This window comes from Schaalia radingae, assembly GCF_900106055.1.
Lineage (GTDB): Bacteria > Actinomycetota > Actinomycetes > Actinomycetales > Actinomycetaceae > Pauljensenia > Pauljensenia radingae_A.
The window spans coordinates 1,903,160-2,018,502 of the sequence record NZ_LT629792.1; the positions used below are offsets into that span (position 1 = coordinate 1,903,160).

Consider the following 115,343-nt stretch of genomic DNA (forward strand, 5'->3'; position numbering starts at 1 on the left):
CCCATTCTTCGTCAGCTGAGATGCGCTGAGAGTGCGGCCGTGTTGATTCTCCCCCCACGTCGATGAGGTCTGCACCGGCGTTGAGCATGGCGTGTGCATGATCGAGAGCACGGTCGGTGTCGTTCCACTGGCCGCCATCTGAAAAAGAGTCGGGCGTGACGTTGAGGATCCCCATGACGAGGGTGCGGTCGCTCGGAAGTGTCATCCCATCTGGAAGTAAAGGTGTGCGCCCGGTTTCAGTCATGGCCGCCCCCTCATGACCAGCGCCATCATCTCTGAGCGGGTGGCGGCATTGTTCATGACGCCGCGCATCGCTGATGTCACGGTGGAGCAGCCCGGCTTGGAAACTCCGCGCATTGTCATACACATGTGTTCGGCCTCGAGGATGACGGTAACGCCCTGCGGGTGCAGGATCTCCACCATTGCGTCGGCAATTTGACTTGTCAGGCGTTCCTGCACCTGGGGCCGGCGTGCGTACCCCTCAACAAGGCGTGCCAGCTTCGACAATCCGGTGACTGTGCCGTCAGAGGGGATGTAGCCAACGTGGGCCTTGCCGTGGAAGGGCAGCAGATGGTGCTCGCACAGTGAGAAGAACTCAATGTCCCGGACGAGCACCATTTCATTCGTCCCGGTTGTGAAGGTCGTGCGCAAGTGCTCACGCGGATCTTCAGCCAGGCCGCCGACCAGTTCCCTAAAGGAGCGGCCCATGCGTGCAGGTGTGTCTTTCAACCCGTCACGCTCTGGATCCTCCCCAATTGCCACCAGAAGGTCGCGAATTGCCTGTTCGACACCAGCTTGGTCATACATCAGTGCTGCGTCCCCGCCTCTGGGCCGGCTGCTGGGCCCGTCGAGGGTGGTGCCACGGGTTCACCCGCAGTGGTCGACCCCGGCGTCGGGGTTGACGAGGCAGGCTCGCCGTGAGTGTCAGGGGCGAGGGTGGGAGCCTGCTGGGTGGGCGGCTCCTCGGTGTTCACGCCGATCGGATCACCAAAACGGGCACCTTCGATCGCAGCGTCCGCCTGGTAGTTCCAGACTTCTCGCTCCGGCTGCTTGATGACAGGTTCGAAGATCTGAGCCAGTTCCTTTTCGTTGAGGGTTTCCTCGTCGAGCAGGCGCTGCGCCAGGTCGTCAAGGACGTGACGGTTCTTCGTCAGGATCTGCCACGCTTCACGCGTCGCGTCATCTAGGAGCCGGCGCACTTCCTCGTCAATGATGCCCGCCAGTGTTTCGGACACGTCGCGTCCTTCACCTCGTCCCATCTCGCGACCCACGAACGGGTCCGTGTTGGACTGGCCGAGTTTGACCAGGCCGACACGATCCGACATGCCGTAATCCGTCACCATCGCACGCGCGGACTGCGTCGCCTTCTCAATGTCGTTGGCGGCACCTGTCGAGGGGTCACGGAATACCAGCTCTTCAGCAACGCGGCCACCCATCGAGTACACGAGGTCGTCAAGCAGCTGGTTGCGTGTCTTGTTGAAACGGTCCTCAGTCGGCATCACCATCGTGTAGCCCAGTGCGCGTCCACGCGGCAGGATCGTCACCTTTGTCACCGGATCCGTATAGCGCAGTGCCGCCGCGCACAGCGCGTGGCCACCCTCATGGTAGGCAGTGACTGCCTTATCGTGATCATTCATCACTCGGGTACGCTTTTGCGGGCCGGCGATGACGCGGTCAATGGCCTCGTCGATCGCGCGGTTGTCAATGAGGTCCGCATTCGAGCGGGCCGTCAGCAATGCGGCCTCGTTGAGCACGTTCGCCAGGTCAGCGCCGGTAAAACCGGGGGTGCGTTTGGCGATCTGCTGCAGATCCACATCGTCCGTCATCGGCTTGCCGTGAGAGTGAACCTTCAGAATTGCAGCGCGGCCCTTCAGATCCGGTGCCTCCACTGCGATCTGGCGATCAAAACGCCCCGGACGCAGCAAGGCAGGGTCGAGGACGTCAGGTCGGTTCGTCGCGGCAATCAAGATGACGTTGGTGCGTTCATCGAAGCCGTCGAGCTCAACCAGCAGCTGGTTCAGCGTCTGCTCACGTTCATCGTTTCCACCGCCAATGCCGGAGCCGCGATGACGCCCAACTGCATCAATCTCGTCGACGAAAACGATGGCAGGAGCCGATTCTTTGGCTTTATCAAACAGGTCGCGCACACGCTTGGCACCCATGCCGACATACAGTTCCATGAACTCCGAGCCTGCAATGGAGAAGAACGGCACGTTGGCCTCGCCGGCAACTGCCTTGGCAAGCAGTGTCTTACCTGTTCCGGGAGGCCCGTACAGCATGACGCCACGCGGAATTTTCGCACCGACCTTATGGAACTTTTCTGGTGCGACCAGGAACTCACGGATCTCTTCAAGTTCCTCAACGGCTTCATCTTCACCGGCCACATCATCAAATGTGATATCAGGGCGTTCCTGGTTGATTTCGCGCACGCGGGACTGGCCGAAACTGCCCATCATGCGTGTGCCCATCATGCGTGATGCGAAGAACCAGATCAGAGCGAAAATCAGCAGGACCGGCAAGAAGAGCTGCAGCATCGTCATCCAGGCGCTGGGCTGCGGGTAGTACGCGTTCCACCCCTTCGTCGGCTCCAGATCCTTCACCGTTGACAAGATGTCATCAGCCTGGGCGCGCACGTAGGTAAAGGAGATTTGGGTCCCGAAGTTGCGCTCGCGGTCCATCTCGTCCACTGCCTTGTGCGTGTACGGCTCGGACAACGTGAGGTTGATCTGCTGGGTCGAGTCATTGACCATGACGCGTTCAACAGTGTTGCCTTCAAGGATCTTCAGCCCTTCAGAGGTGTCAACAGTTGACGGTCCGAAAAGTCTTCCGAGCATGGAGGCAAGAATGATGACCGCGAGCACGGGGATGATCACGTACAGCCAGTTGATTTTCTTCTTTTTCTTTTCAGCCACTGCAGTTGCCTTTACCGAATATTCTTGTCAGTTCCGTGATGGTCGCGCGCGGCCTCAGTGCCGTTCGGTCCCGCCGTACACGTGAGGTGCGAGGGTGCCGACGAAGGGCAGGTGGCGGTAGCTTTCAGCAAAGTCGAGTCCGTATCCCACGACGAACTCGTTGGGAATATCGAATCCCACATATGTCACATCGACATCGACTTTCACCGCGTCCGGCTTGCGCAAAAGGGTTGCGATTTTCACCGAGGCCGCTCCCCGCGTCTCCAGGTTGTCCTTGAGCCACGACAGTGTCAGTCCAGAGTCGATGATGTCTTCAACGATGAGGACGTGACGGCCGTGAACATCAGTGTCGAGGTCTTTGAGGATCCGCACCACACCCGATGATCGAGTACCGGAACCGTATGACGACACTGCCATCCAGTCCATTTCGAGGGGGCAGTGAATCTTGCGTGACAGGTCCGCCATCACCATGATGGCGCCGCGCAGCACACCAACCATCAAGATCTCTTCGCCCTCATAGTCGGCGTCAATCTGCGCCGCCATTTCCTCGAGCCTGTCGCTGATCTGCTGCTCGGTTAAGAGAACCTTCTCGAGGTCTTCACCCATGTCTTGAGCGTCCACGCGCCTGGTCTTCCTCTCGGTTACACGACTAATAGTCCAAGAGTGCCACATTTCGCGCTCAAGGTGACACTCAACGTGGGCAGTCTCGCTATCGGCTGACTTGCTGCACCACCCCAGCGGTGATGGCGATTCGCCTTCACTCGACACGTTCCACGATCAGGCGTCGCATCGATCGACGAGGTCCGGACCGCTCCACCCTCGCGTGCCCACCCGGCACGTCGATACGGGTCCCGTGAGCGCCGCTAAGCGCCATCTCGTCAAGCTGCCTGACGTGGACAGAAGAGACGGAACCTGGTGAGTTCGACACCTGAGCCAGGAGTCGGTGCAAAACGCGCCTGCGGATAGGAGCTGCCAGGTCTGCCAACTTGGTGCAGTCAACGATCCAGTGTCGCCCGCGGCCACGCGAAGCTTTGCCGCGAGCACTGTCATTGTCCTCTGACTGCTCACAGGCATCTACCTGCCCGCGTTCTGCACCCCGGACGCCCTCAGCTTCCGACGACCGTCCGTCTCGAGCTCCCTCGCTTTCGCGCACACACGCATCGAACAGGTCGCCGGCCTGTGCGCTGAGATAGGCGTCATCTTCTCCGAGCATGTCGGCGCTTCGCGCAAGCGCCGGAATCGGATCAACTCCCAGCGCACGTTCCAGAGCAGGCAGTGCCCACTGGCGCACTGCAGCACGACGCAGCGCACTGCCATCAGATGCACGCCACGGCCCATCGACCGCATTGGTCGGATCATCGACCCACGCGAGCTTCAGATCCCGACACACCTGGTGAGTATCAACGCGACGCTGATCAAGCAGGGGCCGCAGCCACGTGATCGCTACCCCACCACATTCCATCAGGTCACGCCTGCGCATAGCAGATAAAGAATGCGCACCCGATCCGCGGGCCAGGCGCAGCATTACTGTCTCGGCCTGGTCATCCATTGTGTGACCGAGAAGAATCGTCGCTGCTGTCGTGCCGCTTTCTCGTGCCCATTGCGTCGCATAGCGGACAAGGGCGTCCCGCCGCGCCGAACGTGCACGAGCCTCTGGTCCGCCTTCGCGATACGCCTCCATGTCAGCATCCATAATTGCCGGGTGTGCGCCCACAGACTGCACCACGTCATACACATGGCGGGCCTCGTTGGAGGATTCAGGCCGAATGTGGTGATCAACGTAAACACCGGCTACCGGGATATTCCACCGTCTGCACAGGTCGGTGGCGACTACCAACAAGGCCAGGGAGTCTGGTCCGCCGGATACTCCAACCACAACGGCGGTCGGGACGCCCTCGTTTATGATCTGCTGCAGGCAGCGGCGTGTTGCCAGCGACAATCGCCGGACGGCACCTGTCGGGGTCGAGCCAACCAGTTGTGAGGCGCGGGACTCACACGACACGGTCGCGCCACGATTCGTAGGAGACAAGCTCTTCGCGCGTGGGCATATGGGTACGGTCAGACAACAGTGTGGCGACCTGACCATCGAGGACGACGTGGCGGGCAAAGGAGAACGCTCCCTGGCGTTCTGCCTCAATAGAACGCACGGATGCGCCCAGGCGCCGCAGCTCCATCAACCCAGTCATGCCGGCAGACTCAGGCGCATTGTTGCGGATCCAGCGTGCCGAGGAGATCTGGCGCGGAGAAATTTGTTCCATCTGCGCGCGCACGATCCCGTCCATCATCATGACCAATCGGGCCAGCTGCGCTGTGGACGAGGGGAACTTCGCGGCAGTGATTGACAGCTCGTCACGCAGCCAGGGTGCGGCTGAGAAGAGGATGCCCCACAGTCCGGCACGGATCGCTACCCATGAGCTGAAATCCTTGTGGTCGAGTGTGCCGCGCTGGGCGGCTTCAAGAACGGAGGGTGCGATGAAGATGCGTCGCTGTCCGAATGGGTCCCAAATTCCTTTCACGTGCGGCGCAACGGTGCGGAGCACGCCGATTTCGCTCAGGGTAGTCAGAGGCGATGCAAGGAAGGATCGCGATGAGGGGGCCTGGTCAGTCAGGTCCAGTCCGGCGGTAATGAACTGGTCGGTGATCTGGGAAATGATTTGGACGGCGGCGCGGCGATCCACGATCAGCACGGGCGCTGAAGCCACGTGCTCGGCAGCTTCGGGAAGGCTGGATAAGCCAGCAAGCAGGGGGTTGGTGCGTGAAATTGCTCTGCGTAGTCTGCCTACTGTTGCCGCTGCAGCTGAATGGCTGACGGTCGGGCCGGCCAGGGTCGCGCTGGACATGAGGCGCCCCAAGCGGTGCCATTGTGCTGTCCGATTCATGGTGTCATCCTACCGACCTGGCGGCGCGCTGGCTAAAAGGTGCGGCATGTGTGCCGGCTGCATGCAATTTTCCGACGAGGCGAGGCGTCAGAATCACTGAGCTCGAAGAGCGGCCAGGCCGGCTACGAAGTCGTCCAGAATCGGTCGAGTGGAGTACGCACCATCGTTTGGAACATTGTCGTGCCCGATGGCGAACAGAAGCTGACGACCATCAGCAGTGCTGACCGCTCCTGCCAGCGTGGACACAGTAGACAGGGATCCCGTTTTGGCCTGCAGGTTCCCGCCTGCCGGGGTGTCGGGGAAGCGTGCCCGAACAGTTCCTTCCAGTCCTCCCCACGGTAGGAATCGAATGACGTCACGCACCTGAGAGTTTTCGGAGGTCATACTCGCGTGGAGCGTGTCGACCAAAATGTGCCCCGTCAAGCGGTCGTTGCTCGACAGGCCGGAGCAGTCCTCAAGGGACAGGCCGGTTGTGTCAATTCCCATCGTGGCGATCGTATCGGACACCATCTGCGTTGACCCTGTATAGCTCGCGTCATATCCAGCCCGGCGCGCTGCGATTCTGCACAGTTGGTCGGCCAGCGTGTTGTCAGAGTCGTGCAGCATCGTGCGAATCTGCTGCCCGAGCGTCGCCGAATACACGACTGCCAGTTCATCGGACTTGCTTGCCTGAGCGGGTGCATCTGCTGTAGTGGTTCCCGACGACGCGGTGTCGGATGAGCTGACGGTTGGTGGCGGTGTGGAATCACCGTCAGATCCAAGTTCGACGGTAATTCCTTCGTCGCGTAGGTGCTCGGCGAACGTGGTGGCAACGTCCCGTCCAGGATCGAAGGTGGGATCAAATCGCGCATAGCCGTAGGCGCCGCGGTCGATCGCGAATGCGCCGACCTGACCTTCGTAGGAAGCCACTTCCTGCGTCGTCCACGCACTCAGGCGTGCCGGGCCGTCGAAAATGTCGTTGTTCCAGTTCAAGGTCACCGAGGTGACGCCGCGTTCCTTCAGGCCGTCTGCTGTCTGGCGAGCCAGGTCAGCCAGCCCTGCGTGGCCATCGATGGCGGTCGGGTCGCCCTCGTCAGAAGACAGCAGCAGGTCGCCCTCGCCCCACAAGTGCAGTGTTGTGTCGGTCAGGAAGGTTTCGGTGCGCAGGCGGGTGTTCGCATCGATGTGCGTCAGGATTGTCGTTGCGGTGAGGATTTTTGCTGTCGAAGCTGGCACGTGCACGCCCGTGCCGTCAGCGTCGAGCAGCACCTCCCCTGTCAGCGCATCCATCACCACTGCCCACGCTTTCCATTTGCCCTCCTGCGCGGCCTGCGCAACTGGTGACCACAAGGTCTGGATCTGCGCGGCGGTGGGAGCGGGAGCTGAGGCAGAATCGGTGATGTTCAGAGTCGATGACTGGCCATCAGACTGGCCGGTGGCATCGGGAATGTTCAGCCCCGACTGGGATGCCAGATCTGGTGGCGCGACGGCCTGAACTGGCGCGGAGATCGTCAGGAGGCCCGGCACGACATCGTAGACATCGCCCACTGCGTACGCCCCACACGCTAAAGTGCATAGTGAAGCGCATACAATCGCACCTATAGTTTGACGTTGCACGCGCGTCTCCTCCGCCTTGGGTGAGTCGGTCTCAACCCACGGCTCCACAGTAGTGGACAATGGCGGATGAGACAGATACGGCCACTCAGGAGGAACACAAATTGATGGAATTCGACGTGACGATTGAGATCCCGAAGGGCAATCGTAATAAATACGAGATTGATCACGAGACCGGTCGTATTCGTCTGGATCGCATGCTGTTCACGTCGACCCGCTATCCCGATGATTACGGTTTCATTGATGACACGCTCGGCGAGGACGGCGACCCTCTGGACGCATTGGTGTTGCTCGAAGAGCCCACATTCCCGGGATGCGTGATCCGCTGCCGCGCTTTGGGCATGTTCCGCATGCGCGACGAGAAAGGCGGCGACGATAAGGTTCTGTGTGTTCCAGCTTCCGATCAACGCGCGTCGTGGCGCACAGAAATTGAAGACGTGTCGGAATACCATCGTCTTGAAATTCAGCACTTCTTCGAGGTGTACAAGGACCTCGAACCCGGCAAGTCGGTCGAAGGCGCACACTGGGTGGGCCGTGAAGACGCCGAGGAGGAAATCCGTCGCTCCTACGCGCGAGCCAGACAAGCCGAAGCTGGCGAGCACGCGCACGAGTAGCGACTAGCTCACCAGGCAGTCTCAGAGGCGAACGACGTACGGCATCAGGGAACCGCTCCAGCCATAGATGCTGGTGACGCGCACCGTGGTGCCAGGATACGGCGCTTCGATCATCTGGTCGCCGCCAAGGGCGATCGCCACGTGGTAAATACCGCTTTGTGAACCGTCGCTGGACCAGAAGAGCAAATCGCCCGGTTGACGCTGGCTCAGCGGAATACGGGTGCCATATCCATACTGTGAGGCAGAGTAGTGTGGCAGGTACACGCCAGCCTGCCTCCACGCCAGCATGACCAGGCCGGAGCAGTCCACACCGGCGTATGATTCGCCAGCCCATACGTAGGGGACGCCCAGGAAGCTATACGCAGCGTTGACCGCTGTCTGCGCTCCGCCGCTGCCGCCGTAGGACGGTGCGGGTGCCGGATCAGGAGTCGGCGCTGGGGTCGGCGTAGGAGTCGGCGTTGGGCGCGTCTCACGCGAAGGCGGAGTATACGTCTCTTCCTGTCGACCCTGAGTAGCCGCTTCTTCTTCCTGGCGCGCAGCCAAAGCCGCCAGGCGAGCTGATTCTTCTTCGGCCGCCTTGCGCGCTGCTTCCACGCGACGACGTTCCAGTTCGGCTTCACGCTGATTAATCAGCTCAACAGTGGTGTTTTCCTTGCGTGCCAGCTCAGCCACAAGTTCACTGCGGCGCGCTTCAGTGGCCTGCTGAGAAGCCAACGCCGAGTTGGCAGCATTTTGCGCAGCATCGGTGCGTTCCTGCACCTCGTTTGTCGCCTTTTGCTGACGCTGTTCGGCAGATTCAGCCGATTCCTTCATCACCGATGCTACTTTTTCGAGGGCGGCCACCCGTTGCATCTTCGTATCGGCATTATTGGCGAATGAATCGAGTGTCGTCTGTTTGAACTCAACGGAGCGCAATCCGTCGGCCTGCAAATATGCTGCAGCGGCATCAAGAGACGAACCTTCAGAGCGGTAGGCAGTCTGCGCTATAGCAGCCAGCTCCTGACGACCTTTATCAAACTCAGCCTGAGCCTTATCCGCATCATCGCGAGCTTTATTTGCCGCAGCAGTTGCAGCATCAAGATCCAAGCGTGCTTTGTTGAGCTCTTCGCCGGCAATCTGCGCATTGCGCATGGCATCTGAAGCGCGCTGAGAGACCGCGGCCAATTCGACTTCGATCTGCCCCACTGACATCTTGGCGGCATCGGCTTCGGCACGCGCCTGATTGATGTCATCTTGAGAGGGCGTGTCATCTGCATATGACGCCGGCATCGCAACGCCGGCACTGACAGCAAGCAAACCTGACATGAATAGAGCGGTCAGTGCGTATCGGCCAGATGCGCGACGCGGAGCCTTCTGGCCAAAGTGGCTCAACACCTTACCGTAAACCTGTCTTTTCACCTGATCCACCTAATGACACTCTGACTTTTCCCGCACGCTCCCCACGCCATGTGGACATCGCGCACGACATATAGCACTTACGCTAGCCCATCGTCGAACACTTTGGCAACAATTTCACCATTTTTCACGTTATTCACATCAGTCACAGTTTTCACATTCGTCACACCAGACACATCCCCCTCGTTCATCTTCCGCACACCCCACCATCCACATCGTGGACACGCCTCTGACCTCATCTTGCATGATCACGATGAATCTCTTACTGTGATGGACATGTTCCAACGAATGCGAATGTCCAACTGACTGCACGCTCGTCACACGACCAGCTGTGCAGCACCGCCCTCATCTAGCGCGGGACGTTGGACGCTGCCATTCGTTTTCAAGTTTCAGACATCTGTTGATTGCGTCAAAGACTGACTTGTCGACAACTGGCTCACCAATTCACCACACCACAAGTGTGAGTCCAGCTCATCGCGCCGCCAAAGATTCTTGACACTATTAAAGGAGCACACTCATGTCTGACCGCACCGAAATCGAACGCACCTGGGCTTTTGAAACCCGCCAGATTCACGCCGGATGGGATCGCGATCCTCAAACGGGCGCAACCAGCCTCCCCATTGTTCACAGCTCATCTTTCGCCTTCGAGACACCCGAACAGGCAGCGAACCGCTTTGCGCTGCGCGAACTCGGCCCCATTTATTCCCGTCTGACGAACCCCACCAACGACGCCGTCGAAGCCCGTATCGCCTCGCTCGAAGGCGGCGTGGGAGCACTGTTGGTGTCCTCGGGCCAATCAGCTGCAGCTCTGGCTATTCTCAACATCGCTCAGGCAGGCAATAACGTCGTGGCGTCACCCTCGCTGTACGGCGGATCGATCATCCTGCTGAAGAACTCACTGGGACGTTTGGGAATTGAAACACGCTGGGTGGATGATCCCGCAGATCCGGCTCAGTGGGAAGCACTTGCCGATGACAGGACGGTCGCATTTTACGGCGAGACGATCCCGAACCCCAAGGGCGATATCCTCGATATCGAGCCAGTCGCGCAGGCAGCGCACCGAGTCGGAGTTCCGCTGATTGTGGACAACACGGTGGCCACGCCTTACCTCGTGCGACCACTGGAATGGGGCGCCGACATCGTGATCCATTCGGCCACGAAGTACTTCAGTGGGCACGGCACCTCAGTGGCAGGCGTCATCGTCGATGGCGGCACCTTCGACTTCGGATCAGACCCTGCCCGCTACCCCGACTTCAATGAACCCGACGCCAGCTACAACGGCATAGTCTTTGCGCGCGATCTCGGAAAAGACGGGCAGTTCGGCGTGAACCTGTCCTTCATTCTTCGAGCCCGCACCGTCGGACTGCGTGACTTCGGTTTCACGCTCTCCCCGCTCAACACGTTCCTGATTGAGCAGGGCATCCAGACACTGTCACTGCGAGTTGAACGCCACGTCGACAACGCGCTGACGATTGCCCGATACTTGGAGGCACACGCAGACGTGGAATCGGTCAACTACGCAGGCCTCGACGCTTCGCCCTACCACCAGTTGCAGCTCAAGTATGCGCCGAGGGGTGCCGGTGGCTTGCTCTCCTTCGTCATCAAAGGTGGCGCCGATGCGGGGCGCACCTTCGCTGAGTCACTCGAATTGATTCCCACCGTCGCCAACATCGGCGACACAAAGACTCTGGTGATTCACCCAGCCTCGACCACGCACTCGCAACTCACGGAAGAGGAGCTGCGCAAGTCAGGAATCGAGGGCGGCACGATTCGCCTATCCGTCGGCATTGAAAACGTCGACGACATCATCGCTGATCTGGAGCGAGGTTTCGCAGCTGCTGACGCGGTGAGCGGCGAGGGGTCGAGTGCACGAAAGACACAGGAGTGACACATGAGATCCAAACCGACATGCCCTGGCGGGCGGCACCTGTGCGATATTGGGCCGCTGCGTCTTGAAAACGGAGACGCACTGCCACAGGCACATCTGGCATACGAAACGTGGGGCACCCTGAATGCGGAGCGCTCCAACGCCGTGCTGGTCCTGCATGCACTAACCGGTGATTCTCACGTGACGTCCTCATCCCACGATCCGACACCAGGATGGTGGGAGGGCATCGTCGGGGAAGGATCTCCTATTGACACGCGCGAGCACTTCGTGGTCGCTGCAAATATCCTCGGAGGCTGCCATGGGTCCACCGGCCCCTCCTCCCCTGCTCCCGACGGCACACCGTGGGGGTCGCGTTTCCCTCTCATCTCCACTCGCGACCAGGTCCATGCCGAAGCGCGGCTGGCTGACGCACTGGGAATTGATCGCTGGTCACTCGTGATCGGCGCGTCGATGGGAGGTCACCGAGCGCTGGAGTGGGCCATCACCTACCCGCAACGCGTCGAACGCCTTATCGTCGTTGCCTCGGGTGCGCAGACAACTGCTGATCAGGCGGCATGGATTCACAGTCAGCTGGGCGCAATCCGCCTCGATCCCCTGTGGAAGGGAGGCGACTATTACGGTGGGCCGCCTCCCGCGCAGGGACTGGGGCTGGCCCGGCAGATTGCGCATACAACGTATCGCAGTGCGCCGGAGCTGCAGGAACGCTTCGGCAGGTTCCCGCAGCATGAAGAAGATGTGCTCGAGGGGGGCCGGCTGGCTATCCAGTCATACCTGGATCATCACGGTGTCAAGCTGGCCAACCGTTTCGATGCAGGCTCCTACGTCGCGCTATGCCACGCCATGTTGACGCATGACGTGGGGCGGGATCGTGGCGGCATTGCGCACGCGCTGCGTTCAGTGACGGCCCGCACGCTGGTGATTGCCGTTGATTCGGATCGTCTGTTCCATCCCAATGAGTTGTGGAACATTGCGGACAACGTGCGCGGCGCGTTCTATCGAGAGGTGCACTCCGACCACGGTCATGACGGTTTCCTGATTGAACGTGATCAGGTGGCACGACTGATCCGAGAATTCATTGATCGGTATCGCGGCGGGCATGAGGAATACGAGCCTGGCTCTGCATCAAACCGATGGGTCCAGTCGATACAGTAGGAGTGTGAGTGAGCATTTGAACGATCGCGATGAACTGACTGAACAGGACGAACCCGTAGTTCGGGATCCCCTGGCACCGTGGGGCACAGACGGGCCACCGCCATCGGGCCAGTGGCGCACTGACGTGCTGGGCGAAGGATTTGTGTCACGAACCATCGATCTTCTGCCCGACGATGAAGGCCCGGTTGTGGCAACGTTGGTGCGTCACGATCCAGAAAACGACCCGAACGCAGATGACCTGCGTTCAGTCGACCGGCCGATTATCCGCCTCGAGAACCCCGTGACAGTCCTGTACCTGCATGGCCGAAATGACTATTTCTTCCAGCGGCACCTCGCACGCCATATTTCGGCGCTGGGCGGGCGCTTCTACGCACTGGACCTACGCAAGTACGGCAGATCACTGCGCCCGTGGCAAACAATTGGCTTCATCAGCGATATTGACGACTATGACGAGGACATGGGTGAGGCGCTCGACATCATCCGCGGCGAATGCTCTGACGGCCCGCTGATCGTGATGGGACATTCGACGGGCGGCCTGATCGCAACCTTATGGGCGTGGCGTCACCCCGGTGCGCTCGATGGACTGGTTCTGAATTCGCCGTGGCTGGAGATGCAGACGCTTGCAGCGGTGCGTTCGGCTGTCCAGCCCGTCCTTGGCCGCATCGCTGCCCGCACTCCCCTGTGGGAAATTCCTGCATCAACAGGGCCGGATCATTATGGCCGTTCCCTCATGGAGGGCTGGTCGACTTCGGGTTTCGACCTGCCAGAAGAGCTGCGTGATTTTCCTGACGACGACCCTGCTTTCACAGGGTGGGACTACCTGCATGAATGGAAGCGCCCAGAAGGCTACCCGGTGTACGCTCAGTGGCTCGATGCCATCCTGGTGGGGCACGAGAAGATCGAGCATTCTGTCTCGATTGACTGCCCGATTCTGTCGATGATGTCCACGCACAGTTATTTTGACGAGAAGTGGAGCCCGGAAGTTTTCCGTTCTGACACGGTGCTCGATGCCGATGTGTTGGCTACGCGGTCAGCCCACCTGGGATCTTTGGTGACAATCGCGCGCTTTGACGGGCGCCATGACCTGGTGTTGTCGGATCCTGATGTTCGTCAACGCGTCTGGTACACGATGGATTCCTGGCTGGAGTTCATGGCTCACGCACTGTAGCAGTGAACTGCGGCAGCACTGTCGGGCACACGTCAGGCGTTCCCTCGTTCGAGCGGCATTCAGCGAACGGCGCGAATTTCTGCGAGCGCTTCTGCCAGCGTCGGACCTTCAGCATTGTCGATATGCCAGGCGTGCCACCCGTCAATTCCGCTCAGACCCAAACTTGCCAACGCATCTGTCGGGTCGGAGAACTCCGCTTCAGCCATGACGATCACGCCCTGTTCGGTCAGGTGGGCACGGTCCTCGCTAAACTGCGTATCTGTAGCCAGCTCAGTATCCAGTACCAGTGCGATCTGTTCGCCCACCATGTGCGCAACGAGTTCGAGCGCTTCATCGTCTGCGCTCACGGATACCGCTTCTGAAGTGTCGTCGCGGCGTTGCTGCGCGTGCCTGGCATGACGTCGCTCGGATCGAGACGGCAGATGCGGGGCGATAATGCTGATCGCGCCGGTTTCGGGATCCTCCTGAGCAGTGGCGTCATCAAAATCAGCACGCAGGTAATCCTCGTCCCCTTCTGATGGGTCCCACGAAGTCTCGCCGCGCGCGTACAGCCCATTGTCTGCCGAGGGGGCCGGGCCGATCGTGGCCTGCGACTGAGCATCCGACACGAGGACATGCGGGACATGCCCGTACAAGCGTGGCCCCACTGTCTGAACGTCCAGGAAAATGCGGCCAGATGACAGGGCACGCATCGACAGTTCGTGCACTTCCACACCTGAGGAGGCGAGCACATCCAGGGCAGGCCGCACCTGGTCGTCGATGGATCCGACCACCAGGATGAGGCGTGGGCCAGCTGAAATGGTGGGTGGCATGGAATCGCGGAACCGTAGCCATCCGGTCCGGAATGCTTCCACCCCGCCTGCATATTCGCGTGCCAGGTCAGTCCACGACAATGCTGCCGAGTCTGACAGTCGCGAAAGGGAGGCGATCAGCAGATCTGAATCCAGATGTGAGGTAACTTCCACGCACACCACTTGGCCGGTTGCGTCCAGCGCAGTCAGGCGAGGGGTGCCGGCCGCGTCAGGATGGTGGGAGGTGTCTCGCCATGTAATCGGAAACAGTGGGCGCGAGACAATCTCCAATACCTGGTTGCGCACCGAGTCCAGCACATCCTCGCCTATTGGCCCCTGAACAGGATGGCCGAACTGTGCTGCCACCAGGCGCCCGTTTTCGACCTCAAACAGTGCCATTCAATGCCACCCCCGGTCCTCTGCTGCGTTCCGCTCGCCGCAGTGTTTCTTATGTCAGTCTACGGCAATCGTACAGTGATCTGCCTCGATCAACAGAACGGCCGCAGTGGCCCTGACAATGCGGCGGCATCTACAGGAGTGGGTCGAAACTGTGTTATCCACACTGTCGACGTGAATCTCGCGCGATCCACAAGTGGAGCCACTGCGCTTTGGGCGAGTGCACACCCATGATGAGGTGACCGTATGGATGATCTGACACGAATCCGACGATGGAACTGGGCCGTCCGTATCACAGTAGCTGTGAGTATGTGTCTGGCCTTGTGCGGAACACTGATGTATCTGCGTCCGCCTCCCCCAGGGGTTGACGTCCTCGTCACGTCAGCCCGTCTGACATCTGGAATGACGAGCAGTTCCGCAGTTCACACAGTCGCAGTGCCACCGGCTGCGGTGCCAGCAGATGCGCTGAGCGCTGACGCGGATATCCCGCCTCGATGGGTGGGTGCCGACATCGAGGCGGGGACGGTGCTGACTGAATCGAATGTGGCAGGATCTGCGGATTCTCGCGCTCTGGCAGATGACGAGGCTCAAGTCACGATCGAGCTGCCTGTCGATCAGCTGACTCGAGTGTCGGCTGGAGACACGGTGCAGCTGTGGGCATCTGACTCATTCTGCGCCGATGAACAGCGAAAATGCCCGGCGACCCTGCTTGCTGATGGTATCCGTATCGCCTCGATTTCCGACCATGATTCGGGGCCACTGGCCGATTCGCCCACCCAATCGGTATCGATCATCATGAAAGCAGACGAAACTGAGCGGATCGTCGGGCACGTTACCTCAGACATCATCACGCTCGTATTACGATCTCCTTCGGGGTAAGAATCCCCTTTGTCTATTTTTCAAGGAGACGATCATGATCCAGGGATTCAAGGAATTCATTTCCAGAGGCAACGTCGTCGACCTGGCAGTTGGTGTCATTATCGGCGCCGCGTTTTCACAGATTGTGACCGCCCTCGTTGATGGCGTGATCAATCCGCTGATTGGCGCCATCTTTGGCCAGCCGAACTTTGACGACGTCCTCAAGTTCACCATCGGCACGTCCGAGATCAAGCCAGGACTCGTTCTGACTGCCCTTGTCAACTTCCTGCTCATCGCATTCGCCATCTACTTCTGCATCGTGATGCCCATGAATAAGCTGGCAGAGCGTCGTCAGAAGAAGACCGAACAGAATGAAGCCGAAGAGCCTGCTTTGACCGATGAAGCAAAACTGCTTGTCGAAATTCGCGACCTGCTCTCCACAAATGGCTCAACGCCATCCGTACGCTAACCTCGCTTCTGACCCTGGTGGCGGCCTGATGGCCATCACCTAGGAATCGGATCGCACCTGCCAATGCGGTGGGACATTGTCAAGGAGCCTGGCGTCATTTTCATGATCATTATGACGCTGGGCTCCTTCGCGTTCACGGTCACGTGAGGTTACTTTCTCGTCCCACGAGGGTGCCACGCCGTCATCGATCAGCCGCTGATCAGTCGGGCTGATGCGTATGACGCGCCGACGTCTGGAGTGCTCTGCCATCGCCTATTCCTGAGTTGGCTGGGTACGCCTGACAACGTTACGCAACACTGCATCGGTTTGCGCTCCACGACGGGTTAGCCCCACAGCGAAACGCAGTTCATCAATCAGCTCGTCTTCCGTGCGTTCCTCACCATCAGCGCGCACCCAGTGTGCCAGCTCATCGAGCTGATCATCACCGTAGGCGGCCAGAGGAAGGCCTTTGGCGATAGCTGGTCGCGGTCCACGCTTGTCAGCATCCGCCGATTCCTTCGCCGCTTCAAGATCGATTCGGGAAATCTCTGCGGTCAGTCCCAGCTCGATTTCGTCAGCTCGGGCACGAGCCCGATCCTCACTGCTCATTGCCGGTGATGGCGAGTCCAGTGCTCGCGCACCTTCGGAGCCTTCCGTCCCGCTCTCGGCGCGCGTACCACCAGCATCCTCATCATCAGTGATGCTGCCGGTTTGACCATCTGCGCCGGGCGCGCCGGAGTGGGCACCGCGATCAGACTCTGAAGAACCGTTAACTGGCTCGGACGAGGCGTCAGCGTTCAGTGAGCGATCCAGACCAGGCGCGTCATCGGAGTCTGCCTCGTCGATATCAATGATGTCGGGCACCGTGATATGCGCTGCCGGCCCGTTGGCCTCATCAACTGCATCAAGGACGAGCTGCACAATCGCGTCAGTTTCGCGTTCGGGATCAATGAAGACTGCCATGGACAGTTCGGTTCGGACTTTCCATCCCTGGGCCTCCAGGAGTTTAGGCCAGATCCGATCGCGCACCCGCAGTGAAGGCTCGTTGACATATGCATCATCATCAGTGAGCACTGCGACGAGCAGGCGACCAGGTACTTCGGGATGACCGATTGCCAGCGGAATACGCATTCCTCCGGGCACACCCACGTTCGGTACCACTTCCAGACCAAGTGAATACAGCCGCTCAGCCAAGTCGATCAGCAGCGGATCGGGGGCATCCTGCAGGGTCGGCCATGTTGCATCTCTTTCGTCCTCTTCTGCCCCTTCAGCTACTTCCAACAGATCGAGCAGCAAGTGGGCTCCCTCGGACGTGACACGTGAGCGATCAAATTCCTCGGGACGAATTGACGAAAATACGGTCAGTTCCGAACGCACCGTGCGCAGCACATCAATAAGGACGGGCAGGCCCGACGCAGCGCTGATCTGGCCAAAATCGTGCAGGACGCGACCGTGTGGTGTCTTCGCGTAGCCCACCGTGAGCATAATGTGATCCCGGCTCAGGCCACGCGCGTCTTCGGGACTCACCACGACGAAAGGTTCAAGAGCATCAGGATCAAAGAAGGATGTCAGCCCCGGAGACGATGCCACTTCCCGTTCGAGGGCGGCGCGGATACGTGTGGCATGCCGTTCATTGAGCGCGATCACAGCAAGGGAGCGGTCGGGGTGCTCGAGTGCGTGGCAAATGACCTGCTCGACAACTGCGTGGACTTCGGCGGCCGACGACTCGACTGCAGCTACACCCGGTGCAGGCATACCTGAGCCATCGGGCCAGATCGCCTTGATCGGTGAACTGGTCGTGCTCCAGGGAACCGGGATACCCATTTGAGCTGAATCGTATTGGCTCACCAATTTGGCAACACGGTCATTGAGATGACCCGGCAGCACGCTCAAACGCGAGTGAGGCAAAATCTGAGCGAGCGCGCTCACGGCTCCCTGCGTTTTGCTGGAATCCGACTGCTCGGAAGCGGTGCCGCTGGTCGACAGGTCGGCGATCACCACGATCTGTCGCGCACGCGCGATGATGGGAATAAGTTCTGCCAACGGCAGGCTATCGACATCATCGAGCACAACGAGGTCAATGCGGTGTCCATGCGGCACAAGGAGCGGTACCAGAGTCGGGACGGTCAACACCAGCGGAATGAGGTGCGAGGACAGGAGGTGTCGCGCGAAGAGGTCAGTCCCGCTGGCACCTGCTTTCAATGACGCAACCAAGTCGGCGTGCTGTTCAGGTCGCGTGGCAAGAGCCTGCTGGCGCAATCGGCGTGCACGCTGGAGCGCAATCGGAGCCAGCGATTCGATTTGTTCTTCGTCCAGCCGGCGGCCTTCAACAATGAGGTCTTCAAGTTTTGTCGGGTCGAACCCGCCGAGTTTGGGTTCTTGTGCCAGCATCAGTCCAAGAACGGATGCCCACCACGCCAGATCGAGTTCACTATCCAGCATCTCATCGACGACACTACGTTTACGGAGGTCAGCGACGAGGTCATCCAGTCCGATCTGAGCCAGTTCCTTCAGAACAGCGACACGTTGCGGAAGTTCGCGAGCACCATCCGGATCTGCTGCCAGACGATCGAGCAGTCTGCCCAGATCGGTCATATTCATACGGGCAAGGTCAGGGTGAGAGGTGCCAAGAATCGGCGCCAGACGGTTCAGGTCAGCACGCACTGATGCGGCCAGCTCAATGATCTCATCCATGCGTTGCGGCAGTGTGGGCCAACCGTCGGAATCACAATGCTGTCGCCACACATCACGGCGCTCCTGCACGAGCAGAAGTTCACGGTGAAGGTCTTCAACGTGACGTCCGGGCCGCACATAATCGCGTGCCTGTCGGATCAGGCGCTGACGCTGCGAATGTTTCATGGAGATGCCGTGCGAGCGACGCCATTGCTTCGACGCGGTTGCAATCACCATATCGGCTGCGCTGCGTTCAAAAATGGCCGGCTCGAACACGTCGAGGACATCGCGCACGCCTTCGAGCATTTGAAGCTGAGCTTCCCACTGCGTCAGGCTGGTGGCAGGGACAAGCCCCGTTTCGCCGGCAACCGTGCCCATCTGCACTCGCATCTCAGGCAGGGATTCGGTGGCGAGCCTCTTGACTCGTTTCAAGACATCGGGAACCTGTTCGGCTGCGTTGATGACCGCTCCGCGCCACGCGCCGCGCTGCGTGAATGATGAGAACAGATTCAGGCCGCTGGCTCGGTGCAGCAGCGTGCGGGCGCGCTGTCCCTGATCCTGCGCAATGTCTAGCAGGACATCCTCGCGCAGCCTGACGCGGGTGCGTGGAGCAGGGTGCATGCTGGTCAGATCTGTCAACACCTGTAGGGCATCGTAGGCGGATACGCCGAAACGGTCGAACGGCTTATGGAGGTAGGTCGTATGTGATGACAGGGCCTCCCGGACGCGACGCAGTCGCGTCCGCACCGCTTCGATCTGCGTGGGATCGGTGATCACATCGGACGTGTCGGCCATGGCGAATTCGAGGCGCTCACGCACAATCTGCGCCGACTGCGCACTGCCATCGACGCGCACGGAGATTTCACTGACTCCGTGCTGGTCAAGATACGTTTCCACTCGCGTGGTGCGCGACGGGGATCCTGCAATATGCATGGTGGAACGCCCTCGTGACGCAGCATCTGTCATGATGGCAGCAATCACGGCGGTATCGTCCGCACCGTGCGGAATATCGATCATGAGGGATGCGCCGTCAGCAACTGCCTCGACGATGTCCTGCTGGGCAGGAGCCAGGTCACCGATGCCTTTTTCATCCCACGGGTCACGATCCGCGGGGTTCGCGCGAGGCAGTTCCTGGCCGATTTCTCTGACCGCTTCTTCATCGCCTGCCAGCGCTCGAATAATCGGGTGGTTCACCAGGTCCTGCTGGTGGTCAAACTCGCGCAGCAGCACACTTGCCGGATGCTCAAAGATGCCGAGAACCAGGCCTTCCCTCAGGTCAAAGCGCTCCAGACTGGCACCGATGTCGCGTAGCTGCGCCAGTGCACGGGTGGGTGAAAACCCGTGCAGCGACGTTGCGTCATCCAGGATCGCGTGCGGGTCCACGTTGAGATGAGCTGATTCAAATGCCTGCGACAGGCTAGGTCCAATCGATGCTCCCTCACGCAGGGAAATGACGATATCGCCGTCATCAGTTTCTTCAACAGTGACTGGTCGCAGCAATGCCGGGGAGCCTCGCCGTACCCCCGCATCTGTCCACGATGCCTGTCCGATCGCCAGGTGGATGGGGCCGATTCCGTGCGTCGCAGCCAGCTGGCGCGCGCGTCGTATCACCGTCAACGTTTTTTCGCGTGCCCGCTCGTACGCGCTTTTTTCCCGTACGAGGTTCGACAAGCGCGTGGGGTGCTCTGCGTACAGTTGCGCCAGACCTCCGGGGTGGGCCTGTCCGAGCGCAAGGCGTGGGGCTGCTTCGTTGGTTCCTGCAACGGTGGGTTCATTCACCGTGAGTGTGGATAGATCCTGACGCCATTGCGCCAATGCGTCTGTCAGCTCGTCGGCGATCGGCGTGTGTTGGGCGCGCACGTCGTCCGCGGCTTCGGAGCGCCGGCGAGGGCGGGACGAAGCCGAATTTGAACGGGAGAAGATACTCGGAACCACTCTCCTAAGCTAATTGCTAATGGCCACGCTTTTGTGGAAGCGCCGCGGTATGCCCCCAATTAACACGAGGATGACGCCGACGCATTCCGGAGCTGGCCAGCTGGCAGGAATCGCACGGGCGGTAAGTCTCATGTGAGGGTCTACTCCGCTTGTCCGAGATTGATGTCCTTAATCGCGGCAATGAGTGTGTCTTGAATCTCAAACCTGTTCGATATGACTGATGACCTGTGGTGCGTACCGAGGGCAGACACCACAGGTCATCAGGTCACGGTTTATTCAAGCCGGTTGATGCAGCCGTTCAGTACGAGGCGTTCACAACGCCACAGAAACTGAAGGTGAACTGGAGTTTCTCACCTCGCGGCAGCTCATATTCAGGGTGGGTGCGAGCACCCCACGTATCATCGCCGGCCACGCCGCGACGCATCAGCGCCGGTCGGGCCACAGTCTTGATCGGGGCGGGCAACTCGTTGGGATGGGCAGCGTTTTCGATCTCAAACGGGGTCCACGGCAAAGCGGAGAACTCCATCGGCTCGTCAGCCTCGAAACGGATGCCCCAGCCATCCTCGTCGATCAATTCCGCCCAGCGCACGCCCGTGCGTGAGCCTGCTTCCTGCGGACGCAGGTACGGGGTCAACGCGTCGGCCACTTCCAGGTCGTAGACACCCAGGCGCGCCCCCTGACGACGGTCCACGTAGCACTCCTCAGGCCCTTCGCCGTACCAGCGCATGTGGGTCAGACGGTCCGACAGTTCAAACAGTGCACCATATTCAGGCATCGACGGCAGCTTCGCGTCAGGCGTTGTCGTCATCGTGACCGTGATACGACCGTTTCCGTCAACCCTGTACGCCACGGTGAGCATGGCACCCGGGGTGGTCAGCAGGTCGTAGCGGAACGTGATTGTTGCCGATGTGGCGTCTGTTTCCACCTTCGCTTCCTCGTCGACCGGTCTTGCATACCGTGAGGCAATGAGCCAGGGAGCGCATTCGCGCTGCATGTTCCACCCGTTTTCATTCGAGGTGGGCGCATGCCAGAAGTTCGGGCGCACTGTGCTGTGGAGCAGTTCGCGCCCGCCCTCGCTTGTCATGCCGTACCGGTAGGACGTCAGTCCACGCGCCGAGGTGAACAGAGCGGAGAAGTGTTCGCCGTGCACACCGATATTGCGCACGCCTTCCACTACTCGAGGTGCAGGAATGCCCGTAGCCGGAGCCGCAGCTCCTTCTACAGCGAAGACTCCCTGCCCGTAGGCGATGACGTGTCCACGCTCGGCCCATTCGGTGTCCTCACGCAGGCGCATTTCCACGTTGATGACGTATTCGCCTGCTTCTTCAGGCAGGCTGAACGGCAGGTCGTAGGTGGCATTTTCTCCCGGTTCAACATGAGTGTCGAGGGCCCCCTGAGCCAGCGTGGCACCTTCATGTTCCAGGCTTACCACGCATATGAACGCATCGGAGTTCGTGAACATGCAGCGGTTTTCAATTGTCACTTTCGCACGCTCAACTGTGATGTCGAAATCCTGGAACAGATAGCTGACTTCCTGAATCTTCGGGGTAGGCGTGTGATCAGCGAAGTAGATGCCGTTGCCGCAGAATTCGTAGTCCGTTGGCGCCTCGCCGTTGTCCCCGCCGTATCCGAAGAACGGGCGGTTGTATTTGTCGCGCATGGCGATTGCCTGGTCAGCGAAGTCCCAGATGAATCCGCCCTGGAAAAGTTCCTCGCGGCGCGCCAGGTCAAGGTACTTGTCAACGGCGCCGAACGAGTTGCCCATGGCGTGCGCAAACTCGCAGAGGATCATCGGCTTGTCGCGGTGCTGAGCCAAGAATTCTTCGACTGTTGCGGCCGGTGTGTACATCTCTGAGTGGATGTCAGTGGAGTTCGGGTAGCGGTTGTCGTGAACGACACCTTCGTAATGTACGACCCGCGAGTCGTGTTCGCGGAAATAGTCGGCCACCGCTGCGATCATCGAACCGCCGTAGGACTCATTGCCGCATGACCAGATTACAATGCTGGCATGATTGCGGTCGCGCATCAGCATTGACGCTGCGCGGTCCAACAGTGCGCCGCGCCACTCTTCACGATTACCCGGCAAGGTGTGATCGATCGGTTCACCGCGCAGCAACATCCTGTCCCACACGCCATGGGATTCCAGGTTCATTTCGTCGATGACCATCAGTCCGTAGCGGTCACACAGTTCATACAGGAACGAGTTGTTCGGGTAATGGCTGGTGCGGATCGCGTTGATGTTGGCCTGCTTGAGCATGATGATGTCGCGTTCAGTTTGCTCGCGGCTCATCACGCGACCATCAAGGCCGAATTCGTGCCGGTTCACTCCAGTAAAGATCACGCGTTTGCCGTTGAGTTTCATCACGCCGTCTTCGATGGCGAAGCGTCGAATGCCCACGGTCTGAGGGATCACTTCACGCAGTTGCCCGTCGTTGTCACGCAACTCCAACGTGAGGTCATACAGGTACGGATCTTCGTGGCTCCACAGGTGTGGCTGCTCAATGGTGATCTCGTAAGTGCCGTCGTCGGAGCGATTGAGCTCCCCCACGTCGTCCAGCGCCACGGTCAGGTCACCCTCGCCAATGACGACTGGTTTGACGCGCACGATGGCACGTGAGTAATCGTCAGTCAGCTCGGCGCTTACACACAGGTCTTCGAGGTGGACAGCGGGCCGCCGGTAGAGCACGACGTCGCGGAACAGGCCGGAGAATCGATAGAAGTCCTGGTCTTCAATCCATGAGGCGGCGCACCATTTGATGACCTGTACTGCGAGCTTGTTGCTCCCCTCGACCAGCGCGTCGGTAATGTCGAATTCACTGGGCGTGAAGGTGTCGGTGGCGTATCCGATGTATGTGCCGTTCAGCCACACAACCAGTGCACTTTCAGCGCCCTTGAAGGAGACGGAAATTCGCTCCCCTTCTTCGAGCGGCCGGTCAAGGGTGAAGGTACGCACGTAGGAAGCGACGGGATTGAAACGCTCGGGAGCGCGGCCTTCATCGACATCCTCCTGACCATCCCACGGATACTGTACGTTCACGTATTGCGGATTGTCGTATCCGTGCATCTGAATGTGCGCGGGGACTGGGATGTCATCCCACGTTGAGCAGTCGAATCCAACGGCTTCGAAGCCCGGCACAGTTGCCGCTAGGTTTTTTGCATAGTGGATTTTCCACAGTCCGTTCAGGCTTTGCTCGTATTCAGAATTGCCGAGGGCAGCGCTGCGCGCACTGTTGAACCATCGGTGGTCTGAGTGAGCAGGCATCCGATTTTCAGCGAAAGACTGCGGGTTGTTGATCTTTGCGGAAATATCAATCACGAAAAGCTCCTCTTGTTCCTTCCTTTGGAGCTACATGCCGAGCATGCACGAGCCCAATCCACCCACGTGTGCGTTGTGTGGGACGTTTATATGTGTTCAAGCTTATATGGTTACGTAACCGGATGTGATCTCAAGTGAACTCCTCGCTCACCTTCGTGGACGAGCGTGATCTCGTCCCCACGCAAGGACCTATACGCTGAGGTTTACCCCTTGACGGCCCCTGAGGCCAAACCTGCTTGCCAATAGCGCTGCAGGCCAATAAAGATAACGATAAGCGGAATAACACCTAGGAGCGCCCCCATCATGACCGCGCCCTTTTCCGGATTGAAATAACTCATCATGCCGTACAAACCCAAAGTTACGGGCTTGATCTCAGGACTAGACACCATAATCAAAGGCAGCAGGAAGTTATTCCATGTCGCTACGAAGATAAACAAGAATATGGTGACGAGTGCAGGAGCTAAGAGACGCATGACGATATCGAAAAAGATTCGAGTCTCGGAGGCGCCGTCGATTCGAGCAGCCTCAATAAGCTCAGTCGGAACCGATGAAGCGGAATAGACACGCGCGAGGAAGACACCAAAAGGTGACACTATTGACGGAATGATAATCGCCAACATCGTATTCGTGATGCCTAGGCGTAGAAACATGATGTACATCGGTATCGTCAGCAGGGTCGCGGGCATCAAAAGGCCTGCCATGATAATTCCGAACGAAATGCGTTTGCCCGGAAAAGAGAACTTCGCAAGCGCATATCCTGCCATCGCTGACAGTAAAGTTCCCAAGGCCGCTGAGACGATCGAGTATATAAGCGAATTGAGAATCCAACGCCAAAAATATCCTTGGGTCCACTCCATCAGTCGGCTGTAACTGGCAACGATCGCGTTGGGCAGATTTTGCAGGTCTGTCGCAAACCACAACCCATCACTTGATACGAGCTCGCCATTCGTCTTAGTTGAAGAGATGATGACCCAGTAGATTGGGAAAAGGAAGTAGATCAAAACGAGCGTTAGTAGAACTAACGTCAGGATTCGCGACAACGGCTTGGGAGCTAAAGCTCTCGGAATCGAAGCCTTAACTTCGACGTTGCGTCTCTTTTCAACACGACTTGAAGAAATCACTTGTTTATCCTCCGCTCAACCAAGGCATACGTCACTGCAAGAACACCTGCAATCAAAGCCATAACCACAGCAGTCGCCGATGCCGGACCGTCACCCGAAGGAGTCATCGTTCCCATCATCGTGTTATAAGCCATCATCATCGGGGTGAAGTCTTTTGGTATCCAAGTCTGACTCGTTGCCATAACAGTAGGTTCATTAAAGAGCTGGATTGTTCCTACAATCGATAGAAGAACAGTCAGCAGTGCTGCTCCGCGAACCATTGGGACCTTAATCTTGACTGCAATTTGGAAGCCGCTCGCTCCGTCGATTCTACCTGCTTCATATAGTTCCCGCGGAATTGCTTGCAAGGCCGCGAGGAAAATGAGCATGTTATAGCCCGTGAAAGTCCACGTCGTCATATTTGCCATCGACGCGAGGATAATATTCTTTGAGAAGAAATCTACGTTCACACCCAAATAAGAAAAAGCGCGCACAATCGGCGAGACCTCTGGCGTGTACAGATACATCCATATCATCGCAGCCACCACACCTGGAATCGCATATGGCAGAAAATACCCGAGGCGATAGATCGCCACATGCCTAACCAAAAATGAATCCAGCAGGAGCGCCAAGAATAGAGCAGCGCCGATCATGATGGGAACTTGGAACAAGGTGTAGATTCCAACACGCAAAACGCCATGCCAAAACCCTGCACTCGTAAGAACGTACGCGTAGTTACCGAAACCTACAAAAACATTCTTCAGCTCTCCGCCACCAAAAGCACTGCCACCGGACGTCATCTGCTGAAAGAAACTGTAGTAAATAGCAACACATATTGGGAGCAGGAAGATTAGCGTGTAGCCCAACATAAACGGACCAAGGAACTTCCAGCCCGTCTTAGTATCTGCAGCTCTGTATTTTCGAATCTTTTGAGTAGCCGACTTCTCACCCTTGAGCATCAGAGTTCTTGCCTCCTATTTCCTAAGCTGCTCTTAATGGACTCCAGCCTTTTTTCTCCAGCCTTAGCGGTAAAGATTGGCTTGGAGAGCCTGTTTCTAGGCTCTCCAAGCCGTGGTATGAAACTTCACCTACTCAGCTACCTCAAGCCCAAGATTCTGCAAGGTTGCTTTCGACTCGGTCGTGGCAACATCAAGCAGGTCTTTAGCCTTGAGCTTGCCTGCAATCAGATCGCTGGCCGCTTGATTGATCTTCGGCATTACAGAGGAATATCCGGGAATTGTCAAAACGTTCGAAGCCATGTTGTTATTGGCCTGAAGCAATTCACTCATCACGTCCTGGCCTCCGTAGAAAGCCTTCATTTGCTCCGGGGTATCAGGAGTTTCTTTAGATGACGCGACAACCAATCCCTGGCTAGCCAAGGAGGCGGTTTGCTGATTAAACCAATCGTTGAACTGCATCGCTTCTGCTGGATACTGGCATCCCTTCAACACCGCTACGCCAGAACCACCATTAGGTCCAGTTACCTGGCCTTTACCAAAGTCAGGAAGCTGGGTTACGGCCCACTCACCCTCGTTTTCTGAGCCGGTCATGTCGCCTTGCAAAAGAGCTGCATCCCAAGCAGCTCCGATTGTTCCAATTATTTCCTTGGAGTTCAGAGCGGCTTTGAATGAGTCATCCCAACGCGGGAGCGTAGATGTGAGTTTCTCGTCAAGCATCGTCTGCCAAAAATCGGTTACCTTGACGGCACCAGGCCCATCAGCATTGATGACCCATTTTGATCCGTCGATCTCGTACCAAGGATTACCAGCAGCGGCAGAAAGTGCAGGCAGGATGCTGCCAGCCTCATCCGGAGGCAGGTTGACGATGTACTTACCAGCGGCTGCCGCCTTGGCAGCAGCCTCATGGAATTCGTTCAGATCCGTAGGAGGCGCAATTCCTAACTTGTCAAATTCCGCCTTGTTGTAGAAGTAAACGAGAGGACCGGTATCTTGCGGAATTCCAAAGTACTTGCCGTCAATTGACATTGCATCGAATGCACCTGATGCGTATCCATCCTTGTATTTTTCTGCTTCAGCAGAAACGTCTTGAACAAGTCCTTTTACATACACTTCAGCCAGTTCACTGTATCCAACTTGAGCAAGACATGGAGCATTATCGGCTTTCACATCTGTCTCAAGCTTCTTGATCAGTTCATCTGCCTTGCCGTCAAACTTGACCGAGTCGACCTTAATGTCGGGATGTTCCTTATTCCATTCTGCGACGATGTCTGCAACCTTGACCATACCTTCCCCGTCAGGCAGGCGGTGAACGTAGGTGAGCTCAACAGCTCCCCCATTCGAGGACTCGGCACTAGCAGACTGTTCACCCGAATTGCCTTGCGAGGAACATGCTGTCAAAGCAAAGGCACCAACTGTCAAAAGCGACACTGGCACAGAAAAACTTCTCGATACACGCATTCTGTAGGATCCTCCCTATCTACGTATCTATTTGGTAGCGTTACCAGCCGGAGAACTCAGCGAGGATTTAAGTCAATAAGCCACTACTGCGTGACCTTAATGAATCGATTTTGAGTTCTACTGCTAAAAGAATGCTAGCTCACGTGCCTTCATAAACCAAATTGACCGAATGGTCTAAACTCTTGGCGTAAGGATCAGGCTTGCAAACCCCTAGCCCTTTGTAACCGCATGCATCAACACTATTTCACTTCACACAGCTGGCTTCAGCCGCAACTCTTCTGTTCACCATCTTGTTCATAATCAAGAGTGACCTCACAACAGTGAGAAAGTACCCGTAGCAGAACAGGCGCCAATCCAAGGAGCACGCGCTACGCGCTCCACATTTTCTGCACAACTCTGGCCGTGGGCGCTTAAAAGAGCAGGGGACGAAGCACTACGAAATGTCCCCAGCAACAAGCTCACGCCCCAAAGCTAAGGTCGCCTCCGTGGCAGAAAATTCCCAGAGCATTTTGTGCCCCCGAGACGATTCGAACGTCCGACACCCGCTTTAGGAGAGCGGTGCTCTATCCCCTGAGCTACGAGGGCAGTGCGCCAAGGCGCAAGGAATAGAGTATCACCCTCGTTTTGGTTCGCCACATCGCGGCCGCATGCGACTTAGGTCGTCTCAGCTACCTTGCCGCGCTCAGCACTGGCTAGCGCACTACCGTCATCTGTATTGAGACGCTCGGAACTGACCAGCGGCACGCTAGGTACCGTGCGCCGCTCCGAACTGACTAGCGGCGCTCCCAAGTGCCTTGCGGCGCGGGTGAGTCATCTGTGCGTTCAGAGGGGACGATCATGACCGGGCAGGTTGAATGGCCCAGAACCGTCTGAGAAGTCGATCCCAGCAAGACCCCTGCAAACCCACCGCGCCCACGTGTTCCCACAACCACTAAGTCAACGGCTGTTGAGAACTCGATGAGAAGCGACGCGGGCGATCCGTCCAACGCGTGACGCGCCACATGGATGTCACGGCCAGCCAGCGCAGAATCAATCGCCATGTTCAGTCCCTGACGCACGTCGGCCAGCAGCGCTTCGCGGTCAATTGACGTCGGCATCCACGCCATCATCGAGTTGCCCTGCGCGATCGGTACCGCCGAAATTGCCGTCAGTTCAGCATCCCACGCTTCAGCTTCATCAATGGAGCGCTTCAAGGCGGCAGAGGCAACCTCGGAGCCATCACTGCCGACCACGATTCGCTCCACAGGGGTGAACGACTTGCCGCTGGTATGGCGCGGCACGACAACCACAGGGCACTTCGCGTGAGCCGGCAAGGCGCTGGAAACTGTTCCCAGCAGTCGATCGGCAAACCCGCCACCGCCGCGCGACCCGACAACGATCATGTCCACTTCTTTGGACATGTCAACCAGGACGCCTGCAGGATCCCCCGGCTCAATCGAACTGGAAACGTGGATGTCTCCCTGCTTCTTCGCATGTTCGACAGCTTCATCGACGACAGTTTGTGCCCCACGCTTGAGAGCTTCGTCGTCCAGCATGGCGTACCCGCCGTCGAGGGCGGCCGCAGAATACGAGGCAAGCGCATAGGTACAGATCACATGGACTCGCGCACCCGTTCGAACCGCGCGGTCACTCGCCCACTTCACAGCAGCCAGAGACTCAGTGGAACCATCCGTTCCGACGAGGATAACTTCCTTGGACCCCATATTGTCCTCCTTCATGAAGTGTTACCACCATTGTGCCTTGAAGTTGGCCTTTGTGGGGCGAATAGAGATCGAAACGGCGTAAAACGATTCCTGCTCGCATGAAAACGTGGGCCTCACCTTACGGTGAGACCCACGCGTGACAATCAGGTCAGAGCCCGCATCCAAGGAGCCCTGCCGCCTTGCTGAGGTCAGTGAGCGACGCGGATGAACTCGTAGCTTCCCCACAGACCCTGGACCTTGGTAACGGATCCAGGTGTGGTGGCTTCGATAACCATTCCGTTTCCGGCGTAGATGCCGACGTGGCCGTATGCGTGCCACACGAGGTCACCAGGCTGAGCTTCCGATGCAGGAACCGACACGCCGGCCGCTCCCTGCGCTCCGGAGGTGCGGGGAATGGAAATGCCCGCCAGGCCGTAGACGTACTGTGTGAAGCCCGAGCAGTCGAATCCAGCCGGTGAGGAACCACCGTAGACGTAGGGCACACCCAGCAGAGACATGGCGATCGAAACGATATCGCCAGAAGCAGCGTTCACTGCGATCGGAGCCTGCTCACCGTCGGTAAGTTCCGCGCGCGCCTCATCGCGGTTGGCGGCCTCCATCCCGTCAGCTTCTTCAGTAGCTGGCGCTGCCTCTTCAGAGGCTGCTGCCGTGACTGCAGCTTCGTCACCGATCAGGTCAGATGCTTTCCAAGCGATGTTCGGAACGCTCAGGGTCGGTGCTGCTTTTTCAGTGCCAGCAGTAATGCCTTTGACGTGAGTGGAAGGCGCGTCAGCACCTTCCGGGGTTGCCTGAGCGGTGCCGACAACAGCAGCGGTCAAAGCAAGACCCGTCACGGAAACAAAAGCTGTCCCACGCACGGGCTGAAGGGTAACCGACGACACGGCATCAGTAATCGGTGTCAAGGGTGTCAAAGGGCGGCATGCCTTGCGATGCCGCAGAACGGTTTTCGTTCGTTTCACTTCTTTTAAAATCTCCACTTATTCGCTTACGAGGTCAGCTGTCGGGTTCGGACTGGAGTGTCCGGTCCACTTTGGGACTTCACCCCAAGATCGCCAGGCGATCACGTCAGGTTTTGGGTCCCCCGCGCCAAACAGGTGCTTCCCACGCTCACCATTGTTTGGCTTAAGCGGATGGTGTGTGGGTGGATGCGTCGCAACCAAGAGATACATTAGCGCGTCTACCCCTCAAATGTCACGCAATGATAACGGTGATGTACGCAATTATTTGCAGCACCCCTACTTGCGTTCCATCGCAAAGAACAGATGCGGGACGAAAGCCACATCCAGCCGAAGGAAATGAGCGTCCTCACCCTCGTCGCTGAGCGCCCGAATCAGGACATCTCCCGTCTTCTCATCAGCCACGGCAACCGCCATGACCGTGGGAAACAGGCCGAGTTCTTCGAAGCGTGCCAGCACATCAACCTCTGCCTGGATGGGTTCACCAATGCGTGCAATGGGAGCTACAACACGTTCCGATTCTCTGAGCGCAACCTCCACGGACACTTCCGGACGGTCAATCTCAATACCCGGAAGAGGGTTGCCATACGGATCCGTCTGTGGGACACCTAACAGTTTGACCAGGCGCGCTTCGACCTGTTCGGACATCACGTGTTCCCATCGGCATGCTTCCTCGTGGACGTCCGCCCATCCCAGACCGATGATGTCGAGGAGGAGGCGCTCAGCGAGACGATGCTTGCGCATCACTTCCCGGGCCCGGTACCATCCGTCTCGCGTCAGTTCAAGGCGTCGATCCCCCAACACGTGCAGCAAACCATCGCGCTCCATGCGCGACACCGTCTGTGAAACAGTAGGGCCGGAGTGACCGAGCCGGTCGACGATCCGGGCACGCAGAGGTGTGACCCCATCTTCTTCCAATTCAAAGATGGCCTTGAGGTACATCTCCGTCGTGTCGATGAGCTCTCCCACTGTGTCCTCCATCCCCATTTCGTGACGTGGTATTAGCCACAACGTTAATGACTTTAGTGTCGAACAGTGAAAAACGCTGCAGATAGCTGCAGAACGCCGAAAAGTCAAGGTGCCTGCCGGCCGCTGTAAACGCTCGTATTCGGAAGGCGGACGTTGCCTTATTCGCGGCGGTGCGCATGCAGCGCAGATGCTTCGACGGCACGAGTGTCCACCCCGCCAAGGCTGGCACTCTCGAGCCTGAAAAGGGACTACCTTGGGGGCTATGACAGATCAGTTGGACGCTCAGTGCCCTCGCATTCCTGACACGCTCTTGCCTCACGATGGCCGGTTCGGTTGCGGCCCGTCGAAGATTCGCACCCAGCAGCTCGACGCGTTGATGCGTCCACTCATCATGGGAACGTCTCACCGTCAGCAGCCTGTCCGCTCCATAGTGGCATCGATCCGCAGTGGGCTACGCGATCTGTTCTCCCTGCCCGAAGGGTGGGAGGTCGCCCTCGGCAATGGTGGATCCACAACATTTTGGGCCGTCGCTACAACCTCACTGATTCGCAGGCGCAGCGCCCACGCCGTTTTCGGCGAGTTTGGCTCAAAGCTTGCTGACGAGGCCGCCCGCGCGCCCCACCTTGCCGCACCCCTGATTGTGAAAAGTGAGCCTGGCACGGTGGCCACACTCATTGACGAGGGTGCCGTCGTCCATGATTCAGGGGAACCGATCGACGTTGCGGCATACCCGCATCACGAGACTTCCACTGGTGCTCTCAGCCCGCTGTATCGGGTCAACGTTGATGACTGTCTGACCGTTGTGGACGCCACGTCGATCGCCGGTGGTGTACGCGTCGATCTGAACAATGTGGACGTCTACTATTTCAGCCCTCAGAAGTGTTTTGGCTCCGACGGAGGCCTGTGGGTCGCGCTGCTCTCCCCTGCGGCTCAGGAGCGCGCCGAAAGGTTGCACGGCGATGATGCACGCTGGATGCCGCAGATCCTGGATCTGTCAATCGCATGCAGGAATTCGAGCAAGGATCAGACGCTGAATACTCCTGCCATCGCCACGCTCATCATGCTGGATCAGCAGATTCAGTGGATGCTGGCCGGTGGCGGCCTGCAGGTGATGGAAGCTCGCTGCCTCGAATCTTCGGACGTGCTGTACCAGTGGGCGGATGCGCACTCGCACCTGACGCCGTTCGTCTCCAATGCTCAGTGGCGCTCCCCCGTTGTTGTCACGGTGGACTGTGACGACACCGTCGATGCGGCGCGCGTATGCCGGATTCTGCGTGCCAACGGGGTTGTTGATGTCGAACCGTACCGTAAGCTCGGGCGCAATCAGCTGCGCATCGGTACATTCCCCTCGGTGGAAAGCCGGGACGTTCGCGCACTCACACAGTGCGTGGACTGGGTGATCGACAATACCCTCGCCTAGCGCCTGAACCAGGTCGCTATCCACCTTCGGATGCGCGTCGGGTGGCCTCGGCCGCATCCTGAACGGCCCTGGCGCGTTCAACAGGGCCGACCGCTTCGAGCGGGTGGAATGACCAGTGCAGTCGGACGCGGATTTCCCAGTGGATAATCGCCCACACGCCGGCTGCAATAGCGATCAGGAGGGAGAAGATTCCTCCGATCAGGATTGACCAGCGGGCACCGAACTGCTGACCTATCCAGCCGATCAGCGGGGCTCCCAGCGGAGTGGATCCCATGAAGATCATCGAGTACAGTGCCATGACCCGTCCGCGCATCTCCTCAGCAGTGGAGATCTGGATGGCGGCATTGGCCGCGGTAATCATGGTGAGCATCGCCAGGCCAGTCGGAATCGAAATGAGAGCGAACGACCAGTAGTTGGGTGCAAGTCCCAGAATGATTTCAACCAGTCCGAATGCTGCTGCAGCCAGAACAATCAGGCGAAGGCGCGGTACGCGTCGACGTGCTGCGATAAGGGCGCCGGTCAGCGCTCCGATCGCCATGAAGGAACCAAGAATTCCGTAGTCGCCGGCCTGACGGTGGTAGACCTCTGTGGCCATCATGGCGGAGGTCATCTGGAAGTTCATGCCAAGGGCTGACACCACGGACACGACGATGAGGATCAGGATGATGTCGGGGCGCGAGCGCACGTAGGCGAGACCTTCGCGGATCTGACCCTTCTCGCGCTTGACGTGACGCTGAGCGTTCAACTCATCTGTGCGCATCAGTGCCAGCGCAATCACAGGCGCCGCAAACAACGCACCGTTGATGATGAAGACCCAGCCCGGACCCACCCAATCAATGACCAGGCCAGATAGTGCCGGTCCGATGAGGCGGGCCGAGTTGAAAGCAGTTGAATTCAGTCCCACTGCGTTCGGCAGTGATTCAGCGGGAACAAGTTCGGACACGAATGCCTGGCGGGCAGGTGAATCGAGGGTCGATCCGATTCCACCGATCAGGGCCAGCACGTAGACGTGCCACAGTTGGGCGGTGCCCGTCAGCACGAGGGCACCCAGGATCAGCCCGAGAGCCGCAGTCAAGACCTGCATGGCCTGAATGAGGTGTCTGCGGTTGAGGCGGTCTGCCAGGACACCGGCCCATGGTGACAGCACCAGCAGTGGTATGAACTGCAGTGCTGTCACCACGCCGACCTGGAACCCTTCGTTATCCGTCAGGACGGTGAGAACCAGCCAGTCCTGAGCCACACGCTGCATCCACGTACCGGTCGAGGCAATGATGTTGCCGATGAACCAGTAGCGGAAGTTGGTATAGCGCAGCGAGTGGAAGGTCCGGGACACCTGACGAACTACTCCTTAAAGGTTGAGCGTTCAGCCAAGCAGTGCGCGCTGAATCGGGCCCAACGCGAAGTAGGCCACGAACAGAATCGACACGACCCACATGAGCGGGTGAATCCTGCGTGCTTTGCCGATCGCTATTTGAATGGCTGTGTAAGCGATGAATCCAACGCCGATACCTACCGAAATCGAGTAGGCGAACGGCATGAAGGCAATCGTCAAGAATGCCGGAATCGCTATTTCGGGCTTGTGCCACTCCATGTCGGTAACCTGCACCATCATGAGGAACCCGACGAAGACCAGAGCCGTTGAGGCAGCCTCAGTCGGCACCAGGTTGACGATCGGTGCAAGGAAGGTCGAGACAAGGAACAGACATCCCGTCACTACCGATGCTAGACCAGTTCGTGCGCCTTCGCCCACGCCGGCCGCTGATTCGATGAAGGACGTGTTCGAGGAGACGCCACCCATACCGCCAGCCATTGCTGAAACGGAGTCGATGAGCAGAATCTGCTTGGATCGCGGCGGGTTGCCCTTTTCGTCCAGCAGGTCACCCTCGGCGCCCACGGCCACCATCGTTCCCATCGTGTCGAAGAAGTCAGCCAGCATCAGCGAGAAGACCAGCAGAATCACTGCGAGGGGTCCCAGCTTGCCGAATGCGCCGAACATGTCGACCTGGAAGAGGGAGGAGAACTGAGGAAAAGCCACCGGTGCGCCATCGATTTCAGGAACTGACTGTCCCCAGCCGGTCGGGTTTTCGTCGGACTTCTGCCCGATCTTCACGAACGCCTGGATGATGATGGCCAGAACGGTCGATGAGAGGATGCCGATCAGGATGGCGCCACGCACCTTGCGCACGTACAGGATGATCGTCAGGAACAGGCCAAAGACGAAGATCACTGCGGGCCACCCGTCGAGGGAGCCGTCAACACCGAGCTGGACGGGTGTTCCGCCCGGACGGATGATGCCGGCGTTCAGCAGACCGACAAAAGCGATGAACAGACCGATGCCCACAGAAATAGCGGTCTTCAACTGGCGAGGAACCGCCTTGAAGACCGCTTCCCTGAAGCCTGTCAGCACCAGGATCGTGATGAGGATACCTTCCCACACGATCAGGCCCATTGCTTCCTGGAAGGTCAGACCTGATGCGCCGACCAGGGTGAATGCCACCATAGCGTTCAACCCCATGCCTGCTGCCAGGCCTAACGGGTAGTTGGCGACGACACCCATCAGGACGGTCATGATGCCTGCGACAAGCGCGGTGCCGGCGGCGACTGCCTGGGTCGAGATGTTCTCAGGAAGAGCTGACGACAAGATGATCGGGTTAATCACCAGGATGTAGGCCATCGAGAAGAAGGTGACGAAGCCGCCGCGGATTTCCCGGCCCACCGTGGAACCACGTTCAGTGATGTGGAAGAAACGATCGAGACCGTTTTGTGCAACACCGCTGCTTGCAGAACGCTGTGACTGAGCTGCGGCGTTTTTCTGATTCTTTACACTGTGATTGCGCGCATTGTTGCGCTGCTTGGAATTTTTGGAGCTCACCTGAAAATGGTGCCCCGCTCGACATGACTTTTTCAAGCTGGGTAGTGCTGAAAGAGACCGATATAACGCCGCGCCACCTCGTCAGGCACCTTAAGGCCTCGTCACGGGCACAAATTGACGAGGGAGACCTGCCTGGTTCGCCTGCCCCAGCTCGACCGTTTCCACTCCAAAATCGTTGACGTGAGATGGGCGCACAGGCCACTGAGTTTTCCGATTCGGTGTATCGGTTTCCGAGTGTGCACCACACGCATGGTCGAGGCTGACAACCTTTCCATCGTCCTGAGCCCACTCATTGGCACACACACCAAATACTGTGCGGAACTCCCCTGGCAGCTTCACCAGGAATCCGCAGGTCGAACACGGATTTTTCGCCAGGCGGCCTCGTGCCGGACCCTGCTGAGAGTGGTACCAGCGTTCACTGGCACTGCGACGGCCCTCGGTTGAAAGGACGCGCGCACGGCCCAGGCCAAGTTCACGCGTCGTCGGCAGGTCTGGATTCTCCCCGGCGTCCTCGTAGGACTGATCGAGGCGCTCATCATCTGCGCGATACGGCAGGACATCTGAGCGTGAAAGGTCGTCGGGAGTCAGACGCTCAGCCCATGGCACCCACGGCGGTGCAAGCAGCGAATCGTCACCGGGGATAAGGTCGACTTCGCAGATCGTTGCTTTGCGTCCACGCGGAACGCGGGCAACTGTCACTGCCCATGTCCACCCGCGATAACCGGGATCGAGGTTGTCGAACAGATGGGTGAGCAAGCGGTCACCGTCGACGCGGATGCCGACGTGTTCACCAACTGTGCCGGGGCGTGCGACGTCTTCAGCGGCTTGGCGCGCAATCTCAACCGCGCCTTCCAGCACGACGTCTTTCTTGCGACTCCTGGGTCGCGTTGTCTTTTCAGGCATCGAAATCCTCTGCGACAGCTTGCAGCATTTTGGCTACCTGTCGCGCATTTTCTGGGTAGTGGCCACGTCGAAGTGAGTTCGACGCGTCATCGAGCAGTTTGATGAGGTCCTCAACAACGGGAACCATGGCTTGGGGACGGCGACGGTGCGCTTTTGCGATGGAGTGAGCTTCCTTAATGACGCGCACGGAAAGAGCTTGGGGCCCTTTACGTCCGTCAGCAACCGAGTACTCAACGCGGGTTCCTGATTTGAGCGTAGGTGTCTCGGGTGGCAGTGCAGAGGCATGGAGGAAAACCTCAACTCCATCGTCTCCACCAATGAAGCCGAAGCCACGGTCAGCATCGAAGAACTTCACTTTGCCGGTCGGCACGATCGCGCTCCTTTTAAAGTAGAGTCCCTCAGGGCAGCTGTGCCGCCCTTCGGGGTCGGTGTGCGCGCCGCGGTGGCGCGCATGTGTCCTGTCTATGATAAGCCGGGAAGCTGTCCCGGGCGATTCTCCAGGCTGTTTTTCGCCAGCCGCGCAGCGAGGCGACCGACGGACACCCTCATAAATCTATCGAAGAAACGTCGAAAACAGTAGGCTATCAAGAGAAAGAATTATGCCGACATTCTGATGAAGCGGCAACCCGTGAGGAGCAGCGATGAAGACGTTGAAACGAGCATGGATGCTGGCGATCGGGTTGATTGCCGCTTGCGTGATTGCCTCACCTTCGTGGGCAGTATCTCCCGATGAGCTGGATTTTGAGTCAGGATCGTGGGTGGTGGATCCGTCTTCGATGCTCTCGCCAGATCAGCACTCCACCCTGCAAGAACGTGCATCTGCGGCGCAGAGCGACGGCCACCCGGTACTTTTTGCCGCTATCTCCTCATTTGATTCACTTTCTCCTGAAGACTGGTGTGAGGACGCCCTCGACAATTTCATCGACGCGACCGGGCAGGACAAAGCGAGCCTGTACGTGCTGGCCTTGGATGACCAGCTTCAGGGCATGTGCGGGCATTCCGAAGCCAACTCAAACCTGTCTGCAGCATTCGACGCGGCAACTGACGTCATCAATCAGGGCAGTGGGGCCATTACGAGCGATGAGTTCGTCGCCGCAAGTACCGCGGTTGCTGATGCCTTGACCAGGTCGGGTGCACCGTCACCGTCAGATTCCTCGTCAGGCTCGCCGTCGCAGTCCGGGTCGGGCACCTCGTTCTGGGCGATCGCGGTGGTGATCGCGGGCTTTCCCGTGCTGTTCATTGCCCTGTATTGGCTCAGGCGCCGCAACAGGCCGCAGCAGAGGCAGCAGGGGCAGCAGGGTGCGCGTGGTCAGTATGCGGATATGAGCACCGAGGAGCTGGTATCGCTGGCGGGTCAACGCCTGCTCGCCGCTGACGAAACTGTTCGCAGTGCCACCGATGAGCTGTCGTATTCTCGCGCCCAGTTTGGTCGCAACCGCACTCAGGACTACGACGAGGCGATCCGCCGCGCGCGCAAAACTGTAGACGCTCAATTCGCGAATCAGCAGAAACTGCTCGAATCAGATGACGAGGGCACGAAGCGACAAGCCGCATTGACTATCCTCCAGGCGCTCGAAGAAGCGATGGGGCCACTCGCTCAACAGCACGACGAGTTCGCTGTGATGCGTGAGAAAGAGGCCAGCGCTGATGAGCGTGAACGCGCTGTTCGCGAACGCATCAACCAGATCGAAGGCATTATTCGCGTTGCCGAGGGCGAATTGCGCACCCTGACGGCTGCATATTCGCACACGATGATCGCCTCGCTGCTCGACAACCCTGAGCAGGCGCGCACCTTGATCGAATCGGCTCGCACTTCTGCCGATGAGGCTCACGGACTGTTGAATACGGACCGCGGGCGCGCCAACCAGCTTCTCGATATTGCCGAGCGCGCGCTGGGTCTTGCGCAGGTGCAGGTCGACGCGATTTTGAAGGCGCAGGAAAATGTGGCGCATGCTGCGGACAATCTGTCGCGCGCGATTGCCTCGATCAGCTCGGATCTTGCGGACGTGACGAAGTTGGGTGCCGACCAGGAGGCCTTTGCGCCGATGCTTGCCGATGCGCATGAGGCGGTGGATAAGGGCAGGCTGGCGCTGAAGAAGCAGGCGGATCCGCTGGAAGCCCTGGAGTCGCTGCATCTGGCAGAAAGTGCACTCGACGCCGCGTTGGATCCATTGCGCTCCCAGGCTGAGCAGAGCGAGCGCGCAATTGAGCGTGCCCACAAGCAGCTGTCCAGTGCACGACTTTGGGTTGAGCGTGCGCGTCAATTTGTGCGCTCCTCGGGTGCATATTCACCTGAGGATGCTCGCTCAGCTCTCGCCCGTGCCGAAGAAGCCTTGCGGCGCGCTGAAGAGCTGGTTGACTCCGACCCCGCTCAATCCGAGGAAGCGTCCAAGACTGCCTATCAGGCGGCGCATCAAGCCATCGAGGCGAGTAAGCGTGGCAATCAGGATAATCTCTTCGATTCCGATTCGTTACTGAGCAACCCCTTCTTGTGGACCCTGTTCGGCTCCAGCCTGGGTTCTAACCGCGGCGGAGGCTACTGGGACGGTTCCGGTTCACGCTACGGTGGCGGAAAGTTCACGCGTCGCGGCGGTGTGGGTGGCTCTGTCGGTGGCAGTTTCACGCGTCGTGGCTCTAGCGGCCTCGGCGGCGGATTCGGCGGAGGCTTCAGCCGCGGCGGTTTTGGTGGGAGCTTCGGCGGCGGCTTTAGCCGCTGACGTCTTGGCAGCGCCTTTGGCGGCGATTTCAGCCGCTGGCCCCTCCGGTTCACTGACGACACCGGCTCGCTGGGCAGGGAGCCTTCCTGGCGCGCGATTCACTTACTCGCTCGAGCCAGCCGGGCCTTCAGCCACGTCACCGTCCACTCGCGTCGACCAGTGATTTCCTCCCCCATTACCACTGGCCTCTATGCGCGCGATAAACGGGAGGACCGCATTAAAGTAACCCTGCGGCCGCGAGCGCCGCACATTGTGCACTCCGCCGTGCACGATCACGCATTCCACACACCGGTTGCCGATTTGGCGCAGGATCTCCATCCCCTCGAGCCCGACCCGCGATTCACCCACAACATCGCCAGTGACAACCAGGGTCGGCACCTTCAGTCCTGCCATGACTTCTTCCCATTTGATTTCGGGCGCGACGACTCCCGTCTGAAGAAGCCGCGAGTCGCACTGCTGGCTCGCCCACAGACCCGGTAAAATCTCACTGCTCGGCGCGGCCCCTGCCGCCAGCTCACGCGTCAGTGCACCGACCAGGTCATTCGCAGTTTCTTGAATCTTAGCTGCGCGCAGTTTCCCTCGTTCATGAAGCTCTTCGGACGAGCGCGTCCCAAAACGTGCGGGGTCTTCAGCCACGACTGCGTCCACGAGGTCCGGCCTGCGCAGCGCGACTGCCGCCGCCGTCGCTGCTCCCATCGAATGCCCGATCAGGATTGTTCGCGGCCCACGATTTGTGCCCGAGGGGGACGCTGCTTGGTGAAAGATCTGGTGCGAGGGAGATCGTCTGCACGCCCGGTCCCGTTCGATCGCGTTCACAACATCGTCGATCAGCTGGTCGCCTGCTCGCGCAAGTTGATCGTCACTCCAGCGAGGCGATAAACCGTGTCCCCTGGCATCCAAGGCGATAATGCGACGCGAAGGATGCGCCAAGCGAAGCTGAAGGTCGGCCATCGCACCGGCGCAGCTCGTGATGCCGTGGAGCAGGTAGATCGTGGTGGGGGCCGAGGGATTGCCGGTTTCAATGCGCGCGAGCGGCTGGCTGTCTTCATCTGAGTGCTCAGGTGCACCAACCGTGGGTGAGGGTGCGCCCCAGCTGGGAGCGCCGTTCGCAGGTGCGGGCGCACCCTGGTCAGGTGTACCCCGGTCAAGAGCATCGTTCTTCGGTATGGGTGAGCCCTGGTCAGAGTCACGTGTGTGCCTGCTCAGCATTTCTTGCCCCTTCCATGGCATCGCTGAGAGCCGAAAAGTAACTGAGTTGTCGTCGTCACCAGGCAGCGGATGCCACAGATCTATAGTATTGAATCGAAGCGTGAGACGAATCACGCCATGAGATACGGGAGGAGCCCCGATGGCAGAGAAGCAGACAATTCTAGGACGGATGGCACAGCTGGCGAAAGCCAACATTAACGCTTTGCTGGATCGTGCCGAAGACCCCCAAAAGATGCTTGATCAGCTGATTCGCGACTACACCAACTCGATTGCGGAAGCTGAGAATGCTGTCGCACAAACAGTTGGAAACCTGCGTCTGGCCGAACGCGACCATGAGCAGGACACCAAGCTTGCTGCTGACTGGGGTCAGAAGGCGGCTGCTGCCTCGAACAAGGCTGATCAGGAACGCGAAGCTGGCAACCAGGAGGAAGCCGACCGCTGGGACAAGCTCGCGCGAGTCGCAATCGGCAAGCAGATCCAGTTCGAGAACGAAGCCAAGCAGGCTGAGCCGATGATCGCCTCGCAGACCGAGGTTGTCAACAAGCTCAAGGACGGCCTGGCTGTCATGAAGGACAAGCTGTCTGAGCTGAAGTCGAAGCGCGATTCTCTGGTCGCTCGTCAGCGCACCGCCGAAGCACAGACGAAGGTCAACGATGCGCTTGGCACAATCAACGTGCTGGATCCGACGTCTGAATTGTCACGCTACGAGGATCGCGTCCGCCGCGCCGAGGCGCTCGCTCAGGGCAAGATGGAAGTCGCATCCTCCAGCATTGAGGACCAGTTCGCAGAGCTGGAAACCGATTCGTCGCAGATTGAGATCGAGCAGCGTCTGGCTGCATTGAAGAAGCACGAGTAGTTCGCCGCGGTGCACCTGCACCTGCGCCGCGAGTGTGCCGCACCGCGCTTGGCTCATACGAGTGCGCACGCATCCTCGCCCAGCTTCCCATATGGAGCGTCGAGTTTCACTCGCCCATATGAGTACGCCGCGTGCACGCCGAGATTCTTCAAACGTCCCATCACCTCTATTGTGATGGGACGTTTTATATGTTGAACTTTTAAAAGACTGAGTATGAAAACACGTTTCCTTTCTGAAACGCCTGGGACTAATCTGTAATCCATGGATGAAATAACATATTTAGTCGTCGATGGCGAAAACATAGATGCAACATTAGGTATGTCAGTTCTGGAACGCCGCCCTAATCCGGAGGAACGTCCCCGCTGGGACCGCGTTCTCGATGCAGCGACCCACACATGGAGTCAGCCAACGAAAGGATTGTTCTTCCTCAACGGCTCCAATGGGCACCTCCCGATGGGTTTCATACAGGCTCTGACCGCCATGAATTACACACCAATCCCTCTGGCGTGCGAGTCCCCCACCGTCAAGGTTGTCGACGTCGGCATTCAAAAAACCCTGTCAGCCATCGCAGAACTCGATGGCGCCTCAGTGATCCTGGCGAGCCATGACGGAGACTTTGTCCCGCAGGTCCGCGAGCTCCTGTCAATAGGGCGCAAGGTCGCGATCGTGTGCTTCAAGGAGTTCCTTTCCGCCCAGCTCCAGGAGCTTGTTGACGAGGGACTTGAGGTGCTCGACCTCGAGCATGACCTCGACGCTTTCCAGGTGGTGCTTCCTCGGCTTCAGATCATCGATCTGGAGGCTTTCGACCCCTTCGCATTCCTGTAAGCCCCTCCCTCAACGCTTTTCGGAAGCAGCACCTTTCCGATGCACTCGTGCCGCGATGGCATGCTGGCGTGGTTGTGCTACAGGCTCGGCTTTCTCAGTGACCAAACCCGCGTGAGGAGTCCCAGATCAGATAGCTCGCAGTGCCCGCTGTCCGCTCACCGCGAGCCTCGTGCACCATGCCCTAGATCTGTCTTTCGCACATACACGATCCCCTGGATCTACCCCTCACACATGCACATACCCCTAGATTCTCCCTGTTTTTTGCACGATCCCCTAGATCTAACGCCCCATCATTGTGCCGCGTTCCTCAAAACGCAGGTCACAAGACATTCCAATTTTCGAGGGATGTCCTGTCCTCTGTTGATCTAGGGGGTTGTGCACAAATCCTCCTAAGATTTAGGGGTTCGTGCAGGAGAGCATTCAGGATCTAGGGGTTCGTACACGAAAGAGGTTAAGACCTAGGGCATTGTGCAGCGAGCGGTACATGGCCTGATCAACGGAGCACCCACGACAGGCCCAACGAGCAACCGGTCAAGATAGTGCGGACTCGTGGCGACAACCGGTCAAGGTCTTACGAGGCCACGCTATCCGGGGTAAAGCGTGAGGGTGCATCATCCCCGAGCCTCCGCGCAACGCGCCGTTAGCCAAGCGGGGCGACGCGGCGTTGACCGGGGACAAAGCTGAGTGCTGATTCAGCCCTGGACGTCAGGAGCAACGTCCTTGAAGGGCCGGATCGGTTCTACCTGCTCGCGGACGGCCTGCGCTTGCTTCTCATCCCAGATGCCTTCAGCTTCACGCTCAGAATCGCATCGCGCCTGATACGACGCCTTCTCACGCGCGGTCGTTTCTTCATCCCAATCCAGCATTGCAGCCGCGATCTGAGCCACCGCATCCAGGGATTCCACTCCGCGATCCTTGTGCTCATAGTGGATGCGGGTACGACGTGTCAGCAGGTCCTCGATGTGCAGGGCTCCCTCGTACGCAATGCCGAATGCAATTTCCGCCCTGAGATATTCAGGCGCGCCGGGCAACTCGTCTCCGAGAGAAGGATCCTCCTTAATCATTGACAGCACCAACTCGATATCGGCCCCGTATCGATCCAGGAGATCTTCGACGTGGTCGACGCTTAGACCAGACTCTTGCGCCAATTTCTTGCGGGATTCCCACATCGCGAAGTAGCCGTTCGCTCCCTCGAGCGGTGTCTTTTCTGTGACGCACGGCTTGTTCTTCGCCCCAGAGCCGAGCGCAAAGTCCACTGCGTCCTGCGCCATCTGGCGATACGACGTCAGCTTGCCTCCCGCGATCACCGTCAGCCCAGGAGCGGCTTCCGTCACCGTATGTTCACGCGACACTTTCGTGGACTTGGTTTCGTCATTGTCGAGGGTTCCGGGTTGAAGCAGCGGACGCAGACCGGCATACGTGCCGATAATGTCGTCACGCGTCAGCGGGGTCGCCAGCACCGAGTTGGCATGTTCAAGCAGGTAGTCGATATCCTCCCTGTCGGCAACAGGTTCGAGGCGATCCTCATGGTAGGCGGTGTCTGTCGTGCCGATGATCCAGTACCGCTTCCACGGAATAATGAAAAGCACGGATTTCTCGGTACGCAGGAAGATACCGACTTTCGACTTGATCGCATCTTTGGGCACCACGATGTGAATACCTTTCGATGCCAGAACTTTCAGTCCCCCGCCGGTGTGCGCCAGCGACTGCGTTTTCTCAGTCCACACACCCGTCGCATTGATGACGCTACGAGCTTTGATATGCAAGTCTTCGCCAGTTTCGAGGTCCACCACATGCGCCCCTCGAACCCGGCCAGAGGAATCCTGATCAAGTTCCTGAACCTGAACCCGGTTGGCAGCCAGCGCACCGTAACGCACCGCCGTGCGCACAAGCGTCACCACCAGGCGCGCATCATCTACACGCGCGTCGTAGTAGACGATCGATCCTGTTAACGCATCGGGTTTGATGGCGGGCGCCAGCTTCAGGGACCCTTTCTTCGAGTAATGCTTCTGGATCGGAACAGACCCGCGGTGCGCAAACTGGGCCAGTACGTCATACATCCCGACACCGATAGCCGAATACGTGCGCTCAATGACCGGAATCTTCAACGGCCACAAGAACGGCTGCGCCTTCACCAGGTGAGGAGCGTTCTGCGTCAGCAGCAGACCGCGTTCCCGCAAGGATTCGTTCACGAGTTTGAAGTCGAGTTGGTACAGGTAGCGCAACCCGCCGTGCACCAGTTTCGAGGAGCGCGACGAGGTACCCGAGGCCCAGTCCTGCGCTTCCACGATTCCCACCCGCAGGCCACGCGTGGCGGCGTCAACGGCGATACCTGCTCCTGTCACTCCGCCACCGATGACGAGTACATCCAGCTCGGGGCCTGACGCCATCTCCTGCAGGGCATCGTGTCGGGCTGTGGGTGATAGAACTGGGATACTCATCTGCGTCTCCATCGATCGTGTTGTTGGACCGTACTTCTTTATCGCGACATTGAGTCGCGCTGCCTGCTCGCGCTAATCGATCACGCTCTTAGACGCGCTTCTCGATCGTGCTTGACGAGTTGTTGCCTTCATTATCTCAGAAATGCACGTCTACCCAAAGGTGTTGGGCATTTGTGCATGAGAGACTGGGAGTCGTGAGCAAACGTGATGAGCTGGCACTGCAAGCGGCCGTTCTGTACTACATCCGCGAAGAAAAGATGGAGGCGATAGCCTCCCAATTGAACATGTCGCGCTCGTCGGTTTCACGCCTGCTGTCCTACGCCAAAGAGGTGGGACTGGTGCGCATCCAGGTGCAGGACCTGGCCGGTGCGCGCACCGACCTGGAACGCGAAATTGCGCAGGCGTTCCACGTCAACGCAGTCGTCGTCCCTGTTTCATCAGTAGACACCCCTGTCGCCACGCTTGAATCGGTGGCGCAGGTGGCCGCGGCGCAGCTCGCCAACTTGATGCAACCTGGCGCCACGCTTGGAATCGCCTGGGGCAATACAACAGCAGAAGTCACGCGCCACTTGACCAGGACTCCCCTGCCCAACGTCACGGTCGTCCAGCTCAACGGGGCCGGCAATGCGGCACAGTCAGGTGTCCCGTACGCGGGTTCAATCATGTCGCGCGCTGCTGAAGCGTTTGGTGGCCAGACGGTCTACTTCCCCGTCCCCGCGTTCTTCGACTATGCCGACACTAAAGAGGCACTGTGGCGCGAACGCTCAATTCGCCAGGTCCTGACGACGATCGAGTCGTCAACCGTGGCACTGTTCGGTGTGGGTTCGCTCGACGCAGCGCTCCCCTCGCACGTGTATTCGGGCGGATATCTTGACGCCACCGAACTGCACGCAGCACGCGCCGACGGAGTAGTGGGCGACGTCTGTACAGTACTGATCCGCGAAGACGGCTCAACGAATATGGAGCTCAACCATCGAGCATCCGGTCCCATGCCCGACGTATTGCGGCGCATCCCCGTGCGGCTGTGCGTCGTCTCCGGCGTCTCGAAAGCGATTCCCTTGCTGGGAGCGTTGCGTGCAGGGGTGATGACGCACCTGGTGGTCGACTCCGAAGCGGCACGCGCACTGCTCAACCGGATGAACCGCGAGCACGGTCAGTGATTGTCTCGCTAACGGGCCCGCTCACGCACGTCAAGCAATTCGAGCGCGGGGGTTGCCACGTCAATGCCTGACACGCTCATCACCTGCTCGATGACGGTGTTCGGGAAGACACTGACACCGCATGTCGCACCCAGCATTGCGCCGGTAATCGCGCCGATTGTGTCCGTGTCGCCTCCAATATTGGCGGCCTGGAGCAGAGCCTGATAGGGCTGCTGCGCGTAGCGGCGCGTTAACGCGAATGCGGCCGGAACAGCTTCATTGGATTCGACGGATGTTCCCACCATTTCGCGCAGCCAGGTTGCGAAGTCTTCCTCGTTCCTCTTGCGGGCATGATTGTGGGCGTACTGCGTGCGTGCAACGACGCTGGCTCGCGGACTCCAGTGTCCGGGCGAACCCAGTCGGTCGATTTCGGTCAGCGCAAGTTCAAGTGCTGACAGGGTATCCAACCCGTTGATCCCCAGGCTGACGACTCCGGCGACGAGCGCAGCACTTTCAAAACCCTGCGTCGTATTGTGCGTCACCATGCATGATTCGCGCACTACGCGCGTGAACGCTTCGGCCTCGCGCATGTCGATGGCTATGCCCACCGGCGTCACCCGCATCGCGGCGCCGTTGGTCGTGCCTTCCGTTCCAGTGGTGCCGTATTCGGCGCCGGCACGGATTTCTTCGAGTGCACTCTTGGTGGAGGGGCCGAGCAGGTCGAGGGATCCTCGCGCTCTCATCGTGTCTTCCCACGCGAGCAGGCGGTGCGCCAGTTCAAGCGAATCAATGTGCCCGTCACCGTCGATCAACAGGGAGGCAACCAGGAGGGCCTGTTCGGTGTCGTCGGTGACATGGCCAGCTTTCATGGAGGGCGCGATGGGCTGCGTCGGGCTCGCATCGACGAGGCCGTCCACACGGATGTACGCCTGATGAATCTCCTCATGGCTCATCGATTGCGTGGGCATGCCGAGCGCATCACCGAGAGCAAGTCCAGTCAGAGCGCCGATCGCCCGATCCGCTTTGAGCGCTTGCGTTTGCTTCACGAAGTTCGTCACGAATTACTGCCTTAGTGGTTCTGCGTCGTTTTATTAATGTACGAGGGCATCTTTGGGCGCTGCCACATGAAAGCGCATGGGAGCCAGCAGGTGCCTTTCGTTTAATGTAAACACAGAACCTGCATGTTGGCTGAGAAGTTTCGGAGCGTAGGGCTCGTGAGCAGATACGGCCGGCATATATGTGTCCTGCCAGGCAGATGCGCTCAACAGGCGAAAGTCACTGCCAAGCGGGCACGGTCGACGGGCGAAAGTCGCCGGTAAGCAAGTACGTCCAGCAGGTAAATGCCACTAGCAAGCAGTACCCGTATTTGAGCTCCACTGCTTGCGCCTGCGCAGTCGATTGGTCTGCACCGCGGCATCAGGCTGTGAGCAGCGCTGCCATCATCGATCCAACAATGAGCAGTCGCTTCTGGCTCGCCCGGCTCCGATTCATCATGGTCGTGTCCTTCTCATCGATGCAGTGTGGTGGTGCAGGCAGCTCGTAGCGGATCAGATCTTCTTGACCAGCGGGAACGTGATGGTTTCTCTGATTCCCTGCCCCGTCAGAGCCATGAGCAGGCGATCCAGCCCCATTCCCATGCCGCCCGACGGAGGCATGCCGTATTCCATCGCCATCAGGAAGTCCTCGTCCAGCACCATAGCTTCCGGGTCGCCTTCAGCAGCGGCGAGTGCCTGGGCTTCGAAGCGCTGGCGTTGGATCACGGGGTCGACCAGTTCCGAATAGGCTGTGGCCAGTTCAAACCCTCGCACATACAGATCCCACTTTTCCACCACGCCGGGCTTTGAGCGGTGTCCTCGTACCAGCGGTGAGGAATCTTCCGGGAAGTCGCGCACGAAAGTCGGTGCCCACAGACTGTCCCCCACGGTCTTTTCAAAAATGACTTCCGCAATCTTGCCATTGACGTAGTGGTCGGGGATCTCTTCGCCCAGATCCGTTGCGATGCGCACCAAATCCTCGCGAGAAGTCTGCGGGCTGATCGCGGTTCCGACCGCATCCGAAATCGAGTCATACAGGCTGATCGACTCCCACGATCCCGACAGGTCGTAGGTCGAACCGTCGGGCAGGGTGACGACTTCGGTTCCCAGTGCGTCGCGCGCGGCTTTCTGAATGAAATCACGGGTACGCGTGGCCATCGTGTCGTAGGTTCCGTACGCTTCGTACGCTTCCAGCATTGTGAATTCAGGTGAGTGTGACGAGTCAGCGCCTTCATTGCGGAAGTTACGGTTGATCTCGAAGACCTTGTCAACACCACCGACAACTGCGCGCTTGAGATACAGCTCAGGGGCGATACGCAGGTACAACTCCGTGTCGTAGGCATTCATGTGTGTTGAGAACGGGCGTGCTGCCGCACCGCCGTGCAGGACCTGCAGCATCGGCGTCTCAATTTCGATGAACCCTGCGTCATGGAAGTAGTCGCGCAGTGAACGCACAACGTTGGCTCGCATGCGCACCATCTCGCGAGCTGCGGGGCGCACGATCATGTCGAGGTAGCGGCGGCGCACGCGCATGTCCTCCGACAGCGCCATTTCCGTGCCGTCTTCAGCGGTGTAGGTCTTGGGAAGTGGACGCAGTGCCTTGGATGCGATCTTCCATGCGGGGGCATCCTCGCCCTCCCCCGGCTCTGCCATAATCGACAGTTCTCCGCGCCTGGATGAAATCACTCGCCCGTGGACGAAGAGGTGGTCTCCCAGGTCAACCTCGGACTTGTAGGTTGCGAGCGAGTCCGGTCCGACGGAGGCGGCGGACAGCATCACCTGGATGCGCACACCTGCGCCGTCCTGCAAGGTGGCGAAGCAAAGCTTTCCGCCGTTGCGCATCAGCATCACACGGCCGGCGATTCCCACCACATCGTCGGTTTCTTCACCGGCTTCCAGATGTCCATGCGCCTCGCGCACCTGAGCGATGGTCGACGTGATCGGCAGTTCAACCGGGTAGGGCTGCTTCCCCTCGTCCAGCATGGTTTGACGTTTACCTGCACGGACCCGCATCTGTTCAGGCGCGTCGTCACGGCCCTGTCCCGCTTCCTTTCGAGGAGCGTTCGAATCGTCGTGTCCGGCCGGTTTCTGGGGCGTTAGTTCTTCACTCACGTGTGCCATGGTATCTGTTTCAGTCTTTCTTCGAAAAACGAGGGAGGCCTCCACTGTCTCAGTTCATACCTGAACTGTGCAGATCCAGCTCGCGGGCGCGTTCGGAGTCCTCGGGCACGCGACCAGGATGAGAGCCACATTCCACGATGTGATTGTCGCGGTCAACGAAGACCACATGAGGCTGCCAGGATTCCAGTCGTGATTCTGGAACGGACACGTACGCCATGATAATGACCAGGTCCCCCACGCCGATTTTTCGGGCTGCGGCACCGTTAAGCTGCACCACGCCCGAACCGGCCGGCCCGGCGATGGTGTACGTCGTCAACCGCTCACCGTTATTGATATCGACGATATCCACCTGCTGGCCTTCACGGATGTCGGCTGCTTCCAGCAGATCCGCATCAATCGTCACCGACCCGACATAGTGCAGGTCGGCATCGGTGACGCGCGCACGATGAATCTTGCCGCATATCATCGGGCGGTACACTTCCGCGGGCGAGCTGGCCGCGCGCGGGCCCATCGCTGGTGCGCTCTGGTCAGTCATTGGCATCCCCCGAGGCGCCCTTTGGGCGGTCAATGATCGTATTGTCGATCAGGCGGGTCGACCCCACGCGCGCTGCCAGCAGCACATATGCGCGGTCGGGCCACTGATCGGTGGTGGGCACCGTTACTCCTGACTGGTCAGAGTCTGCGAGCGCCACGATCTGAAAAGTCGCTTCGTCTGTCAGCGCCACATAGTCACGCTCCACGCCTTCGGCTTCGTCGAGCACCTGCGCTGCAGCTTCCACGACTGCGCTGGGCGAGTCACCCTCGTTGGCACGTTGATGAGCGGTGCGCAGGGCGCGCGACAATGTCAACGCGCGTTCACGTTCCTCATCCGAGAGGTACTGGTTGCGGCTGGACAGTGCCAGGCCGTCTGTATCGCGCGCAATCGGCACGCCTTCGATGCGCACCGGCACGTCGAGTTCGTCCATCAGGTTGCGTACCATCGCGAGCTGTTGCGCGTCCTTTTGGCCAAACAGCGCAACATCGGGGCGGACGCGCTGGATGACCTTGGTGACGACAAGCGCCACGCCAGCCAGGTGCGTGGGCCGGGTCTTGCCTTCCAGAACGCGCGCGATTGGCCCCGGATCAATGGTCACGGCGGGTTCGTGCGGATACACGTCATCGGGCGTCGGGGCGTACACCACGTCCACATCAAGGTCACTGAGCTTGGCGAGGTCGGCGTCAAATGTGTGCGGGTAGGCGTCAAAGTCTTCACCGGGTGCAAACTGCGTCGGATTAACAAAAATCGACACGATCACGTGATCTGCCAGTTCCTTGCCGCGCCGAACGAGCGACAGGTGTCCTTCGTGCAGGGCGCCCATCGTCATGACCAGTGCGCGCGTGCCCGTCATGTGTGCCAGCGCATCATGTAGTTCGGCGCGAGTATGTGCAACGATCGGGGTCATCGTTTCAGCCTCCTTCAGACCCTTCTATTGTTCCCCCGATTCGGTCTGCTTCCCACCACAATTGGTGCGCAACTGGTCACGATTGACGAGGCTGGCGCACGCGCCGCTGATCGCACGCGACATTGAAGGTGCTGGGGCGAGGCGGTTATGACTCCATCAGGGCGGTGCGCAGCTCGTCGGCTGCGCGTTGGGACAGGCGGCCACTGCGCGTGAGCATCGTGATCGTTGCCTGCGCCATATCTGCGTAGTTGTCGGCAGAATCGGTCAGCCGCGCGCCTGCCTGCTCGTTGTCCTCGGCGGCCAGGCGCGCAGCTTTGTGGAGTGCGGTGATGTGTGCGCCGACAGTTCCTGAATCGGCGCGCACGATCGGGCCGGTCAACCCCTGTTCTCCTTCGGTCAGCGCGCGATCCAGCGCAGCTTCGACCAGGGGTCGCAGGTACGTGCCGGACTGTTCGACTCCGGCAGCTTCCAGCATGCGTCGGGCGTGCACGATCAGTGTGACGAGGTGGTTGGCACCATGCGCAAGTGCCGCGTGATATAAGGTGCGGTCGTTTTCCTGTACGATCACGGGTTCTCCACCCAACTCCACCACCAGTGCCTGCGCAATCGGCACCAGCGCAGCAGGCGCGGTCACGGCGAATGGTGTGCCCACCAGGCGGGACACATCGATGGACGTGCCGGTGAACGTCATTGCCGGATGCAGTGCGATCGGCAGTGCGCCTGCCTGTTGGGCTTTGTTCAAGATGGCGACGCCGTGCGTTCCGCACGTGTGCGCGACGATCTGGCCAGGACGGAACGCTCCCAGATCTGCCAGTCCGCTCACCAGTGGTTCGATCGCATCGTCAGGGATGGCGATGAGGACTAGGTCGGCGGCGGAGATGACGTCAGGAATATCCATGATCGGCACTCCCGGCAGCATGACCTCTGCACGTTCGCGCGCCTGGGGTGACGACGCATTCACCGCGACGATATCGTGACCGGCTGCACGCAACGCGGATCCCAGGGGAGGACCGACATGCCCCATCCCAATGATTCCGATATGGAGCTGGTCGGGGCGCGGACGACGCGACGGTTCGCCCGCATGCTCATGCGCGCTGCGCCTCGGGCACTCATGCGCGTCGTGCAAGGGATTCACAAGTGTTTACCCTACCGCTCGTCAGAGCCCGCTGCGGGCGGGGCGTCAGTGTCAGCTCCAACTGCGGGCGAAACATCCTCAGGTGAATCCTCGTAAACATTGGCACTGTGTTCAATCTGCTCGGCAACCTTCGGATCGGACACTGACTGGGCCACGCGACGCATCCAGCGTTCAGGCGGCTCATGGTCACGGCGAAGTCGCCCTCGTTCCATCAGGGTTGCAACCATCGTGGTGGCGAATTCCAGGTCAAGATGGTGAGCAGCAATCGGTGCCTGACCGTTGACCAGTTTCGGATTGACCATAGCGAGCTTGCGCCTGCGCATCCACGGCCCCTGGTAGATGCTCACTGACTGGAAACGCTCATAGGGCATGATCGTCAAGGTGTGAGTGACGCGCCCATCGCGCACCGCCATCACCCGTTCGGTCAAAGCCGCGCCGCGCCTGCGCCAGACAATCGGATCCATGACTTTTGAGCGCTCCGGGTTGGGCACAAAGTAGCGGCTGGAACTGCGGTTATCCCCATGCAGGCCGTCGTGGATCAGGGCGAGGGGGTCATCCACACCCAGGTCCTGGATCACCATCCACACAGCCAGTTCAGCTTCTTCGCGCGTGCCGACCGGGAGCAGCACGTAGGAGGCGTAAGCCATTTCCGATCCGTTGGAAGAATTGCCTGCGTAGCCGGCCATCGAGACGGTGACGCGGTACCAGTCTTTGGTGCGCCACAGGAAGGGTTGCGTGATGCGCACGGAGTGGACGCGTCGCGGCGGAATGGTTTGGGAACGCGTCGAAGTCAGGCCCTTGCGAATACGGATGCCCGAAGCTGAGATACCTGCGCGGAAGTCGAACGCGCCGGCAAAACGGCTCCACGCAAAACTGCCGATGGGCAGAATACCGACGATGATCGGGATGAAACCTGACACGCCTGCCAGCCCCTCCGTCAGTATCAAGGCGATCATGCCGATCATGGCAGCCAGGAACACCAGGAAGGAGATGATCAGGCCAACCGACATGAACAATGAGGCAATGAGACGTCCAGATGGCACACGGAAGACTTCATTTTCCTGTGCCTCCGGAGCAGGAGCACCAGTGCCGATACTGTCACTTACGGCGACCTGTTCACCGAAGTCAACGTCGGGAGCTTCCGCGGCAGCTTCACGTGCCTGACGCGCCAGCGCAGCGGATGCTGATCCGGATGTGACACCCGCAGCCAGTGCGAGGATTTCGGCGCGCAGATTGTGGAGTGTTTCAGTTTTCAGGTAACCGAACTCCAGGTTCGAATGTGACCCGCCTGCCACTTCGATGGTGACTTTGCCCAGACCGAAAATCCTGCCAAGCAGAGGCTGGACGATGTCAACCGCCTGGATTTTTTCCAGTCGGGCATGGCGTTGTGCTCGGAAGATGATGCCCGACCGGTACCAGACGGCTTCATCGGTGAGAGCGTAGGCCGTGCGCTTCCACGCAAAATAGGAGTACACGCCCACCAGCACCGAAAAGAGTGCGATAGCCGCTAGGATGTAGCCCGCGATATGGAGGGCCGGCATGTGGGAGATGACGTCCGAGTCAAGCAGCTCAGAGATCACACCGGTGCCTTGGTAGGCCAGGAATGCCACCAGAGCAGCAAAGAACTGCCACGTGTTGAGGACCGGTGAAATGCGGTGGACTTTACGCCACCCTTCCTCCGGCAGCGCATTGTCGAGGGCGCTCGCCGTGCGCTTCTTTCGCTCGGACTGTGACGGCGTGTGCGAAGCGGGCAGAGTCGCCCCCGTATGCGGAGTCGATGCAACGGACGAAGGTGACTGCGAAGGCGAGCATGACTGTGCGGGCGTCGTTCGCATTGTCGGCTCTACTGGTTCTGTGGGCGCAGGTGCGCCCGATGGGTCTGCGGTCTCGTTGCTCATATCGCTCACAGTCCCGTCAGTTCTTCAGAGCCACGCTTAGCCAGCATGTCGCGCAGCTGGGCTGCCTGGTCGGTCGGCAGGCCATCAATCGAGCCGGCCGTTTCGTTGGACGCTGTATTGATCTTGATGGACGCAATGCCGTAGTGACGGGCTATCGGCCCCTCGGACACATCGACATACTGGATTCGACCGTAGGGGATAATGCTGAGATTGCGGAACATGATGCCGGAGCGGATCATGAATTCGTCGTTGCTGAATGCGAATCCCAGCGCGCGTACCTGCCGCTGGATCAGCCAGATCTGCCAGATGCTGTACGCAATGATGACTCCGGTGCCGATCCACCACCAGGGAAACGACACGATAGCCAGCACTGCGAAGATCAGGGCAGGCGGAATGACAAAGATCAGAACTCCAATTGTGCGCACTCGAGCCAGCGCCGGCGACACCGGCGTAAATGTGATGCCTTCCGGACTCATTGGATCTGTCATCACGGTCTCCCTCATCATTCGTTCAATTTCATCGTCAATAGTGGCACATCGTTGGGGCGAGGAACATGCTGAACTCTCACGCGTCGTTCAGCCAACTTTCAGGATGAACCGCCACACTAAGTGTATGGCTGTTCATATCCCGACTTCATCCGACTCCGCCGAAGCGCGTCTGCTCGTCGTCGATGACGAGCCGAATATCCGCGACCTTCTCGCATCATCATTGCGTTTTGCTGGATTCGAAGTGATCGCTGCTGCGGATGGTGCCAGCGCTTTTCACGAGGCCACGCAATCCCACCCTGATCTCATCGTGCTGGATGTGATGCTGCCCGACATGGATGGCTTCACGGTGACGCGGCGTTTACGCGAAGCGGGTATCACGGTTCCGGTCCTGTTCCTGACTGCGCGTGACGATATGCGCGACAAAATCCAGGGGCTGACAGTGGGCGGAGACGACTATGTCACCAAACCTTTCGGCCTGGAGGAAGTCGTCGCTCGCATCCGCGCCATCCTGCGCCGTACTCACCACAGCGGCGAAGATGACGGCATGCTGCGTGTGGGGGATTTGGAACTGGACGAGGATGCTCACGAGGTTCGCCGCGCGGGCATCGATATCGAGCTATCCCCCACCGAGTTCAAGCTCTTACGCTACCTGATGATCAACGAGGGGCGCGTCGTCTCCAAGATGCAGATCCTTGATCACGTGTGGGAATACGACTGGGATGGTGAAGCAGCCATCGTTGAGTCGTATATTTCCTACCTGCGTCGCAAATTGTCAGTCGAAGGATCGTCGGGCGAGCTCATCCACACTCGCCGCGGCGTGGGCTACATGCTGAGGGAAGACAGCTGACAGTGCAACCCGTCCAATCTGCCCGGCAGATATGGGAACACCGGCCCCTGTCATCACGCATGGTGATCTTGACAGTGGCCTTGCTGGCCCTCGGCCTGACAATGGCTGGAGCAGCAATGATCGGCCTGCTTCAGCGTCACCTGACCTCACAGATCGACGCGCAACTGGTCTCGTCAGCATCACCCCTGGCCCGGCAATCCCTCACCGAATTGACGAACACCAACGCTTATGTTCCAACCCGATTTTTCATTCGCGCGGTGCACGCCGACGGGCAGACCTGGACCTATACGTCGCCTGAAACCTTAGAGTACTCGGGCACGCCGAATATTCCCGACCTGCTCGAGCCGGGCGAATTTGCCAATACTGAATCCGGGTGGACGCGGCCCGTCACCGTCTCATCGTCACTGCCCGGCTCCACGTGGCGGGCAATGGCGATTCCGCTGGGAGTGCGAGGCAGTCAGGATCCCGTTGGGGTCATGACCATTGCACTTCCACTCACTGACGTCCAGCGCACACTGTCAGACACCGCTTTCTACTTCCTGCTGACCTCCATGATTATCGTCATCGCAGGAGGGACGATCGGCCAGTACCTGGTGCGCAAGTCTCTCAAACCGCTGCGCAATATTGAGGTCGTTGCCGGTCGCATCGCTGCCGGAGACCTGAGTCAGCGCATCCCACCCGAACCGCCAACCACTGAAGTCGGATCGCTGGCATTGTCACTCAACACGATGCTCAGTCAGGTCGAACAGTCATTCCATACGCGCGCCGAGTCTGACCGTAAGATCCGTCGTTTCGTCTCTGACGCGTCACACGAGCTGCGCACTCCTCTTGCCGCCATCCGCGGGTACGGCGAGCTCTATCAGATGGGAGGCGTGCCCGGCAACCAGGTTCCAGAAGTCATCAGTCGTATTCACTCCGAGGCCACGCGCATGGGAAACCTCGTGGAGGATCTGCTGACGCTGGCACGAATTGACGAGGGGCGACCTCTTGCCCTGACTCCGGTGGACCTCGTCAAAATTGCTGACAATGCTGCCTCCGACCTTGAGGCGCTCGATCCTGCACGCGACATCACCGTCAGGTCACTGTCCGGGCGTAAAGCTCCGATGACGTTGACGGTCAATGTGGACCGTGACCGCATTCAGCAGGTTTTCACGAATCTGGTAGGCAACATCAACCGCTACACGTCCAGCGATACGCCAGTGGAGCTGGCTCTGGGACTCAACGACGGCATGGCGATCGTGGAATTCCGTGACCACGGTCCCGGCATTGCTGAAGACGAACAAAAACGCGTCTTTGAGCGCTTCTACCGCACTGAGGATTCACGCGCGCGCACGACGGGCGGATCTGGTCTGGGATTGGCGATCGTTGCTTCGATTATTGGGGCGCACAACGGCACCACTGAGCTGAAAACGACCCCTGGTGGTGGCTTGACGGTGCGTATTGAACTGCCCACACATTTGACTGCGGAGGACCTCACAAACGAGGCAGATCAAGGCATGTGAGGCGCTGCGCGCTGGGCGCGCGATGCTATTTCGCCCACACATCCGCCTTTTTTGGGACTCTCGGGTAGGAATATGACACCAAGTGCGGCTACCATAGCTCGGTATCATCCCTTTCAAGGAGTGTGAATCGTCATGGGTGCTGAAGCACCTCAGTGGCTGTTCAGTTCATTTGTTCAGTCAATGCAGGAGTTGGGGGCTACCGCAACGCCCGCTCAACTTGACGCCGAGGCTCGTGAACTCCTCAGCCGGTGGAATGAGCCGGGTCGAACGCTGCACAATGTGCGGCACCTGATCGATGTACTGGCGCATCTCGATGAGCTGTCGGGGTCAACACACGATCCCGATGTTCTTCGTATCGCAGCGTGGTACCACGGTTTGATCCTGAACCGCGCTGTGCAGGCGGCTTTGTGGGGTTCAAGCCCGCAGGCCGTCAGCGCCGAGTGCGCCGAATTGACTCACGAACACTTGACCGGACTGGGAATCAGCGACGACGTGGCAATGCGGGTTGCCGACCTGATTCGCATGGTCGCCATACACACCGCCCCGCGTGATGACGTGGACGCGCAGGTTCTGGTGGACGCTGACCTCGCTTCGATCGCTGCCGCGCCGCAGGAGTACAAGAAATTCCGTCAGTCGCTGCGTGAAGAATACGAACAAGTCGATGATTTGGCCTACTTGCGTGCCCGCCGGATCGTGGTGCGCCGCCTGCTGGCTCGCGATTCGGTCTTTCACTCCCCTGGCGCTGCTGAATGGGAGTCGCGTGCCCGCGAAAACCTGGAAGCTGAGCTGGCCAAGCTCGATGAAGCAATTCTTGAGAAGGATCCTTCTGATATCTCATCGGCCAGTGACAACACCTCCGGCATCGAAGTGGTGGATGGACCCACAACCGGTCAGTTTGACGATGCGCAAGTAACATCGTCGGGTGCCATCATCATTCGCCGCAAGCATTTGAAGTGGAATAACTGCTCGCAGATGCAGGATGAGGGTGACGACGATGACGTCGAGACGACATCCACCATCCCTGTGCTGGCTCCCGAGGCAGCGGATGGTTACGCGGCGCGCCCCGGTTCCGATGGGGATGACGACTCCGACAACGAAGATGCTTCCTCACTGGAAACAGCTATCGAGACGCTGGATGTGCCCAGCCGCCCCAGTTCTCAGTCCTGAAGCCGCTCGTCAGGCTCCCCCTCGACGCGCGTTCACAGGAGGAGGCGTTCTTCCCGCGCGTTCACAGGAAAAAGCATTCTTCCTGCGCATCCACAGGAGGAGGTATTCTCTGCGCGCATCCACAGGTTCCAGGCGCAATGTTTTCGAGGGCGGCTGCCCTTCCTACGGTATGTGTGACGAGCCCACCGCGGGTTCGCGCAACCGAAAGGATGATCCCCGATGGCAACATATAACGTCGACTCAGATCTAGTTGCTGCATCTGCGGCCAATATCGGCGCCACAGCCGAACGTATTCGAACAGAAGTGGCATCCATGATGGCTGATCTTCTGGCCCTGCAGGACACATGGACGGGAGTTGCGTCAGCTAATTTCGCTGAGCTGACCGCCTCCTGGCGCGCAACTCAAACGCAGGTTGAATCGTCATTGGATTCGATCAGCACGCAGCTATCCGCTGCTGCCAACGTCTACGCTGATGCCGAGTCGCAGACCGTGTCGTTGTTCGCGTAAGTGACGATGTCGCGAACATGCGAGGAAGCCCCGCCGAGCACGTGTGCTCAACGGGACTTCCTCGCGCTTAACTGGATATGCGGTCAGCACCTTCCAGTCAATTGGTGTCTGTAGGTCAGATGCGGCTTAGTACATTCCGCCCATGTCATCGCCACCGGCAGCGGGCGCTGCTGGCGGTTCTGGCTTGTCGGCCACAACGGCCTCAGTGGTCAGGAACATTCCGGCGATGGATGCTGCGTTCTGCAGTGCGGAACGAGTCACCTTGACCGGGTCGGAGATTCCTTCAACCATCAGGTCACCGTATTCGCCGCTGTCAGCGTTCAGGCCTTCGCCCGGCTTCATGGAGGACACGCGATCCACCACGACGCCGCCTTCGAGTCCGGCGTTCTCAGCGATCTGCTTGATAGGAGCTGCAACAGCCAGGCGCACAATGCCCACGCCTGTTGCCACGTCGCCTTCGACCTTGAGGTCGTCCAGCGCTGCGTGTGCGGCGTGGAGCAGTGCCACACCACCACCGGCCACGATGCCTTCTTCAGAGGCTGCGCGGGCGTTACGGATAGCATCTTCGATGCGGTGCTTACGCTCCTTCAGCTCAACCTCGGTTGCGGCGCCGGACTTGATAACGGCGACACCACCGGAAAGCTTGGCGAGGCGTTCTTGCAGCTTCTCGCGGTCGTAATCGGAATCGGTGTTCTCGATCTCGGTCTTGATCTGGCGGATGCGACCATCGATGGCGTCCTTTTCACCGGCGCCGTCCACAATGGTGGTCTCGTCCTTGGTGACGACAACCTTGCGGGCGCGACCCAGCAGTTCCAGATCGGCGTTCTCGAGGGAAAGGCCAACAGTCTCGGAGATGACCTGACCGCCGGTCAGGATGGCCATATCCTGCAGCATTGCCTTGCGGCGATCGCCAAAGCCGGGAGCCTTGACGGCCACTGACTTGAAGGTTCCGCGGATCTTGTTGACGACCAGTGTAGCCAGCGCTTCACCTTCGATGTCCTCAGCAACAATCAGCAGGGACTTGCCGGACTGCATGACCTTCTCAAGCAGGGGCAGCAGATCCTTGACATTGGAGATCTTGGATTCCATGAGCAGAACGTAAGGGTCCTCAAGGACTGCTTCCTGACGCTCAGTGTCGGTGACGAAGTACGCGGACAGGTAGCCCTTGTCGAAACGCATGCCTTCGGTGGTCTCCAAGGTGGTGTCGAAGGAGTTGGTCTCTTCAACAGTCACAACACCTTCGGCTCCGACCTTTTCGAAAGCTTCAGCGATGAGCTTGCCGATGGCCGGATCATTTGCCGAGATCGACGCGGTTGCAGCGATCTGGTCGGTGGTTTCGATCGGCTTGGCGTCCTTGTGCAGCTGCTCAACGATTGCTTCAACTGCCTGGTCGATGCCGCGCTTGATTCCAATCGGGTTGGCGCCGGCTGCGACGTTACGCAAACCTTCGTGTACGAGTGCCTGGGCAAGAACGGTTGCGGTCGTGGTGCCATCACCGGCGACGTCATCGGTCTTCTTGGCAACTTCCTTCACCAGTTCGGCGCCGATGCGCTCAAACGGATCTTCGAGGTCGATTTCCTTGGCGACAGACACGCCGTCTTTGGTGATCGTGGGAGCTCCCCACTTCTTGTCGAGGACAACGTTGCGGCCCTTGGGGCCAAGCGTGACCTTGACGGTGTCAGCCAGAAGATTCAGACCGCGCTCCATGCCACGGCGCGCTTCCTCATCAAAATGAATGAGCTTGGACATGCTATGTATATTCCTTCCGCATTGCGGATCGTAGGGACGGTGCCCGCGACGGACGATTCCACTGGCAACGTTCTTGTCTCGTTGCCGGTGTAACCTCACCAGCCCTAAGGTCTTTTATCACTCTGCCTTGGCGAGTGCTAATCCAATTTTGGCACTCTCGACCCGAGAGTGCAAGACGGGCATAGTCGCTCATAGCGAACAGTCATGAAGCGGGTTGTACCGGCGGATAGCCCGCCCAGCGGCCACCTTGCCCGGCAGCTGTGACCGACGGCGCTGAGCTGCGCGTTCTTTAACATTCAGTCAGTGCGGGAGGGCGCTCGTCTTCTCGCACAGGGCCAGGCGCTGTTCCTTGTCCGAACGGTTGGCCGCCCAGCTGCTCGCGATCATGTTCTTCCAGAAGGTACGACAGATCCGGTCCCACAGGGACAACGCGGGTGGGGTTGATTTCCTCGTGCACGATGTAGTAGTGCTCTTTGATCTGTTGGATGTCCACCGTGTCACCGAAACCCGGTGTTTGGAACAGGTCCTGCAGGTAGGCACGCAGTACCGGCATGTCACGGATCATCATCCGATTGGCTTTGAAGTGCCCGAAATAGACTGCATCGAAACGCACAAGGGTGGTGAACAGTCGCACGTCAGCCAGCGTGATGTGGTCACCGACCAGGTAGCGGCGGGAGGTGAGCCGATCACTAACCCAGTCCATTGCGCGCCACAGATCTCGATAGGCGTCCTCGTAGCTGGATTGGTCAGCGGCGAAACCGCACCGATAGACACCGTTGTTGATGTTCGGGTAGACCTCGTCGTTGACGGCTTCGATTTCGTCCACTAACGACTCTGGATACAGGTCCGGAGCGCCGTCACGCTGCACGCCTGACCACTGTGTGCACATGTCGATGGTCATCTGGTTAAAGTCATTGGTCACCACGGCACCACTGGGGACATCCACAATCGCAGGGACGGTGATCCCTTTCGGATAGTCGGGCACGCGCGCAAAGTATGCGTCCTGGAGGCGCTCGATGCCAAGCACCGGATCACGGTCGTCGGGGTACATCCCACTGTAGTTCCATGACCGGGCATCGTGGGTGGGGCCTGCCAGACTCAGTGTCAGAGCGTCCTCCAGACCCATGAGTCGGCGGATGATGACAGCGCGGTGTGCCCACGGGCAAGCTCGGGCGGCCATGAGGCGGTAGCGGCCAGACTCGACCGGCCACAACATGTTCCCCACTTCACGTGCATCGCCTGATCGCGGTTGCGGAGCGGATCCTGGCGGGATCGACGACACAATCCTGTCAGCAATGTAGGCGGTGTCGCGTACGTACGCGCCTTCGGTTGCGGCGTTGTGAGCTTTCTGAGCGTCGTCAGCCATATTTCCGCCTCTTCTTGAGGGGTTCCTCTTATCTGAGCAGGACGACCACGTCGTAGTCACCGACATCATCGAAGTTCTCGCGAACCTCGTCAATTCCCAGGACTCGGGCGATTTCGTGGGCGGATTTTTCGATCTGCGGATCGGCGTAGTACACCACAGAAACGTCGGAGACCCAACCTTCTGCGTTCTCAGCGATAGTTCCGGGGAATCCTGCCTCGTTCAGCGCTGCGGATTTTTCGGCCGCAAGCCCCTCGATACCCGTGCCGTTGAGGACGCCGATCTTGACATGCTTGTCGATGATTTCTTCAGTTGGCTCATCTCCGGACGATTGAGTTTCTTCGCCCGATACCTGTGTGTCGGTTGAGCCAGTTCCCGAAGCTTCTGGCTTCTCATCTGCCTGCTCGCCCGATTGCACATCGCCCGAGGGGGGCGCGACCGACTGTGCGACCGACTGAGTCGAATCGGACTGTGACGGCGTGATTCCTGCATTGGTGAGGACTCGCGCGAGACCCCATCCGAGCAGCGGGATAACGATGAGAAGAATCAAGAACGGCGCGACTGAGCGCCATTTCGAGGGCTGGGCGCGGTGCATACCGACCGGCATATCTTCGCCAGCTCGATCAAATTCATCCTTCGGATACTGTGAGCTCACGCGCTTAGACTATCTGTAACTGTCACTTTTGTGCGGCCAATCGGCCGGGTGTCGCATCGGCAGCGCCGGTTACGGCTGTCTCAACATACCGCTCAGACCGCGGCTCGAAGGGCACCCTCGTCAATAAGACGGGATACGCTAGGTACGTGAGCGAAATTGAAGGCGGCACCGGCCCGCGACCATTGAGTGAGCTGCTTGATCCGGGATGGGCGCGGGCGCTGGCTCCGGTTGAAGAGCGCGTGCATGAGCTTGGACAGATGTTGCGCTCGGAGATTCAATCTGGTCACGGGTACTTTCCTGCCGGACGGGACGTGTTGCGCGCGTTCACATATCCGTTTGATGAGGTCAAGGTGCTCGTCGTCGGCCAGGATCCCTATCCGACACCCGGGCACGCCATGGGGCTGTCGTTTTCTGTTGCTCCCGGGGTTCGCCCGCCTCGCTCCTTGGAGAATATCTTCACTGAGTTGGTGGAGGATCTGGGTGTGCCTCGTCCGACCAGCGGTGATTTGACTCCCTGGTCACGCGAGGGAGTGTGCCTGCTGAACCGCGTCCTTACTGTGCGCCCTGGCGCGCCGGCTTCGCATCGTGGCCGCGGCTGGGAAGAGGTGACGGATTGCGCGATCGATGCTCTTGTTGGACGAGGGAGGCCTCTGGTCGCTGTTTTATGGGGTCGCGATGCTCAGGGACTGAAGCCGCGACTGGGTGCAACACCTGTGGTGGAGTCTGCTCATCCGTCGCCGCTTTCTGCTCGTCGCGGGTTCTTCGGTTCGCGGCCGTTTTCGCGTGTCAATGCGCTGCTGCAGTCTCAGGGTGCGGAGCCGGTCAACTGGCAGTTGCCGTAGGAATCTTAGGGCCACTCTTTCAGGCGGGACCGCTGGCCGCGGATGCAGATAGCGGCGCAGAGGCCGGCAATCTGAAAGCGGACTTTCGAGGACGGGTTGGTCGCAATTAGGCAGAACTCTGCTCTCACGGCCGTGCTGACCCCTGAAAGTTGGACAGTTATGTGTTCAGTCGTGAGTGCGAGGAGTCAGTTCATTCAAAACGGCAGGAGATACGAGCGCGTCGCTTTTACTCTTTGCTCTTGTCGTATGTTGCGTTGGCGATGTGGAGATTCGCGAGGAAGCGAGGGATCAGACTGAGCCTTTGCCAATGGGCGAACGCTACCCCTAGTGGTATGCCTGGTTCGGCAGCACCCCCTGGCAGCCACCAGTAGCCACTTCGTACCAGTTCCCGGTCCGGCCTGTGGTAATGTACCGCGGGACGCTGTTGACGCGCCCATACGCATCGTACTAGCAGATAAAGAAACTGAGGACACGCGGTGAAACGTTACGCACTACCACTTCTGACACTTGCAGCAGCTTTGACACTCACTGCGTGTGGCGGAAGCAATGCTGCCGAAGGCGACAAGACAGCGTGCGGGCTGTACAAAGAGGCCGTTGATATCTTCGCCACCATCGAGGATCGCTCGGCGCCGAATGAGGACACACTGTCGCAGATCACCGACAAGCTCAATAATGCGGAAGACGCAGCGGAAGATCTTCACCTTCAGGACAAGCTCGTGCGGACAAGAAACAACATTGAAAAGTTCGGCGAAACCCAGAATTCTGGCATGCTTGACTCATTTGCCTCCCAGACAACCGGAATTGTCGAAATGTGCCAAGAGCTCGGTGTCACAGTTAAGCTGACTGGGGACCTCCAGCCGTCCAGGTGATCGACACAGGACAGCACTTTGGCGCGTTTCTTAAGGTGTAGTCAAGGCGTCACCAACAAGCGCATCTGCTGTTCACTGCGATAGACGCAATTCCTCTGAAAACGAATGCGTCGAGCATTCAGGGTTAATGCCCGAAATACACCTGTTGAAGCTGCAAATACGGGAACTACCTAAGAAAGCCAACGTCCCGCATACACCACATAGCGGGGATGCCCTCATCGATTCAACGCAATCGGCCACCGATTGGGTCGCGTCGATCACCCCGACACCGCTACGACACGCCTTTTGAGTTCGTAGCCCCGTCACGATGGGCAATCGTGCTGCACCCCTCCGTGTCCATTGTGACAGCGTTCGTCTTACCGTCCACCACGGTGACGCTGATCCAGCACCACCACCAGGCTCACCCTTGCACTCGAGGAATGTTCAGGGGACGGGAGACACCCTCGGCTATATGCACACCAATTATTCGCCGGCCTGACGTCATCCAATTCGAAAGTATGGAGCCACCTGCGAGACTCGAACTCGCGACCGTCCGCTTACAAGGCGGGTGCTCTACCAACTGAGCTAAGGTGGCCAGCTCACATATCTTGCCATGAGCACACCAGTGAACACCAATCGAATCTATTGAGTGTGAAGAATCCCTCGAGACGACTACTCACCGCTTATGGCAAGCGCGAACCGTTTAATCAGCCATCCCCGAGATAATGTCGGAGGCGAAGTTCTCCAGCGTGAACGGAATAACCTTCGTGCCATCCTTCACGTATTCGGGGGTGCCGTACGAATCGCCGCGACCCGCGAACTTCTTCTCGCCCCATACTTTAGTGGAGTTCGCCAAGTAGGTTTGCACCGCATTGGCGTCGAAGGTCGAGACAACTTCGTCAGGAACTCCCACGGAACGGGCGAGTTCCGCCACCTTGTCAATGGACTGATCCATTGATTTAACGACGCGTGTATCGCCAGACGTCCACTGCTCATTGAAGAAGCCCATCAGCGCGTGGTGGAACGCCACCCAGTGTTCGGGATCCTTCTGTGCAACGATCAGCGATGCTGTGGTCGCGGGTTTCGCGTAGTCCATGCCAACTGTTGTGACGGGCTGGTAGGCAATGTTGAACTTCCCGTCAGTAGCAGCCTGGACGATTTCTTCACCGCCCGCGGTGTCAACCTGCGCACATACGTGGCACGAGTAGTCAAAATAGATCGTCAGCGTCGGCAGGTTGGGATCAGGATCCTCAATGCCGTTGTGGGAGTACACCACCGGCGACGAATCTGCGTAGGGTCCCAGCAGCGCTGCGGCCTCCTCGTCAGGCAGAGCCGAACCTTTCGGGCGATACGTCAGCATCACTGCCGCCACAGCTGCAACCACGGCGACGACAATCAGCACGACCACGCCGATGATGATGACGCGGGTACGCTTTTCCGACTTGAGCTGGGCTTCGCGCATCTCCCGCGCCTTCGTGCGCGTATCACGCGATGATTCTGACTTCGCCATCGGTTATGTGCTCCTCGCTTCGGGCAGATACTGATTTTCACGCAGGATCATTATGACGCGATGACCCACCTGACGCGAACCCAACAGGCCAGAGCATCCACAGCCGCCTTCCTCGAAAACCGCCGTCAGCACATCTAGGAAACCGTCGTCAGCCAGAACGCGACCGGGATGGCCAGGAAAGCCGCACTCAACAGCGCACGCCCCCACCACGGCGGCGACACGGTGCGGAACACGATCGCCATTCCATCACGCACCGATTCAGTAAGCTCGAGGATCCTGAAGCTCATCAGCAGCACCAGTGAGACAGCCATCAGCGCCGTCAGCGGAATCATCTGAGTCGCAATTCCACTGGGATCGGAGAGTACCCCGCCCCATAGCACCAGGTCACCGGGCCATTGAAGGGTTTCCAGAGACATCTCAAGATAATCCCTCAGCACCGTCACAATGGCGATGGCCCACACGATCGCCGCCCATATACATGCGATCACCGAAGCGACGGCTATGCTCAGCACACCGACCACCACCATGATCGGCACTTTGAGAAGTGTCATGGCCGTATCTCCCGGCCCCGGCCCGTTGCGATCCCTCTGCCGGTTGACCTTGCGTTCGCGGAACTGCCCGATCACGCTGAATACCAGGAGGGTTGCGAGCACTGCGACCAGTCCTGACATGCCGTATGCGACAGGCAACAGCGAGAGGGCCGCCATCAGGCAGGTCGACAAGACCCCCGTTCTCTTCAGAGGGGGAGGTTGCCATGCAGGTTCACCATCGGTTTCCTCGACGTCCCCTTCGCCCGGCTCCGCCAGTTCGAGGGGCGCAGGCTTGTCCACCGTAATTGCCGAGGGTGACTGCGCATCATCCCACGTCGGAAGTTTCTTGAACGACTCGCCGCCCTTGTTGACCAGGAAGGGGCCTGCGCTTTGCCACCCTGGTTGCGCCTCATCGGGCGGAAGCGGAGGCACGTCGGTGGGGATGACAGCCGTCTGGTCGGGAGGAGACACCGGGTAGGGCACGGTGACAGGCGGCTCCCACTGATTGGGCTGCCCGGCAGAGAGCTCTGGCTGGCCGGGTTGCGGTGCGCGATACACGTCAGTGCTCTGAGTCAGAGGCTGGGTGTACGCCTGATTGGTGGCCATATCGGGATACTGTGTTGTCTCAGGCGTGTCGCTCGTGTAGTCGTCCTCGTCAAATGATGAGGGCATGAATGTTGAGCCCAGGTCACCCAGGCTGGAAGTGACCAGTGAGCTCCCCGTCCATGTGTCTGAGTACTGATCAGTTTCGTCGTCGTGGCCGGAGCCGTATCCATCGCGAGCGTGCGAATCTGCCGCACCGTTCAGAACGGAGCACAGGCTTTCGAAGCTCATACGGTTGTCGACAGTAGGATCCAGGCATCGTTTCATGGACGATGCCAAGCGAGGAGGCAATCCCGCGATATCCGCGTCGCCGGCAAGGACGCGGGAAATGATGACGCCGGGTGCTCCGCCTCCAAAAGGTGGTCGGCCGGTCAATGCGTGCAGGATCGTGGCGCTCAGGGACCACCAATCAGCCTGAGGAGTCACCGGACTGCCTGTCATTACTTCCGGTGCGGTGTAGCCCGCAGTGCCGGACACCAGTCCGGTCGCCGTCAGCCGGTCATCCCCATCCCCGACCGCGATACCGAAGTCGATGAGCACGGGGCCGCGTTTGGACAGAATGATGTTCGACGGTTTGATGTCACGGTGAACCACCCCTGCCCCGTGGACACGTTTGAGGATACGGTTCAGTGCTGTGGCCAGGTGCGCCACTTCGCTCAGTTCCATTGTCCCGCTGCGGATGCGCGAGGCGAGGGTTGGGCCGTTCACGTATTCGGTGACAACGAAGGGTTCGGCGGCTTCCGTTTCAACATCGAGGACGCGCACGACGCCGTCTGATCGGATTCGATTGACCGTGGCAGCTTCTCTGCTCAGACGCTGTCGGGCTTCCTCCGTGGCAGCCTGAGCGGGGTGCAGCATTTTCAGGGCGACTTGTGCTCCTCCATCGTCACGAGCCAGCCAGACAGTGCCGGCACCTCCCGTGCCCAGACGGCTGACCAGTTCGTAGCCGCCAACGCGTTGCCCGATATCCACATCCTTGAGCGTATCGAATGTTGACGCTCTGCAGGACTTAGATTCGAGGATTTTCGACTTTCACGTAAGAGCGGGCGCGGGAAGAAGCTCCCAGTGAGACTGTGGGCCATGCGCGAGGCCAAGAATGACGAGACCTCTTTCACTCATGGCTGATTCTTGCACTGTCATAGCTGATGATGCTGGTCAGTGACATGCGCAACAGGACTGATTCACTATCTCAGGTATCCCCCGCTGTCGATCTCATGGTATTTTTAATCCAGTGCTTTCGTTCACAGGGGGAACGGCAGCATCGGCAGCGGTGAAGACGCCGTTGTCCCGGCTCTCTACTTGGATCGTCCGGCACGTACCTGTCGGTGGAGGTTAAAAACATGGCAACAGTAACGTTTGATAAGGCAACCCGCATTTACCCGGGTTCAGACAAGCCAGCTGTGAAAGAACTGTCCCTGGAAATCGCTGACGGCGAGTTCCTCGTCCTCGTTGGTCCTTCCGGCTGCGGAAAGTCAACGTCACTGCGTATGCTTGCTGGTCTTGAAGACGTCAACTCTGGACGCATCTTCATTGGTGACCGCGATGTCACCGATGTTCAGCCCAAGAACCGCGACATTGCAATGGTCTTCCAGAACTACGCTCTGTACCCGCACATGACTGTGCGCGACAACATGGGCTTTGCTCTGAAGATCGCTGGCACGGATAAGAACGAAATCCGTGAGCGCGTGAACGAAGCAGCACGCATCCTTGACCTGGAGCCCTACCTGGACCGCAAGCCGAAGGCTCTGTCCGGTGGTCAGCGTCAGCGAGTCGCAATGGGACGTGCAATTGTTCGTAAACCGCAGGTGTTCCTGATGGACGAGCCGCTATCCAACCTGGATGCCAAGCTGCGTGTTCAGACCCGCACACAGATCGCATCACTGCAGCGCGAACTCGGTGTCACAACCGTGTACGTGACCCACGACCAGACCGAAGCTCTGACAATGGGTGACCGCATCGCGGTTCTCAACAACGGCATCCTTCAGCAAGTTGGCACACCTCAGGAAATGTACGAACGCCCCGCCAACGAATTCGTCGCAGGATTCATCGGTTCACCTGCAATGAACCTGGGTCGTTTCAAGGTCGAAGGCAACTGGGGCGTCCTCGGAACTGCTCGCGTTGCCCTGTCGGATGCCACCATTGCGGCTCTGAAGCCAGAAGACAACAACACGGTCGTCATCGGCTTCCGTCCTGAGGGACTTGAGCTGGTTGGTGAAGATGTCGAAGGCACCATTCCGATCGAAGTCGACTTCGTTGAGGAACTCGGCTCTGACGCCTACATCTACGGACACCTTGCAGGTGTCGAGGGAGGCCACGGCCTTGGATCGGGTACCGACGAGAATCCTGATGAGAATAAGGAAGACAAGAGCGATCAGTTGATCGTTCGCGTTCCTCCGCGTACCGCCCCGAAGACGGGATCTGTGATCCACGCTCGCGTCATTCCTGCGCAGCAACACAACTTCTCGGCGGCAACTGGCGAGCGTCTGCCTGCCTAAGCTAAGACTCACGAGGGTCAGCTGACGATGCAAATCTGATGCTGTTCCCCCACTGAAATATCACCGGTGGCTCGCCCCAACATGGGGCGAGCCACCTTTTCGTATCTCTCTAGACACAAATTTTACACTCTGTCAAATTTGGATCGAACACTTTGCTCTTCACTGGTGCAGTTGAGGGCTTGGTGGAGGCAAGCAGCGTTCTACCAGGGGCTCTAGCTCTCGTGAGGAGTACGACAAGGTGGAGCGGTCCCAACAATTTGCTTGCATATCGATTCAGCTTCGAACAGGCCGTTGATGGTTTCGGGCGAGGGCTTCCGCGTCACAATCACATACATTACCCGTTGCCGGTTTATTCCTGCACGTCAGCGACGTTTGTCGTTTGAGAAAACACACGCTGCCATCGGCCCACCATCGGTAGGACGATCCGCAACCATCCTGACCTCGCAGCACCTCAACTCCCGCCAATACCTCCCCACCACATTCCCAAACCTCCGAAACACGTAGAACAAAAGCGCAACGCTTCGTTTCAAGACCACTGAGGGAATCTTCAGCGCACTATTTGCCTGACTCATCCTTCCACGAGCACTTGTCACGACCCGTGGCCGGTGAGGCGGGCGATGTGGTGGTGGTCATCCTTCCACGAGCACTTGTCACGACCCCCTTTTTCTTTACTCCAACCTAGTGGTAAGCTTTCGTTGATTGTCTCTCACAGTTGCACGGCAGCATAACTCAAACCCATTGACAGGTGATCACATGTTTATTGCACCCTCTCGTCCAGGGCACAGTCCGACACGCACTCGCACATCGACTTTCACACATTTGGCAGCATTATGCGCGGCAGCGCTCGCGTGTACCTCGAGCCTCGTAGTTGGTTTCGTCTCCCCGACTTGGGCTGATGACGCCGCCTCCGACTCTCCCGAAGCCTCCAATACCATTGCAGATTCACCGCAAAGCGGTACTGAATCGCCCTCAGAGCAGGGAGGCCTTCATATTCCTGAAAATCCGGGAGATCCCGCTGTTGTCGGTACTGTGGAAGATGAAGACTACTCCACAGCAGCCGACGCGCCGATGCCTGGAGCTGCCCCATTGATGACAGCGCCGGCCACCGATTCAGCACGCACCAGTACTCAACGGTCAGCCGCAACCGAATCGGCGCCAGATCCTGAACGCACTGAGGTCTATTGCTACACGCCTCAGCAAGATCTCACGTGCAGCGAGGACCAATTCCGTTCACTGATCACACAGGCTGGCTCCACACCAACTCGCATCGTTCTGGGAATGGTCGGCCCCTATCTCACCGACACTGTCACGATTCCACGCGGAGCTGACATTGAGCTGGTCAATTATCCTGCCAATGCGTGGGGAGCCAATTCCTCGTCGCTCATCGCTGAGGACGGGTTCAGAGGTTCTGCTCTGTTCAACGTCGAGGAAGGCGCTACCCTGACCATTTCTGCTCAGCCCGAAGGCGGCGAGATCGAGATGGGCGCTCGCGGCGAGTACGTTAAGAATGGGCAGATCCTTGTCCACTCACGAGGAGCATTTGTCCTCAATCAAGGCACGCTCAGCGGCGTACGCGACCACTCAGGATCTCACATCGGTGCAGTGACCGTCACGGGTTCCAAAGCTTCGTTCACCATGAATGGCGGCACCATCACCGATAACCACAGACGACAAGATCCCACCACTACTCAAAACGGTGCAGGCAATATCGCAGTCAGCGATGGTGCAACGTTCATCATGCATGGAGGACTCATCACCGACGGTTGGGGCTCAGGCGTCAGTGAGCACTCACCGTACGACTACGGTGAAGCAGGAGGGGTCGGCCTGTACAACGGTGGCCACATGGTGATGAATGGCGGTGAGATCTCCAGCAACAACGGCTTCGCCGGAGGCATTCTCGCAATGTCGTGGCCGTTCTCGAAAGAAGAAGCTGAACAGACCAAAGAATCAGCACGCAATACAGTAGAAATCAACGGCGGAACGATCACCAACAACACCAGTCGATTCAGCGGCGGCGGAGTTTTTTCATTTGGCAACTCCGTTGTGACAATGAACGGCGGAACGATCACCAATAACACCGCTCCCAATGGAGGCGGCGTAGGAACATTCGATAACTACGTACAAGGCGCTGAAAAGACATGGGCAGAGATCCCCAGCACAGGAAAGCAGGCTGGGTACACCCCTGATGCCTGGGCAGACCTTTCTCCGGCAGCTTTTATCATGAACGGCGGGACCATCTCCCATAACAGTGCCTCTCGCACCGGCGGCGGTATCAACATTGTTAGCAACCGCGTTACTTTACGCGGCGGAAACATCGAAGCGAACACGGCGAAGCAAATGGGGGGCGGTGTCTACGTGGCCACCAAGTCCTACTCAGCGCACTTTGAAAACGTTGCAGTTAACCATAATGACGCGGGGTATATCGGTGGCGGAGTGTGGGTCTGCCCGACCGGCTCCATCGACTTATACGTGACAGAAGGTGCCGGGATTTTCAATAACTCTGCCAGCCATTTCGGTTCCGATATCGCCCACGACAATTACGGTTCCGCCGGGTCGATCAATTTACGCTTGGCCAATCGTATGCTGGGTGGCGGCGACGTCACCTACTACTTCGATAACAAAGACCAACGTTTCTCCCCAGAGGCTCCAGGCGACCCGCAAGATTTCTGGGATCGGCCGCTCCGAAATGAGGGTCTCCACTCAGAGGCTACAGATCACACGAAGAATGATGCATCAGCGCTGGCCAAGCTCACAATCACGAAAAACAGTGCCGAACGAGGTGCAGGAATCGGTTCAAACGGCAACGTCACTTTCGGAAAACCCGACACAGTTGATCTGGAAGTCGCTAAGCAGTGGCATGACAGTGAAGGCACCGAGATTCCCGGTGCGTCGCCCTCGTTGCCCTCAAGCATCACGATCCAGTTGATGCGCCAAATCGGGCAGCACGATCCGACTCAGCTCGGCGATCCCATTACCATTACTCCTGATAAGGACGGCAACTGGCGTCACACGTTTAAAGGCCTGCCAACAACCCTCATCAACGCTGGCAGCGACGAGGCTGAAGAGGTTACATATTCAATTCACGAGTTGCACGTCGACGGCTATGATTCAGTCATTTCCCCCATCACCATGATTTCGGATGCCCCGCAGGTGCGCGCACTCACCATCACGAATACGCAGACTCCAATGACTGTGACGGTCAATAAGATCTGGCAAGATGTTGATGGCGAAACGCTTGAAGGCACCTCCCCCGCCATCCCGGACAGCATCACGGTCCAGCTCACCCGGCAAATTGGCGAGGGCGACCCAACCAACGTGGGCGACCCCGTCACCATCACCCCAGATGCTGACGGCAATTGGACTTACACCTTTACGAACTTGCCACGAACCGTTGCAGGCGAGCCGGTTCGGTACGCAGTGGTCGAGACGCCAATCGAAGGATTTGACTCAGCTGCGCAGCAGGCAGCAACGCAGGAGGGCTCTCACGATGTGGTGGTGACACTGACGAACAGGCAGAAGCCACCGACACCACCTACTCCACCCACCCCGCCGACGCCCCCGGCACCGCCTCATCTGGTGAAAACGGGAGCTGATTCCACGGCGCTGTGGTTGTTCGGCGCACTGGGCGCTGCAGGAGTCGCTGTCAGGGCTGGAGCGCGTTTACGGCGCAGGGCTGAGAGATGAGAAGCTGCCCTGATGGCGAAGATCACGCCCCTGCACGGTTTTCACCATCAGGGCTGATCACCTGATCGTACAGCTTTCGCTGGAAGGCAGGGCGATATCGAGGACGACACGGATCGCCGTCAGGCCCCCACGGTCAGTGATCGTCGCGATAGCGTTCGACCCGCAGATGCAGCGCGTACTTCTCACGTAGCTGCGCGATCTGCGTCATCATCTCAGAATGGTGATGCTGGTCAAGGGCTTCTTGGTCATGCCAACGGTCGATCAACAGAACCGTCTCCGGATCATTCATCGGGAAGAAATACTCGTAACGTTCATTACCTTCCTGGGCGCGAACTCGATCAACAATGCCGCTGGTTACCATCTCCTGAGCAAATGCGCGGGCGCTCCCATTGCGTCCTGTGTAATACAGATTAACCGTTAGGCTCATCGTGACCCCCTGTGTCGCTACGTCCAGCGATTTACCGACCAGCCTATTCCTAGCGGCCTGTTCACGCGTTCTGTCCCCTTCACAAGGTATTGTCATGACAGAAGGGGCCAGCTGCGGCCGCTCCTCGGGCCATCATGGAAGGATGTCAAATGCGTCGTCTAGTTGCATCAGGCATTGCAGTGGCATGCCTCAGTCTCCTCGCACCGCTTACCGCGCACGCTGAAAGCGCCACCGCATCTGAGTCACCCTCGACCCCGCACAATATTCTGCAGCTGGGCGATTCCTACTCGGCAGGAAACGGCGCGCAGAACTACACGGACACGAACTGTTACCGCTCGCCCAATAATTACGGTGCTGTCACCGCTGAACGCCTTGGCGCCTCGTACACAAACCGTGCCTGCTCAGGTGCACAGTCGAAGGACTTCTACTCCTCACAGTCCCTGGGGTGGAAGAAGTCGGTGACGAAGACCTACGTTCTACCCAAGTCGACCTACCCTGACCAGCCCGCTGAATGGCAGCGCCGCGTCGAAGAATCCCAGATCTGCGGCGTACTTCCCGAGGGGAACTTCACGTGGGATATTCGCCAGGTCGCTCCCGCACCTGCCGGTTCTCTCTACACGGCCACCGCCGAATGCCACCTGTACGCGCTCCCTCAGCTCGACGCCGTCACCCCCGACTATGACTCCGTGTTCCTGACAATTGGCGGCAATGATGCCAACTTCTTCGGCATCATCGTGTCCTGCTTCATCGGGCGTGATGCCTCGTCCTGCCAGCAGCGCATGAACGAGGCTACCGTCACCGTCGACACCTTCCGCACGCGCCTCACCACCCTTCTGAGAGATATTGACGAGCGTGCCGCCGGCAACGCTGACATCTATCTGCTGTCCTACCCGGATCTGCTGAGCACGCCGTCCTACATGCTTCCCGAAGGTCCTGCAGGTTGGTTCGATGCCGGCACCACGCTGCGCACCCTCCAGGCTCGCTACACCGACCTGCAGTCCAGCATCATCAGCGATCTGAACAAGGCCAATGGGACGACCCGCTTCCACCTTGTTGACATTCGAGACGCCTTCGACGGGCACGGCCTCGATCCGCACATGGCGGCGTCCCAGGATCATTCCTGGATCTCAGCACCTTTCGCCTCCACCGACCTTATGGGCTACATGCATCCCACGCCCAGTGGCTGGGCAGCGGAAGCCGACACGCTCACCGACGCGATTCTTGCGCAGCGTTAAACTCGCGCACAAGGCAGAAACCGGGTTGGCCAGTCGCTCCTCGTGATCTTTCACTCTCAACGAGGGCGACCCCACCCCGCGCATCTGCAAGCCGGCGTCCGCCGGTCCATCCATGCGTCCCACATGACACGCCAATAAAGTGCGAGAATAGACCTATGCCTCAGTCCATGGAGATCACTGCTGCACGCGTCGATCCTGCGTTGCTGGACCTTCCGTGGGAAGTTCCGCTGGAAGACTGGCCCAGTGAGATTCTGGCCGCGCTGCCGCGTGGAATTTCGCGACACATCGTGCGTTTCGTCAACCTGTCCGGGCGCGTGATCGCCGTCAAGGAGATTGGCGAGTCGGTTGCCCACCACGAATATCAACTCCTGCGCGATCTCGTGCGTCTGGATGCTCCGTCCGTCCAACCTACAGCTGTCATTACTGGCAGACGCGACCCGCAGGGCGAAGAGCTCAACGCCGCACTGGTTACAGAGCACCTGCAGTTTTCACTGCCCTACCGCGCATTGTTCAGCCAGTTCATGACTCCCGACACGGCGACTCGTCTCATCGACGCGCTTGCCGTGCTGCTCGTTCGCCTCCACCTGCTCGGCTTCTACTGGGGCGACGTGTCCCTGTCGAATACACTGTTCCGCCGCGATGCCGGGGCATTTTCGGCGTACCTGGTGGACGCGGAAACCGGCGAGCTGCACCCGAACCTGACGCCCGGTCAGCGTGACTACGACGTTGACCTGGCGCGCACGAACATTATCGGTGAACTGATGGACCTGCAGGCTGGCGGTTTCTTTCCGGAGGACGAAGACCCGATCATCGTGGGTGACCGCATCCGTTCGCGCTACGAGGACCTGTGGCACGAACTGACCGCATCCGAATCCATCGAGCTCAATCAGCGGTGGAAGGTCGCTGAGCGCATCGAACGCCTCAACGACCTGGGTTTCAATGTGGGCGAACTGCAGATGGTGTCAGATATTGACGGCACGCACCTGACGATCACGCCAAAAGTGGTGGATGCAGGGCACTACCATCGACAGATCATGCGTTTGACGGGAATGGATGTGGGCGAACAGCAGGCACGCCGCATGCTGAATGATCTGCAAACGTATCGTGCGATCACCGGTCGTCAGAACATGCCCATTGAAATCGTGGCGCACGAATGGATGCGTGACGTGTTCGAACCGATCGTCACCGGCGTGCCGCCCGAGATGACCCGGAAACTCGAGCCGGCGCAGATTTTCCATGAAGTTCTGGAGCACCGCTGGTACCTCGCTCAGCAAGCCGGACATGATATCCCGCTCGCTGACGTCATCGATTCCTATACGCGTTCCGTTCTGCCTCAAAAGCGTGACGAGGCTGTGCTTCTCGATCCTGACCCGCTCGATACTGCAGAGTTGCCTGCCTTCCACAATGAGGATATGTATTAACGAGGGCGACGTTGCACCGCCCCTGACTACGTCTGAAGGAGAATCCGTGTCTGAGTTTCCTCACCTTTTCGCCCATCGCGGGGCCTCGTCCCTTGCGCCCGAAAACACGATGGGAGCGTTCGTCAAAGCGATGGAAGTCGGGGCTCGTCGCATCGAGTTCGATGTCGACATCATGGGCGATGGAACATTACTGGTCATGCACGACCAGACTTTCGACCGCACCACGTCCGGTACCGGCGGCTACTACGACAAAGGTTTCAATGACCTGCGTCGCCTGGATGCGGGCGCGTGGTTTTCCGACACATATCGCTTTGAGCGAGTTCCTGAGCTGAGCGAGGTGCTCACGTTCCTAGACGCCAATCAGATGATCGGCAACCTGGAGATCAAGCCGTGCCAGGGTGGGCAGACGCTGCGCAGCGAGCTTATCGACCGTATTTGCGTGCTCGTGGCCGGTATGAAGAATCCGTCGCAGATCCTGGTGTCCTCCTTTGATCACGCCCTCCTCTGCGACTTTTCCGTCGCATGGCAGGCACATCACCAGGGCGGCCAGGCCAGCGCCTTCGGTACGGTGCGTCGATCCCTCGATCTGGGCTGGCTCGTTGACCCCGAATCCGAGTCGATCACCAGTGCCGTCGATGCCGCCGCCAAACTGGGGTGCACAGCGGTTCACCCTGCAAATGAGGCTGTCACACATCGCGACGTGGAGTATGCCCGTCAGGCTGGCCTGGAAGTGAACGTGTGGACTGTCAACGATGTTGATCGCGCACGCGAACTGGCCGCATGGGGTGTCACAGGTATTTTCACTGATCGGGTTCAGGACTTCCCGGCTGAGGCTCTGCGCGCCTAGGAGACGTTGTGGCGCGTCGGCCGTATGCCGGTCGACGCGCCGTCTCCTTCTGGCAGTTTCTGATACGCCAGGTGCGCAGCGTATCAACGCACATTCGACGAATGGCCATCAGGCTACTACCATCAAAGAAAACGGTTCGAAAGGATTCACACTGCCGTGATTCGTGAACGTTCACATTTATCGTTTTTTTCTCCGTTACCAGGCGCACTGCCTCTCAAGTCAGTCACAGTTACTGATGATTTCTGGTCTCCACGTCGCGAAATCGTCCGCACGCGCTCACTTTCCCATCAGCAGGCTCAGATGAGCAAACCGGGGCATCATTTTGATGCGCTAAAAATGGCGTGGAAACCTGGCCAGACACCAGAACCTCACATCTTCTGGGATTCAGATATCGCCAAATGGATCGAAGCTGCATCGAATTCTCTGGCCTCCCATCCAGATCCCGCCCTCGAAAAAGCCGTTGATTCCACGATTGAACTGCTTGCCGGCGCCCAGCAGGACGACGGCTATCTCAATACCCATTTCACGCTGGTCGAGCCTGACAAGCGCTGGACAAACTTGCGAGATCAACACGAGCTGTATTGCGCCGGCCATCTCATTGAGGCTGCCGTCGCGCATACGTATGCAACCGGCTCGACAAAACTGCTGGGTGTTGTCACCCGCTATGTCGACCTGATTGACCGTGTGTTTGCAGATGATGGACCCTGCAGTGGCGGCTACCCAGGTCACGAGGAAATTGAACTCGCTTTGGTAAAGTTGGCTCGTCTTACGAACCAGACACGCTATCTTGAATTGGCGCAACGCTTTATTGATCGGCGCGGCCAGAAACCCTCATACTTCGCACTCGAAGAACGCGCGCGGACAGGCATGCAGTCAGATGACACATACGAATATCATCAGGCGCATCGACCCGTACGCGAGCAGGATGAAGCTGTCGGGCACGCAGTGCGAGCCATGTACCTTTATACCGCAATGGCTGACCTCGCAATCGCCACTCAAGATCAGCGTCTGCGCGACGCATGCGAGACCCTGTGGAATGACGTGACGACACGCAAAATGTATGTCACGGGCGGAGTGGGATCCGAACCAGCACTCGAATCCTTCGGGCCTGCCTATCATCTGCCGAACGAACACGGCTACGCCGAAACATGCGCAGCTATCGGCCTCGTTTTCTGGGCACAACGCATGGCGTACATGACCGGTCAAGCACGTTACATTGATGTTCTTGAGCGCGCACTGTACAACGGGGTGCTTTCCGGAGCCTCACTCGATGGCATGAGCTATTTCTACGATAATCCTCTTGAGTCCGATGGGACACGTTCGCGCTCACCGTGGTTTGGGTGCGCATGCTGCCCGCCGAATTTCGCACGTCTGCTCACTTCGCTCGAACACTTTATTTACTCCATCGACGAGGGCGACTCTCCTGCCACTTTTTCCGCAGATACCACGTGTCACACTGCTGACGATCACAAGGCTGAAGTGATGACCGTCAATCTCTATATCAGCAGTGAGGCATCGTGGCCTGTTGCAAACGGCAGCATGAAAATCCAGCAGACGAGCAACATGCCATGGGATGGCGACGTCAGTCTCACTGTCAGTGCCAGTTCCCCGACAGAGCACATGCTGCGTTTACGAATTCCGCAATGGGCTTCGTCATTCGCACTGGCCATCAATGGCGAGTCCGTTACCCCTGCGATGCGCGACGGGTACGCGTGCATCGAACGAACGTGGCACGACTCGACGCAGTTGGACCTTCGTCTTGCGATGGACACAACCCGCGTGTGGGCAAATCCCCGCGTAGGAGACTGCGCCGGCAAGGTGGCAATTGAACGTGGACCTCTGGTGTATTGCGCTGAAGAGATTGACAACGATGCACCCATACCATGCATTGCCATAGCCGATTGCTCTGACGCCGATACTTCTTTCAACAATGAGCTCGGTCTCTACGAGCTTCATCTTTCTGCCGCCGCGGCCACCTCCTCGGACAACGCGGCACTGTACTCGCATCACTCGCCGTCATTGACAAGCACTCGCGCAACATTGGTGCCGTACTACGCATGGAATAACCGCGGCCAGGGCGCAATGGCCGTATGGCTCCTGGATGCAGAAAGACTGCGGTAACAGCCTCAACATCCCATGCCGTCTCCGCCCACAACGCTCAGTTCCCCACGAAAGAAACTACTGTGCGGCAGCGTCCGTGCGTCGGTCGGCTCGCAGTGCCAGCATTTTCGCCAGTGACACTTCAGCAACGGAGTCAATGATGAGCAGTGAACCGAGGACACCGGCGACCTTGCTCCATCCGGATCGGGGTTTCGAGGTGCGGATCGCCGTTGCCACCAGCATCGCACCGGTTGCAGCTTCCACCGCTGCGCCGACGCGCACAATCCAGGGCTTTTCAAGCGCGGTCGAGTGGTAAGCCTCCCAGATGTTGTGGCCGGTTGCTTCCGGTTCCCGCAGCAGAATGTCAACGCTTCGACCAATTGCATTGGAAATTCCGCGCGCCATGTGAGGCTGCGTTCCCTCAACTGCTTCAGCCTCGCACCTGCCGAGCAGGAAGTCGGCGGCACTATCCGGCAGGCCAACTGCCGCCACGACGGCTTTCACTGCCTCGTCACCGCTCTTTGTGGTGGCGTCAATGAGTGCGTCGGCGTCGGCACCGGGAATCATCGCGGCGATTTCTTTCATATTCGTGTTTTCGCCGACGAGCGCGTCGATTTCGTCGGTGCTTTTCCCGCTGACACCGCGTTTGCCGGGGACCATCAGGTATCGCATTGCCCAGTTGAAGGAAATGACATGTTCAAGATGGTCGTCGGTCACCAGGAATATCTGGAATTCGTCATCTGCCATGGACAGCGTGACCAGCGGCAAATCGCCGAAGTTCCAGCCCAAACGTTCCGGGGGCAGTTCGGCAAAGAGTGCGCGTGCATCGCCGGGCAGCTCGAGATCTGCAATATCGACACCTTCGAGTGCCGCCAGCAGTGGGACGGACGATGCGGGAGTCCGTCCGATTTCGATAATGCGCGATTTCACTGCATCGAGCGGTTCGTTCATGTCGCCATTGAATTGGGCGCGCAGTTCGTCCTGGCTTAATGAGGCTGTTTCGTCGGCCGTATCTGGTGCGTCCTTGCCGGAATCGTCGTCGCCTGCCTCGTCCGCCCGCGCATCGTCGTGCGGTCCGTCAACAACTTCATCCAGGTGGTCTGACTGGCCGGCGCCAAGTCGCACCTCGGCCTTGTAGGTGGTGGCAAGTTCGTCAGCGAGTTCCTGTTCGGTTGGTCCCGGTTTGAGGATCTCGGAGCGAGGTCCGATGGTGGCGAGCTTGCCATCATCGTTGGATGCCATGACAAAGCCCAGCAGCCGCGTGCTGCGGTCAAACCACTCCAGTCGCGCGACGATTCCTCTCTTGGACAAGTCTTCAGCGACTTCTTCAGGATTGAGTGTCTGGGCAATCATCATGCCGTCAATCCGATTCCACTGTTGCGTCATTGGATCCTCCCACGTTGATTTCACTACCAGTATCTCATCACGAGCAGACGTCTTGCGCCCCATTTTGAGCAGTCAGGCGCCGTTTTCTGCCTTTACACAGCGAAAAGGCTCGGATGGTCACGCTCGACAGCGCGCCCATCCGAGCCTTCTTCACGTCAGTCACCGGCAAGGTGACCGTTCGCGGATGCTGTCAGTGACAGCGGCTCGCGAATGCTTACTTCATCTTGGTGCCGGTGGAGCCCAGACGCTCACATGCCTCGACAACGCGAGCAGCCATGCCAGCTTCAGCAGCCTTGCCCCATGAACGAGGATCGTACTGCTTCTTCACGCCGACCTCGCCGTCGATCTTCAGAACGCCTTCGACGTTCTGCATCATCCAGGCGGCAACGGGACGGGTGAATGCGTACTGCGTGTCGGTGTCGACGTTCATCTTGATGACGCCGTTTTCGACAGCGGTGGCGATTTCCTCAGCGGTCGAACCGGATCCGCCGTGCATCACCAGGTCGAAGGGTCGGTCGCCAGCATCGAACTTCTTGCCCACAGCTTCCTGGATCTCTCCGAGGATCTCCGGGCGCAGCTTGACGAAACCAGGCTTGTACGCACCGTGGACGTTACCGAAGGTCAGCGCTGTGATGTAACGGCCCTTTTCGCCCAGACCCAGTGCCTCGACGGTCTTGATGCCGTCTTCAGGAGTGGTGTAGAGCTTTTCGTTGATCTCGCCCTTGATGCCGTCTTCTTCGCCGCCGACAACACCGATCTCAACTTCAAGAATGGTGTTGGACTTCTGCGACAGCTCCAGCAGTTCCTGAGCGATCTTCAGGTTCTCGTCCAACGGAACGGATGAGCCGTCCCACATGTGGGACTGGTAGAAGGGCAGACGTCCTGCCTTGACTTCTTCGGCTTCCAGTTCCATGAGCGGACGAATCCAGGAATCAATGTTCTGCTTGGCGCAGTGGTCAGTGTGCAGCGCGACGGTGACTGGGTAGTTCTTGGCAACCTCGCGTGCGTATGCAGCCATAGCGAGTGAGCCGGCAACGCGATCCTTGATCGTCGAGCCGGACCAGTATTCTGCGCCGCCCACAGAAACCTGGATGATGCCATCGGATTCTGCTTCCGCGAAGCCTCGCAGAGCTGCAGTCAGAGTTTGGGATGAGGTCACGTTGATCGCAGGGTAAGCAAACTTGCCCTTCTTGGCGCGATCGAACATTTCGTTGTAGACCTCAGGTGTTGCGATAGGCACAGGAGCCTCCTCTTTGAACGACAGTCGGTCAATCAGTATTATCTCATGTTTTGCTCGGCCGTGGAGGGGAGAAAGTCCCGTCCGACCATTGCACACTTATTGGCAGCAGGCCCAGCGCATGAGTGTTGACAATGGCCTCTAGCTCGTCGCCTTTGTTTGCACAACCCATGCCCACATAGCAATGGCAGCGGCATGACCCACATTCATCGACCGGGTCGACCCATACTGCGTGATGTGCAGGATCTGGGAACAAGCCCGCCGCATAGCTTCGCTCAGCCCGCCGCGTTCGGCACCAAAAACCAGGCATGCCCGCTCGGGAATCACGGCCCCTTCGAGCGGGCGCGAGCCCTCCACATTGTCGATACCGATAAGCGTGATTCCCTGCTCGACGCACTGGCGAGCGAGTGCCTGACAGTCGTCAACATGCGCTACATCCAGGTAGCGATCAGTGACCATCGCGCCTCGACGATTCCACCGCTTACGCCCCACAATCCACACACGTCTGGCGCCAAGAGCGTTTGCGGTGCGCACAATCGAGCCGATATTGAAATCATGCTCGACGTTTTCAATCGCCACATGCAGCCCGGTGGAGCGCTGTGCCATGTCGGCACGGATGGCATCCATGGTCCAGTAACGGTACTGGTCTTCAACGTTTCGCGTATCGCCGTTCGCCAACAAGTCGGGGTCGAGTCGCTCGTCATCGGGCCATGAATTTGATCCCCCTGGCCACGGCCCTACCCCTGTAGGAGCGTTGGATGCTGTTGAACGATTCGTATCCTCCACGGCGACTAGGGTACACGGATAATGAGCACCTCGGTTTCACAGGTCGCCTTGACACTGCATTCCAGCTTGCCCCCTCGCCTCGTCTTGCCACTTCTCGACCTGAATACCGCGCACCGCCATACACGCAGACACATGTCGCGACAGCATCTGCACCTTCTTGCCCGGCATCTGCCCACTAACGGTTGATCCTCGATACATTAGAGCCATGAACGAAAATCTCTACGACACGGTGCCGCTCTCGCAGATGCCACCGGCCACTGCCTGGCTGTCCGACATGGATGGCGTCCTGGTCAAGGAAAACCGCGCGCTTCCCGGCGCGCAGGAGTTTCTCGACGCATTGAAATCGCACAACATGCCGTTCCTGGTGCTGACGAATAATTCAACGTTCACGAACCGCGACCTGTCCGCCCGACTGGCTCGTTCCGGCCTGGACGTTCCGGAAGACCGTATCTGGACGTCTGCCAACGCGACCGCTGCGTTCCTGTCGCAGCAGTCCCCGCAATCATCGGCTTACATTATTGGCGAGGCCGGCCTGACCACTGCTCTGCACAATGCGGGCTATATCATGACTGACACGGATCCTGAATTCGTGATTCTGGGCGAAACACGCTCCTACGACTTCAACGCCCTGACTCGCGCGATCCGTTTGATCGAAAAAGGCGCGAAGTTCATCGCTACCAACCCAGATGCGACCGGGCCTTCCGACGAGGGCACCCTTCCGGCAACCGGCTCCATTGCCGCGATGATCGAGCGTGCAACAAACCGCTCGCCCTACTACGTAGGTAAACCGAATCCCATTATGATCCGGGCCGCGCTCAATAAAATCGGCGCACACTCCGAGACCGCGGCGATGGTCGGTGACCGTATGGATACCGATATTCAGGCCGGTGTGGAGGCCGGACTGCGCACACACCTCGTGCTCACTGGCTCAACCGATGAACACGAAATTCAGAATTTCCCGTACCGCCCGTTTGGTGTTCACCAAGGCATTGGCGATCTGGTCGAATTGGTCGAAGCCGGACGCGGCTAAGCTCCGGCCAATCCGCGCCAGGCTGGGATCAGCGTGCAGGCTACCCTCGTGAATCGACCTTCCGGTCAGCACTCACTGAGATCGAGGTAAAAGCTAATCGAGGTCGAGGTCAGCCAGTCCGAGGGCACTGAAATACGGCAGTCCTTCTGCTTCGATACGCTCTTTGGCACCCGTGGCGCGATCCACAACAACGGCAACTGCCAGGACTTCTGCCCCGGCTTCACGCAGAGCATGGACAGCTTCGATCGGTGAGCCACCCGTGGTGGAGGTATCTTCCAGGACGATCACTCGCCTGCCCTGAACGTCTGGGCCTTCGATGCGGCGCTTCATGCCGTGGTCCTTGGCTGCTTTGCGCACCACGAATGCGTCCAGGTTCAGGCCGCGAGAGGCGGCTGCGTGCATCATGGCGGTGGCCACCGGGTCGGCGCCCATCGTCAGACCGCCCACCGCGTCGTAGTCTTCGGGCCCGAAACCAGCCTCTTCCAGCATGTCCAGCATGACGTGGCCGATCAGGGGGCCTGCCTCGTGATGGAGGGTGGCTCGGCGCATATCGACGTAGAAATCAGATTCTTTGCCCGATGCCAGCGTGACGTGCTCGTGGATCACGGCGAGTTCACGTACCAGTTCGGCCAGGCGCGATTTATGGGAGTCATTAGTCATGGGGCAAGCCTACCGCGTGCAGTGCCGGCGCGGAGAGCTTGCCCCATGACATCACATTGGGCATTTCACCTGGGGAGTATTCGCGTGTAGTGGAGTACCCTGGCGCCTCGGTTGCCCGTTCCGTCTGGCGTTCCGCGGCGCCTGCGCCTCCTTTACTGTTTGACGCCACCTGCTGCCAGGCCGGCAACGATGCGGCGCTGGAAGATCAGCACCATGATGACCAGCGGCACGGTGACCACCACGCCGGCCGCCATCTGGGAGCCGAACGGCGTCTCAAACCCGGATACGCCACCGAACTGGGACACAATGACCGGAGCAGTCTTCATGTCCTGTTTGTTGACCATCGTCACGGCAATGAGGAACTCATTCCACGCATTGATAAAGACGATGATGGCAGTGGTGAAAATGCCGGGAGCGGCGATCGGAATGATGACTTTGCGGAAGGCCTGACCTGGCGTGCAGCCATCGACCATTGCGGCCTGTTCCAGTTCGCGCGGCATCTGCCTGAAGAAGCTGGTCAGGTTCCACACGGCCAGCGGCAGTGCGAATGACAGGTCGGGCACAATCATCGACTGATAGGTGTTGATCCATTCCCACTGTGTAAACAGCTTGAGCAACGGCACCACGATGGCGACCAACGGGAACATCGACGAGGCGATGACAATGGTCAGTACCAACGTCTTGCCCGGGAACTCCAGTCGCGCCAGAGCGTACGCGGTGAACGTCGCGACCAGCAGTGCCAGAATCGTCGTCACGCCGGCAACGATCAGCGAGTTCAACAGTGACTGCGTGAACAGGCGGTCTGGCTTGAAGACCTCAACGTAGTTTTCCATGCTCACTTCGCGCGGCCACAGCGTCGTGTCGAAAATGTCGCGCGTGGGACGCAGTGAGGACACGATCATCCAGTAGAACGGAGCCAGACAGAACACCACGATCGCGATGATGCCGATCCATGAGGACGTGTCGAGCAGAGCCGCCTTGACACCTTTGCTTTTCATCGTGACACCTCCGCAGTCGATCCGGCCTGGGCAGGCGCGTCAGCTCCCCCGGTGGTGGACGAGGGTGGCCTTTGGACTTCTTTCGCTTCCTTCGAACGCTTGAAGAACGCGCTCAAACGCAGCTTCGAGCTCTTCTGCGACTGGCCGTCATCTTCAAACAGTTCTGCGCCGAGCAGCTTGATGAAGGCGAAGGATATGAGGAAGACGTAGAGGAACAGGATCACTGCGTACGCAGCACCTGACCCGTATCTCAGGTTCGTCGCCTCATCCTGAACCAGCATGGACAGCGTTTCGACAGATCCTTTACGCGGTCCAATCAGAATGTAGGGCAGGTCGAACATGCGCAGAGCATCGAGAGCGCGGAACAGGACTGCGACAACAAGTGCTGGTTTGACCAGTGGAAGCGTGATGGACAGAAAACGACGCCATGCGTTTGCACCGTCAATCTTGGCTGCCTCGTAGACTTCCTCGGGAATGATCTGCAGACCGGCTAGTGTCAGCAGTCCGATGAACGGCGCCGTCTTCCACGTGTCGGCGATGATGATGGCGAATTTGGCGGGCCATTCAGATGTCGCCCACAGGATCTGCGTATTGAGCAGGGCGTTCGCAGCTCCGTGCGCATCGAAGATCCACTTCCACAGCACGGCCGAGATGGCAGTGGGAATGGCCCATGGCACGAGGATTGCCGCACGGACGAATCCGCGCGCCTTGATGGCCTGGTGCATGATGAGCGCCATGATCACGCCGAGGACGGTTTCGATACTGACTGTGACAAACGCGAAGAATGTCGTGTTCCAGAACGCGGTCCAGAATCGTGCGCCGGTGTCTCCGGCGAAAATGTTGATGTAATTGTCCAGTCCAACGAATGGCTCGGTATCGTTGACGAATCCTGTTTCAGGATCGATTCCCTTGGCGCCGAACAGCGACTGATACAGAGCCGAAATCGTGGGGAACAAAATGACGATTGAAATAACGATGATGGTGGGCGAAACAAGCAGTGCCGCCAGGCGACTTTGCTGTTTCTGCGACTCAGATTTTCCGCGACGTTGCGTCTTCTGAGCGGGTGCTTTCGCCATGAGTTCTTCCTCCTGGAAAGCGCGCTAAGGCTCCTGGTTGGGTGGCACCAGCCACCCAACCAAGAGCGGTGACAATGTTACTGCTGAGCAGATGTGAGCTCGGTGAGTTTAGCGCTCAGGTCCTTAACCGCCTGTTCGGACGTGGCCTGTCCCTGCAGTACGGGGAAGACGGCATCCTGGATCGCTGCCGACACGTCGCCGTAGTTCACAACCTGCGGGCGCGGTGCAGCGCTCTCGATGGAGCCCTTCAGCGCCGGCAGATACGGGTACTGGTCAATCAGTTCCTGATCGTCGTACAGCGCGGAGTAGATCGGGGCCAGTGTCTGCTCGGTGAGCAGGCGCTTCTCGATATCTTCTGAGGTGAACCACTTGATGAAGTCGTACGCGGTTGCCTTGTTCTTGCAGAAGCTGGAGATGGCGACGTTGTGGCCGCCCAGTGAGGACATGCCTCCTTCAGGCTGATCTGCGGTCAAACCAGGCAGCGGAGCAACTCCGAACTTGTCGCCCAGCTTTTCCTTGGTCAGGGAGTACTGGTATGGCCAGTTGCGGTAGTAGACCAGGCGGTCGCTCTCGAATGCTGCGCGGCCTTCTTCTTCCTTGTAAGTCAGGGCTTCTTCAGGAATGAAGTTATCCTTGAAGGCGTTTTCAAGCGTCTGCAGACCCTTGAGGGCTTCAGGCGAGTCGACAACCACTTCGCCCTCGGGGCTGACAATCTGTCCGCCGGCGGAGTGAATGGCTTCGTCAACATTGACCGTCAGGCCTTCGTACTTGGCCATCTGTCCGCCATAGCACCCGATGTCTGAATGACCGTCGAGGCCGCGCACAGCTTCGCAGCCTTTCTTCATGTCATCCCACGTCTTGGGCGGATCGGTCACGCCGGCCTGCTCAAGCAGGTCCTTGCGGTAGTACAGAATGCCACCATCAGAAGCGTATGGAACGGCGTAAAGTTGGTCACGGTACAGGCCTGTCTGCCACACAGCCGGCAGAATCTTGTCCTTTTCGAAGTCTGCCTCGTTGAGCGGCTCAACCCAGCGGTGAGCAGCAAATTCGGCGACGTGGATGTTGTCCAGAGAAATAACGCAGTATGCATCTGATTGGGTCTGAGCGTTCTGAACCATCGAGTTGCGCTGCTGATCGGCTTCGGCCGACAGCTCGATCATCTCAACCTTTTCGTCCGGGTGGTCCTTGTTCCAATCCTCCAACATGGGAGCCATCAGACCGGAGTTGTCTTTACCCTGCACATAGGTGATGGGGCCGCGCCCCTCGAATTCACCGGTTGCGCCGCCACCAGAGGCACCTGAGTCCCCTGATGTCTGTCCGCCACCGCCACTGCTACATGCCGTCATCAGCACCATCGCAGCAGCGCCAGCTGCCAAGGCAATTCCTTTTCTGGTTGCCATTTGCGTTCACTCCTTCGTGTCAAAAAACCTGAATTTGGTGGTCTCTCAGATCGAGCCGCCTCTCAGGTGCCGATCAACGATCGACGTCGCTTTCACTCTACAACGTTTTCTCCACAAAATGTATGCGATTGCAGCGCGTTACATTTGTTTACATTTGGTAACAATTTTGGCAAACTTGCCCGCACAACGCCCCGCGATGCTAGCAGCCCCGTCACGCTACATGTGCGGCACGGCGCGCATCACCTTACGCATCAACCACCGCGGAGTCAGCCGAGAGACCACATTCGCGCTCTTATACAGCGCAGTCGGCGTCACCAGCACCCGCCCTCGACGAACGGCCTCAAGAGCTTGCGAGACCACCGTTTCCGCATCCGACCAGATCCATCCCGGTGTGTCGGACACATCAACATCAGCTGCCTTGTGGAAGTTTGTGCGCGTCATGCCCGGTGATACAGCGGTGACAGTCACCCCGGTTCCTTCCAGTTCGAACGCCAATCCTTCGCTGAAGGCTTTCACCCACGCTTTGTGCGCGCTATAGGTACCCATCCCGGTCTCTGCAGCGATGGAGGAGATGTTGCAGATGGCGCCTACTCCTCGTCGGCGCATGGCACGACCAGCGTGGTACGACAGCACCATGACGGCTCGCACCATCACATCCAGGGCCTGCTCTTCCGTCTCCAGTTCGTTGTCGAGGAACTCCTCCCCCAGACCCATCCCTGCGTTATTGACCAGCAGGCCCACCGGTGCACATCCAGATTCATCATCAGGCTGAACGTCGAGACGCTCGGCAACCCGCTGTACGTCCCCGGTTTGCGACAGGTCAGCTGCGATCACCTCGGTCGTGATGTTCGCGATCTGCTCCAGACGATTGGACAGGTCATCGAGTTTTTCCTGCGTGCGGGCAACCAGAACCAGATCATGTCCCGCCTCGGCAAGTTGCCAGCAGAATTCTTCTCCCAGACCTGATGTTGCTCCCGTGACTAAAGCTGTACCCATAACCTCATCGTAAGGTCGCCGGCGCATGCATGCTCGCTCAGTGACCAGCATGCGCCGACGGATCCATGCTCGCTCAACGCTTGGCCTGCGCCGGTAGGGTGGAGACATGAGGATTGGAACCTGGAACATTAACTCAGCCCGTACCCGCGTCGACCGCGTCATCGAGTGCTGCGCGCGGTGGAATCTGGACGTACTGGCAATGCAGGAGATCAAATGCAAGCCGGGTCAGTTCCCGATTGACGCGTTCACCGATGCCGGCTACCGCGTGGAGGTTCACGGACTCAACCAGTGGAATGGCGTGGCGATCGCTTCCAGGCTTCCCATTCTCAGCGTATCCCGCGACTTTCCGGGAGCGCCCACATGGGGAGATCCTGCGCGCGTCGAAGCGCGTGCCCTGCGAGTGCGGATCGACGATGGAACGCCTGAAGGACTGGATGTGTGGAGTCTGTATGTTCCGAACGGCCGCGAGATTGACCACCCGCACTACCAGTACAAACTCCAGTGGCTCGCCGCACTGCGCGCTGCCGTTTCACCTTACGTTGCAGGCGATTCCAGCGGGGTATCCAAGGGCGATGCCCCGGGTGAGGACTCACTGGCCGAGGGCGGCGCTGTCCCACCTGCAACGGCATCGGATGAGGGCGGCTCACCGAGCGCACTGCTGGTGGGCGACTGGAATGTGGCACCGCGCGATGAGGACGTGTGGGATATCGACTTCTTCGACGGCCGTACCCACGTCACACAGCCAGAGCGTTCCGCCTTTGAGGCTTTTGCAGCCGATGGATGGGTGGAAGCGACTCGTCCTCGCGTCACGAACTACACGTACTGGGACTACCAGCAGCTGCGTTTCCCTCGTAACGAAGGAATGCGCATTGACTTCATGTATGCGACGCCTGCACTTGACGCCCGCATCACGCAGGCGTGGATTGATCGCGATGAACGCAAAGGCAAAGGGGCCTCTGACCACGTGCCGGTCATCGTTGAGATCGCACATTAGGGTGCCTCTGCCCGAGGTGGCCGCACGACGCATACTCTCGATGCGTGGAGCGCAGACAAATGGGCCGGCAGCAGAGCGTTATCGGAGGCTGTCGCCAGCAGGGCACCGTTGCAAGGCGTCGCCAGCAGTGCCCTTATGCGAAGCGCTCAAGAATCTGATCATTGAGCAGGCACCAATTCTTCTTGTGCCAACTGCCAAACTTCTCTGTGCCGACGAATACAGCCGCCAGGTCTCGACCACGATCAACCCAGATGAACGAGCCGGACACTCCGAAGTGCCCAAACGTGGCGGGGTCGGCATGCTGAGATGTCCAATGCGGCGATTTGTGGCCGCGGATCTCCACGCCCAGCCCCCAGGGGCACGGGCGGTGCTTACGGTATCCAGGCACGAAGCCATCCAGATCAGGGAACTGCACTGACACGGATTGTTGATCAAGGTCCTCGCTGATCAGCGTGGGAGCGAGGAGCTCCTGAGCCAGAGCAATCAGATCCGCCGCACTTCCAACCGCGGAATAAGCAGGAGATCCGGGCGCATCTGCTGTTGTCATTCCCAGCGGCTCCAGGACACTCAGCTCGATCCAGCGACTGAGTTCTTCACCTGTGGCCTCGCTTGTTGCCTCCCCTAAGATGTCGAAGCCTGCGTTGGAATAGATCCGCACCGTTTCTGGGGGCACCTGCGCCTCGCGCGAGTCGGCTGCAATTCCGGAGGCGTGAGCCAGCAGGTGACGCACGGTAGATCCTGTCGGCCCCAGCGGATCATCAAGGTTCATCAGGTGCTGGTCAATTGCCACAAGGATGGCGCGTGAGGCGATGACTTTCGTGACCGATGCCAGAGGGTAGACCACTGACTCATCGCCTTGCACATACAGCGTGCGGTCGCTGCGCAGCACTGCGAGCGCGTGTTCGAACGGGACGGGGTACAGATCCATGTCAGCCACTATGCCTCCAGGTTACGAACTGAGAGTCCCTGCCACTCGCAGGAAACGTGCATAAACGTCACCGACTTCTTCAGGGATCGCCTGGCCCACTTTCAGTGTTGTGTCCGAATCCAGTCCGAGGAGTCGGTGGGTCTGTGCCAGGAAGATAGCCACTGTTTGGAGCCCCGTCTCCTCATCGTCGGAGTAGCGGGCCTGCAGAGACAGGCCGAACCATATCTGCATAAGGGTTTTCGCCAGGAACGCCGGACTGAGATCGGTCTTGACAATGCCCTCAGATGCCAAGCGGGTCACCTCGTCGCGCAGGAAATCGTGGATCGCATAGATCCTCGCGACGAAGTGATCGTGAACAGGGTGCGTCGTTGATGCTGCTTCAACTGCAAGAATGCACTCCAGGTCAATAATCATCGAGACATCCGGGTTGTTCGCCAATCTCATCATGGCGATCGCAAAGTCGAACAGCGTTTCGGGAATGACGCGCGCCTGAACGGTCCGGCCATTTTCGGCGTCTTCCACGAAATCAACCAGCCCCGCTCGTTCCTCCATGCGGTTGATCACAGAACCCAGCAGCGCTTCTTTTGATGGGAAGTGGTAGATGACCGCAGGATGGGATATTCCCACTTCACGACCGATGTCACGCAATGATATGCCGGCGAAGCCACGGCGCGAGATGAGCGACATCGCCACGTTCAGGATAGATTCGCGGGTGGCCAGGCCAGTCGAGTATGAACCGCGATTCTTGCGCCCTGTCGTCACGATTGCCACCTCAACATGTCTTTGAACCGGTGCTTTGAATGCGCCACGGATAGATCCGTCCCCAGTCTATCTGCAACTCGGCATCAAACTGAGCCGCCCTCGCCAAACTAGACGAAGGCGGCACCAGTGATCACCCCACCAATTATTCACTTGCGATTTTACCTGTCAGGATCGGCGGGTGCAGGATTTCCCGACGCTTACTCGGCGCTGTCGTCCGGCGTGTATTCGCTTTGCTCGGCGCTGTGGTCCGGCGAATGATCGCCATACTCGTCGCCATCAGGCTCGGATGGCCTGACGCGCTGCATCGTCAGGGATCTGAGATCCTCGCTGACATCCACGCGCACTTCGTCACCGTCATGCACCTGGCCGGACAGAATCATCGTGGCCAGTCGGTCCCCCACCTCGCGCTGAACAGTGCGACGCAACGGACGAGCACCATAGGCCGGATCGTATCCTGCACGAGTCAGCCATCGGCGTGCCGGTTCGGTCACCGTCAGCGCGATGCGCCGGTCAGCCAATCGACGGGCAAGCGCCGCAACCTGAAGGTCTGCGATCTGCGCCAGCTCTTCACTGGTGAGCGGTTCAAACATGAGGACCTCATCAAGACGGTTGAGGAACTCAGGTTTAAATGCCATCCGCACCTGCTGCATGACCGCGTCATGGCGTTCCTGCTGTGACAGCGCGCTGTCGGCGAGGAACTGTGAGCCCAGGTTCGATGTCAGAATGAGGATCGTGTTGCGGAAGTCAACCGTGCGTCCCTGCCCGTCGGTCAGTCGCCCGTCGTCCAGGACCTGCAACAGGATGTTGAAGATCTCAGGATCGGCCTTCTCGACCTCGTCCAACAAAATGACGCAGTACGGGCGGCGGCGAACGGCCTCGGTGAGCTGACCGCCTTCCTCGTATCCGACATATCCGGGCGGAGATCCGACCAGGCGAGCAACCGAATGCTTCTCGGAATACTCGCTCATGTCGATTCGCACCATGGCGCGCTCATCGTCGAAGAGGAAGTCCGCCAGCGAGCGTGCCAGCTCGGTCTTACCGACACCAGTGGGTCCGAGGAACAGGAATGATCCATCGGGACGGTTCGGGTCAGACAGCCCGGCGCGCGAACGACGCACCGCATCGGCTACGGCGCGAACAGCCTTCTTCTGACCGATCAGTCGCTTGCCGATCACGTCTTCCATCTCAAGCAGTTTCTCGGTTTCCCCCTGGAGCAGGCGCCCCACAGGAATTCCGGTCCATGACTCGACAACTTCCGCGATGGTGGTGGCATCGACTTTCTCCGCGATCATCGGCTCAGGCGTGCTGCCGTCTGCCGCGTCACGTTCGGCTTCCGACTCGGCCTGCTCGATCTGGTGTTCGACAGCGGGGATCTCGCCGTTTTGCAAGCGACCGGCTTCCTCCCATTTGTTCTGGCGGATCGCCAGCTCCAGTTGAGTGCGCAGGTCATCGAGCGTGACACGCAGGTCACCGACCTTGTTGTGCCCGGCCTTTTCAGCCTCCCACCGGCTGGTCAGCGCGTTGAGTTCTTCCTGCCGGTCAGCCAGGTCCTTGCGCAGCTTCACCAGGCGTTCCTGCGTGGCAGCATCCCCCTGATCGGGATCGGACTCGGCAAGGTAGGATTCCTCCATGCGCAGCCTGTCCACCTGGCGACGCAGCTGATCAATTTCCACGGGGCTGGAATCCAGTTCCATACGCAGCCTGGATGCGGCCTCGTCAATCAGGTCAATCGCCTTGTCGGGTAGTTGCCTCCCGGTAATGTAGCGGTCGGACAGTTGCGCAGCAGCGACGAGGGCACCGTCGGAAATCGTGACTTTGTGGTGTGCTTCGTACTTGGGTGCAATGCCGCGCAGAACGGCGATGGTGTCCTCCACTGACGGCTCCCCGATAAAGACCTGCTGGAAACGGCGTTCCAGTGCAGGGTCCTTTTCGATGTTTTCGCGGTACTCGTCCAGTGTGGTGGCACCCACCATCCGCAGCTCGCCGCGCGCCAGCATGGGTTTGAGCATGTTGCCCGCATCCATTGATCCTTCAGCGGCACCGGCGCCAACAACTGTGTGCAGCTCATCAATGAAAGTGATGATCTGCCCGTCCGAACGTGCGATTTCGTTGAGAACGGCTTTGAATCGCTCCTCGAAGTCGCCACGATACTTGGCACCTGCCACCATCGATGAGATGTCCAGTGACACGACTCGTTTGTCTTTGAGCGAGTCGGGCACGTCACCGGCAACAATTCGTTGCGCCAAGCCTTCGACCACAGCGGTCTTGCCGACACCGGGTTCACCGATCAGCACAGGGTTATTCTTCGTGCGTCGTGACAGGACCTGAATGATGCGGCGGATCTCGTTGTCACGGCCGATGACCGGGTCGAGTTTTCCTTCACGCGCCACCTGCGTCAGGTCGCGACCGTATTTCTCGAGTGCTTCAAATGAGCCTTCGGGGTTGGCCGACGTGATCGGGTCAGGGCGCAGCTGCGAAAGTGCACGGGTCAGCGCTTCTTCCGTCGCCCCCTGATCGGTCAGGATCTTTCCTGCATCCGTGCCCGAGGCTGCGAGCGCGATGAGCAGGTGTTCGGTTGACGTGTACTGGTCCCCGCCCTCTTTCGCCCTGCGCTGCGCGTCGGTGATGACGGTGAGCAGCGTGCGGGATGTGGCGGGCTGAGTGGTCGTGGCACCTTGTGTGGAGGGCAGTTTCACCAAAGCGCTGCGGGTGCGTGCGCCCACGACCTTCCGGTCTGCTCCAACGCTTGCCAGCAGGGACAGGGCGATACCCTCGTTTTGTTCGAGCAGTGCGCCCAGCAGATGCAGGGGCTCGACCTGCGGATTGGATGCGGCTGCCGCTGACTGCAGCGCCGATCCGATGGCTTCCTGAGCCTTCGTTGTGAACTCTTCGCTCACGTGTACCTCCTAAAGTGTTGCCCCTCAGCCACCTTCCGGACCGTTAGTTTTCGGTCAACGAGGGAGTCTGACGGGCTTCGTTGTCTGATCTACTCATTACAACGACACACGCCTTGAGTCTATTCCACTCAACTTTGTGATTCAGGAGTTCAGTTGCCGACCTCACTGTGCACAGCCTGCAGGCGTTCTTCGCGCAGGCGCTGCACGCCGGGAACAGTCAGTTCAGACAGGTCTGTCATCGCTATTCCCATTGCCTGGCTCAGCAGGTAGTCAGCCAGCTGCGGGTTGCGCGCCAGGACGGGGCCGTGCATATAGGTGGCGATGATAGACCCCTGGTGGACACCGTCGCATGCTCCGTCGCCTGTATTGACGCCGTTGCCCGTTCCGCGGATGACGGTTCCCAGTGGCGTGGCATCCGGTCCGCATGTTGTGGCACCGCCATGATTTTCAAATCCTGTGAGCAGGTCGGTCAGCCCGTCGATTCGGGGCGTGGTGAGAATCTCACCGATAGTTCTGCTGCCCTGAGGTGCGGTGGTGACGTCCAGGAATCCCAAACCGGGCACGCGCACTGCGTTAGCATCCTCGTACCATTGGCCCAGCACCTGCAGGGAGGCGCAGATCGCCAGAATGGGGGCACCCCGCTCAACAGCGCGTTTCAGCCCGGTGCCGTCACTCATTTTTCGAGCGGCGAGAGCCTGGGCGGTGTCCTCTCCCCCACCCAGGGTGTACAGGTCAAGGTCTTCAGGCACGCATGTGTCCAGGTCGACGCTGATGATGTCAGCATCAATTCCGCGCCTGCGTGCGCGTTCGCACAGCACCACCGCGTTGCCGGTATCGCCGTACGTGCCCAGTACTTCGGGGTAGAGCACACCGATCCGCAAGGTTGATTCACTCATCGCGTCCTCCCTCGGCCGTCGTCTGCGTGCTCTGCGTACCGGCGTGGCGTTCTTTTTCGCGCCGGTCAATTTCACGTTTCGTGTCACGAAATGACGTGTAGTTTGCCAGGAATTCGATGCGTCCTTCAGCACAGCGCGTCAATGCCTCGATCGTGTCGGGCACACATTCACAGTGGATGCCTGCATATTCGAGGCGCACAGCCAGATCCGCCGCGCGTTCCCCCGACGCCACGACGCGTTCGGCGCACGGATACTGTTGGAGCACTGAAAAGTCCACGTCCCACAGCCATGACAGGTCTTCGCCATCAGGGATCTGCCCGTTCACCGCGATGACCAGTCCGTTCGCAGTGGCATCCACCATCGTCATGGCTTCCTGCCACCCGGCCGGGTTCTTCGCCAGCATCATACGCACGCGGCGACCATTGACCTCGTGAGTGGAATACCTCCCTGCTACTTCTCTGACCTCACCGATCGCCCGACTCGCGCCGTCAATGTCGACGCCCACTTGATGCGCAGCCACGATCGCGTGCGCCGCGTTGCCGAGGTTCGCTGCTCCAGGCAAATTCAGTTTCACGTCGGTGGCGTGGCCCTCGCGCGAACGAAGTGTCGCCTGGCCGGACGCCTCGACCTTTTCCAGCCACCAGTCAGGTTCGGGACGCCGATAGGGGTGGTCTGCCCCGACTACATGCCAATCATCGCCTTGACGCACGAGCCTGCCGCCGCGGGGAAATCCTGCTGAGTCCGCCCCCCACGTGGTACCGGCTGCCACCCAGATCACCGACTTCGCATCCCATGCGGCTGAAGCGATCAGGGGATCATCACAGTTCGCAACAATGGTTGCATCGGGGTGGGCATTGACTGCCTGACGCAGCCGCCGCTCCACTGTGCCGATTTCACCGACACGATCCAGCTGGTCGCGTGACAAGTTGAGCAGCACCATCACTGCAGGGTTGACCTGTCCGGCAACGATCGGCAGGTGCATTTCATCGACTTCCAGTGCAGCGAATTGTGCGCGAGGCGCCATCATGAACGCACTGACAATGCCGGGCGGCATGTTGTCGCCGTTCACGTTCGAGGCAACCTGCCCGCGTGTGGACAGCGCTGCGCGAATCATTCGCGTCGTCGTGGATTTACCGTTCGTGCCGGTGACTGTGACGCAACGGCACCCTCGGGACACTTCCGAAAGAACGTTTGGAGCCAGTGCGAGGGCGACTCTCCCACCGATCATTCCGCCTGAACCTCGTCCCAGAGCACGAGAGGCGGTGCGAGCCAGCGATCCAATTCCCGTTGCCACGCGGGAGCGAAGGGATCGCGACGAGTTCGACGATGGTCGGGTCGAATCATGAGGCACTGTCATGAGGTCACATTAGCGCGGCAAAGGCCCGCACCTCCACTTTCAGCTGGTGTGGTGCGGACCTTGAAAAAGCACATGCGCTTCCATGTCGATATGGTGGGGCATATCGCTGAGGTCTCGCCTCGTGGGGCGCATCGGTCGGGTCCTGCCCGTCCCGAGAGGCGTAGAGGTTGAGCCTAGCCGTCGCGACGCGCTTGCCAGTCATTCATCCAGAAACTCACCAGGTCCATCAGCTGAGTAGGCGCCCATCTGACCAGTGCTCCACCGTGGAACGTCAGTTCAGTCCCTGTTGATGCGCCTGTGTCCACCGGCGTGTCAGCACCTCGCCGGGCCGAACCCGGACGCTCGCCACGACGCAGTGAAGAGACTTCACCTGTCGGTGAGGCGGCAAAGACACGGTCGCGTCGCCGCCTGACTTCATCGAGCTGATGTTCGAGCGCGTCACGTTCGCCTTCAAGCTGTTCGAGTGCCCGCTCCAGGTCGAGGATTCTGCGAATTCCCGCCAGATTAATGCCCTCTTCCTGGGACATGACCTGGACGGCGCGCAGACGTTGGATGTCACGGTGCGTGTAGCGCCGCCCTCGTCCCTTGGTGCGGGCAGGCGTCACCAGGCCCAGGCGGTCATACTGCCGAAGCGTCTGCGGATGCATGCCTGCCAGTTCTGCCGCCACAGAAATCACGAACGTCGTTTGCGAGTGAGAAGGCAGCATGTCTTACGCCTCCGCCCGCTTTGCAAGGTCAGCGCGTGGATCCCAGTCACCCAGCGACGCGCTGAAGGCGTCGAGCGCCTCGCGCTGCTGTTTCGTGAGCTTCGTGGGGACAGCAACCTGCACCTCGACCATCAGGTCACCACGACGCTTCCCGTTGGGCGCTCCGCGGTGGCGCAGTCTCAATACGGCGCCTGACTGAGTGCCTGCGGGGATCTTCATGGCGACATGTGAGCCGTCAGGAAGAGGCACGCTGACTTTGGCGCCCAATGCTGCCTCCGACATCGTCACCGGCAGCTGCATCCGTAGGTTGTCACCGTCGCGCGAATAAACAGGGTGCCTAGCCACGTTGATCGTGACGATCAGGTCACCGTTCTTCCCGCCATTTGAGCCGGGACGCCCCTTGCCGCGCAGACGGATCTTCTGACCGTCCTTCACGCCGGCAGGGATGCGCACCGTCATCGAATGGCCGTCAACGGTCATCCGCACGGTGGTGTCTTCCATGGACTGGCGGAACGTCAGTGTAGTGGAGGCACGCAGGTCATTTCCACGTTGGGGTCGAGGACCACCAAAACCTGCTCCGGGCGCTCCCTGACCGAATGAGCCCGACCCGTAGGGGCCAGACTGTCCGCCGGCGCTGCCGCCGAACAGGTTCGAGAACATATCCTCAAATCCTGCTCCGCCGCCGCCCTGGGTGCTGTAGCGCACTCGGGTCTGACCACCCGGCCCACCGCCACCGCCGAACAGGTTGGAAAACAGGTCTTCAAAGCCCGCTCCGCCAGCCGCGCCGCCGGGGCCTGCCTGGAATCGTGCCCCGCCACCTGCCATTGAGCGCAGCGCATCGTATTGTTTGCGCTGTTCAGGATCTGACAGGACGGCGTAGGCTTCACCGATTTCCTTGAAACGCTCTTCGGCTTTCGCATCTCCAGGATTCTGATCGGGGTGCCACTTTCGGGCAAGCTTGCGGTAGGCCTTCTTAATGGCTGCCGCGTCGGCGTCTTTCCCGACTCCCAGAGTCTTGTAGAAATCTTTTTCCAACCAATCTTGTCCGCTCATGTCACCTCATCTCCCGGTTGTCTGCCTGTGAGCAGTTCGTTTTCTCGTGGGCATCGGTTAATGCCCGTCCTTGTACGTGTCACTGTGGGTTGTGAACCATCACTTTCGTGGGGCGCAGAACCTTCTCACCCATGCGGTATCCGGGCTGCAGAACCTGGCCGATCACAGGGTGGTCGACATCCTCACTAGCTTGTGCCATCAGCGCCTCGTGCAGCGAGGGGTCGAAGTCGTCCCCTTCCACACCGTAGCGTTCCATCGCGAACTGACTCTTGAGAACTTCTTCAAGTTTGTTAGCGATCGCTGCGAAAGGTCCGTCTTCGAGGTCGCCGTGCTGACGCGCTGCGTGAATATCATCGAGGACGGAAATCAGCGCTTCTGCCACTTCCTGCTGACCGCTCACGCGGTGGGCGGATGCAGCTTCCTTGGAACGGCGCACGTAGTTGCCGTACTCCTGGTTCAGGTTGTACAGGTCGGCGCGTGCCCGAGCCAGGTCGTCATCCAGCTCTCCGATTCGTGCCATTGCCTTGGCCAGCTCGGTATCTTCGACATCATCCTCAAATGCGGACATATCGTCGGTACTTGCTGGCGCAGCATTGGCGCCATCAGCCAATTCGCTATTTACATCGTCTGCGCAGACATCGGAGGTGCCGTCAGATTCATTGGACGTGGTGCCATCGCGAGGGGCGGTCGAAGCTGAATCGTCTACATCTGAGTTTTCGCGTGCTGAGCCTGCTGGTTCAGACGCATCACCTGTGTGCGACGCATCGGCCTCACGGGCGGCAGCGCCATGCTGTGAGGCGCTGCCGGTGCCGTTGCCCTCGGCGTGTGCATCTGACTGTTTGCCGGATGCACACGCGTTCTGGTCGGTGGGACCCGATGGCGACACGCGCGGATCAGACTCGGAGGGCCCGGTCTGGCTCTTGTCGTTCATCGGTGTCTCACTCACTTGTCGTCGTCCTCCTCATCAACGATTTCAGCGTCAATGACGTCGTCATCGCTCGATGATGCATCTGCCTGGCCGGCGCCGGCCTGCGGAGCGTCTGCCTGAGCCTGGGCCTGGTCACCCTCGGCCTGCTGCGCGGCGTAGATTTCCTGACCGATCTTCAGTGATGATTCGTCGAGCTTGGTCATAGCCGACTTCACTGCTTCGATGTCGTCACCCTCGAGCGCCTTCTTGACCGCGTCGATATCCGTCTGGACCTCGTTGCGCGTACCTTCTGACACCTTGTCGCCGTCATCCTTGAGGAATTTCTCGGTCATGTAGACCTTCTGCTCGGCCGTATTGCGTGTTTCAGCTTCCTCACGACGCTTCTTGTCATCGGCGGCGTGCGCTTCAGCTTCCTTCACCATGCGGTCGATCTCATCCTTAGGCAGGGCAGATCCACCGGTAATAGTCACCGACTGTTCCTTGCCTGTGCCACGATCCTTTGCAGAGACGTGCACGATGCCGTTGGCGTCGATGTCGAAGGTGACCTCGATCTGCGGCTTGCCGCGAGGTGCCGGGGCGATGCCGCCCAGTTCGAAGGTTCCCAGCAGCTTGTTGTCGCGGGCGAACTCGCGCTCACCCTGGTAGACCTGAACCAGCACGGATGTCTGGCCGTCTTCCGCTGTGGAGAACAGCTCCGAGGACTTCGTCGGGATCGCGGTATTGCGTTCAATCAGCTTGGTCATGAACCCGCCCTTGGTTTCAATGCCGAGGGACAGCGGGGTCACGTCGATGAGCAGAACGTCCTTACGGTCGCCCTGGATGACGCCGGCCTGCAGGGCTGCGCCGATTGCCACAACTTCGTCGGGGTTGACACCCTTATTCGGTTCGCGACCGTCGGTCAGCTTGCGGACCTCTTCAGCCACTGCCGGCATACGGGTGGAGCCACCGACCAGCACAACGTGGTCAATGTCGGAGACCTGGATACCTGCGTCACGAATCACGTCGTGGAACGGCTGCTTCGTACGGTCAAGCAGGTCAGAGGTCATTTCCTCGAACTTGGCGCGCGAAAGCGATTCGTTCAGGTGGATGGGGCCGTCAGCCGTCATCGACAGGTACTGCAGTGAAATGTTCGTGGTCGAGGCCGAGGACAGCTCCTTCTTGGCCTGCTCAGCTGCTTCCTTGAGGCGCTGCAGCGCGACGGTGTCCTTCGACAGGTCAGCGCCTGACTTGGACTTGACTTGCTGGATGAGCCAGTCAACGATGCGCTGATCCCAGTCGTCACCACCGAGCTTGTTGTCACCGGCAGTTGCACGCACCTGAATGGTGGAGAAGCCGTCATCATCCTTGCCGATTTCCAGCAGGGACACGTCGAACGTGCCACCGCCAAGGTCGAAGACCAGAATCAGTTCATCTTCCTTACCTTTTTCCAAGCCATACGCCAGAGCTGCTGCGGTTGGCTCGTTGACGATGCGCTGAACGTTCAGTCCGGCGATCTGGCCGGCTTCCTTCGTGGCCTGACGCTGCGCATCAGAGAAGTATGCGGGGACGGTGATGACCGCATCGGTCACCGGTTCACCGAGGTATTCTTCCGCGTCATGCTTGAGTTTGCCGAGGATACGCGCGGAGATTTCCTGCGCGGTGTAATCCTTATCGTCGATGGACACTTTCCAGTCGGTGCCCATGTGGCGCTTGACTGACGAGATGGTGCGGTCAACGTTTGTGACGGCCTGCCGCTTGGCCAGTTCTCCGACGAGGACTTCGCCGGTGCTTGAAAATGCGACGACCGAGGGAGTGGTGCGCGCGCCTTCGGCGTTGGCAATAATGGTGGGCTCGCCACCTTCCAACACCGCAATAGCGGAGTTCGTTGTTCCCAGGTCAATGCCAATTGCTCGTGCCATTGAATCTATCCTTCCAAGTTGAGTCTGTTGCACTCAAGTTTAGAGGGGGGATGACGCCATGGCAAGTCCTACGACCTCAAACTTGAGTCTAATATGCTCAACTTCATCACGGTGAGGTTTATTCCCTCGTCACATGTGAGCAAGCCGACACAGCCTCCGGACACATCACCTTGCGATCGGGCACCCTCGCAGGCACCGTGACACAATTCCCCTATGCAATGTGGGTATTTCGAGGCCGGGCTGTGCCATTCGTGTACCCTGCTACCCACACCGTACGAACGTCAACTTGCAGACAAGGATGCGAAGGTTCGTCGCGCCCTCACTGAATTCGGCACGCCCGATCTGCAGTGGCTGGCACCTGCTGCATCGCATCAGAGGGATTTTCGCTCCAAGGTGAAACTCGTGGCGGGAGGGACACCCTTGAACATGCGGCTGGGAATACTGGGGGCGGATTTGAACGTGCAGGACCTGCGAGACTGCCCGATCGTCGTGCCTGCAATCCGCGATCAGCTCCCCCGACTTGCCCGTTTGATCGAGCGCATGCGCATCGAACCGTACAGCGTCAAACGGCGTCGAGGCGACCTTAAGTACGTCATTGTGACGGCAGGCGATGACAGACAACTAATGGTGCGCTTCGTGTTGCGCTCGCGCCGCCACATGTCGACTCTGCGCACTCATCTTGATGCAATCAGACAGGCGGTGCCGACCATTCGAGTGGTGACGGCCAACATTCATCCCACGCACGCAGCATTGGTCGAAGGGCCGGATGAGTACGTCCTCACCGACGAGGTAACACTGCCGATGACGGTTGGACGGACGCGACTGCAGGTTGGGCCGCGCTCCTTCACTCAGACCAACACGCGGGTGGCTTCAGCACTGTACATGCAGGTGGCGAGCTGGCTGACGGATGTAGATGCTCGCAGCGTGTGGGATCTGTATTGCGGCGTGGGCGGGTTTGCGTTAAATGCTGCAGCCGCGGGTGTCCAGGATGTGACGGGCGTGGAGATTTCCGGCGATGCTGTCGAGGCTGCGAAGAACGCTGCGCAGCACCTGGAGGTGGCAGCAAGGCGTGTGCGCACGCGTTTCATTGCGGCGGATGCGACCAAGTGGGCGCGAGAGCAGTCCGAACGCACGGTTCCAGATGCTATCGTGGTCAACCCTCCCCGACGCGGGCTGGGTGAGGAGCTTGCGACGTGGCTCAACGGGTGCGGAGCGCACCACATCGTGTACTCGTCATGTAATCCGGCAACACTGGTTGAGGATCTCGCGCACATGCCGTCGTATCAAGTGAGTCAGGGACGCATTTTTGACATGTTCGCGCACACCCGCCATGTCGAGTGTGCGGTTTTGCTTGAAACACAGTAAGGGCGAAGGTTTGCTCAATATACGATAAGGGAGCGGACCTGCTTGAAAGACGTTTGACTGCTCAAGTCTGCTCGATAGGAGCGCGGACGCCCCCTGAAATACACACAACCCCCACAAGGAGCGACACAACTTCCCCATCCACATGAGCCGACGCGCATTTATCATTTTGTTACCGACGGCCTGATTCGCGCTGGTTACACTGAAAACACCATTGAGATTAGCGGCTTTGCGAGAAAGTCATGTCATGCTCTTTCGGGCTCATACGTGAGGTCGTTCAACTCCTCGATCCCCGCGTCCACGAAACGAGGCGTCACGATGAAGGCGTTGTATCAGAAAAGTGAAATAACGTTCGCAATCATCATGATTGCTATCTACGTCGGCGGGACCCTCGTTGCACAGCAACTCACCGACCAGATCGGGATCACAGCGTTGATCCCGGCGATCTTCCATATCGCCCTTGTCGCAGTTCTTGCGTACTGGATTATCTCCAATGGCCTGGCGAAAAAGTACGGGCTTATCAAGCCGCCCTATCCAGCCGACAGAGCCTGGTTTTTCCTCCCCATTTTGATCGTTGCCACCAGCGGATTGATCACGGGTTTTGACTTCCGGTACACCGCTGTCGAAACCATCCTTTTCATTGTCTCGATGACGTGCATCGGTTTCCTGGAAGAAGTAATCTTCAGAGGTTTCCTCTTCCTGGCAATGGCGAAAAGCAATTTGATGGCAGCCATTATTGTGTCGTCATTGACGTTCGGGCTGGGACATATCGTCAACCTGCTCAACGGCGCCCCGCTGATGAATACACTCATGCAGATCGTTTTTGCAATCGTCGTCGGCTTCACCCTTGTATTGCTGTTCTACAACGGAAAGAGCTTAGTTCCATGTATCGTCTTCCACAGCCTGAATAATTCTCTGGCCATCATCGAAAAAACGAGCGCCGATGCGGCCTCGTCGCTGTCAATGAGCGAGACGGCCTTCAACGCAGCGCTCCTGTCGTTCTGCGTTGTGCTCTTGGTGGTGTACTGCACCTTCTGTCTGAAGAACCTGCGCGTGCGCGAGGATCAGCAGCTGCACGAGAGGCAGGATCTGGCCCACTGAAGGCGTTGCCTCTCAGAGCGCCGACAGACATGTGAACGTCACATACCCGACCGTCGCAAGCGCGAGCGTCACGCGCCCACGCATCGCACGCCTGAGCATCACGCACCCAAGCGTCACACGCTTGAGCACCACGCGCCCGAGCGTCACTGGCACGCACGGCGGGCGATCGTGTCACAATGCTAGGGAGATTGCGCAACCCACAGGAGGCCTCATGGCGATCGAACGCGTCGATGATTTTTCGCCCGAACTGACCGAAGCAATGAAGCTGCTCGTCCCTCAGCTGTCCCGCTCATCAGCGCCGATGGAGGAAGGCGCTATCCGCGACTTTATTTCTCAACCAGGTGTGTATCTGTTTATCTATCGCACCGATGAGGCAGCGGGCGATGTGGCTGCCGGTCAGATCGCCGGGATGCTGACACTGGCCACTTTCACAATTCCCACCGGTTTGCGTGCCTGGGTGGAAGATGTGGTCGTTGATGACAGTACGCGCGGCCAGGGTGCCGGCCAGAAGCTGGTTGAAGCAGCGGTTGACTTTGCCCAGGAGCTTGGCGCACGCACGATTGACCTGACATCGCGTCCCTCGCGCGAAGCAGCTAACCGCCTGTACAAGCGGTGCGGTTTCGAGCTGCGTGAGACGAACGTGTACCGCTTCTCCGCCGGCAAGTAGTTCGTCAGCGGTTCTTTGCCCGCAAGCAGGTTATCAGCGGCCGCACGTCTAGGCGTCCTCGTCTTCCTGTTTAATCATTTCACTTTGCCGCGCCCCCCATCTCTGCGCGCAGATCCAGACCAATCTGCTTAACGCGGCGACGTTCATCTGCAGTGGCGACTGCACCGAATAGCTGAGCGCCGTGCTCCTGAGTGATGACAGCGGCTTCTTGCTGCGTGCACTTTCCCTCGGGCGTCAACGACACCAGCATTGATCGTCTGTCCGAGGACGACGGGGTGCGCTCAACAAGACCGAGCTTTTCCAGACGGGCGATCGCGCGTGTCATTCCTGAGCGGGTGAACACCGACAAGCGTTCGGAGGAAACAGTGGCTGCGCTCGACCACATGGCTCGCCGCACAGTCGAGATCGCCGGCAAGCTGAACTCCTGAGCCTCACTCGCGTGTTCGACGGCGGTTCGCGTCGCCTCGAGCACACTGTGACGCAGTTCCTTACTGGTCGTCGCCTGTTCGTTCGGCAGGATTGACGAGGGCGACTCCACCGGCGTTGTTCCATCGCCTACCATGGAGTCATGTCCAACGTGAAACCTGCCGGCACGGCGACGGCCAGTGCCTTTACCTGCGATTATCTGTCTTTTCTGAGCGATTCCCCGTCCTCGTACCACGCCGCTAACCTCATTGCTCAACGTTTGGAGGATGCGGGGTGCGTGCGCCAGCGCGAAACTGACGCGTGGGATACGGCACCGGGTGGACACGTGGTTGTCCGCGACGGTGCCGTTATTGCGTACGTGATCCCCGAGTCTGTCACTGACTCGTCTGCGTTCCGCATCGTCGGCGCGCATACTGACTCCCCTGCTCTCGTGCTCAAGCCGTCTGTGCAGGCCACCACCGCCGACGGGTGGGGGCAGCTGTGCGCAGAGATTTACGGCGGAATGCTGCTGAACTCGTGGCTGGATCGCGAACTCAAAATCGCTGGACGCATTCTCACGCAAGGCGGCGAGCAGCGCCTGGTCGCAACCGGCCCACTCGCACGCATCCCGCAGCTGGCCATCCACCTGGACCGTACAGTGAGTGACAAGGGCCTTGTGCTCGACAAGCAACAGCACATGAAGCCCGTATGGACTGTTGACGAGGACGACGCGTCGGTCCTTGATCTCGTGGCTCATACGGTCGATCTGGATGACGCCGATCAGATCGCATCCTTTGATCTAATCCTGACTCCCTCGCAGGGGCCTGCCGTCTTCGGATCGCACGGACAGTTTGTCGCTGCTGGCCGTCAGGATAATTTGTCATCGGTGCACAGCGGCCTCACCGCAATAGAGCGCCTACTGGCTGACGGCATCAGTGGCAACGATGTACTGATTTTCGCCTGCTTTGATCATGAGGAAGTAGGATCGTCAACCAGTTCGGGGGCGGCCGGGCCGTTCCTCGAAGACATTCTGCGTCGCACGGCGGCGAGCCTGGGTCGAGACTTTGACGGGACGGCTCGGATGATGGCCGCCTCATCGTGTATCTCTGCTGATGCCGGGCACAGCGTGCATCCCAACTATGCTGATCGGCACGACCCTGACAACCGCCCGGTGATGGGCCGCGGACCACTGTTGAAGTTGAACGCCAACCGCCGGTATTCCTCTGATGCTCCCGGGATCGCGTTGTGGAAACGCGCGGCTCAGGCAGCTGACGCCCCCTGGCAGAGTTTCGTGTCCAACAACTCGATGCCATGCGGCACCACGATCGGCCCGATCACGGCGACGCGTCTGGGAATCTGCACGGTCGACGTCGGGATCGGTTTACTGTCGATGCACTCGGCTCGCGAAATGAGCCACGTCGCCGACCTTGAATCGCTCAGTGCAATTCTGGAGGCCTACTGGCGCGGAGCCTGAGGCACGAAAGCGCTCTGCGCAGCGCCCTGCGCTCTGGCTCCCAGCTGCCTTCCTCCAGCTTCCTCTCGCGCCCGGCTGTCTCCACTCCCCCTCTTGTCCCCAACTGCCGATTTGGACGACGCGTCGACTGATGTGCGCGCAGACAAAAGCTCCTGACCTGCACAAACAGTGGCAGGATTGCAACACCCCCGCCCTATAGTCGACCGAGATCGACAGTTGGGTCAATGAAAATGGACGTACACAACAGGTGCGGGCTACAGCTCACGCGCTGCAGCCCGCACCTGACACAAAGTTAGAGAACTGACAAGAACAAGACCTTACTTCGACTTTTGGCCGGTTGTGATCTGAACCGGAACGTTGTCAGCGATGGCCTTGGAATACGGGCACAGCTGGTGCGTGCGAGTCGCCACGCGCTTGACCGTCTCATCGTCGAGGCCAGGAATCTCAACATTGATCATGACTGACAGCGCAAAGGATTCACCTTCAGGCCCGATCCCCACGGAGCAGGTAACCAGCGAATCAGACGTGTCAACTCCGAGTTCTTTTCCAGCAAGTGCAAGCGCACTTTGAAAACATGCGCCGTAGCCTGCGGCGAACAGCGCTTCTGGGTTCAGTCCCCCACCGGGGCCACCCATCTTTTCCGGGGTACGCAGATCGGCCTGGAAGTCCAGCGTCGGAATCGTGACGGCTCCGTCGCGACCTCCCGTGCAATCGGCTTCAACTCTGTAGACGATTTTTTGAGGTGTATGTGCCATGAGCTCAATCTCACCACGTCCCCGATCTGTCGGCAAGTGCCGTTCCAGTCGGTGAAACAGTGCCACACGCTATCTACCCTGCTGGCCAAGCGTGCTCTCCACTAATCCCCAATCTCTCCACTAATCCCCCATAACCGGCACGCACGGTGAATCTGCACGCCTCGAGCGGAAGTGGTTGTGTCTCACACTGTCCTATCTACGAACGGTTAGAAGCTGCACACTTTGGGCCTATGGAGTACTACCGATTGAACACCGCCGACCCGTCTTCACCTGACAGTGCCCGCTTAATTGCAGTTCGGAAGCGCTCATTAGTAGGAGGCAGGTCATTGGCTGGGAAAAACGCCGCTTCTATGTTCTCGCCGTCGGCAGGCCACGGCTCGCCCTGCTTCCATTCACACACGAATGAGCAGTCCAGATAACTCGACACATCACCATTCGGGTAGGTCACAGGCCCCACGACCTCCACCGACAAGAGGCGCTGCGCAACCGCTTCAACACCGGCTTCTTCACGAATTTCACGTTCAGCTGCAGCAGCCGGTTCCTCGCCTGGATCCACGATTCCCGTCACGGGCGTCCACTTGCCGTTGTCAGCACGCTTGACCATCAGCACTTCAACATCAGCCAGGTCAGCGTTCGCGCCGGTCACCCTCGCCAATGAGGAAGACGCAGCGGGACGCAATACGACTGCCGTGCACCCTGGTATCCACAGCGGTGCGTGTCCGATTTTGGAGCGTAATTCAAGGACGAAAGGAGGAGTTGCCATGCATCTACCCTAGTCGCTCGTGACGCAGGCTAACCCCGCTCTGCCTCGAACTGGCTGATCTGACCGATACGGCGGACGTGGCGCTCCTCGTTGGAGAAAGGCTCGTCGAGGAAGAGGTCGATCAGGTGAATCATTTCCTCCTCAGGGTGTTGACGGGCTCCGAGCGCGACAACATTCGCATCGTTGTGCTGGCGGGCCAGCAGCGCGGTCGATTCGTTCCAGACGAGGGCGGCTCGCACACCATCGACCTTGTTGGCGGCGATCTGTTCACCGTTTCCGGACCCACCCAGCACGATGCCGAGGGCGTCTTTTCCTGCCTGCCGGTCCGCGACAACGGCCTGCGCGGCGTGAATGCAGAAAGCGGGGTAGTCGTCTTGCGGATCGTAGGACTGAGGGCCATGGTCGTGAACCTCGAATCCGCGCTCCCGCAGGTGTTCCTGAATCGCATGCGACGCATCGAGCCCCGCGTGATCTGTAGCAATGTGGACGATACGAGGAGTGCTCATGTCGAGTCCTTTCATCATGGTGAAGCGGCGTTGCTGACGTGAGGTCTGTACAGTGACCTGTTCCAATCGTAGCCATCGCATCGGCGGGATCCCAATCGGTTCGCACCTGTGTGCGTCGTCCGCCACCCGTCCGGGGTGCGCGTTCGCACAGGATGCAGCCGTGCTGGTTGGTCACGCCGTCCGCCACCCGCCCGGGGTGCGCAGGGTAGAGCGGCTCTTCACGCTCTAGGATCTGTCTATGAGCAACCACGATGCTGAATACGGTTTTCCGGTTGAGAGCGCTCACGCTGCTGACGCGGAAGTGCCGATCCCTGCGGGCGCACTCAGCGACCAGTCCTTCGTGCGGGTCGATACGTGGTTGTGGGCGACTCGGCAGGTGAAATCACGTTCGGCTGCGACGGCTGCCGCCCGCGCCGGTCACGTGAAAGTCAACGGGGAGGCAGCGAAAGCCGCGCAGAAAGTCAGAGTCGGCGATGAGGTGCGCCTGCGCGTCGAAGGATTCGATCGCGTGTTGGAGGTGCGTCACCTCCTGGCTAAACGGATGGGCGCTCCAATAGCGCGGCAGTGCTACGTTGACTTGTCGCTTCCACGCCCGCGCCTCTCAATTCCGGTGGCTCGGCGCGAAAAGGGCACAGGTCGTCCCACCAAGAAAGAGCGTCGCGAACTTGATCGCCTGCGCGGACGTGACTCCTCGATCCGCTGGCGTTAGCTGCCCCTCGCTCAGCTCAGCGCACCGCGCTCAGCCCTCCTGCTCGAAGGCCTTATGCAGCGCCTTTTTCCACGACCGATAGCGCTGGCGAATCGTCGCGCCTGACACGATCCGCTCGCCTGCAGCCCGCTGTTCAGAGGCCCATTCGCAGTAGTTCTGGTAGGTCAGACGATCTGACACCTGCGAGCTGGAGGATTCCTCACCGGATTCTTCGTGCAGTTCGTCGTTGAATTTCTGCAACGCCTTCATGATGTCCTCATCACTGAAGCGCGTGGCTCCTACCCGCCTGCCTGAATACGTCGCAATACCCAGACGGGACAGAGCTGTGTTCCATCTGCCGTCGCCAACACGCGTGGCGACAGTGCGGGCAGTCGGCGGCCACAGCGCCATTCCGGCGATCGATCCTACGTTCCAGGCTTCCAGCAGAGCCGAGCGGGCGCGGTCAAAATCAGCCACAGAGATCGACGCCTGAGAGGCCTCACCAGACACCTTGTCATTCGTCTGTGTGACCCACCACACAGTGCGAACGATGTTTTGTGCGATCTTCTCCGCAAGTTCGTCCGGGTGCTCCAGCCCATGATGACGGATAACAGGCTCAACAATATCGTCGATTTCGTGCCAGGTGTGAGGCGTACCACCCTCAGTCAGAAGAACAGCTTCAGTCGGCTCACCATTATTCGCAACATATTCAGCCACTTTCCCGGCATGAACATAGGCGAGAACCAACCAAAAACCTGCAATAAGCTCATCAGGTGAAAACGCAGGTGTTCTGTATGACGTAAACATGGGCACGTCGGAAGTTTACTCGATTAACCTGAAATGTCCATCGGTCACGCAACAGCGCAAAAACGCCATAGCGAGCATGACGACACAGCGTCTCTTACCATGTGTGAGTGCGTGAAAACGTCACGCACTTCGATGGAATGGAAAACGCGTGCTTTTTCGTTTTGTTTGGCGCTATCTGCGTACACGCCTTCTTGAAGTGATCGGCATTATCGTGCTGCAGGTAATCGCAACCATAGCCGCACTGAATCTGCCGAACCTCAACGCCCGCATCATCGATGAAGGCGTCGCACAAGGTGACACTGACCTGATCTGGGAACTCGGCGCAATCATGATGGGGATAACTCTCGTCCAGGTGATCACCACTGCGTTTGCCGTCTATTTCAGCGCCCGTACTGCGATGGGTCTGGGTGCCTGGGCACGTCACCGGCTCTTCACTCATGTGCAGTCCTTCTCCGCTCAGAACATGCATGACTTCGGCGCCCCTTCCCTGATCACGCGTTCCACCAACGATGTGCAGCAAATCCAGATGGTCACCCTGATGACCTTCCTTATCATGGTTCAGGCACCCATTAACGGCATCGGTGGAGTCCTGATGGCGCTGCGCCAAAACCAACGCCTCTCACTATTGCTCCTGGTCGTCGTCCCCATTCTCGCAGTCGTTGTCGGCGTCATCATGGCGTTCCTCGCACCGCAGTTCGCCCGCCTGCAAAAACGCATCGACACGATGAACACCGTCCTGCGCGAAGAGCTCACCGGCATCCGCGTCATCCGCGCATTCGTGCGTCAGCCGTTTATCCGCGAGCGCTACGACTCGGTCAACGCGTCTGTACGGTCAGTCTACCTGCGCATCGGTATCCTCTTTTCGATCATGTTCCCCTCGGTGACGCTGATCATTTCGATCTCATCGGTTGCAGTGGTGTGGTTCGGCGGATCCCTGATCGACAGCGGCAACATGCAGATCGGTGCGCTCTTCGCCTTCATCAATTACCTCGGCATGATCTTCATGGCCGTCATGATGGCCGCCATGATGTTCGTGATGGTGCCTCGTGCCGGCGTCGCCGCACACCGTGTCACCGAGGTTCTTGACTCAGCTCCCACAGTTGTCACGCCCGCGGATCCCCAGTCCCCCTCGAACATGCAGACACACAATGACGAGGGCGACGCCGCCGCATCCGAGGATTCTCACCACAACACCGCGCCTGACCCGGGCCAATGGGTGTTCAGTCTTGACCACGTCAGCGTGCATTACGACGGGGCACTCTCACCAGTCCTGAATGACATCTCGATCACTCTGAAACCAGGAACGACAACCGCAATCATCGGCTCAACTGCTTCAGGCAAGACCACACTGGTGAACCTGTTGCCGCGCCTGATGGATCCTACAGACGGAACCGTCCGAGTCAACGGCGTCGATGCGCGCGACATAGACCTGGCTCAGCTACGCCAGCACATCGCGATGGTGCCGCAGCATGCGTACCTGTTTTCCGGCACCATTGCGCAGACAGTGTCCGGTTTGTTGGACGTGACACGAACCGACAACCTGACAGACGAGCAGCTTTCCAGGGTGGAGCGCGCACTCGAGGGCGCTCAGGCCACGGAGTTCGTCTCCAAGCTTGATGGCGGTGTGAATTATGACGTCGATCCGGGCGGGTCGAACTTCTCCGGCGGTCAGCGCCAGCGCCTGTCGATTGCGCGTGCCCTGTACCGCGATGCCGACCTGTATATCTTTGACGATTCTTTTTCCGCGCTGGACTACGCCACAGATGCGCGCCTGCGGGCAGGTTTATCTGATCACACCGGCAACGCAGCGATCGTGGTGGTGGCGCAGCGCGTTGCATCGATTCGGCATGCCGACACGATCATCGTGCTGGAAGATGGTCACATCGCCGGTCGCGGCACGCATGAGGACCTGATGAAGAGCTGTACGACGTATCAGGAAATTGTTGCCTCACAGCTCAGCGAGGAGGAGGCAGCATGAGCACTGATTCTCAGCCACAGCGCCGGCGCCGCGGCGGGCAGTCCAACCGTCCTCGCGGCAACCGCGGGGTCGCACCTGGAGGCAAGTCGAAGAACTTCTCCGGCTCGTTGAAACGCCTGATCAAGTCACTGCGACCCGATGCATTCATCATTTTCATCACCTTGCTGGCATCTGCAACATCGGTGGTTCTGTCAGTGATTGCACCGAAGATTCTCGGCCGCGGCACAGACATTATCTTTAACGGCGTCATCGGGAAGATGATGGCGGACGCGCCCTCGAAAGAAGCGGCAATCGAGGCGATGCGCGCCTCGGGTCATGATCGTTTCGCTGACATGCTTTCTGCGATGGACGTCGTGCCCGGCCAGGGAATCGACATGAGCCAGTTGGGCAAGGTCCTGCTGACGGTGTGCGCAATCTACGCCGCCTCAGCGTTGGTGGGGCTGGTCGGTGAGATTCTGCTGCGCATTGCCGTTCAGAACGCCGGGTGGCGGATGCGCGATGAGATTCAGCGCAAGATCGAACGGCTGCCGCTGAGCTACCTCGATCAGCATTCGCGCGGTGATCTGATCTCTCGCGTCTCCAACGACGTCGACAACGTCACGCAGGTCATGAACCAGACGCTCTCCCAGTTCTTCCAGTCAGTCCTCACCGTCGTTGGCATTGTCGCCATGATGGTGTCGATGTCGTGGAAGCTCACGTTGTTGGCGATGGTGATCATTCCCTTCGGTGCAGCGATCGCCGTCTACCTGATGAAGAAGGCGCAGCCGCAGTTCGTTGAGCAGTGGAATGCGACCGGCGAGGTTTCCGGCGTCGTGGAGGAAGCGATGACGGGGCACGAGGTCGTTGCGCTGTACGGGTTGGAAGAGCGTTTCACCGACGAATTCAACGACGCCAATACGCGGCTGTATCACTCATCGTTCAAGGCGCAGTTCATCTCCAACCTGATGATGCCGTTGATGGGGTTACTGTCCAACGGGTCGTACGTGGTGGTCGCCGTGGGTGGCGGGCTGATGGTCGCCAACGGTGGAATGACGTTGGGCCAGGTTCAGGCCTTCATCCAGTATTCGCGTCAGTTCTCGCAGCCTCTGGGCCAGTTGGCGTCGATGGCGAACTCCCTGCAGTCCGGTATCGCTTCGGCTGAACGCGTCTTTGAGTTCCTCGATGCACCTGAGATGGAGCCGGATAACGGGGCGTCCTCGTTCGCGCTGGCCCATGTGGAGGGCACTGACGAAACGCCAGAAGCTGCCAGCAGCCAGACATCCTGGGGCGGTCAGGCAAGCACGGCAGAAAATGAGCACGTGCGCGGGCACATCGTCTTTGACCACGTGCGCTTCGGCTATTCGCCAGATAAGCCCGTTATCAAGGATCTGTCGGTGGAGGTACAGCCTGGCCAAACTGTCGCGATCATCGGGCCAACGGGTGCCGGAAAGACCACGCTGGTGAACCTGCTCATGCGCTTCTACGAGCTGGACTCCGGTGCGATTCGGATCGACGGCGTGGATATTTCGACGATCAACAAGGATGTTCTGCGCTCCCATATGGGGATGGTGCTGCAGGATACATGGCTGTTCGAAGGCACGATTGAGAAGAACATCGCGTTTGGGCGTGAGGGCTCCACACCTGAGGACGTCAGGCAAGCCGCGAAGGAGACGGCGGCGCATCGCCTCATTACGCAACTTCCCAATGGGTATGACACGAAGGTTGCCGACCAGGACGACCAGATTTCGGCCGGTGAGCGCCAGCTTTTGACAATTGCCCGCGCATTCATCGCGCACCCGGACCTGATGATCCTCGATGAGGCAACATCCTCGGTTGATACGCGCACCGAGGCACTGGTACAAAAGGCGATGGATCAAATCAGCCAGGATCGCACCTCGTTTGTCATTGCGCACCGCCTGTCAACGATTCGCGATGCGGACCTCATTTTGGTGATGGAAGACGGCGACGTGGTGGAAACCGGTCGCCACGCCGAACTGCTGGAACGCGGCGGCGCGTATGCCCGCCTCTACCAGGCTCAGTTTGCGGGCCCAGCAGTGACGGACGAGGACGATATCGCATAGGCTCATGAATGGACGCTTGGGCACGTAAGCTGAAGTGGAGCACGTGCCCGAGCATGTTGACAGATCATGAGAGGAGCCAGCCATCATGGCGACCGCATCGGCAGACATTCCACAGATCCCCACGCTTTCCCTGGCCACAGGAGCCACGATTCCTCAGCTGGGTTTTGGAACCTACAAGATCACTGAGCATGTCGTCGAAGCAGTGTCCAACGCGCTTGCCCTGGGGTACCGCCATCTCGATACGGCACAGATGTACCACAATGAGGCCGAAGTCGGGCAGGCCTGGGCACAGTCAGGCGTTGCGCGTGAAGAATTGTTCATCACGACCAAGCTGGACAACCCCAACCATGAGCCTGATGTGGCGCGCGCCGCCTTCACGCAGTCACTGAAGGATCTGCGCACCGATTATGTGGACCTGTTCCTGATCCACTGGCCACTGCCCACGCTCTACGGCGGCGACTTTGTCACCACGTGGAAGGTGCTCGAGGAGTTCTACGAAGACGGCCGAGCCCGCGCCATTGGCGTGTCCAACTTTGAGCCGCACCACCTGGAGATACTGCTGGAGCAGTCCAGTGTCGTCCCGATGGTCAACCAGATCGAGTCACACCCCTACCTGCTCAACCAGGAGGTGCATGACTTCGATGACAAGCATTCGATCATCACTGAAGCGTGGTCGCCGCTGGCGCGTGGCCGGGCAGCATCTGATGACCGCCTCAGTGAAATCGCGCGCGAGGTCAGTGAGCAGGCGGAGCGCGACGTGTCAGCTGCTCAGGTGGCTCTTCGCTGGGCTTTGCAGCGCGGCGATGTCATTTTCCCGAAGTCCGTGACACCGGAGCGACAGCGTGCCAACATGATGCTCTTTGATATTGAGCTGACCGATCAGCAGATGGCTGCGGTGGCCGCCCTCGACGAAGGGGAAGAAGGCCGCACGGGTGCTCATCCTGACGTGATGGATCGTCTGTGAGCGCGCCACCTCCCTACGCGCCGGAAAAGTCACGTTCGCACACAGGCCTGTGGATCAAGCTTGTGGTGATCGTCGTGCTCGCCGCCGCCCTGGTGGGTGCAGACCGCTACCTGGCACACCGCGTCGAAAGTGACCTCGCGTCCAAGGTTGAAAGCGCGCCTGGCGCGGTCACTACCTCTCAGGGAACCACCGACGAGGGGGGCGCTGCTGACGGCGAGGATGGCGTTGACGTGTCAGTTGTTGACATCCCGTTCCTCACGCAGGTTCTGGGTGGGGCGATTTCGACGCTGGATGTGCATGTGCCCGGATGGGACGTGGATGTGTCCGGGAGCCAGTTACGGCTGAACGATATCGACATCAGCGTGCACAATGTCGGGACGTCCTCGCCCTATCACGCGCAGTCGGTTGAAGGCACCGGGCGGGTCAATCAGGATTCGTTGCAGCAGGTTCTGGATGATCAGCTGCCTCAGTACATCTCAATGCCCGCTACTGTCAGCGTCACCGATGAAGGCGTGAGCCTCGGCATGGAAATCCTGGGCCAGCAGGTCACGGCGATGGCAACACTGGCGATCGGTGACAACGGTCGATCCCTGGTGATCACGCCCACCACCATTCAGGCCGGAGCGCTCAATCTTCCGCTGGATGACCTGCTGACGGAATTCAATCTGGACGATCTGCGCGTTCCACTGGATCCGCTGCCATCCGGGCTCATGATTTCGTCACTGCAGACCTCGGACAGCGGCCAGATCACCGCAACGCTGACCGGCGCTGATATCGATCTGGAAACGCTCTTCCGATAATTGCAAAACCGCATAAGAAACCACCCGCCTGCCGGACTTATTTCAGATCCCAGCAAGCGGGTGGTTCTGTACCGCGCTAGTCGCCGGATCTATGCGGATCCCGGCAAAGCAGAGCGTGAGTACCGCAGCCTTCTGGCCTCAGTGCCTCGGCTCCTCGCGCAGAGGCCGACTTCAGTTTTCGTCGGAGTCGCGCGCGTCAGCTTCGATGGTCTGCGCTTCGTCATGAGCACTGTCCTCCACCGCAACAGCGATCTTGCGCGGTTTGGCAGCTTCTGCGACCGGAATGGTCAGCGTCAGAACACCGTCACGGTACGAAGCGGAAATTCCGTCCAGAGCCACTCCGTTGCCCAGTGTCAGCTGACGGGCAAACGCACCGGATGGGCGCTCGTGGGAGAGCCACTGAATATCTTTGGCTGTCTCCGCCTTACGCTCAGCGCTGATGGTCAGCGTGCGCTCTTCCACGTCAATGTCGATCGTGGAGGGGTCAACACCGGGCAGATCCATCTTCGCGATGAACTCATCGCCGCTGCGGTACAAATCCAGCGGCATGCCGGGGTTGGCCGGAGCCTCACGCATCACTGAGTTGAAAATACGGTCCATGTCACGCATGGGATCAAAACGAGTCACCATAACAATCTCCTTCACTTGTCCAAGGCTCTCGGCCCCCTCGTGACCGCACCTTGGTGGCTCTTTCCAGAGCCTCTATTCGCTTGATGGTTCTAGTCTGCATCGACGAGGATGGCTCCGCAAGCAAAGTTGAGTCTCTTTCACTCAAGGCTGAAAGTTGACACACCTAGACTCAACTTTCAAAAGTAGCTGCACTTGTCGATGACTCACTGTGACGATCACCGAATTGCAGGCCAATGTCCCCCCAACAGAAGTCCCTTCAACTCGCAGGTCTTCATTGTGAGACACCCTCGCAAACAGACGACGCGATCGGTATCGTCGAAGACATGTCCGGATTAAAAGATCTTGATTCAGTTCTTGCAGCGCTTGACGCCACCCCACAGGGTGTCTACGTCTTTGCGT

The 115,343-nt window shown here is 59.0% G+C and carries 96 protein-coding genes, 2 tRNA genes and 1 riboswitch (2 of these 99 running past the window's edge); of the genes, 35 read left to right on the forward strand and 63 right to left on the reverse strand.

Translation table 11 applies throughout. The features are described 5' to 3' along the window. The 7 genes from folP to dacB all read right to left on the reverse strand — a co-directional run. A protein-coding gene (gene folP / locus BLT69_RS08380) for a dihydropteroate synthase (protein ID WP_058237223.1) crosses the window boundary here: on the reverse strand, nt 1-244 show its start. The gene continues 581 nt to the left of window position 1, outside the view; 244 of the gene's 825 nt are visible here — the first part of the coding sequence; its start codon is at nt 242-244; its stop codon lies beyond the left edge, outside the window. Then, nucleotides 241-810 (reverse strand): GTP cyclohydrolase I FolE, encoded by a 570-nt coding sequence (folE, locus tag BLT69_RS08385; RefSeq protein WP_058237224.1) that lies wholly within the window; start codon nt 808-810, stop codon nt 241-243. Before folE ends, folP begins: the two co-directional genes overlap by 4 nt. Continuing rightward, nucleotides 807-2,912 carry an ATP-dependent zinc metalloprotease FtsH gene (ftsH, locus tag BLT69_RS08390; protein ID WP_257590305.1) on the reverse strand — a complete coding sequence of 702 codons (2,106 nt, stop codon included), beginning with the start codon at nt 2,910-2,912 and terminating at the stop codon, nt 807-809. Before ftsH ends, folE begins: the two co-directional genes overlap by 4 nt. 54 nt (nt 2,913-2,966) lie before the next feature. Then, nucleotides 2,967-3,533 (reverse strand): hypoxanthine phosphoribosyltransferase, encoded by a 567-nt coding sequence (gene hpt / locus BLT69_RS08395; RefSeq protein WP_058237226.1) that lies wholly within the window; start codon nt 3,531-3,533, stop codon nt 2,967-2,969. A 136-nt stretch (nt 3,534-3,669) separates the two neighbouring features. Beyond that, nucleotides 3,670-4,914 carry a tRNA lysidine(34) synthetase TilS gene (tilS, locus tag BLT69_RS08400; protein ID WP_162272398.1) on the reverse strand — a complete coding sequence of 415 codons (1,245 nt, stop codon included), beginning with the start codon at nt 4,912-4,914 and terminating at the stop codon, nt 3,670-3,672. Continuing rightward, a complete protein-coding gene (locus BLT69_RS08405) occupies nt 4,904-5,791 on the reverse strand; it encodes a zinc-dependent metalloprotease (RefSeq protein ID WP_083314334.1) in 888 nt (295 codons plus the stop codon). The genes tilS and BLT69_RS08405 overlap by 11 nt, the downstream gene beginning before the upstream one ends. A gap of 93 nt (nt 5,792-5,884) precedes the next feature. Beyond that, on the reverse strand, nt 5,885-7,318 hold the full coding sequence (gene dacB, locus BLT69_RS08410; RefSeq protein ID WP_257590306.1) for a D-alanyl-D-alanine carboxypeptidase/D-alanyl-D-alanine endopeptidase: 1,434 nt from the start codon (nt 7,316-7,318) through the stop codon (nt 5,885-5,887). A gap of 173 nt (nt 7,319-7,491) precedes the next feature. Between dacB and BLT69_RS08415 the strand changes: the two genes are divergently transcribed. Beyond that, the gene (locus tag BLT69_RS08415) at nt 7,492-7,998 is read left to right on the forward strand and encodes an inorganic diphosphatase (RefSeq protein WP_058237230.1); all 507 of its coding nucleotides are present in this window, start codon (nt 7,492-7,494) and stop codon (nt 7,996-7,998) included. A 21-nt stretch (nt 7,999-8,019) separates the two neighbouring features. Here the strand turns inward: BLT69_RS08415 and BLT69_RS08420 are convergent, their stop codons facing one another. Beyond that, a complete protein-coding gene (locus BLT69_RS08420) occupies nt 8,020-9,396 on the reverse strand; it encodes a C40 family peptidase (RefSeq protein ID WP_227469098.1) in 1,377 nt (458 codons plus the stop codon). Between the two features lie 514 nt (nt 9,397-9,910). Between BLT69_RS08420 and BLT69_RS08425 the strand changes: the two genes are divergently transcribed. The 3 genes from BLT69_RS08425 to BLT69_RS08435 are packed head-to-tail and all read left to right on the forward strand — an operon-like array spanning nt 9,911 to nt 13,601. Further along, the gene (locus BLT69_RS08425; RefSeq protein ID WP_092648812.1) at nt 9,911-11,281 is read left to right on the forward strand and encodes an O-acetylhomoserine aminocarboxypropyltransferase/cysteine synthase family protein; all 1,371 of its coding nucleotides are present in this window, start codon (nt 9,911-9,913) and stop codon (nt 11,279-11,281) included. Nucleotides 11,282-11,284: 3 nt separating this feature from the next. Then, nucleotides 11,285-12,433 (forward strand): homoserine O-acetyltransferase MetX, encoded by a 1,149-nt coding sequence (metX, locus tag BLT69_RS08430; RefSeq protein ID WP_092648813.1) that lies wholly within the window; start codon nt 11,285-11,287, stop codon nt 12,431-12,433. A gap of 4 nt (nt 12,434-12,437) precedes the next feature. Beyond that, nucleotides 12,438-13,601: an alpha/beta hydrolase gene (locus BLT69_RS08435; protein WP_257590307.1), complete on the forward strand. Its 1,164-nt coding sequence runs from the start codon at nt 12,438-12,440 to the stop codon at nt 13,599-13,601. Nucleotides 13,602-13,660: 59 nt separating this feature from the next. Here BLT69_RS08435 and BLT69_RS11190 read toward each other — a convergent pair whose 3' ends face one another. Continuing rightward, a complete protein-coding gene (locus tag BLT69_RS11190; protein ID WP_092648815.1) occupies nt 13,661-14,791 on the reverse strand; it encodes a hypothetical protein in 1,131 nt (376 codons plus the stop codon). Between the two features lie 243 nt (nt 14,792-15,034). On the opposite strand from BLT69_RS11190, the gene BLT69_RS08445 reads away from it, so the two are divergent. Together BLT69_RS08445 and mscL are read left to right on the forward strand one after the other, a co-directional pair. Then, nucleotides 15,035-15,667 carry a hypothetical protein gene (locus BLT69_RS08445; RefSeq protein WP_070725317.1) on the forward strand — a complete coding sequence of 211 codons (633 nt, stop codon included), beginning with the start codon at nt 15,035-15,037 and terminating at the stop codon, nt 15,665-15,667. Between the two features lie 34 nt (nt 15,668-15,701). Beyond that, nucleotides 15,702-16,115, forward strand: a complete 414-nt coding sequence (gene mscL / locus BLT69_RS08450; RefSeq protein ID WP_058237234.1) for a large conductance mechanosensitive channel protein MscL — start codon at nt 15,702-15,704, stop codon at nt 16,113-16,115. A 39-nt stretch (nt 16,116-16,154) separates the two neighbouring features. Here mscL and BLT69_RS08455 read toward each other — a convergent pair whose 3' ends face one another. The 10 genes from BLT69_RS08455 to BLT69_RS08500 all read right to left on the reverse strand — a co-directional run bounded on the left by BLT69_RS08455 (nt 16,155) and on the right by BLT69_RS08500 (nt 31,163). Further along, entirely contained in the window at nt 16,155-16,364 is a 210-nt protein-coding gene (locus tag BLT69_RS08455; RefSeq protein WP_058237235.1) for a hypothetical protein, read from the reverse strand. Between the two features lie 3 nt (nt 16,365-16,367). Further along, nucleotides 16,368-20,702, reverse strand: a complete 4,335-nt coding sequence (locus BLT69_RS08460; RefSeq protein WP_092648816.1) for a PDDEXK-like endonuclease domain-containing protein — start codon at nt 20,700-20,702, stop codon at nt 16,368-16,370. Nucleotides 20,703-21,000: 298 nt separating this feature from the next. After that, a complete protein-coding gene (gene lacZ / locus BLT69_RS08465) occupies nt 21,001-24,018 on the reverse strand; it encodes a beta-galactosidase, LacZ type (RefSeq protein ID WP_257590308.1) in 3,018 nt (1,005 codons plus the stop codon). 203 nt (nt 24,019-24,221) lie between these two features. Continuing rightward, complete coding sequence (locus BLT69_RS08470; RefSeq protein WP_092648817.1) at nt 24,222-25,139, reverse strand: carbohydrate ABC transporter permease; 918 nt, start codon at nt 25,137-25,139, stop codon at nt 24,222-24,224. Then, nucleotides 25,136-26,077, reverse strand: a complete 942-nt coding sequence (locus BLT69_RS08475) for a carbohydrate ABC transporter permease (RefSeq protein ID WP_092648818.1) — start codon at nt 26,075-26,077, stop codon at nt 25,136-25,138. Before BLT69_RS08475 ends, BLT69_RS08470 begins: the two co-directional genes overlap by 4 nt. A 129-nt stretch (nt 26,078-26,206) precedes the next feature. Further along, complete coding sequence (locus BLT69_RS08480) at nt 26,207-27,535, reverse strand: ABC transporter substrate-binding protein (RefSeq protein ID WP_092648819.1); 1,329 nt, start codon at nt 27,533-27,535, stop codon at nt 26,207-26,209. A gap of 512 nt (nt 27,536-28,047) precedes the next feature. Continuing rightward, nucleotides 28,048-28,120 (reverse strand) — tRNA-Arg (locus BLT69_RS08485). A gap of 188 nt (nt 28,121-28,308) precedes the next feature. Further along, nucleotides 28,309-29,238, reverse strand: coding sequence for a universal stress protein (locus BLT69_RS08490; RefSeq protein WP_092648820.1), 930 nt, complete (start codon nt 29,236-29,238; stop codon nt 28,309-28,311). A 188-nt stretch (nt 29,239-29,426) separates the two neighbouring features. After that, nucleotides 29,427-30,095, reverse strand: a complete 669-nt coding sequence (locus tag BLT69_RS08495; protein WP_257590309.1) for a C40 family peptidase — start codon at nt 30,093-30,095, stop codon at nt 29,427-29,429. 110 nt (nt 30,096-30,205) lie between these two features. Beyond that, nucleotides 30,206-30,377, reverse strand: a riboswitch (cyclic di-AMP (ydaO/yuaA leader). Nucleotides 30,378-30,473: 96 nt separating this feature from the next. Beyond that, nucleotides 30,474-31,163 carry a metal-dependent transcriptional regulator gene (locus BLT69_RS08500; RefSeq protein WP_092649147.1) on the reverse strand — a complete coding sequence of 230 codons (690 nt, stop codon included), beginning with the start codon at nt 31,161-31,163 and terminating at the stop codon, nt 30,474-30,476. Nucleotides 31,164-31,425: 262 nt separating this feature from the next. Between BLT69_RS08500 and serC the strand changes: the two genes are divergently transcribed. Beyond that, on the forward strand, nt 31,426-32,583 hold the full coding sequence (gene serC / locus BLT69_RS08505) for a phosphoserine transaminase (protein ID WP_092648821.1): 1,158 nt from the start codon (nt 31,426-31,428) through the stop codon (nt 32,581-32,583). 16 nt (nt 32,584-32,599) lie between these two features. On the opposite strand, the gene BLT69_RS08510 is transcribed toward serC, so the two are convergent. The 4 genes from BLT69_RS08510 to BLT69_RS08525 all read right to left on the reverse strand — a co-directional run bounded on the left by BLT69_RS08510 (nt 32,600) and on the right by BLT69_RS08525 (nt 36,728). Next, a complete protein-coding gene (locus BLT69_RS08510; RefSeq protein ID WP_092648822.1) occupies nt 32,600-33,916 on the reverse strand; it encodes an MFS transporter in 1,317 nt (438 codons plus the stop codon). A 30-nt stretch (nt 33,917-33,946) separates the two neighbouring features. Further along, on the reverse strand, nt 33,947-35,320 hold the full coding sequence (locus BLT69_RS08515) for an NCS2 family permease (protein WP_257590441.1): 1,374 nt from the start codon (nt 35,318-35,320) through the stop codon (nt 33,947-33,949). Between the two features lie 225 nt (nt 35,321-35,545). Then, the gene (locus tag BLT69_RS08520) at nt 35,546-36,358 is read right to left on the reverse strand and encodes a DUF3027 domain-containing protein (protein WP_092648824.1); all 813 of its coding nucleotides are present in this window, start codon (nt 36,356-36,358) and stop codon (nt 35,546-35,548) included. Then, nucleotides 36,351-36,728 carry a cold-shock protein gene (locus BLT69_RS08525; protein ID WP_058237249.1) on the reverse strand — a complete coding sequence of 126 codons (378 nt, stop codon included), beginning with the start codon at nt 36,726-36,728 and terminating at the stop codon, nt 36,351-36,353. The genes BLT69_RS08520 and BLT69_RS08525 overlap by 8 nt, the downstream gene beginning before the upstream one ends. Nucleotides 36,729-36,999: 271 nt before the next feature. On the opposite strand from BLT69_RS08525, the gene BLT69_RS08530 reads away from it, so the two are divergent. After that, a complete protein-coding gene (locus BLT69_RS08530; RefSeq protein WP_092648825.1) occupies nt 37,000-39,075 on the forward strand; it encodes a TPM domain-containing protein in 2,076 nt (691 codons plus the stop codon). A 102-nt stretch (nt 39,076-39,177) separates the two neighbouring features. Here BLT69_RS08530 and BLT69_RS08535 read toward each other — a convergent pair whose 3' ends face one another. After that, nucleotides 39,178-40,284: an alpha/beta fold hydrolase gene (locus BLT69_RS08535; RefSeq protein WP_092648826.1), complete on the reverse strand. Its 1,107-nt coding sequence runs from the start codon at nt 40,282-40,284 to the stop codon at nt 39,178-39,180. A 139-nt stretch (nt 40,285-40,423) separates the two neighbouring features. On the opposite strand from BLT69_RS08535, the gene BLT69_RS08540 reads away from it, so the two are divergent. Together BLT69_RS08540 and BLT69_RS08545 are read left to right on the forward strand one after the other, a co-directional pair. After that, nucleotides 40,424-41,140, forward strand: a complete 717-nt coding sequence (locus BLT69_RS08540; protein ID WP_070727629.1) for a PspA/IM30 family protein — start codon at nt 40,424-40,426, stop codon at nt 41,138-41,140. A gap of 261 nt (nt 41,141-41,401) precedes the next feature. Continuing rightward, complete coding sequence (locus tag BLT69_RS08545; RefSeq protein ID WP_092648827.1) at nt 41,402-41,965, forward strand: NYN domain-containing protein; 564 nt, start codon at nt 41,402-41,404, stop codon at nt 41,963-41,965. Nucleotides 41,966-42,657: 692 nt separating this feature from the next. Here BLT69_RS08545 and BLT69_RS08550 read toward each other — a convergent pair. Continuing rightward, on the reverse strand, nt 42,658-44,406 hold the full coding sequence (locus BLT69_RS08550) for a glycerol-3-phosphate dehydrogenase/oxidase (RefSeq protein WP_092648828.1): 1,749 nt from the start codon (nt 44,404-44,406) through the stop codon (nt 42,658-42,660). 233 nt (nt 44,407-44,639) lie between these two features. Between BLT69_RS08550 and BLT69_RS08555 the strand changes: the two genes are divergently transcribed. After that, nucleotides 44,640-45,566 carry a sugar-binding transcriptional regulator gene (locus BLT69_RS08555; RefSeq protein ID WP_070727916.1) on the forward strand — a complete coding sequence of 309 codons (927 nt, stop codon included), beginning with the start codon at nt 44,640-44,642 and terminating at the stop codon, nt 45,564-45,566. An 8-nt stretch (nt 45,567-45,574) separates the two neighbouring features. On the opposite strand, the gene BLT69_RS08560 is transcribed toward BLT69_RS08555, so the two are convergent. The 7 genes from BLT69_RS08560 to BLT69_RS08590 all read right to left on the reverse strand — a co-directional run bounded on the left by BLT69_RS08560 (nt 45,575) and on the right by BLT69_RS08590 (nt 53,663). Continuing rightward, entirely contained in the window at nt 45,575-46,591 is a 1,017-nt protein-coding gene (locus BLT69_RS08560) for an ADP-ribosylglycohydrolase family protein (RefSeq protein WP_070727919.1), read from the reverse strand. A 501-nt stretch (nt 46,592-47,092) separates the two neighbouring features. Then, nucleotides 47,093-48,700: a lysine--tRNA ligase gene (gene lysS / locus BLT69_RS08565; RefSeq protein WP_083314541.1), complete on the reverse strand. Its 1,608-nt coding sequence runs from the start codon at nt 48,698-48,700 to the stop codon at nt 47,093-47,095. A gap of 49 nt (nt 48,701-48,749) precedes the next feature. After that, nucleotides 48,750-49,235 (reverse strand): aspartate 1-decarboxylase, encoded by a 486-nt coding sequence (gene panD, locus BLT69_RS08570; RefSeq protein ID WP_371935793.1) that lies wholly within the window; start codon nt 49,233-49,235, stop codon nt 48,750-48,752. Then, nucleotides 49,228-50,142, reverse strand: coding sequence for a pantoate--beta-alanine ligase (gene panC / locus BLT69_RS08575; RefSeq protein ID WP_070727636.1), 915 nt, complete (start codon nt 50,140-50,142; stop codon nt 49,228-49,230). The genes panD and panC overlap by 8 nt, the downstream gene beginning before the upstream one ends. A 145-nt stretch (nt 50,143-50,287) precedes the next feature. Then, entirely contained in the window at nt 50,288-51,277 is a 990-nt protein-coding gene (locus BLT69_RS08580; RefSeq protein ID WP_257590310.1) for a Rossmann-like and DUF2520 domain-containing protein, read from the reverse strand. An 11-nt stretch (nt 51,278-51,288) separates the two neighbouring features. Further along, entirely contained in the window at nt 51,289-53,175 is a 1,887-nt protein-coding gene (locus BLT69_RS08585; RefSeq protein ID WP_157886387.1) for a PH domain-containing protein, read from the reverse strand. A gap of 5 nt (nt 53,176-53,180) precedes the next feature. After that, nucleotides 53,181-53,663 carry a PH domain-containing protein gene (locus BLT69_RS08590; RefSeq protein WP_070727929.1) on the reverse strand — a complete coding sequence of 161 codons (483 nt, stop codon included), beginning with the start codon at nt 53,661-53,663 and terminating at the stop codon, nt 53,181-53,183. A 124-nt stretch (nt 53,664-53,787) separates the two neighbouring features. Between BLT69_RS08590 and BLT69_RS08595 the strand changes: the two genes are divergently transcribed. The 4 genes from BLT69_RS08595 (at nt 53,788) to BLT69_RS08610 (ending at nt 57,686) form a co-directional block, all read left to right on the forward strand. Further along, complete coding sequence (locus BLT69_RS08595) at nt 53,788-54,510, forward strand: response regulator transcription factor (RefSeq protein ID WP_092648830.1); 723 nt, start codon at nt 53,788-53,790, stop codon at nt 54,508-54,510. A gap of 59 nt (nt 54,511-54,569) precedes the next feature. Then, the gene (locus BLT69_RS08600; protein WP_082628585.1) at nt 54,570-56,012 is read left to right on the forward strand and encodes a sensor histidine kinase; all 1,443 of its coding nucleotides are present in this window, start codon (nt 54,570-54,572) and stop codon (nt 56,010-56,012) included. A gap of 132 nt (nt 56,013-56,144) precedes the next feature. Then, nucleotides 56,145-57,179, forward strand: a complete 1,035-nt coding sequence (locus BLT69_RS08605) for an HD domain-containing protein (RefSeq protein WP_058237259.1) — start codon at nt 56,145-56,147, stop codon at nt 57,177-57,179. A gap of 219 nt (nt 57,180-57,398) precedes the next feature. Continuing rightward, the gene (locus BLT69_RS08610; protein ID WP_058237260.1) at nt 57,399-57,686 is read left to right on the forward strand and encodes a WXG100 family type VII secretion target; all 288 of its coding nucleotides are present in this window, start codon (nt 57,399-57,401) and stop codon (nt 57,684-57,686) included. Nucleotides 57,687-57,812: 126 nt separating this feature from the next. On the opposite strand, the gene groL is transcribed toward BLT69_RS08610, so the two are convergent. The 3 genes from groL to BLT69_RS08625 form a co-directional block, all read right to left on the reverse strand. Beyond that, a complete protein-coding gene (groL, locus tag BLT69_RS08615; RefSeq protein ID WP_092648831.1) occupies nt 57,813-59,435 on the reverse strand; it encodes a chaperonin GroEL in 1,623 nt (540 codons plus the stop codon). Nucleotides 59,436-59,724: 289 nt separating this feature from the next. Further along, the gene (locus BLT69_RS08620; RefSeq protein WP_092648832.1) at nt 59,725-60,801 is read right to left on the reverse strand and encodes a glutathione S-transferase C-terminal domain-containing protein; all 1,077 of its coding nucleotides are present in this window, start codon (nt 60,799-60,801) and stop codon (nt 59,725-59,727) included. Between the two features lie 28 nt (nt 60,802-60,829). Beyond that, complete coding sequence (locus tag BLT69_RS08625) at nt 60,830-61,453, reverse strand: LytR C-terminal domain-containing protein (RefSeq protein ID WP_082628586.1); 624 nt, start codon at nt 61,451-61,453, stop codon at nt 60,830-60,832. Between the two features lie 146 nt (nt 61,454-61,599). Here BLT69_RS08625 and BLT69_RS08630 point away from each other — a divergent pair, with 146 nt between their 5' ends. Both BLT69_RS08630 and BLT69_RS08635 read left to right on the forward strand, forming a co-directional pair. Beyond that, entirely contained in the window at nt 61,600-62,295 is a 696-nt protein-coding gene (locus tag BLT69_RS08630) for a uracil-DNA glycosylase (protein ID WP_227469376.1), read from the forward strand. 476 nt (nt 62,296-62,771) lie between these two features. Then, nucleotides 62,772-63,164: a hypothetical protein gene (locus tag BLT69_RS08635; RefSeq protein WP_092648833.1), complete on the forward strand. Its 393-nt coding sequence runs from the start codon at nt 62,772-62,774 to the stop codon at nt 63,162-63,164. Between the two features lie 498 nt (nt 63,165-63,662). Here BLT69_RS08635 and BLT69_RS08640 read toward each other — a convergent pair. The 3 genes from BLT69_RS08640 to BLT69_RS08650 all read right to left on the reverse strand — a co-directional run bounded on the left by BLT69_RS08640 (nt 63,663) and on the right by BLT69_RS08650 (nt 66,758). Beyond that, nucleotides 63,663-63,738 (reverse strand) — tRNA-Thr (locus BLT69_RS08640). Nucleotides 63,739-63,846: 108 nt separating this feature from the next. After that, a complete protein-coding gene (locus BLT69_RS08645) occupies nt 63,847-64,653 on the reverse strand; it encodes a DsbA family protein (RefSeq protein ID WP_092648834.1) in 807 nt (268 codons plus the stop codon). Nucleotides 64,654-64,787: 134 nt separating this feature from the next. Further along, nucleotides 64,788-66,758, reverse strand: coding sequence for a serine/threonine-protein kinase (locus BLT69_RS08650; RefSeq protein ID WP_157886388.1), 1,971 nt, complete (start codon nt 66,756-66,758; stop codon nt 64,788-64,790). A gap of 368 nt (nt 66,759-67,126) precedes the next feature. Between BLT69_RS08650 and BLT69_RS08655 the strand changes: the two genes are divergently transcribed. Together BLT69_RS08655 and BLT69_RS08660 are read left to right on the forward strand one after the other, a co-directional pair. Continuing rightward, complete coding sequence (locus BLT69_RS08655; RefSeq protein ID WP_058237274.1) at nt 67,127-68,281, forward strand: ABC transporter ATP-binding protein; 1,155 nt, start codon at nt 67,127-67,129, stop codon at nt 68,279-68,281. Nucleotides 68,282-69,034: 753 nt separating this feature from the next. Continuing rightward, complete coding sequence (locus BLT69_RS08660) at nt 69,035-71,965, forward strand: Cna B-type domain-containing protein (protein WP_092648836.1); 2,931 nt, start codon at nt 69,035-69,037, stop codon at nt 71,963-71,965. Nucleotides 71,966-72,098: 133 nt separating this feature from the next. Here the strand turns inward: BLT69_RS08660 and BLT69_RS08665 are convergent, their stop codons facing one another. Next, nucleotides 72,099-72,392, reverse strand: a complete 294-nt coding sequence (locus BLT69_RS08665; protein ID WP_070727935.1) for a putative quinol monooxygenase — start codon at nt 72,390-72,392, stop codon at nt 72,099-72,101. A 149-nt stretch (nt 72,393-72,541) separates the two neighbouring features. Here BLT69_RS08665 and BLT69_RS08670 point away from each other — a divergent pair, with 149 nt between their 5' ends. From BLT69_RS08670 to BLT69_RS08685, 4 genes are all read left to right on the forward strand, one after another. Beyond that, nucleotides 72,542-73,627: an SGNH/GDSL hydrolase family protein gene (locus BLT69_RS08670; protein WP_157886389.1), complete on the forward strand. Its 1,086-nt coding sequence runs from the start codon at nt 72,542-72,544 to the stop codon at nt 73,625-73,627. 155 nt (nt 73,628-73,782) lie between these two features. Further along, the gene (locus BLT69_RS08675) at nt 73,783-75,048 is read left to right on the forward strand and encodes a DUF4032 domain-containing protein (RefSeq protein WP_257525571.1); all 1,266 of its coding nucleotides are present in this window, start codon (nt 73,783-73,785) and stop codon (nt 75,046-75,048) included. Between the two features lie 46 nt (nt 75,049-75,094). Then, the gene (locus BLT69_RS08680; RefSeq protein ID WP_092648837.1) at nt 75,095-75,895 is read left to right on the forward strand and encodes a glycerophosphodiester phosphodiesterase family protein; all 801 of its coding nucleotides are present in this window, start codon (nt 75,095-75,097) and stop codon (nt 75,893-75,895) included. A 156-nt stretch (nt 75,896-76,051) separates the two neighbouring features. Further along, nucleotides 76,052-78,016: a glycoside hydrolase family 127 protein gene (locus BLT69_RS08685; protein ID WP_227469377.1), complete on the forward strand. Its 1,965-nt coding sequence runs from the start codon at nt 76,052-76,054 to the stop codon at nt 78,014-78,016. 57 nt (nt 78,017-78,073) lie between these two features. On the opposite strand, the gene BLT69_RS08690 is transcribed toward BLT69_RS08685, so the two are convergent. From BLT69_RS08690 to BLT69_RS10845, 4 genes are all read right to left on the reverse strand, one after another. Beyond that, a complete protein-coding gene (locus BLT69_RS08690) occupies nt 78,074-79,381 on the reverse strand; it encodes a hypothetical protein (protein ID WP_070727943.1) in 1,308 nt (435 codons plus the stop codon). Nucleotides 79,382-79,595: 214 nt separating this feature from the next. Beyond that, nucleotides 79,596-80,621 (reverse strand): class II fructose-bisphosphate aldolase, encoded by a 1,026-nt coding sequence (gene fbaA / locus BLT69_RS08695; RefSeq protein WP_058237279.1) that lies wholly within the window; start codon nt 80,619-80,621, stop codon nt 79,596-79,598. Nucleotides 80,622-80,759: 138 nt separating this feature from the next. Then, nucleotides 80,760-81,404 (reverse strand): TrmH family RNA methyltransferase, encoded by a 645-nt coding sequence (locus BLT69_RS08700; RefSeq protein ID WP_070727675.1) that lies wholly within the window; start codon nt 81,402-81,404, stop codon nt 80,760-80,762. A gap of 36 nt (nt 81,405-81,440) precedes the next feature. Beyond that, the gene (locus BLT69_RS10845) at nt 81,441-81,611 is read right to left on the reverse strand and encodes a hypothetical protein (protein ID WP_157886390.1); all 171 of its coding nucleotides are present in this window, start codon (nt 81,609-81,611) and stop codon (nt 81,441-81,443) included. Between BLT69_RS10845 and BLT69_RS08705 the strand changes: the two genes are divergently transcribed. Continuing rightward, a complete protein-coding gene (locus BLT69_RS08705) occupies nt 81,610-82,434 on the forward strand; it encodes an HAD-IIA family hydrolase (RefSeq protein ID WP_058237281.1) in 825 nt (274 codons plus the stop codon). The genes BLT69_RS10845 and BLT69_RS08705 overlap by 2 nt on opposite strands. A 93-nt stretch (nt 82,435-82,527) precedes the next feature. On the opposite strand, the gene pyrE is transcribed toward BLT69_RS08705, so the two are convergent. The 5 genes from pyrE to BLT69_RS08730 all read right to left on the reverse strand — a co-directional run bounded on the left by pyrE (nt 82,528) and on the right by BLT69_RS08730 (nt 87,564). Continuing rightward, entirely contained in the window at nt 82,528-83,094 is a 567-nt protein-coding gene (pyrE, locus tag BLT69_RS08710) for an orotate phosphoribosyltransferase (protein ID WP_058237282.1), read from the reverse strand. A gap of 152 nt (nt 83,095-83,246) precedes the next feature. After that, nucleotides 83,247-84,092, reverse strand: a complete 846-nt coding sequence (locus tag BLT69_RS08715; protein WP_058237283.1) for a carbohydrate ABC transporter permease — start codon at nt 84,090-84,092, stop codon at nt 83,247-83,249. Then, the gene (locus tag BLT69_RS08720) at nt 84,089-85,168 is read right to left on the reverse strand and encodes a carbohydrate ABC transporter permease (RefSeq protein WP_092648838.1); all 1,080 of its coding nucleotides are present in this window, start codon (nt 85,166-85,168) and stop codon (nt 84,089-84,091) included. The genes BLT69_RS08715 and BLT69_RS08720 overlap by 4 nt, the downstream gene beginning before the upstream one ends. Nucleotides 85,169-85,245: 77 nt before the next feature. Then, a complete protein-coding gene (locus tag BLT69_RS08725; RefSeq protein ID WP_058237285.1) occupies nt 85,246-86,568 on the reverse strand; it encodes an ABC transporter substrate-binding protein in 1,323 nt (440 codons plus the stop codon). Between the two features lie 216 nt (nt 86,569-86,784). Next, the gene (locus BLT69_RS08730) at nt 86,785-87,564 is read right to left on the reverse strand and encodes an SDR family NAD(P)-dependent oxidoreductase (RefSeq protein ID WP_058237286.1); all 780 of its coding nucleotides are present in this window, start codon (nt 87,562-87,564) and stop codon (nt 86,785-86,787) included. 106 nt (nt 87,565-87,670) lie between these two features. Here BLT69_RS08730 and BLT69_RS08735 point away from each other — a divergent pair, with 106 nt between their 5' ends. Beyond that, the gene (locus tag BLT69_RS08735) at nt 87,671-88,558 is read left to right on the forward strand and encodes an exodeoxyribonuclease III (RefSeq protein ID WP_058237287.1); all 888 of its coding nucleotides are present in this window, start codon (nt 87,671-87,673) and stop codon (nt 88,556-88,558) included. Between the two features lie 133 nt (nt 88,559-88,691). Here the strand turns inward: BLT69_RS08735 and BLT69_RS08740 are convergent, their stop codons facing one another. The 9 genes from BLT69_RS08740 to dnaK all read right to left on the reverse strand — a co-directional run bounded on the left by BLT69_RS08740 (nt 88,692) and on the right by dnaK (nt 99,984). Then, on the reverse strand, nt 88,692-89,486 hold the full coding sequence (locus tag BLT69_RS08740) for a serine hydrolase domain-containing protein (protein WP_058237891.1): 795 nt from the start codon (nt 89,484-89,486) through the stop codon (nt 88,692-88,694). A 21-nt stretch (nt 89,487-89,507) separates the two neighbouring features. Beyond that, entirely contained in the window at nt 89,508-90,248 is a 741-nt protein-coding gene (locus BLT69_RS08745; protein ID WP_074026269.1) for a TetR/AcrR family transcriptional regulator, read from the reverse strand. A gap of 197 nt (nt 90,249-90,445) precedes the next feature. Beyond that, entirely contained in the window at nt 90,446-93,145 is a 2,700-nt protein-coding gene (clpB, locus tag BLT69_RS08750) for an ATP-dependent chaperone ClpB (RefSeq protein ID WP_082628590.1), read from the reverse strand. Nucleotides 93,146-93,294: 149 nt separating this feature from the next. After that, nucleotides 93,295-94,041: a type 1 glutamine amidotransferase gene (locus BLT69_RS08755; protein WP_058237289.1), complete on the reverse strand. Its 747-nt coding sequence runs from the start codon at nt 94,039-94,041 to the stop codon at nt 93,295-93,297. After that, nucleotides 94,034-95,398, reverse strand: a complete 1,365-nt coding sequence (locus tag BLT69_RS08760; RefSeq protein ID WP_074026209.1) for a Mur ligase family protein — start codon at nt 95,396-95,398, stop codon at nt 94,034-94,036. The genes BLT69_RS08755 and BLT69_RS08760 overlap by 8 nt, the downstream gene beginning before the upstream one ends. Before the next feature lie 173 nt (nt 95,399-95,571). After that, complete coding sequence (locus tag BLT69_RS08765) at nt 95,572-96,105, reverse strand: heat shock protein transcriptional repressor HspR (protein WP_058237290.1); 534 nt, start codon at nt 96,103-96,105, stop codon at nt 95,572-95,574. 3 nt (nt 96,106-96,108) lie between these two features. Further along, the gene (locus BLT69_RS08770; protein WP_058237291.1) at nt 96,109-97,158 is read right to left on the reverse strand and encodes a DnaJ C-terminal domain-containing protein; all 1,050 of its coding nucleotides are present in this window, start codon (nt 97,156-97,158) and stop codon (nt 96,109-96,111) included. A 79-nt stretch (nt 97,159-97,237) separates the two neighbouring features. Beyond that, the gene (locus BLT69_RS11315) at nt 97,238-98,104 is read right to left on the reverse strand and encodes a nucleotide exchange factor GrpE (protein WP_413772601.1); all 867 of its coding nucleotides are present in this window, start codon (nt 98,102-98,104) and stop codon (nt 97,238-97,240) included. Next, a complete protein-coding gene (gene dnaK / locus BLT69_RS08780; protein WP_058237292.1) occupies nt 98,101-99,984 on the reverse strand; it encodes a molecular chaperone DnaK in 1,884 nt (627 codons plus the stop codon). The genes BLT69_RS11315 and dnaK overlap by 4 nt, the downstream gene beginning before the upstream one ends. Nucleotides 99,985-100,197: 213 nt before the next feature. On the opposite strand from dnaK, the gene BLT69_RS08785 reads away from it, so the two are divergent. The 3 genes from BLT69_RS08785 (at nt 100,198) to BLT69_RS08795 (ending at nt 103,114) form a co-directional block, all read left to right on the forward strand. Next, the gene (locus tag BLT69_RS08785) at nt 100,198-101,349 is read left to right on the forward strand and encodes an RsmD family RNA methyltransferase (RefSeq protein WP_058237293.1); all 1,152 of its coding nucleotides are present in this window, start codon (nt 100,198-100,200) and stop codon (nt 101,347-101,349) included. Between the two features lie 315 nt (nt 101,350-101,664). After that, on the forward strand, nt 101,665-102,447 hold the full coding sequence (locus BLT69_RS08790) for a CPBP family intramembrane glutamic endopeptidase (protein WP_070727954.1): 783 nt from the start codon (nt 101,665-101,667) through the stop codon (nt 102,445-102,447). A 211-nt stretch (nt 102,448-102,658) separates the two neighbouring features. Continuing rightward, nucleotides 102,659-103,114: a GNAT family N-acetyltransferase gene (locus tag BLT69_RS08795; RefSeq protein ID WP_070727957.1), complete on the forward strand. Its 456-nt coding sequence runs from the start codon at nt 102,659-102,661 to the stop codon at nt 103,112-103,114. A 79-nt stretch (nt 103,115-103,193) separates the two neighbouring features. Here BLT69_RS08795 and BLT69_RS11195 read toward each other — a convergent pair whose 3' ends face one another. After that, nucleotides 103,194-103,676: a MarR family winged helix-turn-helix transcriptional regulator gene (locus BLT69_RS11195; RefSeq protein WP_092648839.1), complete on the reverse strand. Its 483-nt coding sequence runs from the start codon at nt 103,674-103,676 to the stop codon at nt 103,194-103,196. Between the two features lie 6 nt (nt 103,677-103,682). Between BLT69_RS11195 and BLT69_RS08805 the strand changes: the two genes are divergently transcribed. Further along, nucleotides 103,683-104,993, forward strand: a complete 1,311-nt coding sequence (locus BLT69_RS08805) for a M18 family aminopeptidase (RefSeq protein WP_092648840.1) — start codon at nt 103,683-103,685, stop codon at nt 104,991-104,993. A gap of 317 nt (nt 104,994-105,310) precedes the next feature. Here the strand turns inward: BLT69_RS08805 and BLT69_RS08810 are convergent, their stop codons facing one another. The 3 genes from BLT69_RS08810 to BLT69_RS08820 all read right to left on the reverse strand — a co-directional run bounded on the left by BLT69_RS08810 (nt 105,311) and on the right by BLT69_RS08820 (nt 107,017). Next, the gene (locus BLT69_RS08810; RefSeq protein ID WP_070727960.1) at nt 105,311-105,748 is read right to left on the reverse strand and encodes an Ohr family peroxiredoxin; all 438 of its coding nucleotides are present in this window, start codon (nt 105,746-105,748) and stop codon (nt 105,311-105,313) included. 238 nt (nt 105,749-105,986) lie between these two features. Further along, nucleotides 105,987-106,511: an NUDIX hydrolase gene (locus BLT69_RS08815; protein ID WP_092648841.1), complete on the reverse strand. Its 525-nt coding sequence runs from the start codon at nt 106,509-106,511 to the stop codon at nt 105,987-105,989. 29 nt (nt 106,512-106,540) lie between these two features. Continuing rightward, a complete protein-coding gene (locus BLT69_RS08820; RefSeq protein WP_058237894.1) occupies nt 106,541-107,017 on the reverse strand; it encodes a ribose-5-phosphate isomerase in 477 nt (158 codons plus the stop codon). Nucleotides 107,018-107,255: 238 nt separating this feature from the next. On the opposite strand from BLT69_RS08820, the gene BLT69_RS08825 reads away from it, so the two are divergent. Then, entirely contained in the window at nt 107,256-107,726 is a 471-nt protein-coding gene (locus BLT69_RS08825) for an RNA-binding S4 domain-containing protein (RefSeq protein WP_070727699.1), read from the forward strand. 30 nt (nt 107,727-107,756) lie between these two features. Here BLT69_RS08825 and BLT69_RS08830 read toward each other — a convergent pair whose 3' ends face one another. After that, complete coding sequence (locus BLT69_RS08830) at nt 107,757-108,518, reverse strand: hypothetical protein (RefSeq protein ID WP_157886391.1); 762 nt, start codon at nt 108,516-108,518, stop codon at nt 107,757-107,759. A gap of 142 nt (nt 108,519-108,660) precedes the next feature. Between BLT69_RS08830 and BLT69_RS08835 the strand changes: the two genes are divergently transcribed. The 4 genes from BLT69_RS08835 to BLT69_RS08850 all read left to right on the forward strand — a co-directional run bounded on the left by BLT69_RS08835 (nt 108,661) and on the right by BLT69_RS08850 (nt 114,314). Beyond that, a complete protein-coding gene (locus tag BLT69_RS08835; protein WP_070727708.1) occupies nt 108,661-110,490 on the forward strand; it encodes an ABC transporter ATP-binding protein in 1,830 nt (609 codons plus the stop codon). Continuing rightward, nucleotides 110,487-112,550, forward strand: coding sequence for an ABC transporter ATP-binding protein (locus BLT69_RS08840; protein WP_070727712.1), 2,064 nt, complete (start codon nt 110,487-110,489; stop codon nt 112,548-112,550). The genes BLT69_RS08835 and BLT69_RS08840 overlap by 4 nt, the downstream gene beginning before the upstream one ends. A gap of 85 nt (nt 112,551-112,635) precedes the next feature. Continuing rightward, on the forward strand, nt 112,636-113,514 hold the full coding sequence (locus BLT69_RS08845) for an aldo/keto reductase (RefSeq protein ID WP_070727714.1): 879 nt from the start codon (nt 112,636-112,638) through the stop codon (nt 113,512-113,514). Next, nucleotides 113,511-114,314 carry an LmeA family phospholipid-binding protein gene (locus BLT69_RS08850; RefSeq protein ID WP_070727718.1) on the forward strand — a complete coding sequence of 268 codons (804 nt, stop codon included), beginning with the start codon at nt 113,511-113,513 and terminating at the stop codon, nt 114,312-114,314. The genes BLT69_RS08845 and BLT69_RS08850 overlap by 4 nt, the downstream gene beginning before the upstream one ends. Nucleotides 114,315-114,485: 171 nt before the next feature. On the opposite strand, the gene BLT69_RS08855 is transcribed toward BLT69_RS08850, so the two are convergent. After that, nucleotides 114,486-114,944 carry an Hsp20/alpha crystallin family protein gene (locus BLT69_RS08855; protein WP_070727721.1) on the reverse strand — a complete coding sequence of 153 codons (459 nt, stop codon included), beginning with the start codon at nt 114,942-114,944 and terminating at the stop codon, nt 114,486-114,488. A gap of 323 nt (nt 114,945-115,267) precedes the next feature. Here BLT69_RS08855 and BLT69_RS08860 point away from each other — a divergent pair, with 323 nt between their 5' ends. Next, nucleotides 115,268-115,343 carry the 5' portion of an ACT domain-containing protein gene (locus tag BLT69_RS08860; protein WP_070727963.1) on the forward strand. The gene runs 341 nt beyond the window's last position, so the window shows 76 of its 417 coding nt (coding positions 1-76); it begins with the start codon at nt 115,268-115,270; its stop codon lies beyond the right edge, outside the window.

What these genes read in the sequence shown, in the direction of transcription:
- BLT69_RS08405 (WP_083314334.1), bottom strand. Translation starts at nt 5,791, where the DNA reads ATGAATCGGACAGCACAATGGCACCGCTTGGGGCGCCTCATGTCCAGC.
- BLT69_RS08415 (WP_058237230.1), top strand. Translation starts at nt 7,492, where the DNA reads ATGGAATTCGACGTGACGATTGAGATCCCGAAGGGCAATCGTAATAAA.
- BLT69_RS08425 (WP_092648812.1), top strand. Translation starts at nt 9,911, where the DNA reads ATGTCTGACCGCACCGAAATCGAACGCACCTGGGCTTTTGAAACCCGC.
- metX (WP_092648813.1), top strand. Translation starts at nt 11,285, where the DNA reads ATGAGATCCAAACCGACATGCCCTGGCGGGCGGCACCTGTGCGATATT.
- BLT69_RS11190 (WP_092648815.1), bottom strand. Translation starts at nt 14,791, where the DNA reads ATGGCACTGTTTGAGGTCGAAAACGGGCGCCTGGTGGCAGCACAGTTC.
- BLT69_RS08445 (WP_070725317.1), top strand. Translation starts at nt 15,035, where the DNA reads ATGGATGATCTGACACGAATCCGACGATGGAACTGGGCCGTCCGTATC.
- mscL (WP_058237234.1), top strand. Translation starts at nt 15,702, where the DNA reads ATGATCCAGGGATTCAAGGAATTCATTTCCAGAGGCAACGTCGTCGAC.
- BLT69_RS08455 (WP_058237235.1), bottom strand. Translation starts at nt 16,364, where the DNA reads ATGGCAGAGCACTCCAGACGTCGGCGCGTCATACGCATCAGCCCGACT.
- BLT69_RS08475 (WP_092648818.1), bottom strand. Translation starts at nt 26,077, where the DNA reads ATGCTCAAGGGTGAGAAGTCGGCTACTCAAAAGATTCGAAAATACAGA.
- BLT69_RS08480 (WP_092648819.1), bottom strand. Translation starts at nt 27,535, where the DNA reads ATGCGTGTATCGAGAAGTTTTTCTGTGCCAGTGTCGCTTTTGACAGTT.
- BLT69_RS08490 (WP_092648820.1), bottom strand. Translation starts at nt 29,238, where the DNA reads ATGGGGTCCAAGGAAGTTATCCTCGTCGGAACGGATGGTTCCACTGAG.
- serC (WP_092648821.1), top strand. Translation starts at nt 31,426, where the DNA reads ATGACAGATCAGTTGGACGCTCAGTGCCCTCGCATTCCTGACACGCTC.
- BLT69_RS08520 (WP_092648824.1), bottom strand. Translation starts at nt 36,358, where the DNA reads ATGCCTGAAAAGACAACGCGACCCAGGAGTCGCAAGAAAGACGTCGTG.
- BLT69_RS08530 (WP_092648825.1), top strand. Translation starts at nt 37,000, where the DNA reads ATGAAGACGTTGAAACGAGCATGGATGCTGGCGATCGGGTTGATTGCC.
- BLT69_RS08535 (WP_092648826.1), bottom strand. Translation starts at nt 40,284, where the DNA reads ATGCTGAGCAGGCACACACGTGACTCTGACCAGGGCTCACCCATACCG.
- BLT69_RS08540 (WP_070727629.1), top strand. Translation starts at nt 40,424, where the DNA reads ATGGCAGAGAAGCAGACAATTCTAGGACGGATGGCACAGCTGGCGAAA.
- BLT69_RS08545 (WP_092648827.1), top strand. Translation starts at nt 41,402, where the DNA reads ATGGATGAAATAACATATTTAGTCGTCGATGGCGAAAACATAGATGCA.
- BLT69_RS08550 (WP_092648828.1), bottom strand. Translation starts at nt 44,406, where the DNA reads ATGAGTATCCCAGTTCTATCACCCACAGCCCGACACGATGCCCTGCAG.
- lysS (WP_083314541.1), bottom strand. Translation starts at nt 48,700, where the DNA reads ATGGCACACGTGAGTGAAGAACTAACGCCCCAGAAACCGGCCGGACAC.
- panD (WP_371935793.1), bottom strand. Translation starts at nt 49,235, where the DNA reads ATGACTGACCAGAGCGCACCAGCGATGGGCCCGCGCGCGGCCAGCTCG.
- panC (WP_070727636.1), bottom strand. Translation starts at nt 50,142, where the DNA reads ATGACCCCGATCGTTGCACATACTCGCGCCGAACTACATGATGCGCTG.
- BLT69_RS08585 (WP_157886387.1), bottom strand. Translation starts at nt 53,175, where the DNA reads ATGAGCAACGAGACCGCAGACCCATCGGGCGCACCTGCGCCCACAGAA.
- BLT69_RS08590 (WP_070727929.1), bottom strand. Translation starts at nt 53,663, where the DNA reads ATGACAGATCCAATGAGTCCGGAAGGCATCACATTTACGCCGGTGTCG.
- BLT69_RS08595 (WP_092648830.1), top strand. Translation starts at nt 53,788, where the DNA reads ATGGCTGTTCATATCCCGACTTCATCCGACTCCGCCGAAGCGCGTCTG.
- BLT69_RS08600 (WP_082628585.1), top strand. Translation starts at nt 54,570, where the DNA reads ATGGTGATCTTGACAGTGGCCTTGCTGGCCCTCGGCCTGACAATGGCT.
- BLT69_RS08605 (WP_058237259.1), top strand. Translation starts at nt 56,145, where the DNA reads ATGGGTGCTGAAGCACCTCAGTGGCTGTTCAGTTCATTTGTTCAGTCA.
- BLT69_RS08610 (WP_058237260.1), top strand. Translation starts at nt 57,399, where the DNA reads ATGGCAACATATAACGTCGACTCAGATCTAGTTGCTGCATCTGCGGCC.
- groL (WP_092648831.1), bottom strand. Translation starts at nt 59,435, where the DNA reads ATGTCCAAGCTCATTCATTTTGATGAGGAAGCGCGCCGTGGCATGGAG.
- BLT69_RS08620 (WP_092648832.1), bottom strand. Translation starts at nt 60,801, where the DNA reads ATGGCTGACGACGCTCAGAAAGCTCACAACGCCGCAACCGAAGGCGCG.
- BLT69_RS08645 (WP_092648834.1), bottom strand. Translation starts at nt 64,653, where the DNA reads ATGGCGAAGTCAGAATCATCGCGTGATACGCGCACGAAGGCGCGGGAG.
- BLT69_RS08655 (WP_058237274.1), top strand. Translation starts at nt 67,127, where the DNA reads ATGGCAACAGTAACGTTTGATAAGGCAACCCGCATTTACCCGGGTTCA.
- BLT69_RS08660 (WP_092648836.1), top strand. Translation starts at nt 69,035, where the DNA reads ATGTTTATTGCACCCTCTCGTCCAGGGCACAGTCCGACACGCACTCGC.
- BLT69_RS08665 (WP_070727935.1), bottom strand. Translation starts at nt 72,392, where the DNA reads ATGAGCCTAACGGTTAATCTGTATTACACAGGACGCAATGGGAGCGCC.
- BLT69_RS08670 (WP_157886389.1), top strand. Translation starts at nt 72,542, where the DNA reads ATGCGTCGTCTAGTTGCATCAGGCATTGCAGTGGCATGCCTCAGTCTC.
- BLT69_RS08675 (WP_257525571.1), top strand. Translation starts at nt 73,783, where the DNA reads ATGCCTCAGTCCATGGAGATCACTGCTGCACGCGTCGATCCTGCGTTG.
- BLT69_RS08690 (WP_070727943.1), bottom strand. Translation starts at nt 79,381, where the DNA reads ATGACGCAACAGTGGAATCGGATTGACGGCATGATGATTGCCCAGACA.
- BLT69_RS08705 (WP_058237281.1), top strand. Translation starts at nt 81,610, where the DNA reads ATGAACGAAAATCTCTACGACACGGTGCCGCTCTCGCAGATGCCACCG.
- BLT69_RS10845 (WP_157886390.1), bottom strand. Translation starts at nt 81,611, where the DNA reads ATGGCTCTAATGTATCGAGGATCAACCGTTAGTGGGCAGATGCCGGGC.
- pyrE (WP_058237282.1), bottom strand. Translation starts at nt 83,094, where the DNA reads ATGACTAATGACTCCCATAAATCGCGCCTGGCCGAACTGGTACGTGAA.
- BLT69_RS08715 (WP_058237283.1), bottom strand. Translation starts at nt 84,092, where the DNA reads ATGAAAAGCAAAGGTGTCAAGGCGGCTCTGCTCGACACGTCCTCATGG.
- BLT69_RS08720 (WP_092648838.1), bottom strand. Translation starts at nt 85,168, where the DNA reads ATGGCGAAAGCACCCGCTCAGAAGACGCAACGTCGCGGAAAATCTGAG.
- BLT69_RS08725 (WP_058237285.1), bottom strand. Translation starts at nt 86,568, where the DNA reads ATGGCAACCAGAAAAGGAATTGCCTTGGCAGCTGGCGCTGCTGCGATG.
- BLT69_RS08730 (WP_058237286.1), bottom strand. Translation starts at nt 87,564, where the DNA reads ATGGGTACAGCTTTAGTCACGGGAGCAACATCAGGTCTGGGAGAAGAA.
- BLT69_RS08735 (WP_058237287.1), top strand. Translation starts at nt 87,671, where the DNA reads ATGAGGATTGGAACCTGGAACATTAACTCAGCCCGTACCCGCGTCGAC.
- BLT69_RS08740 (WP_058237891.1), bottom strand. Translation starts at nt 89,486, where the DNA reads ATGGATCTGTACCCCGTCCCGTTCGAACACGCGCTCGCAGTGCTGCGC.
- BLT69_RS08755 (WP_058237289.1), bottom strand. Translation starts at nt 94,041, where the DNA reads ATGAGTGAATCAACCTTGCGGATCGGTGTGCTCTACCCCGAAGTACTG.
- BLT69_RS08760 (WP_074026209.1), bottom strand. Translation starts at nt 95,398, where the DNA reads ATGACAGTGCCTCATGATTCGACCCGACCATCGTCGAACTCGTCGCGA.
- BLT69_RS08765 (WP_058237290.1), bottom strand. Translation starts at nt 96,105, where the DNA reads ATGCTGCCTTCTCACTCGCAAACGACGTTCGTGATTTCTGTGGCGGCA.
- BLT69_RS08770 (WP_058237291.1), bottom strand. Translation starts at nt 97,158, where the DNA reads ATGAGCGGACAAGATTGGTTGGAAAAAGATTTCTACAAGACTCTGGGA.
- dnaK (WP_058237292.1), bottom strand. Translation starts at nt 99,984, where the DNA reads ATGGCACGAGCAATTGGCATTGACCTGGGAACAACGAACTCCGCTATT.
- BLT69_RS08785 (WP_058237293.1), top strand. Translation starts at nt 100,198, where the DNA reads ATGCAATGTGGGTATTTCGAGGCCGGGCTGTGCCATTCGTGTACCCTG.
- BLT69_RS08790 (WP_070727954.1), top strand. Translation starts at nt 101,665, where the DNA reads ATGAAGGCGTTGTATCAGAAAAGTGAAATAACGTTCGCAATCATCATG.
- BLT69_RS08795 (WP_070727957.1), top strand. Translation starts at nt 102,659, where the DNA reads ATGGCGATCGAACGCGTCGATGATTTTTCGCCCGAACTGACCGAAGCA.
- BLT69_RS11195 (WP_092648839.1), bottom strand. Translation starts at nt 103,676, where the DNA reads ATGGTAGGCGATGGAACAACGCCGGTGGAGTCGCCCTCGTCAATCCTG.
- BLT69_RS08805 (WP_092648840.1), top strand. Translation starts at nt 103,683, where the DNA reads ATGTCCAACGTGAAACCTGCCGGCACGGCGACGGCCAGTGCCTTTACC.
- BLT69_RS08810 (WP_070727960.1), bottom strand. Translation starts at nt 105,748, where the DNA reads ATGGCACATACACCTCAAAAAATCGTCTACAGAGTTGAAGCCGATTGC.
- BLT69_RS08815 (WP_092648841.1), bottom strand. Translation starts at nt 106,511, where the DNA reads ATGGCAACTCCTCCTTTCGTCCTTGAATTACGCTCCAAAATCGGACAC.
- BLT69_RS08820 (WP_058237894.1), bottom strand. Translation starts at nt 107,017, where the DNA reads ATGAGCACTCCTCGTATCGTCCACATTGCTACAGATCACGCGGGGCTC.
- BLT69_RS08825 (WP_070727699.1), top strand. Translation starts at nt 107,256, where the DNA reads ATGAGCAACCACGATGCTGAATACGGTTTTCCGGTTGAGAGCGCTCAC.
- BLT69_RS08840 (WP_070727712.1), top strand. Translation starts at nt 110,487, where the DNA reads ATGAGCACTGATTCTCAGCCACAGCGCCGGCGCCGCGGCGGGCAGTCC.
- BLT69_RS08845 (WP_070727714.1), top strand. Translation starts at nt 112,636, where the DNA reads ATGGCGACCGCATCGGCAGACATTCCACAGATCCCCACGCTTTCCCTG.
- BLT69_RS08855 (WP_070727721.1), bottom strand. Translation starts at nt 114,944, where the DNA reads ATGGTGACTCGTTTTGATCCCATGCGTGACATGGACCGTATTTTCAAC.